The organism is Streptomyces sp. NPDC059373 (assembly GCF_042751495.1).
In the GTDB taxonomy this organism is placed as follows: Bacteria; Actinomycetota; Actinomycetes; order Streptomycetales; family Streptomycetaceae; genus Actinacidiphila.
On sequence record NZ_JBHYXC010000028.1, the window covers coordinates 1 to 104,378 of the forward strand.

At 69.6% G+C, this 104,378-nt stretch carries 90 protein-coding genes and 2 pseudogenes; 58 read left to right on the top strand and 34 right to left on the bottom strand.

Going from position 1 to position 104,378, the window contains the following annotated elements:
* Positions 1-676, top strand: a pseudogene (locus tag ACFXJ5_RS29350) (transposase); the annotation flags it as partial.
* 19 nt (positions 677-695) lie between these two features.
* Here ACFXJ5_RS29350 and ACFXJ5_RS29355 read toward each other — a convergent pair.
* Positions 696-1,178: a helix-turn-helix domain-containing protein gene (locus tag ACFXJ5_RS29355; protein WP_384637437.1), complete on the bottom strand. Its 483-nt coding sequence runs from the start codon at positions 1,176-1,178 to the stop codon at positions 696-698.
* A 284-nt stretch (positions 1,179-1,462) separates the two neighbouring features.
* Between ACFXJ5_RS29355 and ACFXJ5_RS29360 the strand changes: the two genes are divergently transcribed.
* The 6 genes from ACFXJ5_RS29360 to ACFXJ5_RS29385 all read left to right on the top strand — a co-directional run bounded on the left by ACFXJ5_RS29360 (position 1,463) and on the right by ACFXJ5_RS29385 (position 9,379).
* The gene (locus tag ACFXJ5_RS29360) at positions 1,463-2,092 is read left to right on the top strand and encodes a serine protease (RefSeq protein ID WP_384637669.1); all 630 of its coding nucleotides are present in this window, start codon (positions 1,463-1,465) and stop codon (positions 2,090-2,092) included.
* Between the two features lie 511 nt (positions 2,093-2,603).
* Positions 2,604-3,569 carry a DUF6414 family protein gene (locus tag ACFXJ5_RS29365; RefSeq protein WP_384637440.1) on the top strand — a complete coding sequence of 322 codons (966 nt, stop codon included), beginning with the start codon at positions 2,604-2,606 and terminating at the stop codon, positions 3,567-3,569.
* A gap of 1,812 nt (positions 3,570-5,381) precedes the next feature.
* Complete coding sequence (locus ACFXJ5_RS29370; protein ID WP_384637443.1) at positions 5,382-5,816, top strand: hypothetical protein; 435 nt, start codon at positions 5,382-5,384, stop codon at positions 5,814-5,816.
* 1,314 nt (positions 5,817-7,130) lie between these two features.
* A complete protein-coding gene (locus tag ACFXJ5_RS29375; RefSeq protein ID WP_384637446.1) occupies positions 7,131-8,600 on the top strand; it encodes an ATP-binding protein in 1,470 nt (489 codons plus the stop codon).
* A gap of 105 nt (positions 8,601-8,705) precedes the next feature.
* Positions 8,706-8,969, top strand: a complete 264-nt coding sequence (locus ACFXJ5_RS29380) for a CopG family transcriptional regulator (RefSeq protein ID WP_384637449.1) — start codon at positions 8,706-8,708, stop codon at positions 8,967-8,969.
* Positions 8,966-9,379: a DNA-binding protein gene (locus ACFXJ5_RS29385; protein ID WP_384637452.1), complete on the top strand. Its 414-nt coding sequence runs from the start codon at positions 8,966-8,968 to the stop codon at positions 9,377-9,379. Before ACFXJ5_RS29380 ends, ACFXJ5_RS29385 begins: the two co-directional genes overlap by 4 nt.
* 90 nt (positions 9,380-9,469) lie before the next feature.
* On the opposite strand, the gene ACFXJ5_RS29390 is transcribed toward ACFXJ5_RS29385, so the two are convergent.
* Entirely contained in the window at positions 9,470-9,724 is a 255-nt protein-coding gene (locus ACFXJ5_RS29390) for a hypothetical protein (RefSeq protein ID WP_384637455.1), read from the bottom strand.
* A gap of 93 nt (positions 9,725-9,817) precedes the next feature.
* On the opposite strand from ACFXJ5_RS29390, the gene ACFXJ5_RS29395 reads away from it, so the two are divergent.
* Positions 9,818-11,032 (top strand): serine hydrolase domain-containing protein, encoded by a 1,215-nt coding sequence (locus tag ACFXJ5_RS29395; protein ID WP_384637457.1) that lies wholly within the window; start codon positions 9,818-9,820, stop codon positions 11,030-11,032.
* A gap of 78 nt (positions 11,033-11,110) precedes the next feature.
* Here the strand turns inward: ACFXJ5_RS29395 and ACFXJ5_RS29400 are convergent, their stop codons facing one another.
* Both ACFXJ5_RS29400 and ACFXJ5_RS29405 read right to left on the bottom strand, forming a co-directional pair.
* Entirely contained in the window at positions 11,111-12,541 is a 1,431-nt protein-coding gene (locus tag ACFXJ5_RS29400) for an RICIN domain-containing protein (protein WP_384637460.1), read from the bottom strand.
* An 87-nt stretch (positions 12,542-12,628) separates the two neighbouring features.
* Positions 12,629-13,900 carry an alginate lyase family protein gene (locus ACFXJ5_RS29405; protein ID WP_384637463.1) on the bottom strand — a complete coding sequence of 424 codons (1,272 nt, stop codon included), beginning with the start codon at positions 13,898-13,900 and terminating at the stop codon, positions 12,629-12,631.
* A 582-nt stretch (positions 13,901-14,482) separates the two neighbouring features.
* On the opposite strand from ACFXJ5_RS29405, the gene ACFXJ5_RS29410 reads away from it, so the two are divergent.
* The 25 genes from ACFXJ5_RS29410 (at position 14,483) to ACFXJ5_RS29530 (ending at position 39,926) form a co-directional block, all read left to right on the top strand.
* Positions 14,483-14,905, top strand: coding sequence for a PleD family two-component system response regulator (locus tag ACFXJ5_RS29410; protein WP_384637466.1), 423 nt, complete (start codon positions 14,483-14,485; stop codon positions 14,903-14,905).
* 99 nt (positions 14,906-15,004) lie between these two features.
* Complete coding sequence (nrtL, locus tag ACFXJ5_RS29415; protein WP_384637469.1) at positions 15,005-16,003, top strand: ArgS-related anticodon-binding protein NrtL; 999 nt, start codon at positions 15,005-15,007, stop codon at positions 16,001-16,003.
* Between the two features lie 10 nt (positions 16,004-16,013).
* On the top strand, positions 16,014-17,405 hold the full coding sequence (lysA, locus tag ACFXJ5_RS29420) for a diaminopimelate decarboxylase (protein WP_384637471.1): 1,392 nt from the start codon (positions 16,014-16,016) through the stop codon (positions 17,403-17,405).
* A 121-nt stretch (positions 17,406-17,526) separates the two neighbouring features.
* Positions 17,527-18,819 carry a homoserine dehydrogenase gene (locus ACFXJ5_RS29425; protein WP_384637474.1) on the top strand — a complete coding sequence of 431 codons (1,293 nt, stop codon included), beginning with the start codon at positions 17,527-17,529 and terminating at the stop codon, positions 18,817-18,819.
* A gap of 33 nt (positions 18,820-18,852) precedes the next feature.
* Positions 18,853-19,920, top strand: coding sequence for a threonine synthase (gene thrC, locus ACFXJ5_RS29430; protein WP_384637477.1), 1,068 nt, complete (start codon positions 18,853-18,855; stop codon positions 19,918-19,920).
* 277 nt (positions 19,921-20,197) lie between these two features.
* Positions 20,198-21,121, top strand: a complete 924-nt coding sequence (thrB, locus tag ACFXJ5_RS29435) for a homoserine kinase (RefSeq protein WP_384637480.1) — start codon at positions 20,198-20,200, stop codon at positions 21,119-21,121.
* A 365-nt stretch (positions 21,122-21,486) separates the two neighbouring features.
* Complete coding sequence (gene rho, locus ACFXJ5_RS29440; RefSeq protein ID WP_384637483.1) at positions 21,487-23,538, top strand: transcription termination factor Rho; 2,052 nt, start codon at positions 21,487-21,489, stop codon at positions 23,536-23,538.
* A 177-nt stretch (positions 23,539-23,715) separates the two neighbouring features.
* On the top strand, positions 23,716-24,792 hold the full coding sequence (locus ACFXJ5_RS29445) for an LCP family protein (RefSeq protein WP_384637486.1): 1,077 nt from the start codon (positions 23,716-23,718) through the stop codon (positions 24,790-24,792).
* A 138-nt stretch (positions 24,793-24,930) separates the two neighbouring features.
* Positions 24,931-25,155, top strand: a complete 225-nt coding sequence (gene rpmE / locus ACFXJ5_RS29450) for a 50S ribosomal protein L31 (protein WP_127361307.1) — start codon at positions 24,931-24,933, stop codon at positions 25,153-25,155.
* 114 nt (positions 25,156-25,269) lie between these two features.
* Positions 25,270-26,355, top strand: a complete 1,086-nt coding sequence (gene prfA, locus ACFXJ5_RS29455) for a peptide chain release factor 1 (protein ID WP_384637489.1) — start codon at positions 25,270-25,272, stop codon at positions 26,353-26,355.
* 45 nt (positions 26,356-26,400) lie between these two features.
* The gene (gene prmC, locus ACFXJ5_RS29460; RefSeq protein ID WP_384637492.1) at positions 26,401-27,246 is read left to right on the top strand and encodes a peptide chain release factor N(5)-glutamine methyltransferase; all 846 of its coding nucleotides are present in this window, start codon (positions 26,401-26,403) and stop codon (positions 27,244-27,246) included.
* 109 nt (positions 27,247-27,355) lie between these two features.
* Positions 27,356-28,003: an L-threonylcarbamoyladenylate synthase gene (locus ACFXJ5_RS29465; RefSeq protein ID WP_384637495.1), complete on the top strand. Its 648-nt coding sequence runs from the start codon at positions 27,356-27,358 to the stop codon at positions 28,001-28,003.
* Positions 28,000-28,635: an arsenate reductase/protein-tyrosine-phosphatase family protein gene (locus ACFXJ5_RS29470; protein ID WP_384637497.1), complete on the top strand. Its 636-nt coding sequence runs from the start codon at positions 28,000-28,002 to the stop codon at positions 28,633-28,635. The genes ACFXJ5_RS29465 and ACFXJ5_RS29470 overlap by 4 nt, the downstream gene beginning before the upstream one ends.
* A gap of 81 nt (positions 28,636-28,716) precedes the next feature.
* On the top strand, positions 28,717-30,000 hold the full coding sequence (locus tag ACFXJ5_RS29475) for a serine hydroxymethyltransferase (protein ID WP_384637500.1): 1,284 nt from the start codon (positions 28,717-28,719) through the stop codon (positions 29,998-30,000).
* Between the two features lie 95 nt (positions 30,001-30,095).
* Positions 30,096-31,400 carry an MraY family glycosyltransferase gene (locus tag ACFXJ5_RS29480; RefSeq protein ID WP_384637503.1) on the top strand — a complete coding sequence of 435 codons (1,305 nt, stop codon included), beginning with the start codon at positions 30,096-30,098 and terminating at the stop codon, positions 31,398-31,400.
* Positions 31,401-31,640: 240 nt separating this feature from the next.
* Positions 31,641-32,054, top strand: coding sequence for a hypothetical protein (locus ACFXJ5_RS29485; RefSeq protein WP_384637505.1), 414 nt, complete (start codon positions 31,641-31,643; stop codon positions 32,052-32,054).
* A 219-nt stretch (positions 32,055-32,273) separates the two neighbouring features.
* The gene (gene atpB / locus ACFXJ5_RS29490) at positions 32,274-33,092 is read left to right on the top strand and encodes a F0F1 ATP synthase subunit A (RefSeq protein WP_384637508.1); all 819 of its coding nucleotides are present in this window, start codon (positions 32,274-32,276) and stop codon (positions 33,090-33,092) included.
* A gap of 75 nt (positions 33,093-33,167) precedes the next feature.
* A complete protein-coding gene (atpE, locus tag ACFXJ5_RS29495) occupies positions 33,168-33,398 on the top strand; it encodes an ATP synthase F0 subunit C (RefSeq protein WP_024884520.1) in 231 nt (76 codons plus the stop codon).
* Between the two features lie 42 nt (positions 33,399-33,440).
* On the top strand, positions 33,441-33,992 hold the full coding sequence (locus ACFXJ5_RS29500) for a F0F1 ATP synthase subunit B (protein WP_384637511.1): 552 nt from the start codon (positions 33,441-33,443) through the stop codon (positions 33,990-33,992).
* Complete coding sequence (locus ACFXJ5_RS29505; protein ID WP_384637514.1) at positions 33,989-34,810, top strand: F0F1 ATP synthase subunit delta; 822 nt, start codon at positions 33,989-33,991, stop codon at positions 34,808-34,810. The genes ACFXJ5_RS29500 and ACFXJ5_RS29505 overlap by 4 nt, the downstream gene beginning before the upstream one ends.
* 108 nt (positions 34,811-34,918) lie before the next feature.
* Complete coding sequence (gene atpA, locus ACFXJ5_RS29510; protein ID WP_384637517.1) at positions 34,919-36,490, top strand: F0F1 ATP synthase subunit alpha; 1,572 nt, start codon at positions 34,919-34,921, stop codon at positions 36,488-36,490.
* Positions 36,491-36,492: 2 nt separating this feature from the next.
* A complete protein-coding gene (locus tag ACFXJ5_RS29515) occupies positions 36,493-37,407 on the top strand; it encodes a F0F1 ATP synthase subunit gamma (protein ID WP_384637520.1) in 915 nt (304 codons plus the stop codon).
* Positions 37,408-37,412: 5 nt separating this feature from the next.
* Entirely contained in the window at positions 37,413-38,855 is a 1,443-nt protein-coding gene (gene atpD, locus ACFXJ5_RS29520) for a F0F1 ATP synthase subunit beta (RefSeq protein WP_384637523.1), read from the top strand.
* A gap of 125 nt (positions 38,856-38,980) precedes the next feature.
* Positions 38,981-39,358 carry a F0F1 ATP synthase subunit epsilon gene (locus tag ACFXJ5_RS29525; RefSeq protein WP_384637671.1) on the top strand — a complete coding sequence of 126 codons (378 nt, stop codon included), beginning with the start codon at positions 38,981-38,983 and terminating at the stop codon, positions 39,356-39,358.
* 121 nt (positions 39,359-39,479) lie between these two features.
* The gene (locus ACFXJ5_RS29530; RefSeq protein WP_384637525.1) at positions 39,480-39,926 is read left to right on the top strand and encodes a DUF2550 domain-containing protein; all 447 of its coding nucleotides are present in this window, start codon (positions 39,480-39,482) and stop codon (positions 39,924-39,926) included.
* A gap of 6 nt (positions 39,927-39,932) precedes the next feature.
* On the opposite strand, the gene ACFXJ5_RS29535 is transcribed toward ACFXJ5_RS29530, so the two are convergent.
* Positions 39,933-40,505 (bottom strand): cob(I)yrinic acid a,c-diamide adenosyltransferase, encoded by a 573-nt coding sequence (locus ACFXJ5_RS29535; RefSeq protein WP_384637528.1) that lies wholly within the window; start codon positions 40,503-40,505, stop codon positions 39,933-39,935.
* A gap of 190 nt (positions 40,506-40,695) precedes the next feature.
* Between ACFXJ5_RS29535 and ACFXJ5_RS29540 the strand changes: the two genes are divergently transcribed.
* The 3 genes from ACFXJ5_RS29540 to ACFXJ5_RS29550 all read left to right on the top strand — a co-directional run bounded on the left by ACFXJ5_RS29540 (position 40,696) and on the right by ACFXJ5_RS29550 (position 44,699).
* On the top strand, positions 40,696-41,544 hold the full coding sequence (locus ACFXJ5_RS29540; RefSeq protein ID WP_384637531.1) for a 3-hydroxyacyl-CoA dehydrogenase family protein: 849 nt from the start codon (positions 40,696-40,698) through the stop codon (positions 41,542-41,544).
* A gap of 174 nt (positions 41,545-41,718) precedes the next feature.
* Positions 41,719-42,039: an STAS domain-containing protein gene (locus tag ACFXJ5_RS29545; protein ID WP_384637534.1), complete on the top strand. Its 321-nt coding sequence runs from the start codon at positions 41,719-41,721 to the stop codon at positions 42,037-42,039.
* A 200-nt stretch (positions 42,040-42,239) separates the two neighbouring features.
* Positions 42,240-44,699 (top strand): ATP-binding protein, encoded by a 2,460-nt coding sequence (locus ACFXJ5_RS29550; protein WP_384637537.1) that lies wholly within the window; start codon positions 42,240-42,242, stop codon positions 44,697-44,699.
* A gap of 578 nt (positions 44,700-45,277) precedes the next feature.
* Here the strand turns inward: ACFXJ5_RS29550 and nucS are convergent.
* On the bottom strand, positions 45,278-45,943 hold the full coding sequence (gene nucS / locus ACFXJ5_RS29555; protein WP_384637539.1) for an endonuclease NucS: 666 nt from the start codon (positions 45,941-45,943) through the stop codon (positions 45,278-45,280).
* A gap of 237 nt (positions 45,944-46,180) precedes the next feature.
* Between nucS and ACFXJ5_RS29560 the strand changes: the two genes are divergently transcribed.
* Positions 46,181-46,573, top strand: coding sequence for an SCO5389 family protein (locus ACFXJ5_RS29560; protein ID WP_384637542.1), 393 nt, complete (start codon positions 46,181-46,183; stop codon positions 46,571-46,573).
* A gap of 49 nt (positions 46,574-46,622) precedes the next feature.
* On the opposite strand, the gene ACFXJ5_RS29565 is transcribed toward ACFXJ5_RS29560, so the two are convergent.
* On the bottom strand, positions 46,623-47,675 hold the full coding sequence (locus ACFXJ5_RS29565; RefSeq protein ID WP_384637545.1) for an LLM class flavin-dependent oxidoreductase: 1,053 nt from the start codon (positions 47,673-47,675) through the stop codon (positions 46,623-46,625).
* 203 nt (positions 47,676-47,878) lie between these two features.
* Here ACFXJ5_RS29565 and ACFXJ5_RS29570 point away from each other — a divergent pair, with 203 nt between their 5' ends.
* Complete coding sequence (locus ACFXJ5_RS29570) at positions 47,879-48,214, top strand: ATP/GTP-binding protein (RefSeq protein WP_384637548.1); 336 nt, start codon at positions 47,879-47,881, stop codon at positions 48,212-48,214.
* Positions 48,215-48,247: 33 nt separating this feature from the next.
* Here the strand turns inward: ACFXJ5_RS29570 and ACFXJ5_RS29575 are convergent, their stop codons facing one another.
* The 7 genes from ACFXJ5_RS29575 to mce all read right to left on the bottom strand — a co-directional run bounded on the left by ACFXJ5_RS29575 (position 48,248) and on the right by mce (position 57,584).
* Complete coding sequence (locus ACFXJ5_RS29575) at positions 48,248-49,132, bottom strand: ABC transporter permease (RefSeq protein WP_384637551.1); 885 nt, start codon at positions 49,130-49,132, stop codon at positions 48,248-48,250.
* The gene (locus ACFXJ5_RS29580) at positions 49,129-50,163 is read right to left on the bottom strand and encodes an ABC transporter ATP-binding protein (protein ID WP_384637553.1); all 1,035 of its coding nucleotides are present in this window, start codon (positions 50,161-50,163) and stop codon (positions 49,129-49,131) included. The genes ACFXJ5_RS29575 and ACFXJ5_RS29580 overlap by 4 nt, the downstream gene beginning before the upstream one ends.
* A 72-nt stretch (positions 50,164-50,235) precedes the next feature.
* Positions 50,236-51,006: an ABC transporter permease gene (locus tag ACFXJ5_RS29585; RefSeq protein WP_384637555.1), complete on the bottom strand. Its 771-nt coding sequence runs from the start codon at positions 51,004-51,006 to the stop codon at positions 50,236-50,238.
* 1 nt (position 51,007) lies between these two features.
* The gene (locus tag ACFXJ5_RS29590) at positions 51,008-52,006 is read right to left on the bottom strand and encodes an ABC transporter ATP-binding protein (RefSeq protein ID WP_384637558.1); all 999 of its coding nucleotides are present in this window, start codon (positions 52,004-52,006) and stop codon (positions 51,008-51,010) included.
* A 137-nt stretch (positions 52,007-52,143) separates the two neighbouring features.
* Complete coding sequence (locus ACFXJ5_RS29595; RefSeq protein WP_384637561.1) at positions 52,144-53,073, bottom strand: cellulose-binding protein; 930 nt, start codon at positions 53,071-53,073, stop codon at positions 52,144-52,146.
* A gap of 105 nt (positions 53,074-53,178) precedes the next feature.
* Positions 53,179-56,973, bottom strand: a complete 3,795-nt coding sequence (gene scy / locus ACFXJ5_RS29600) for a polarized growth protein Scy (RefSeq protein ID WP_384637564.1) — start codon at positions 56,971-56,973, stop codon at positions 53,179-53,181.
* Between the two features lie 182 nt (positions 56,974-57,155).
* Complete coding sequence (gene mce, locus ACFXJ5_RS29605) at positions 57,156-57,584, bottom strand: methylmalonyl-CoA epimerase (RefSeq protein ID WP_384637567.1); 429 nt, start codon at positions 57,582-57,584, stop codon at positions 57,156-57,158.
* A 139-nt stretch (positions 57,585-57,723) separates the two neighbouring features.
* Between mce and ACFXJ5_RS29610 the strand changes: the two genes are divergently transcribed.
* Positions 57,724-58,926: an acetyl-CoA C-acetyltransferase gene (locus ACFXJ5_RS29610; RefSeq protein WP_384637569.1), complete on the top strand. Its 1,203-nt coding sequence runs from the start codon at positions 57,724-57,726 to the stop codon at positions 58,924-58,926.
* Positions 58,927-58,958: 32 nt separating this feature from the next.
* The gene (gene meaB, locus ACFXJ5_RS29615; RefSeq protein WP_384637572.1) at positions 58,959-59,915 is read left to right on the top strand and encodes a methylmalonyl Co-A mutase-associated GTPase MeaB; all 957 of its coding nucleotides are present in this window, start codon (positions 58,959-58,961) and stop codon (positions 59,913-59,915) included.
* Positions 59,916-59,946: 31 nt separating this feature from the next.
* Here the strand turns inward: meaB and ACFXJ5_RS29620 are convergent, their stop codons facing one another.
* From ACFXJ5_RS29620 to ACFXJ5_RS29640, 5 genes are all read right to left on the bottom strand, one after another.
* Complete coding sequence (locus tag ACFXJ5_RS29620; protein WP_384637575.1) at positions 59,947-60,453, bottom strand: MarR family winged helix-turn-helix transcriptional regulator; 507 nt, start codon at positions 60,451-60,453, stop codon at positions 59,947-59,949.
* 65 nt (positions 60,454-60,518) lie between these two features.
* Positions 60,519-61,298 carry an AIM24 family protein gene (locus ACFXJ5_RS29625; protein ID WP_384637673.1) on the bottom strand — a complete coding sequence of 260 codons (780 nt, stop codon included), beginning with the start codon at positions 61,296-61,298 and terminating at the stop codon, positions 60,519-60,521.
* Positions 61,299-61,303: 5 nt separating this feature from the next.
* On the bottom strand, positions 61,304-61,954 hold the full coding sequence (locus ACFXJ5_RS29630; protein WP_384637578.1) for an AIM24 family protein: 651 nt from the start codon (positions 61,952-61,954) through the stop codon (positions 61,304-61,306).
* Between the two features lie 2 nt (positions 61,955-61,956).
* Complete coding sequence (locus ACFXJ5_RS29635) at positions 61,957-62,595, bottom strand: AIM24 family protein (protein ID WP_384637580.1); 639 nt, start codon at positions 62,593-62,595, stop codon at positions 61,957-61,959.
* 3 nt (positions 62,596-62,598) lie between these two features.
* A complete protein-coding gene (locus tag ACFXJ5_RS29640) occupies positions 62,599-63,405 on the bottom strand; it encodes a DUF2127 domain-containing protein (RefSeq protein ID WP_384637583.1) in 807 nt (268 codons plus the stop codon).
* A gap of 171 nt (positions 63,406-63,576) precedes the next feature.
* Between ACFXJ5_RS29640 and ACFXJ5_RS29645 the strand changes: the two genes are divergently transcribed.
* The 4 genes and pseudogenes from ACFXJ5_RS29645 (at position 63,577) to ACFXJ5_RS29660 (ending at position 65,257) form a co-directional block, all read left to right on the top strand.
* On the top strand, positions 63,577-63,927 hold the full coding sequence (locus ACFXJ5_RS29645) for a DUF3817 domain-containing protein (RefSeq protein WP_384637586.1): 351 nt from the start codon (positions 63,577-63,579) through the stop codon (positions 63,925-63,927).
* Positions 63,924-64,217: an MTH1187 family thiamine-binding protein gene (locus ACFXJ5_RS29650; RefSeq protein WP_384637589.1), complete on the top strand. Its 294-nt coding sequence runs from the start codon at positions 63,924-63,926 to the stop codon at positions 64,215-64,217. The genes ACFXJ5_RS29645 and ACFXJ5_RS29650 overlap by 4 nt, the downstream gene beginning before the upstream one ends.
* A 123-nt stretch (positions 64,218-64,340) precedes the next feature.
* Positions 64,341-64,592: pseudogene (locus ACFXJ5_RS29655) on the top strand (hypothetical protein); the annotation flags it as partial.
* Between the two features lie 8 nt (positions 64,593-64,600).
* A complete protein-coding gene (locus ACFXJ5_RS29660) occupies positions 64,601-65,257 on the top strand; it encodes a TetR family transcriptional regulator (RefSeq protein ID WP_384637592.1) in 657 nt (218 codons plus the stop codon).
* Between the two features lie 148 nt (positions 65,258-65,405).
* On the opposite strand, the gene ACFXJ5_RS29665 is transcribed toward ACFXJ5_RS29660, so the two are convergent.
* Positions 65,406-66,392: a DUF5937 family protein gene (locus tag ACFXJ5_RS29665; protein WP_384637594.1), complete on the bottom strand. Its 987-nt coding sequence runs from the start codon at positions 66,390-66,392 to the stop codon at positions 65,406-65,408.
* A gap of 116 nt (positions 66,393-66,508) precedes the next feature.
* The gene (locus ACFXJ5_RS29670) at positions 66,509-68,143 is read right to left on the bottom strand and encodes a M4 family metallopeptidase (protein WP_384637597.1); all 1,635 of its coding nucleotides are present in this window, start codon (positions 68,141-68,143) and stop codon (positions 66,509-66,511) included.
* 354 nt (positions 68,144-68,497) lie between these two features.
* On the opposite strand from ACFXJ5_RS29670, the gene ACFXJ5_RS29675 reads away from it, so the two are divergent.
* The 3 genes from ACFXJ5_RS29675 to ACFXJ5_RS29685 all read left to right on the top strand — a co-directional run bounded on the left by ACFXJ5_RS29675 (position 68,498) and on the right by ACFXJ5_RS29685 (position 71,176).
* On the top strand, positions 68,498-69,010 hold the full coding sequence (locus ACFXJ5_RS29675; protein WP_127361348.1) for a MarR family winged helix-turn-helix transcriptional regulator: 513 nt from the start codon (positions 68,498-68,500) through the stop codon (positions 69,008-69,010).
* A gap of 33 nt (positions 69,011-69,043) precedes the next feature.
* The gene (locus ACFXJ5_RS29680; protein ID WP_384637600.1) at positions 69,044-69,382 is read left to right on the top strand and encodes a DUF3817 domain-containing protein; all 339 of its coding nucleotides are present in this window, start codon (positions 69,044-69,046) and stop codon (positions 69,380-69,382) included.
* A gap of 93 nt (positions 69,383-69,475) precedes the next feature.
* Positions 69,476-71,176 carry a methylmalonyl-CoA mutase gene (locus ACFXJ5_RS29685; RefSeq protein ID WP_384637602.1) on the top strand — a complete coding sequence of 567 codons (1,701 nt, stop codon included), beginning with the start codon at positions 69,476-69,478 and terminating at the stop codon, positions 71,174-71,176.
* A 204-nt stretch (positions 71,177-71,380) separates the two neighbouring features.
* On the opposite strand, the gene ACFXJ5_RS29690 is transcribed toward ACFXJ5_RS29685, so the two are convergent.
* Positions 71,381-71,995, bottom strand: coding sequence for a TetR/AcrR family transcriptional regulator (locus ACFXJ5_RS29690; protein ID WP_384637605.1), 615 nt, complete (start codon positions 71,993-71,995; stop codon positions 71,381-71,383).
* A 111-nt stretch (positions 71,996-72,106) separates the two neighbouring features.
* Here ACFXJ5_RS29690 and ACFXJ5_RS29695 point away from each other — a divergent pair, with 111 nt between their 5' ends.
* The 3 genes from ACFXJ5_RS29695 (at position 72,107) to ACFXJ5_RS29705 (ending at position 74,936) form a co-directional block, all read left to right on the top strand.
* A complete protein-coding gene (locus ACFXJ5_RS29695) occupies positions 72,107-73,072 on the top strand; it encodes a co-chaperone YbbN (RefSeq protein WP_384637608.1) in 966 nt (321 codons plus the stop codon).
* Between the two features lie 610 nt (positions 73,073-73,682).
* Complete coding sequence (locus ACFXJ5_RS29700) at positions 73,683-74,309, top strand: DUF6230 family protein (protein WP_384637611.1); 627 nt, start codon at positions 73,683-73,685, stop codon at positions 74,307-74,309.
* Positions 74,310-74,402: 93 nt separating this feature from the next.
* Positions 74,403-74,936 carry a DUF6114 domain-containing protein gene (locus tag ACFXJ5_RS29705; RefSeq protein ID WP_384637613.1) on the top strand — a complete coding sequence of 178 codons (534 nt, stop codon included), beginning with the start codon at positions 74,403-74,405 and terminating at the stop codon, positions 74,934-74,936.
* A 6-nt stretch (positions 74,937-74,942) separates the two neighbouring features.
* Here the strand turns inward: ACFXJ5_RS29705 and ACFXJ5_RS29710 are convergent, their stop codons facing one another.
* Positions 74,943-75,704, bottom strand: a complete 762-nt coding sequence (locus tag ACFXJ5_RS29710; RefSeq protein WP_384637616.1) for a hypothetical protein — start codon at positions 75,702-75,704, stop codon at positions 74,943-74,945.
* Between the two features lie 109 nt (positions 75,705-75,813).
* Between ACFXJ5_RS29710 and ACFXJ5_RS29715 the strand changes: the two genes are divergently transcribed.
* Positions 75,814-76,200, top strand: coding sequence for a hypothetical protein (locus ACFXJ5_RS29715; protein ID WP_384637619.1), 387 nt, complete (start codon positions 75,814-75,816; stop codon positions 76,198-76,200).
* 94 nt (positions 76,201-76,294) lie between these two features.
* On the opposite strand, the gene ACFXJ5_RS29720 is transcribed toward ACFXJ5_RS29715, so the two are convergent.
* Positions 76,295-77,320 carry an ATP-dependent 6-phosphofructokinase gene (locus ACFXJ5_RS29720; protein ID WP_384637622.1) on the bottom strand — a complete coding sequence of 342 codons (1,026 nt, stop codon included), beginning with the start codon at positions 77,318-77,320 and terminating at the stop codon, positions 76,295-76,297.
* 223 nt (positions 77,321-77,543) lie between these two features.
* Between ACFXJ5_RS29720 and pta the strand changes: the two genes are divergently transcribed.
* The 3 genes from pta (at position 77,544) to pyk (ending at position 82,281) form a co-directional block, all read left to right on the top strand.
* Positions 77,544-79,628, top strand: a complete 2,085-nt coding sequence (gene pta, locus ACFXJ5_RS29725; protein ID WP_384637624.1) for a phosphate acetyltransferase — start codon at positions 77,544-77,546, stop codon at positions 79,626-79,628.
* Positions 79,625-80,773 carry an acetate kinase gene (locus ACFXJ5_RS29730; protein WP_384637627.1) on the top strand — a complete coding sequence of 383 codons (1,149 nt, stop codon included), beginning with the start codon at positions 79,625-79,627 and terminating at the stop codon, positions 80,771-80,773. The genes pta and ACFXJ5_RS29730 overlap by 4 nt, the downstream gene beginning before the upstream one ends.
* Before the next feature lie 86 nt (positions 80,774-80,859).
* A complete protein-coding gene (gene pyk, locus ACFXJ5_RS29735; protein ID WP_384637630.1) occupies positions 80,860-82,281 on the top strand; it encodes a pyruvate kinase in 1,422 nt (473 codons plus the stop codon).
* A gap of 66 nt (positions 82,282-82,347) precedes the next feature.
* On the opposite strand, the gene ACFXJ5_RS29740 is transcribed toward pyk, so the two are convergent.
* The 4 genes from ACFXJ5_RS29740 to ACFXJ5_RS29755 all read right to left on the bottom strand — a co-directional run bounded on the left by ACFXJ5_RS29740 (position 82,348) and on the right by ACFXJ5_RS29755 (position 87,083).
* Positions 82,348-83,370, bottom strand: coding sequence for a chitinase (locus tag ACFXJ5_RS29740; RefSeq protein ID WP_384637633.1), 1,023 nt, complete (start codon positions 83,368-83,370; stop codon positions 82,348-82,350).
* Between the two features lie 10 nt (positions 83,371-83,380).
* On the bottom strand, positions 83,381-84,616 hold the full coding sequence (locus ACFXJ5_RS29745; RefSeq protein ID WP_384637635.1) for a glycosyl hydrolase family 8: 1,236 nt from the start codon (positions 84,614-84,616) through the stop codon (positions 83,381-83,383).
* Positions 84,617-84,750: 134 nt separating this feature from the next.
* Complete coding sequence (locus ACFXJ5_RS29750) at positions 84,751-85,458, bottom strand: response regulator (protein ID WP_384637638.1); 708 nt, start codon at positions 85,456-85,458, stop codon at positions 84,751-84,753.
* Positions 85,455-87,083 carry an ATP-binding protein gene (locus ACFXJ5_RS29755; RefSeq protein WP_384637640.1) on the bottom strand — a complete coding sequence of 543 codons (1,629 nt, stop codon included), beginning with the start codon at positions 87,081-87,083 and terminating at the stop codon, positions 85,455-85,457. Before ACFXJ5_RS29755 ends, ACFXJ5_RS29750 begins: the two co-directional genes overlap by 4 nt.
* Positions 87,084-87,211: 128 nt before the next feature.
* Between ACFXJ5_RS29755 and ACFXJ5_RS29760 the strand changes: the two genes are divergently transcribed.
* Positions 87,212-88,570, top strand: coding sequence for a cation:dicarboxylate symporter family transporter (locus ACFXJ5_RS29760; RefSeq protein WP_384637642.1), 1,359 nt, complete (start codon positions 87,212-87,214; stop codon positions 88,568-88,570).
* A 207-nt stretch (positions 88,571-88,777) separates the two neighbouring features.
* Here the strand turns inward: ACFXJ5_RS29760 and ACFXJ5_RS29765 are convergent, their stop codons facing one another.
* Positions 88,778-89,458, bottom strand: coding sequence for a helix-turn-helix domain-containing protein (locus ACFXJ5_RS29765; protein WP_384637645.1), 681 nt, complete (start codon positions 89,456-89,458; stop codon positions 88,778-88,780).
* 249 nt (positions 89,459-89,707) lie between these two features.
* On the opposite strand from ACFXJ5_RS29765, the gene ACFXJ5_RS29770 reads away from it, so the two are divergent.
* On the top strand, positions 89,708-90,874 hold the full coding sequence (locus ACFXJ5_RS29770; protein ID WP_384637648.1) for a YncE family protein: 1,167 nt from the start codon (positions 89,708-89,710) through the stop codon (positions 90,872-90,874).
* Between the two features lie 402 nt (positions 90,875-91,276).
* Positions 91,277-91,915, top strand: coding sequence for a hypothetical protein (locus ACFXJ5_RS29775; protein WP_384637651.1), 639 nt, complete (start codon positions 91,277-91,279; stop codon positions 91,913-91,915).
* 43 nt (positions 91,916-91,958) lie between these two features.
* On the opposite strand, the gene glgB is transcribed toward ACFXJ5_RS29775, so the two are convergent.
* The 5 genes from glgB to ACFXJ5_RS29800 all read right to left on the bottom strand — a co-directional run bounded on the left by glgB (position 91,959) and on the right by ACFXJ5_RS29800 (position 101,307).
* Positions 91,959-94,355 carry a 1,4-alpha-glucan branching enzyme gene (glgB, locus tag ACFXJ5_RS29780; RefSeq protein WP_384637654.1) on the bottom strand — a complete coding sequence of 799 codons (2,397 nt, stop codon included), beginning with the start codon at positions 94,353-94,355 and terminating at the stop codon, positions 91,959-91,961.
* Positions 94,352-95,791, bottom strand: a complete 1,440-nt coding sequence (locus tag ACFXJ5_RS29785; RefSeq protein ID WP_384637657.1) for a maltokinase N-terminal cap-like domain-containing protein — start codon at positions 95,789-95,791, stop codon at positions 94,352-94,354. Before ACFXJ5_RS29785 ends, glgB begins: the two co-directional genes overlap by 4 nt.
* Before the next feature lie 233 nt (positions 95,792-96,024).
* Positions 96,025-97,743 carry a maltose alpha-D-glucosyltransferase gene (gene treS, locus ACFXJ5_RS29790; protein WP_384637660.1) on the bottom strand — a complete coding sequence of 573 codons (1,719 nt, stop codon included), beginning with the start codon at positions 97,741-97,743 and terminating at the stop codon, positions 96,025-96,027.
* Positions 97,740-99,737: an alpha-1,4-glucan--maltose-1-phosphate maltosyltransferase gene (locus ACFXJ5_RS29795; protein WP_384637662.1), complete on the bottom strand. Its 1,998-nt coding sequence runs from the start codon at positions 99,735-99,737 to the stop codon at positions 97,740-97,742. Before ACFXJ5_RS29795 ends, treS begins: the two co-directional genes overlap by 4 nt.
* Positions 99,738-100,089: 352 nt before the next feature.
* Positions 100,090-101,307: a S8 family peptidase gene (locus tag ACFXJ5_RS29800; RefSeq protein WP_384637664.1), complete on the bottom strand. Its 1,218-nt coding sequence runs from the start codon at positions 101,305-101,307 to the stop codon at positions 100,090-100,092.
* Between the two features lie 175 nt (positions 101,308-101,482).
* On the opposite strand from ACFXJ5_RS29800, the gene glgP reads away from it, so the two are divergent.
* A complete protein-coding gene (gene glgP, locus ACFXJ5_RS29805; protein ID WP_384637667.1) occupies positions 101,483-104,128 on the top strand; it encodes an alpha-glucan family phosphorylase in 2,646 nt (881 codons plus the stop codon).
* Positions 104,129-104,378 lie beyond the last annotated feature (250 nt).

Here is a 104,378-nt window from a genome sequence, read left to right on the forward strand (position 1 = left end):
GCTGGTCCTGCCAGATACCCGCCCGCCGTGCCATGGAGCGTGACGAAGCGGCGGTGGCCGGCTGGGTGAAGGCAACGTGGCCGCAGGTGGAAGCACCGCGGCGGCGCTCGGGGCCTGGCTGGTCTTCGAAGACGAAGCCGGGTTCTCGATGACGCCGCCCACCACCCGCACCTGGGCCCGGCGCGGCCACACCCCGATCGTCCGAGTGCGCGGCCGCTCCCGCCGCCGCTTATCCATCGCCGCCCTGACCTGCTACAAACCCGGCAACCCCTCCCGGCTCATCTACCGGCCCCGCGCCGACACCCGCCCCGACGGACGAAAAAGCTTCGCCTGGACCGACTACCGCGACCTCCTCCAGACCGCCCACCAGCAGCTCGGCGGCCCGATCGTCCTGGTCTGGGACAACCTCAACACCCACCTGGCCTCCGGCATGCGCCGCTACATCGCCGACCGCGACTGGCTCACCGTCTACCAACTGCCTTCCTATGCACCCGACCTCAACCCCGTCGAAGGCATCTGGTCGGTACTGCGACGCACCACCACCGCCAACCGCGCCTTCACCGACCCCGAAGACCTGATCGCCGCCGTCCGGCGAGGCTTACGCCAACTCCAGTACCGCAGCGACGTAATCGACGGCTGCCTCACCGGAACCGGACTCGTCCGCACCCCACCATGACGACATCACGCATTCAAGGTCAGTAACCCACCACGTCACCGAGGGGAACCCGCAGGATGCGGGCGAGTTCCGCGAGCATGTCGATCCTCGGAGGCTTGCGGCGTCCTGACTCCGCCTTTGCCAGCCAGTCGGTGCTACGGCCCACCTGCCCGGCCAGCACCTCTTGCGTGTATCCACGGCGCTTCCGGTAGAACGCGACTCGTTCGCCGATGCTGAGGTGATCTCGGCCCGAGACCACGCATGGGGTGTTGCCTCCCGCTGTTCGGTAGGGGCGTCTCTCACGGTACAGACGTGGTGGTGAATGGGTAACTGATCTCGGCCCCTCACCGCCACAGTTACCGTGCCGCGCCGAACAGGAGAAGACCCGGACAGAATGTCCGGGTCCGACGTGGCCGCGCGAATGGTGTCTGGTTGTCCGGTTACGTCGCTGACCTGTACAAACGGTCTGGACAGTAGCGAATCGAGCTGTCCGGGGTGTCCGGTTACAGAGAGGCTGTACCACGCGGGAGCGGTACAGCCCGTCGGCGAAGCCGACCCCGGTAGGTCGCAGGCGACGGAGGCGCCTGCCTCAGGCACAAAGCCTGCCCGAGTTGCCGACCAGCGTACGGCCCCCTGGTCATGCTCGACCCCAGTCCGGGTAGAACACCGGCCAAACCCGCTCCGCCGACCTCGAAGTAACCCAAGGTGCAGAAACCGCACGTACCGACACCTTGCTTACGGCAACATGTGCCTGGAGTCGGTTCCGTACCTGGTTGGGGTGATCCTGTGGCTTCCACAAATCAAGTGGTGTTGGCTCTCGGCCGTAGGGCTTCTGATCACGTTGAGCTACTCGGGACGTGCTTCGCTGTAAGGAAGAGGCTTCTCGCCACGGCTCTTCATATTGTGGGACCAGACGATACGGACCTTGTCGTCGTGCGTCCCAAAGTAGCCGAGGCTGCGGACTACCAAGACACCTCTGATACGCGAGTGGACACGGTTCCCGTGAAAGTTGTAGCTTCCGACAACTTCCGAGACCTGTGCTTGCTAGAAATCGTTGATAATTCCGAGATTAAGTTCCCCTATCAAATCTCGGGAAGCGACGAGACACCACCAGGGAATGGCGTTTACATTTTCGGCTATCCGCACGCTAATCACGGCAGGATGGTTTTCACGACGCAACCGACTACCGTTGGTGCGCGGATACTAGTCTCCAATAATGGAGTAAAGAGTAAGTATCTGGTGGTTAACACACAAACCCGCCCTGGCCAGTCCGGCAGCCCAGTTTTCAGCTCAACAACAGGGAATGTATGCGCTGTGGTGATGGGGAGTTATGCACCAGGTGCCCCGGGAATTAGCCTTGGAGGGATCGATCCCGCAACACTTCACCAGACTAGTCACGCAATTAGCGCAGAATACTTGAAAGACATGATCCTGTGAATCCATTTACTGAGCTAATTTCGGCACCCCCAGAGGAGTGGCTGGCCGGATTGCCCGGGTATCAGCGAAAACCACTCCAGGAGATGTTGGCATCGGGCAAGTCAGCAGACGAAGTGGCTGAATCCTGGCTAAGCGCTGGTATTGCCGAGCAGACAGCGCCGTTTGGAGTGAGAAAAAGCAATAGGATCTTCTTCTCGCATTTCCTGGACGAACTACACGACCTTTTGTGTTCTGATGATAAGCGCGCACAGCAACGAGCCTCGGTACTGGCTAGTTTCAAGTCGGGGCAAACAAGCGCGGTAGCAGCAATCACAGCGGCAATCTCTCCGCATTTGAGCGCAGCCCCCGCTTTTTTGGCCCCTGCGGTTGCGGTGGCTATGTGCGGGATATCGACTATAGGATTGGGTGCCTGGTGCAAGATGCAGACAGAGCGACGAGCTGAGGGCGGGTCCGCAGAGGCTGATTAGACCAGCAGACCAAACCCTACGAGTATTCTTTGAGGGACTTCACCATGGTGGACTACCGACTTTCACATCCGCTTTATCTTGACGTGCAAATGATGGTCAGTTTTCTCGCTTACCTAGAAGGAGGTGTGTACGTAACGACTGAAGAGACGATGCAGACAGAGCAGGCAAAGGACCGGAGAGCGACTGGCAGTGGAAAGTTGAAATTGCCATCCCTGGGTGCTTTGCTCGGTCTCGAAGCCTCTGTCAATGCCGAACTTGGCGGCCATACGGGTGAGTCAGCTGAAATCAAGGTGGCAAGGCATCACACCGCGGCGAGTCTTTTTAATGCCCTCTATGAGCACCTGTCATCCGACGCAAAGATTAAGCATATCGGCGATACCGATGATTTGAGGGGCGTAAAATCCGGAGACTTCGTCGAGGTATCGGGGCGCTACACAGGAAATCCGCTTGAGGAGACTCTTGCAGTTTTTACTCGATTCTTCGAATACTTGGAAGAGCTTTCAGAGAAGGAAGGAGAACGAAGCTCTAAGGTAGCAAAAGGGAAGAGGTCCGGAAACCCGCAGAGCCGCGAGGAGGCTTCAACTGAAGAGGGGAGCAGCGGCCTAACTGTAATCGCTCAACAGTTCAACGAAATGCGAAATACACTGGAATTTACTTTCTTCCTCAAGATGAAGCAGGAACTAGAAAATTCACCAATCCATGATGTAGTCCTCGAAGCTGGATCCGGCCTGAGGACAGTTCTAACTGTTTCGTCAGATTACTATAACCCTGCGGTAGGTGAACGCCTGAAGTCTGGCGATTTTAATGTCTTGGGTAAAGTGACGCGAATCCTTCGCCAGGGAGAGTCAATTAACCTTTCTCGGCGCACGGTTATTGGCGCTACAGAAGGTGATGAGTCGAACATTGCCGCAAGCTTGGCGGAAGGAATTCCCGGGCTAAATCAGCACGTAGGTAGCCCGATTGTAGGTTTCCCTGCTATTCAAATCCTGCCAATGGCGATCTTTGTGTAGGGCAGCTGAGGTTCTGTGTCGTGCCCGACGCGTGCCAGATCGTCCCAAGCCAGATGCGTAGAGCTGCTTTTCTGCATTACTGAGTCACCCACCCTCGGGAGCCGTACGCTAGCCCTCACGAACGAAAACGAAGTCGGCCGCTTGATTCTGGTGAAATAAGGGTTAAAGCAGAAGACTAGCCATTGAAAAATTCGTCGTCAAGAATCAAATTATTTGCCATAGCAGGGGATGCTCCATGGACTCAAAATCGCTTAGTACCGTAGTGACGGCACTCTCTCCGATCATAGTGGCTGGACTTACTGCGTTGGTCACATGGAGAACGACTAGAAAGGCGGGAGCCGACAAATCCCTGGAGCGTCTCACTGCCGAACTGGAGACAATCGAGAAATTGCCAGTAGGGCCAGCTAGGGATGATATGAACGAACAGCTCAGTTCATCAGTGCAACAATATAGAGCCAGACGCTCCGCCGAGGACTGGAGGCAGCGTGACACATCCGGAGTGGTTCTGGGACTCCTGCTGACTTTCGCAGGACTTGGCCTCGGATGGTGGTCTGCAAGTCAGGGCAGATTGTTCTTGCTTTTCTACATCCTAGCAATCCCTATGATCATAGTGGGCGTCGTCGGATTCTTCATTGAATTGCAGGGTAAGGTGGTAAGACCTTCAGGAGATGACCAAGATCCTCCTCAATCCACCTAAACCATCCAACCCACCCGCGTCGCAGTGCGCCGCTTCGCACTCTGCTAACATTGACCTGATTCGTGACCCCTAGCCGGGGATGGTCTCGGTTCAAACCCGGGGCTGGCGGAGGCGTGGGGCGTGCTAATTTCTAGATTTTCGTCCATTTTTTCCACTAACTGGACCCAAATAAAGGAGGCGGTACGCATGACCCACAACTATCTCTCAAGCAAAGTGAACCCACGGGCGCTTCGAGTGAAAACGTCAGCTGGAGTAATTGGCAGCTCGTCCCCCGCCTAGGGGTCACGAATCAAGAATTTCACATTTGCAAACTTTGGCGCCATTGTACTTCGGTGAGCACTCGCAGATTTAGATATACAGAGCCTCCGAGGTCGAAGCGAGGCCGGCAAGCGACGGGTCAGCCCGGTTCACGGGGACCGTCCCCCTGTTCTCGCGCCTCATGGCAGGACAGCCAGCGACGAACGGCAGGTGCATCTGGTCGGGATGCCCTCCCTGCGGAGTACCCGACTCTCTGACATCACCAGGTGACATCAACGCCGCCGAACGGCGGCGGTCTAGCGCAGCCAACGGAGGACCGGAGGGGGAGCACCGAGCCAGGTTCGTCACGGTGAAGACAGGCCGCGATCGAACTCCTAGAGCGGGTGTCGGTGCGGGCCACAGCCGTGCCACATCGTGCGGTCAACGACGGCTCGCGGCAGTCGAGATGCGCCGCTGAACTGGGAACCTCCTGAACCTGGAGTGACCTGCTCACCCTCGCTGTCCCATACCGCCAGGCTTACAAGCGGGCTGTCACCCGGTCTCGGCCACGACCCCTTGAGTGTCTGGGTCATCTTCTGACCGGTCTGGCCGGATCGCTCCCTTGTATGCGCTTTCCATGCGTGTCACACATATGGGAGGCGGCGTGGTCAGAGGAGGGGGTCACTGCAATGTATGCGTTAGGTGATGATGAGGTTGTGCCCTCAGCTTGGGCGATGAAGCGGTTTGGGCAGCACGCCAGCAAGCTTGGTGCGGCGGTTCCGGCGCAACTGGCCCGGGCTCACACACGTGCCCACGCCGTGCATCTGACGGCCCGACTGAAGAAACGAAGCCCTTACGGTGCCACCCTCGCGGAGGCAGTGCGCGAGAACTTGGCCGATACGGCACGGGTGCTGGATGAAGCTGTGCGGGACGTACGCGGCTACGAGTACGCAGTCATCAACGACCATGCACTTTTCCCCTTCAAATACGCCAACTGTCCAAGGCCACTTGAGCGTGCTCGGTTGGCTTCCAACGCTTCCCCTACACGCCGCCGGATGCTCTTGGGCCACGGGCCACAACCTCAGGAAGGGCTGTTCCCCCTCGACGACGACCTGACGACAGAGGAGTACGAGGAGCTGCACGAGACGTTCGAGGCGCTAGGTGCCTCCACGAAACTCGTCTGTGTGTTCTTCACGGCGGACCCGGAGAACGGCATCCATGCCATCCACTGGGGAGACGCACATCTCGAACCGGACCGCACCTTCACATGGTTCTACAGCGAACAGCTCCCGGTCGCTCCCCAGCCTCTGTGACGCCCAAGGGCAGGTCACCAAGAGGCCCGGATTGCTTCGGAACGAAGAGGCCAGAGGGTAACGTGCCACAGGGTGACGCTCGGGCGAGGGTGACTCTTTGGGACCAGGGGCCTCCCGCACCTGCCGCCCGATCTCATGCCCACTCATAAGAGGTGTTGCTTGAACTCGTCACGGAGCAAGGCATCCGCAAGTGCAAGGAACAACGCCGCGCAGGCCGAAGACGCAGTCGAGCGTGTCCTCTCCAAGGCGCCGGCCGAACAGCGACGTCTCACGGACGGCCGTGATACCAGGACCGTGCTCAGCGGCATGATTCGTGAGTGGCACGAGATTAGGGGCGGCACCTTCGAGGCCTACGGCACTGGCCGCCGATGGGCTCACCTGTCCGATGACACCCTGGTAATAGGGGACGTCCGCCCCATGGGTGTGAGCATGGACCTTTGTGCGGTGGGCGACCACGCGCTGGCCCGAACGTTTGCTTCGGGATACCGAGAAATGGTCGTCGGCAACGCGCCTCCTGTGGCGTACTGGTGCGTCACTGCCACCTTGGAAGATGCCATACCTGTCATGCTCGCTTTCCTGGACCGCCAACTGACCGGTGCTGTTGGGTTTCTCGACTGGTATCTCCAGACTCCGTGCACGTCCAGACTGTGCCACCACCATCCGGATGCCGAGGGCGCCCCTTTCTGTGGTTCGCCAAGCTGCGCGACGGCATCGCCGGATACGCCGTGTGACCGTGTCTGTGGCGGCATCAATCATGGGACGGGCGAAGATGCCGTCCGGGCAGCACAACCTGAGGCGCCGGACTGGTCCTTGGCGCCGGCACCGGTCTGGCAGCCGGGGTCCGGCAGCGTTGAAGTTGAGCGCGACCACCGGCGAATCGTCGGACGCAGCCCCTTCAGCAGACACGGCTGGCGGGTACGCAGCCCGTCATCGGCCTGGACATCAGCCAAGGTGCCAGAGACCGATGCATAGGGACGCTAGCCGCGAGCGACTTCCCCTTGAGGCTGTTCGTGTGAGGGGCGTGTGCGGAGTCGGCTCTCTTGACCTCGTTCGGGCGTTCTTCCAGCTCAGAGGCATGTTGGCGAGACAGCTGATCATCCTCCGGAGCCGTGTGCGCAGGTTCGAATCCTGCCGGGGGCACTTCCGGATAGACTATCTGACCAGCAGAAATGCTGTTCGGGGGTCTTTTTTGTGCCGCCTGGCCTCTCTGCTCGACAGCGGCTTCGCTCCTTGCTCGATTGCGTAGACCTTTTGCCCTGCCGGGTACATTGATAGGTGCAGTTATAATAGCTCTGCCTATCAATGAGGAGAGCCATGGACAAGCCTGCGGAGATGTTCGACCGCGACTTCGAGTGGGCCGAGCTGACCCGGTTCGCCGGGTACTCCGGCCGTGAGGCGACTCTCGGGGTCGTCTCGGGGCGCCGCCGCCAGGGCAAGACCTTCCTCCTCGACGGCATCACCCGTGCCTCCGGCGGTTTCATGTTCACGGCCACCGAGACCACCGAGGCCGACGCGCTCCGGCAGTTCGGCGAAGCCCTTGCCGCCTACTGCGACGAGCCGGTCCCGTTCCGCTTCGCGCATTGGGACGAGGCCATCACCCGGCTCATGCGCATCGCCACCAACGGCCCCACGATCGCCGTCATCGACGAGTTCCCGTTCCTCGCCAAGGCCTCGCCCGCCCTGCCGTCCATCATTCAGCGAGCCCTGGACCCCGCCGCCCGTCACACCAACACCCCCGTACGGCTTCTGCTCTGCGGCTCCGCCCTGTCCTTCATGGGTCGCCTGCTTTCCGGCAACGCCCCGCTACGCGGCCGCGCCGGCCTCGAACTCGTCGTCCCCACCCTGGACTACCGCCTCGCCGCACAGTTCTGGGACATCACCGACCCCCGCACCGCCGCTCTCACCCACGCCATCGTCGGCGGCACCCCCGCCTACCGCCGCGAATTCACCCAGGGCGACACCCCCACCGGCCCCGACGACTTCGACGACTGGGTCACCCGCGCCGTCCTCAACCCCGGCCGTCCCCTCTTCCGCGAAGCCCGCTACCTCCTCGCCGAAGAACCCGAACTACACGACACCGCGCTCTACCACTCCGTACTGGCCGCCATCGCCAACGGCAACGCCGCACGCGGCGGCATCGCCGACTACCTCGGCCGCAAATCCACCGACCTCGCCCACCCACTGACCGTCCTCGAAGACGTCGGCCTCATCCGTCACGAACCCGACGCCTTCCGCCGTAACCGCTCCGCCTACCGCATCGCCGAACCCCTGGTGACCTTCTACCACTCCGTCATGCGCCCCAACTGGGGCGACCTCGAACGCCCCGGCCGCGCCCCCGCCGTCTGGCAACGCGCCCAATCCACCTTCCGCAGCAAAGTCCTCGGCCCCCACTTCGAAACCCTCTGCCGCGAATGGGCGCGCTGGCACGCCGCCGACGAAACCTACGGCGGCCACGCCAGCCGCGTCGCCGCCGGAACCGTCAACGACCCCGCCGCCAAAACGAGCCACGAAGTCGACGTCGCCGTCTTCGGCCACGACGCCCACGGCCGCGAGGCGCTCCTGGCCATCGGTGAAGCCAAATGGGGCGACACCATGGGCCTCAGCCACCTCCAACGCCTCCAGCGCATCCGCGAACTCCTCGCAGCCCGAGGCACTGCCACGACCGAGCAGACCCGCCTCATGTGCTTCAGCGGCGCAGGCTTCACCGACGACCTGCGACAAGCCGCCGCTCGGGACCACGGCATCCAACTCATCAACCTGGAACGCCTCTACGGCGGCGAATGAGGTGCATGTGGGTGAAAGGCCAAGTCCGACGATTGAAACCACCGATCCGGCCCCTAGCGCCTGCTCATAGCGGTGCCTGGGAGGATGAGAGGTAGGATAAGTAGCATGACTGAGCCTACCGGCAAGTATTCGATCACCATGCCGCGCGACATCGCGGAAGCGGCCAAGGCCCGCAGCGGCCCCTCCGGGCTCTCCGCCTATGTGGCCGCCGCCGTGGCCCGCCAGATCGAACGCGACAACCTCAACGAACTCATCCAGGTTGCCGAGGCCGAGCACGGACCCGTCACCGACGAGGAGATCCAGGCTCTACGCGACCAGCTCCACCAGGCCCGCCAGCAGCAGACGCAAGGCGGGGCGAACGCCGCGTGACCCGCTCCCCCGCCATCCCCGGCGGCACCCTGGTCCTCGACAGCGAAGGGCTGGCCAAGGCCGTCCTGCGCGACCGCACCGTCACCGGCTGGCTCGCCCTCGCCCGCGCCGACGACCTGCGGCTGATCACCTCCGCGGCAACTCTTGTCGAGGTGGTGCACCCTCGGATCAACCGACCGGCCCTGGAGTGGACGCTGTCCCGCCTTGTCGTCGAACCGGTCACCGAGCCCATCGCCCGTCACGCGGCCGCCCTCCTCGCCGACGCCGGCCTGCACGGCCACAAGTACGCCATCGAGTCCATCCTCGGCGCTACCGCCCTCGCCGCCCACGACCCCGTCACTGTGCTCACATCCGACCCGGAGGATCTCACCGCACTGTGCGGCGGACGTGTCACCGTCATCAAGGTCTGACCCCAACACCATTTCGCGGCGCGAGTCAGGGCATCGCTTCTCCCGGCACGACCTCGTATTCCTCACAAGTCCCGTGTGGTCGTGGCGCGTTCAGTCATGGTCTCGGGCTCGTGACGGGAGCCCTTCGTCGCGGGCCAGTTGTCGCAGCGCGATGCGGGCTGCGGGGGCCTGGGCGCCGTGGGTGGTCCAGTAGGGGTGCGTGGAGACCTGCACGCTCAGGCGGTTCAGACGGCGGCGGAGGGTGGTGGTCTGGGCTGGGCCGCCGACGCGGTCTGCGAGCTGCTGGTACACGGCGTACCAGTCGCGCTGGGCGGCGACGAGGTCATCGGGGAAGGTGTGCGCCATGCCCAGATTCAAGCATGTGTTCGATTTTCTGCGCACCACCCGCACGGGTGAATGTGGCGGGCGGGGGAGGAGTTCATCCGCACATAGTGCGGTATGACACGTATACGGACGGTGGGACTCTGCGCCGCCACCCTGGTCGCCGTAACGCTCCAGACCACAGCCGGGGCCGGGGTCGGGGCCGCCGCCTCCGACCGGGAGCGGCACGCCTGTGTCAGCTCCCCGACGCATGCTCGTGGCTCGGGCCGCCAGGTCCTCGACGTCGTGAAACGCGCACAGAGGGAACTCCACCTGAGGTCCGTGCTGTTCCGGGTGAACGTCCGCGGCCGGGAGGTCGTCACGGGCGCGCTCGGTGAGTCCCAGACCGGCGTGCCGGCCAAGCCGGACATGCACTTCCGCTCGGGGTCGGTGGGCATCGCCTACCTGGGCACCGTGCTGCTGCAGCTGGTCGACGAGAAGAAGGTGCGCCTCGACGACCCCGTCTCCCGCTGGCTGCCCGAGCTGCCGCATGCCCGCCAGATCACGCTGCGCATGCTGGGCAGCTCCACCTCGGGGCTGCATGACTACGTCACCGACCCGAAGTTCATCGCCGCGCTGTACGCGAACCCGTACCGCAAGTGGACGGCGAAGGAACTCGTCGGCTACTCCACCAGCCACCCCCTCTGGTACAAGCCCGGCACCAACTGGAGTTATTCGCACGCCAACTTCGTGCTCCTCGGCGCCGCCCTCGAGAAGATCACCGGCACCCGCCTCGACGTCCTGCTGCGGCAGCGCGTCATGGGCCCTCTCGGGCTGCGCGACACCCGCAACAGCTACACCCCGGCGATTCAGGCGCCGGTCCTGCACGCGTACGACGCCGAACGCGGTACGTACGAAGATTCCACCTTCTGGAACCCCTCCTGGACCACGGCCCCCGGCGCGGTCCTCACCAGCAACATCTGCGACCTGGCCCGCTCGGCCCAGGCCATCGGCGCGGGGGAGCTGCTCTCACGCCACTCCCACAAGGTGCAGCTCAGCCCAGGGACGGTCGGCCTCGGCAAAGCCACCGCGACCTGCCCGGCCAGCGTCTGCCTGCCGATGACCGCGGCCCGGCACTACGGGGTCGCCGTCGTCGTCCTGAACGGCTGGATCGTGCAGAACCCCTCGTTCTACGGCTACGCCGCCATCCAGGCCTACCTCCCGGCCCAGAAGCTGTCGATCGCGGTCAGCACGACCCTGACCCGTACATCCCCCGGCGGCAACACGGCCCAGGTCGTGGCCTCCCGCATCGCCCACGCCCTGGCCCCTCGCCACCCCCTGGCGGCCGGCTGAGTCCGGGGCGGCCGGCCGGAGAAACGGCACGGGGCCCTGGACGGTGTGCGTCCGGGGCCCCGTGCCATGTGGGGGGTTCTAGGCGGCCGGCAGGATCCACTGCTGGTTGGCGGCGCCGGAGCAGTCCCAGATCTGGAGGCGGGTGCCGTTGGCGGAGCTGGGGCCGGTGGCGTCGAGGCAGCGGCCGGACTGGGGGTTCGTGAGGCGGTTGTTGGCGCCGGCCACCCATTGCTGGGAGCCGGTGCCGTTGCAGTCGTAGAGCTGCACCGTAGTGCCGTTGGCGGTGCCGGCGCTGGTGACGTCGATGCACTTGCCGAGGGCCTTGAGGGTGCCGTCGGTGCCTACGGTCCATTGCTGGGCGCTGGTGCCGTTGCAGTCGTACAGCTGGATGGCGGTGCCGTTGGCGGTGGCGGCGGAGGCGATGTCGACGCACTTCCCTCCGTAGCCGGTGATCTGGCCGGTGCGCGTGGTGCCGCCGCCGGTGGAGGTGCCGGTGATGGAGTTGAAGATGCTGGAGAACTGGTAGGCGCTCTGCGAGGTGCCGCTGCAGGTGCTGGAGAGGGTGCCGTTGGTGGCGCAGGCCTTGTCACGGCCGAGGGCCCAGAAGGCGAGCTCCTGGATGCCGTTGGTCTTCGCGAAGCTCTCGAGGGACGAGGCGTTGCCGGTGGAGAAGACCTCGCTGGTGGTGTCGTTCACGCCGATCATGGGCGTGTTGCCCTCCATGGCCCACAGCTGGGCGGAGGTCTTGGTCGTCCAGATCTGGCCGAGCTGGGTGTGGAGCGCGGTGGCCGCGTTGATGGCCGCCTGCCCCATGTCCATGGCCGACCCGTAGTCCATCGTCATGAGGTTGACGAGGTTGACGGTGAGGCCGTCGGTCTTGGCGTTGTTGAGCAGATTCAGCGAATTCTGCAGGAGGCCGGTCGGCATAACCGGCAGGGTGTACTGCACGTCCAACTTCTTGCCGGCGGCGGCGTAATCCGACTGGAGTTGGGCGAGCGCCTGGTTGCGGCGGTCGTTGGCGGCGGTGTTGTCGAGCGCGCTGCCCTCGATGTCGAAGTCGACGCGGGTGAGGTTGAGGGTGTCGATGACCTTCTTGTACTGGGCCTTGAGCGTGGCGACCGAGGTGCAGGACGTGCCGAGTTCGGTGCCGGCCGCGCCGCCGAAGGAGGCGATGACGTCGCCGCCGGAGGCCCGCAGGGTGTTGATGGCCGACGTCCAGCTGCTGTCGGTGATGGCCACGTTTCCGTTGAACGTGGCGTTACAGCCGCCGCCGTCGAGGATGAAGGCGAGCGTGAAGTACTTCAGGCCCGTGGCGGACTGGGCACTGGCCATCGCCGAGGCCGAGTTCCAGGTCTCGACGTAGGGCGCGGCGTACTGGGCGGGGAAGCCGGGGCCGGGGTTCGCGGCCGCGCTCGCGGTCGTACTGGAGCCGAACAGCAGCCCGGCGGCCATCGCCGGGACGGCGATCGCGGCGGAGAGGGCTCTGAGCCAGGGACGGGATTTACGCATGGGGGGAGCTCCTGATGGCGTATTCAGGCAAGGGGAACGGGGAGAGGTGGCGCTGAACCGACGTGCCGGGGTGGGGAGGTGGGGGGGTCAGCTGGGGTTGTCGGCGTGGGTGAGGGTCTCCCAGGCGACGAACAGGCTGTTCGTGCCGGCCGGGCGCTGCTGCTCGGTGAGCGTCTGGGTGTTGGACATGGCGTAACCCAGGCGGTTGTGCATGGCGTTGTAGCCGACCTCGGTGATCGGGCCGAGACCGAGGGTCAGGCTGCCGCCGCACAGCCAGGACGGGACGGCGGTGCCGAGCTGGTACTTGGCCTGGAAGCCGAGCGCCTGCCGCAGACGCTCGCCGACCTGCGGATAGAGGTCCGCGCCCTGGATCCGGGAGGTCTCGGCGACGTGCGAGATCGCGGAGATGCCGTAGCCGGTGTGGGTGAAGTCCCGGCAGGTCTCCTGGGTGAGCCCGGTGACGAAGGTGGACTGGCCCTGCCAGTAGCTGACGATCTTGGCGGTGGTGTCCAGCCCGCTGCCCGGCACCGTCTTGGGCACGGAGCCGTCGGTGCTGAGGTAGATGTAGGCCTGCACCCGGTTGAGGTAGCGGGTCACGGCCTTGTCGTAGCTGGTGCGGTCGTTGAGGAAGACGGAGATGCCGACGGCGGCCTCCATCATGCTCAGCTCCCAGTTGCCGTTGCTGTTGGAGCCGTTGATGACCTCGGGCAGGTAGACGTTGCGCAGCATCGTCGAGAAGCGGTCCACGTTGGGCCAGCTGCTGTACGTGTAGCGGATGATCTCCGCCGCCCGCGGCCACACGGATCCGGCCCAGCCGGTCTGCAGCGGTGCGTTGCTGTTGGTGTGCGAGGTGATCACGGCCGACCAGGCGTCCATGATCTGGATCGCCTTCTGCGCGTACCGGGAGTCCTGGGTGATGTACCAGGCCAGCGCGTCGGTGTAGGCCGCGATCGCGTCCTGGCGCTCATCGGTGCACCCGTAGTTCGGGTTGGAGTACGACCCGCACTCAACGACCGCCCGTGGCGCCGGCGTCCGCGTGAGCGAGGCGTACGACGAGGCCATCATCTGGTCGTTCGCGCTCTTCCACGGTTGCGCGCCCGCCTGCACCTTGCCTCGTACGAAGTCCAGCTGCGCCTGGCTGACCATCACGCCGGGGTGGGTGAAGACGGCAGGCGCGGCGGGGGTGACGGTCGCGGCGGACGCAGCGGTGACCGCGGTGGTCGACGGCTTCGCCGCTGAGGCCGCACCCGCGAGGACGGTGGCCAGGAGTGCGCCGGAGACAGTCGCGACGAGGAGGGTGAGAGCCCTTCTCCTGCGCGGTTTCGGTCGACGGGGTGTCAGTAAAGGTGTACCGGGCATGGACTGGGCCTTCCCGTGAGTTCATGTGTGTGAACTTCAGCCTCCCCCGTGAGCGACTGATTGACCGAGAAGGTAGGACTAGACCAATGAACACGTCAAGGCCTCCGTGCCAGGTATATGGCGGCGTTGCCACATCGGCAGGCGGGTGGTAACTGCCCGGCGACCGCGTCATTGTGGCGGTTGAGGTTGTCCGGGTCGAAGCGTTGATTCGTATACGTGAACATCCGGGGCGGTCACACCAGGGGGGACGCGCATGGCCGTCAACGCCACGACGGCGACTGTCCGTTTAACGCGACGGTCACGCGCACCTCACGGCCCCGACGCGCCACCATGGGCTTCCAGATCGCGTACGCGTCCCGGATTCCGGGCCTCGTCCCCCCGGCGGGAAGCTCGGAAAGCCGGCCGTGTCGGCCGGGCGGCGACAGGGCTCCGGCGCCAGGACGGCGGCGAGCGAACTCAGCCCCTACCCAGCGGTAGGCAGCGGTAAGCGGGGACGGCGGAAACGTCCCTCGCACGGGGAAGAAGTGGGCAAAACGCCGACGCGCCGCACCCCGCGCGCCTACTCTTCGAGGTGTGCCGGGCATGTCCGGCCGGGTGCTTGTGGTCGACGACAACAAGGTCATCCGGCAGCTGATCAGGGTCAACCTCGAGCTGGAGGGCTTCGAGGTCGTGACCGCGGCCGATGGTGCCGAGTGCCTGGACGTCGTGCACCGGGTCCGCCCGGATGTGGTGACCCTCGACGTGGTGATGCCGAGGCTGGACGGGATCGAGACGGCGCTCGCGCTGCGGGCGGACCCCCGGACCAGCGGGGTGCCGATCGCCATGGTGAGCGCGTGCACGCAGGCCGAGGTGGAGGCCGGCGCGGCAGCCGGGGTGAACGCGTTCCTGGGCAAGCCGTTCGACCCGGCGGAGTTGGTGAATCTCGTACGCAGGCTGGCACACAGCGGCGGCCAGAGCGGGGAGCCCGCCACGGGCGAGCCCGCCACGGCACCCGGCGGAGGCTGAGCGACCGTCCCGGGCGCCCCCGGAGCCCCGCGCGCCGACCTGCCCAGTGGGTGAAACCCGTTGGCGTGCGCACCCCCCACCTCGCCTACGCTTGCCTCTGTGACCCCCGCTGAGCTCTCCCGCACCGTGCTGAGGACGGTGCGCCGTGCCGTGGAGGCCGATGAGCTCAGCCTGTCGGTGCCGGAGCTGCCGGAACAGGTCCTGGTGCAGCGCCCGCCGAGGCCCGGCAACGGGGACTACGCGACCAACGTGGCACTCAAGCTCGCCGGACCGGCCGGCCGGCCGGCCCGCCAGGTCGCCGAGATACTGCGCAGGCACCTCGCGCTCGCCCCCGGGATCGCCCGGGTGGACATCGCCGAGCCGGGCTTCCTCAACATCACGCTCGACGCGGTGACGCACGCCGACCTCGTACGCGTCGTACGGCAGCGCGGCCCGGCGTACGGCCACGGCGAGGGACTGCGGGACGTACGGGTGACGATCGTCCCCGCCGACCCGCAGGAGGCCAGGGCCATCGTCGTCGCGGAAGCGGCCAACCGGCTGCTGCGGGCCGGCGGGGCCCAGGAGGGCCCGCCGGAGCCCGCCAAGCCGCAGCCGGTGGCCGCGCCCCTCGACGAGCTGCTGCGCACACTCGGCCCCGACGCCGCCCGCTGGGCCCTGCTGCGCCCGCCGGCCGGCGACGTGCCGCAGCCCGACCCGGCCGTCCATCTCACCCAGCGCGCGAGCAACCCGCTCTTCCGGGTCCGCTACGCCCACGCCCGCACCCGGGCCCTGCTGCGCAATGCCCATGACCTGGGCATCGAGCCGGCACCGGGGGAGTACCGGCACCCCGCCGAGACCGATCTGCTCGGCCTGATCGCGGACTTCCCCCGCGTCGTCGACGCATCCGCCAGGCATCGCGCCCCCGACCGGGTCGCGCGGCACGCGGAGCGTACGGCGGACGCCTTCTTCCGGTTCCACGACGAGTGCCCCGTGCTGCCCAAGGGCGACGAGAAACCCTCGGCCGTTCACGGCGCCCGGCTCGCGCTCGCCGAAGCCGCCGGGACCGTGCTCGCCAACGGCCTGACCCTGCTCGGCATCAGCGCCCCCGATCACCTATGAGAGTGCAGAGATGAGTCGTTCAGCCCACCCCGCAGGGCCCCGCTACGCCGACGTCCTCCCCGAGGGCCACTACACGGCGCCCCCCGCCGACCTCAACACCCTCGACCCGCGCGTCTGGGCCCGTACGGTCGCCCGCACCCCCGACGGTGCCGCCCAGGTCGGCGGCCTGGACGTACGCCACCTCGCCGAGGAGTTCGGCACCCCCGCGTACATCCTGGACGAGGCCGACTTCCGGGCCCGCTGCCGTGCCTGGCGCGAGGCCTTCGGCGAGGACGCCGACGTCTTCTACGCGGGCAAGGCCTTCCTCTCCCGCGCCGTCGTCCGCTGGCTGCACGAGGAGGGCCTCAACCTCGACGTGTGCACCGGCGGCGAGCTGGCGGTCGCCCTGTCCGCGGGGATGCCCGCCGAACGGATCGCGCTGCACGGCAACAACAAGAGCGCCGAGGAGATCGAGCGGGCCGTCACCGCCGGGGTCGGGCGGATCGTGCTCGACTCCTTCCAGGAGATCGTCCGGGTCGCCGACATCGCCAGGAGGCACGGAAAGCGGCAGCGCGTGCAGATCCGCGTGACCGTGGGCGTGGAGGCGCACACCCACGAGTTCATCGCGACCGCCCACGAGGACCAGAAGTTCGGCTTCTCCCTCAGCGGCGGGGACGCCGCCGAGGCGGTCCGCCGGGTGCTCACCCTGCCCTCCCTCGAGCTGATCGGCATCCACTCCCACATCGGTTCGCAGATCTTCGACACCTCCGGCTTCGAGGTCGCCGCCCACCGCGTCGTCGGCCTGCTGAAGCAGGTCCGCGACGAGCACGGCGTCGAGCTCCCCGAGATCGACCTCGGCGGCGGTCTCGGCATCGCGTACACCCCCGACGACGACCCGCGCGAGCCGCACGAGATCGCCAAGGCCCTCGGCGAGATCGTCACCCGCGAGAGTGCTTCCGCCGGCCTGACCGCACCCCGGCTGTCCGTCGAGCCCGGCCGCGCGATCGTCGGCCCGACCGCCTTCACCCTCTACGAGGTCGGCACGATCAAGCCGCTGGAGGGCCTTCGTACGTACGTCAGCGTGGACGGCGGCATGTCCGACAACATCCGTACCGCGCTCTACGACGCCGAGTACACCGTCGCCCTGGTCTCCCGGGCCAGCGACGCCGAGCCGATGCTCAGCCGCGTCGTCGGCAAGCACTGCGAGTCCGGCGACATCGTCGTACGGGACGCCTTCCTCCCCGCCGACCTGGCACCCGGCGACCTGATCGCCGTACCCGCCACCGGGGCCTACTGCCGCTCGATGGCGAGCAACTACAACCATGCGCTGCGACCGCCCGTCGTCGCCGTCGCCGACGGCGAGGCCCGGGTGATCGTCCGGCGTGAGACGGAGGAAGATCTCCTGCGTCTCGATGTCGGCTGAAGTGAAATCTCACCTGTAGGCGGGACGGTCTCATTCACCGGACAGGACGTGGAAACTTCCGTCCGGTGAGTGAGACTGGTTCTGCTCCCAGACCAATGAGCTGTAAACGAAACGAGGTCGGATGATGCGTACGCGTCCGCTGAAGGTGGCGCTGCTGGGCTGTGGTGTGGTGGGCTCAGAGGTGGCGCGCATCATGACGACGCACGCGGCCGACCTCGCGGCGCGCATCGGCGCCCCCGTCGAGCTCGCCGGGATCGCCGTACGCCGCCCGAACCGGGTCCGCGCGGGCGTACCGGCCGAGCTGCTCACCACGGACGCGACGGCCCTGGTCAAACGCGGGGACATCGACGTCGTGGTCGAGGTCATCGGCGGCATCGAGCCCGCCCGCTCCCTCATCACCACCGCCTTCGAGCACGGCGCGAGCGTGGTCTCCGCCAACAAGGCCCTGCTGGCCGCCGACGGCACCGCGCTGCACGCCGCCGCCGTCGAGCACAGCGCGGACCTCTACTACGAGGCCGCCGTCGCCGGCGCCATCCCGCTGATCCGCCCGCTGCGCGAGTCGCTGGCCGGCGACAAGATCAATCGGGTCATGGGCATCGTCAACGGCACGACCAACTTCATCCTCGACAAGATGGACACCACCGGCGCCGGGTACTCCGAGGCGCTGGACGAGGCCACGGCCCTCGGTTACGCCGAGGCCGACCCCACCGCCGACGTCGAGGGCTTCGACGCCGCCGCCAAGGCCGCGATCCTGGCCGGCATCGCCTTCCACACCCGGGTGACCATCGACGACGTCCACCGCGAGGGCATCACCGAGGTCACCGCCGCCGACATCGCCTCCGCCAAGCAGATGGGCTGCACCGTCAAGCTGCTGGCCCTCTGCGAGCGCAGCGAGGACGGCGGGTCCGTCACCGCCCGCGTGCACCCCGCGATGATCCCCCTCACGCACCCGCTGGCCAGCGTCCGCGAGGCGTACAACGCGGTCTTCGTCGAGGCCGACGCCGCCGGCAAGCTGATGTTCTACGGTCCCGGCGCCGGCGGCTCACCGACCGCCTCCGCCGTCCTCGGCGACCTGGTCGCGGCCTGCCGCAACAAGCTGGCGGCCACCACGGGGCCCGGCGAGTCCGCCTACGCGCGGCTGCGCGTCAGCCCGATGGGCGATGTGGTCACCCGCTACCACATCAGCCTCGACGTGGCCGACAAACCGGGTGTCCTGGCCCAGGTCGCGACGGTCTTCGCCGAGCATCAGGTGTCCATCGACACCGTCCGCCAGCAGGGCAAGGACGGAGACGCCGCTCTTGTCGTCGTCACCCACCGCGCGGCCGACGCCGCGCTCGCGGCGACCGTCGAGGCCCTGCGCAAACTCGACACCGTACGTGGCGTCGCCAGCATCATGCGCGTCGAAGGGGAGTAATCCGACATGAACGCCGTAACAGACCGTCCCCGAATGTCCGGCACCCACCAGTGGCGCGGCATCATCGAGGAGTACCGGGACCGCCTCCCGGTGACCGCCGAGACCCCTGTGGTCACGCTGCTGGAGGGTGGCACCCCGCTCGTCCCGGCCCAGCTGCTGAGCGAGCGCACCGGCTGCGACGTCTTCCTCAAGGTCGAGGGAGCCAATCCCACCGGCTCCTTCAAGGACCGCGGCATGACCATGGCCATCACCCGGGCCAAGGAGGAGGGTGCGCAGGCCGTCATCTGCGCGTCCACCGGCAACACCTCGGCCTCGGCGGCCGCGTACGCCGTACGGGCCGGGATGGTCTGCGCCGTCCTGGTCCCGCAGGGCAAGATCGCGCTGGGCAAGATGGGTCAGGCGCTGGTGCACGGCGCCCGCATCCTCCAGGTCGACGGCAACTTCGACGACTGCCTGGACCTCGCGCGCGGCTTGAGCGACAAGTATCCGGTGGCGCTGGTCAATTCGGTCAACCCGGTGCGTATCGAGGGCCAGAAGACCGCCGCGTTCGAGATCGTGGACGCACTCGGCGACGCGCCCGACATCCACATCCTCCCGGTGGGCAACGCGGGCAATATCACCGCGTACTGGAAGGGTTACCGCGAATACTCCGCTGACGGCGTGTCCACCCGAAACCCCCGCATGTGGGGCTTCCAGGCGGCCGGTTCGGCCCCCATCGTCAACGGCGCGCCGGTCCGTCATCCGCAGACCATCGCCACCGCCATCCGGATCGGCAACCCCGCGTCCTGGCAGTTCGCGGAGGAGGCCCGGGATGAATCGGGCGGCCTGATCGAAGCGGTGACGGACCGTCAGATTCTGTCGGCGTACCGCCTGCTGGCGGCCCGGGAGGGTGTTTTCGTCGAGCCCGCCTCCGCCGCGAGCGTGGCCGGCCTGCTCAAGGCCGCCGAGGAGGGCCGGGTCGATCCCGGCCAGCGCATCGTCTGTACCGTGACCGGAAACGGCCTCAAGGACCCCGACTGGGCCGTGGCCGGCGCCCCGCAGCCCATCACGGTCCCCGTGGACGCGGACGCCGCCGCGGAGAAGCTGGGTCTCACGGACTGAGCCGCTTCGGTACCGCCGGGCCGGCCGGGCCCGGCGGTACGGGCCGGCCGCACAGGGGGCGCATGCCCCGGAGGGCGACACGCATCACGCGCTGTTCGTGCGCCCTATGTCGCAACAGAACCTTCCTTCGATAGGCTGGGCCCACACCGGCGTCGCGCGTGCGCCGATCCGGCCCATGCCACCGGCATTGGTGCCCAAAAGTCCTCCCGCCGTAAAGCCGTAAAGCAGCGGCATCCGAGGCAGCACCGCCCTGAAGCACAAGGAGAGTCATCGAACGATGGCCGGACCCGCCTTCCGCGCCGCCGCCGTCCGAGTGCGCGTCCCCGCGACCAGCGCAAACCTCGGACCCGGCTTTGACGCCTTCGGCCTGGCCCTGGGGCTCTACGACGATGTCGTGGTCCGCGTGGCCGACTCCGGCCTGCACGTCGACATCGCCGGAGAGAGTGCCGAAACACTCCCCCGGGACGAAAAGCACCTGGTCGTACGCTCCCTGCGCACCGCGTTCGACGTGCTCGGCGGGCAGCCGCGCGGCCTCGAGGTCGTCTGCGCCAACCGCATCCCGCACGGCCGGGGCCTGGGGTCGTCGTCGGCCGCCATCTGCGCGGGCATCATGGCCGCCCGCGCGGTGACGATAGGCGGGCAGGACAAGCTGAACGACGCGGCGCTGCTGGAGCTGGCCAACGAGATCGAGGGCCACCCGGACAATGTCGCCGCCTGTCTGCTCGGCGGCTTCACCCTGGCCTGGACGGAGGGCGGCACCGCCCACGCGATCCGGCTGGACCCCTCCGAGGCCGTCGTGCCCGTGGTCTTCGTACCGTCCAAGCCCGTGTTGACCGAGACCGCCCGTGGCCTGTTGCCGCGCACCGTCCCGCATGTCGACGCCGCGGTGAACGCCGGCCGGGCCGCGCTGCTGGTGGAAGCCCTCACCCGGCGCCCCGAGCTGCTGCTTCCCGCCACCGAGGACCGGTTGCACCAGGATTACCGCGCTCCCGCCATGCCCGAAAGTGTGGCTCTGGTGAACCGTTTGCGCGCCGAGGGCGTCCCTGCTGTCATCTCGGGGGCCGGCCCCACCGTGCTGGCGCTCACCGATGACGGGGCCGCCGACAAGGTCTCCCAGCTGGCCGGCACCGGGTGGGCGGCCAACCGCCTGACCCTGGACGGGGCTGGGGCGAGTGTCCTGCCGCTGGCTGTGGGGCAGTGACACGATTGCCGGTCGATGAGAGGGGGAATGTTTGTTGGATCCGGTAGTGTTAATCTCAAATCTGCACTCGACGCCATTGCGGCTCGGTGCTCCGTGTCCCGTCTCGGGACCGCCATTCTTCCGGGAGCCTCCCACACCGCATAGGCAGCCTGCCTGAGCAGTGCCGAGCACGCTCCGGAGTCGGCGCGAGCGACACACCACCTGAGTGATCTCTCCGCGCCAAAGCAGCATTTTGGTACGTCATTTTCTGCCGCCGTCAGGCGGACCACCGCCCCGGATCAGGTCAGGGACAAAGACCGAATCCGGACAGCACAACCGGTCGCCGAGCCAGACAGGCCGACGTCCGCTCCAGGGAAGGACCCTTCGTGAGCGACACCACCGATCTGATGGGCGTGCGCGTGGAAGGCAATGCCGCCGCGCCCGACGCTGCCGCGCCTGCCACCGGTGCTGCTGCCCCCAAGCGACGCCGCTCAGGCACCGGTCTTGAGGGCATGGTCCTGGCCGAGCTGCAGCAGCTTGCTTCCAGTCTCGGGATCAAGGGCACCGCGCGGCTCCGCAAGGGGCAGCTGATCGAGACCATCAAGGCCGCGCAGTCCGGCGGAGCCACCACCGCCGCCAAGGCCGCTCCGGCCGCCTCCCAGGGGGGAGAGCCCGCCGAGAAGCCCAAGCGCCGCGCCACGTCGCGGACCCGCACCGGCGACAACGCCGAGGCCAAGGCCGTGGCGGCCACCGCGCCGTCGGCGCCCGCCGCGCCCGAGCAGGCGAAGCAGATCGACATTCCCGGCCAGCCGGCCGGCGAGCAGCCCAAGGCCGAGCGCGCCGAGCGTGCCGACCGGACCGCCCCCGCCGCCGCCCGCAACGAGCGCGCCGAGGCCGCCGCCGACACCGCCGAGGGCAAGGCCCCCGCGGCCGAGGCCAAGGCCGGCGACGACCGTCAGGGCGGCCGGGACCGCCAGCGCGGCGACCGGCAGGACCGCCAGGACCGTGAGGGCCGCCGGGACCGCCAGCGCGACCGCCGCAACAAGGGCGAGGACGGCGGCGGCGCCGGGCAGCAGCAGCGCGGTGACCGCGAGCGTGACCGCGACCGCCAGCAGGGCCAGCAGCAGGGCCAGAGCCAGGGCCAGCAGCAGGGCGGCCAGGGCGGCGGCCCCCAGGACGACTACGACGACGGTGAGGGCGGCGGCCGCCGTCGCCGCGGCCGTTACCGCGACCGCCGGGGCCGGGGCACCAGCGGCAACCGCCGCGAGGAGTTCGGCAACGAGCCCCAGGTCAACGAGGACGACGTCCTGATCCCCGTCGCGGGTATCCTCGACATCCTCGACAACTACGCGTTCATCCGGACCTCCGGCTACCTGCCGGGCCCGAACGACGTGTACGTGTCCCTCGCCCAGGTCCGTAAGAACGGCCTGCGCAAGGGTGACCACGTCACCGGCGCGGTCCGCCAGCCCAAGGACGGCGAGCGCCGCGAGAAGTTCAACGCGCTGGTCCGCCTGGACTCGGCCAACGGCATGGCCGCCGATTCCGGCCGCAGCCGCCCCGAGTTCGGCAAGCTCACCCCGCTGTACCCGCAGGAGCGGCTGCGGCTGGAGAACGAGCCGAACCAGCTGATCCCCCGGGTCATCGACCTCGTCGCGCCCATCGGCAAGGGCCAGCGCGGTCTGATCGTGGCTCCGCCGCGTACCGGTAAGACGATCATCATGCAGGCGATCGCCAACGCGATCACCCACAACAACCCCGAGTGCCACCTGATGGTCGTCCTGGTCGACGAGCGTCCGGAAGAGGTCACCGACATGCAGCGGTCGGTCAAGGGCGAGGTCATCTCCTCGACCTTCGACCGCCCGGCCGAGGACCACACCACCGTCGCCGAGCTCGCCATCGAGCGCGCGAAGCGCCTGGTGGAGCTGGGCCACGACGTCGTCGTCCTGCTGGACTCCATCACCCGTCTGGGCCGCGCGTACAACCTCGCGGCGCCCGCCTCCGGCCGCATCCTGTCCGGTGGTGTCGACTCGACCGCGCTCTACCCGCCGAAGCGCTTCTTCGGTGCCGCGCGCAACATCGAGGACGGCGGCTCGCTGACCATCCTGGCCACCGCGCTGGTCGAGACCGGCTCGCGCATGGACGAGGTGATCTTCGAGGAGTTCAAGGGCACCGGCAACATGGAGCTCCGCCTCGACCGCAAGCTCTCCGACAAGCGGATCTTCCCGGCCGTGGACGTGGACTCGTCCGCGACCCGTAAGGAGGAGATCCTGCTCAACCCCGAGGAGCTCGCCATCGTCTGGAAGCTGCGCCGGGTGCTGCACGCGCTCGACTCGCAGCAGGCGATCGAGCTGCTGCTCGACAAGATGAAGCAGACGAAGTCGAACGCCGAGTTCCTGATGCAGATCGCCAAGACGACCCCCGGTCAGAACAACGACTGACGGATCGTACGAAAGGGCCACTCCGAAGTCGCGACGGTCGCGGCGACGGGGTGGCCCTTTTCACATGTTCATCCGCATTTGGAACGCTGTCTGTCCCCCGAACGTCTGACAAGCGGGACAACAGGTGCTTGATCACCACAACTGGGGGTACCGGAGCAGGCAAGGACAGAGGAGACCATGACGCAGCCCCATCACCGCGCCCCCCGTCGCAAGGCCATGCGCGCGGTCGTCTGGACAGCCACCGTCGCGGTCGTACTGTGCCTCACCGGTGCCGGGTACATCTACTTCAAGCTCAACGGCAACATCAAGGGCATCGACATCAACGGGGCACTGGGCACCGACCGCCCGACGAACTTCGACAACGGCTCCATGGACATCCTCGTCCTCGGCTCCGACTCCCGCTCCGGCAGCAACAAGAAGGCCGGCGGCGGCCAGGACGACGGCACGGCCCGCTCGGACACCGCGATGATCGTGCACATCCACAAGGGCCACAAGAAGGCCAGCGTGGTCAGCATCCCCCGCGACACCCTCGTCGACCGGCCCTCCTGCACCAAGATCAAGGGCGGTACGCAGCTCCCCGCCGCCACCGGCGTCATGTTCAACTCCGCGTACGCGGTCGGGGGCCCCGCCTGCGCGGTGAAGACCGTCGAGTCGATGACCGGCGTCCGTATGGACCACTACATCGAGATCGACTTCTCCGGCTTCCAGCACCTCATCGACGCCCTCGGCGGCGTCAAGGTGACCACCGCCCAGGACATCGACGACAACGACAGCCACCTGCACCTCAAGGCCGGCACCCACACCCTCGACGGCAAGCAGGCCCTCGGCCTGGTCCGCACCCGCCACGGCGTCGGCGACGGCAGCGACCTCGGCCGGATAGAGCTCCAGCAGGCCTTCGTCAAGGCGCTCATCGCCCGCGTCGAGAGCCTCGGCCTGCTCACCAGCCCCACCAAGCTCTACCAGGTCGCCGACACCGCCACCGGCGCCCTCACCACCGACTCCGACCTCGCCACGGTCGGCAACCTCATGGGCCTGGGGCAGAGCATGAAGGGCATCGGCTCCAACGACCTCGACATGATCACCATGCCGGTCCAGTACGACCCCACCGACCCCAACCGCGTCATCCCGCTGACCGACAAGGCCGACCAGGTCTGGGCGGCACTGCGGGCCGACCGGACGATCCCCAAGAGCGCCACGAAGGGCTCCGCCGGTGACCAGGCGGGCACGAAGGGTGTCGTCAAGAGCTCCTCGTAGAGCCCAGGAATAACCATCGGGGACGCCTCGTTTTGGGAGATACGGCCGGTCCTGGCAGACTGGTACGTCGGCCCCGGTTCACGTGACGCAAACCCGCCTCACGACCCGGGACCCTCCCGAGATAACCAGGAGATTCCCTTGAAGCGCGAAATCCACCCGGAGTACGTGGAGACCCAGGTCACGTGCACCTGCGGCGCCTCGTTCACCACCCGCAGCACCGAGAAGAGCGGCGTCATCCGCGCCGACGTCTGCTCGGCCTGCCACCCGTTCTACACGGGCAAGCAGAAGATCCTCGACACCGGTGGCCGTGTGGCCCGCTTCGAGGCCCGCTTCGGCAAGAAGGCCGGGTCCGCCCAGAAGTAGCGACCCATAAGCGCCGGTTCTCGGCTGCCCGGATTCATGCCGGTCAGCCGGACCGGCGTTTTGTCGTCCCGGCCCGTCACCTTCACCTCAAGCAGCAGTAAGCAGGGATCCCAGATGTTCGAGGCGGTCGAGGAACTCATCGGCGAGCATGCCGACCTCGAAAAGCGGCTTGCCGACCCTTCGGTCCACGCGGACCAGGCCAACGCGCGCAAGCTCAACAAGCGCTACGCCGAGCTGACCCCCATCGTCGGCACCTACCGCACGTGGAAGCAGACCGGCGAGGACATCGAGACGGCCCGCGAGTTCGCGGCGGACGACCCGGACTTCGCCGCCGAGGCCAAGTCGCTGGAGAAGCAGCGCGAGGAGCTCACCGAGAAGCTCCGCCTCCTGCTCGTCCCGCGCGACCCCAGCGACGACAAGGACGTCATCCTCGAGGTCAAGGCGGGTGAGGGCGGCGAGGAGTCCGCGCTGTTCGCCGGCGACCTGCTGCGGATGTACCTGCGCTACGCCGAGCGCGTCGGCTGGAAGACCGAGCTCATCGAGGCCAACGAGTCCGACCTCGGCGGCTACAAGGATGTCCAGGTCGCGGTGAAGACCAAGGGCGGTAACGGCGCCACCGAGCCCGGCCAGGGCGTCTGGGCCCGTCTGAAGTACGAGGGCGGGGTGCACCGCGTGCAGCGCGTGCCCGCCACCGAGTCCCAGGGCCGCATCCACACCTCCGCCGCCGGCGTCCTGGTCACCCCCGAGGCCGACGAGGTCGAGGTCGAGATCGGCCCCAACGACCTGCGTATCGACGTCTATCGCTCGTCCGGCCCGGGCGGCCAGTCGGTCAACACCACCGACTCCGCGGTGCGTATCACGCACCTCCCGTCCGGCCTGGTCGTCTCCTGCCAGAACGAGAAGAGCCAGCTCCAGAACAAGGAGTCGGCGATGCGCATCCTGCGCTCCCGGCTGCTGGCCGCCGCCCAGGAGGAGGCCGAGCGCGAGGCCTCCGACGCGCGCCGCAGCCAGGTCCGCACGGTCGACCGCTCCGAGCGCATCCGGACGTACAACTACCCCGAGAACCGCATCTCGGACCACCGTGTCGGCTTCAAGGCGTACAACTTGGACCAGGTCCTCGACGGGGACCTCGACGCCGTGATCCAGGCGTGCGTCGACGCCGACTCGGCTGCGAAGCTGGCCGCGGCCGGTGAAAACTAAGCCCGTCCGGCATTCGAGGACATCCCTGGCCCAGGAGAGGACGACGTGAACCTGTTGCTCGCCGAAGTCGCGGCAGCGACGCGGCGGCTGGCCGATGCCGGCGTGCCGTCCCCGCGGTTCGACGCGGAGGAACTGGCCGCGTACGTGCACGGGGTCAAGCGCGGTGAGCTGCACGCCGTCCCCGACCCGGACTTCGACGCCCGCTACTGGGAGGCCGTGGCCCGCCGCGAGGCCCGCGAGCCGCTGCAGCACATCACCGGCCGCGCCTTCTTCCGCTACCTCGAGCTGCAGGTCGGCCCCGGCGTCTTCGTACCGCGTCCGGAGACCGAGAGCGTGGTCGGCTGGGCCATAGACGCCGTACGTGCCATGGACGTCGCCGAGCCGCTGATCGTCGACCTCTGCACCGGCTCCGGCGCGATCGCGCTCGCGCTGGCCCAGGAGGTGCCGCGCTCCCGCGTCCACGCGGTCGAGCTGTCCGAAGAGGCCCTGGTCTGGGCCCGCAAGAACACCGAGGGCAGCAAGGTCGACCTGCGGCACGGCGACGCGCTGACGGCCTTTCCGGAGCTGAACGGCCAGGTCGACCTCGTGGTCTCCAACCCGCCGTACATCCCGCTCACCGAATGGGAGTACGTCGCCCCCGAGGCCCGCGACCACGACCCCGAACTGGCGCTCTTCTCCGGCGAGGACGGCCTCGACACCATCCGCGGCATCGAGCGCACCGCCCAACGCCTGCTCCGCCCCGGCGGCGTCGTCGTCATCGAGCACGCCGACACGCAGGGCGGCCAGGTCCCGTGGATCTTCAAGGAGGACGCGGGCTGGGCCGACGCCGCGGACCACCCCGACCTGAACAAACGGCCCAGGTTCACCACTGCCCGCAAGGCGACGCCATGATGGCGCCGGGCAACCCCGGTCCTGCTGTGTTCTTCCGGGGCACGACGCCCCGTACTTCTGCGTACAAAAGCCCCGCCGTCAGGACGGCGCATCACCTGGAGGTCAGCTAATGGCACGGCGTTACGACTGCTCGGATGCGACCGACCGCGCCGCCGGACTGCGTGAGGCCGCCTCTGCCGTGCGCCGCGGCGAACTCGTCGTGCTGCCCACCGACACGGTCTACGGCATCGGCGCCGACGCCTTCAACCGCGAGGCCGTGGGCGACCTGCTCGAGGCCAAGGGGCGTGGCCGCAACATGCCCTCGCCCGTGCTCGTCGGCTCCCCGAACACCCTGCACGGCCTGGTCACCGACTTCTCCGAGCAGGCCTGGGAGCTGGTCGACGCCTTCTGGCCGGGCGCCCTCACGCTCGTCGCCCGGCACCAGCCGTCCCTGCAGTGGGACCTCGGCGACACCCGGGGGACCGTCGCCGTCCGTATGCCGCTGCACCCCGTCGCCATCGAGCTGCTGACCGAGACCGGCCCCATGGCCGTCTCCAGTGCCAACCTGACCGGCCACGCGTCCCCGCAGGACTGCGACGCCGCCCAGGAGATGCTCGGCGACTCCGTCGCCGTCTACCTCGACGGCGGACCCACGCCCGCCGCCGTACCGTCGTCGATCGTCGACGTCACCGGCAAGGTGCCGGTGCTGCTGCGGGCGGGCGCGCTCTCCGCCGAGCAGCTCCGGGAGGTCGTGCCCGACCTGGAGGTCAGCAGTTGATACCTGGCCTGCCGGGTGTTCAGCGTGAGCGCGAAGACGTCTTCCGCATCCTCCACGTCTGCACCGGCAACGTCTGCCGCTCGCCGATGGCCGAGCGGCTGACCCGCCATGAGCTGACCCGGCGGCTCGGCGACGGAGCCGCCGGGATCCTCGTCGAGAGCGCCGGCACCTGGGGGCACGAGGGCGCCCCCATGGAGGCCCACGCGGCCACCGTCCTCGCCGAGTACTCCGCCGACCCCTCCGGCTTCACCGGCCGCGAGCTGCTCGACGAGCACGTCATCGACGCCGACCTCGTCCTCACCGCCACCCGCGACCACCGCGCCCAGGTCATCTCCATGGGGCACGCGGCGGGCCTGCGCACCTTCACCCTCAAGGAGTTCACCCGCCTGGTGCGCGCCATCGACCCCGCCACCCTCCCCGACGACGGTGGCGTCACGGCGCGGGCGCGCTCCCTGGTCCGGGCCGCCGCCGCGCTCCGCGGCTGGCTCCTCGCCCCCGACGCCGAGGCCGACGAGGTCTACGACCCGTACGGCGCTCCGCTCACGTTCTTTCGCAGCGTCGGCGAGGAGATCCACGCCGCCCTCGACCCCGTGGTTACCGCCCTCACCGGGGTCCCGGCCCCGACGGCGTAACGCTTCTGCGTGTACTGGGCGGTTTGCCCGCATCGGTGCCACAGTGGTGGTGAGATCCCCGTCACACCGGAGCGCCGAGCCATGTCGACGACCGCGGAAACAGCAGGGCACACCACCTGGGCCACCGGCACCGGTTTCGAGCAGCTGCGCCGGCAGGATCCGGAACTGGCCGACGTCCTCCTCGGCGAGGTGCAGCGCCAGAGCAACTGCCTGCAGCTGATCGCCGGCGAGAACTTCACCTCACCCGCCGTCCTCGCCGCGCTCGGCTCACCGCTGGCGAACAAGTACGCCGAGGGGTATCCGGGCCAGCGCCACCACGCCGGCTGCGAGCTGGTCGACCTCGCCGAGCGGCTGGCCATTGAACGGGCCACCAGGCTCTTCGGCGCGGCTCATGCGAACGTCCAGCCGTACTCCGGCTCCTCGGCCGTCCTGGCGGCGTATGCGGCCCTTCTCGTGCCCGGTGACACCGTCCTGGCGATGGCACTTCCGCACGGCGGGCACCTCACCCACGGTTCGGAGTCCAATTTCTCCGGCCGCTGGTTCCACATCGTCGGTTACGGCGTAACCCGCGACACCGACCTCATCGACTACGACGAGGTCCGCAGACTCGCCCACCAGCACCGCCCCAAGGCGATCGTCTGCGGCTCCATCGCCTACCCCCGGCACATCGACCACGCCGCCTTCCGCGAGATCGCCGACGACGTGGGCGCCTATCTCATCGTCGACGCCGCCCACACCCTCGGCCTGGTGGCCGGCGGCGCGGCGCCCAACCCGGTGCCGTACGCGGATGTGGTGTGCGCCACCAGCCACAAGACGCTGCGCGGCCCGCGAGGGGGCCTGATCCTGTGCGGCGCGGACCTAGCGCAGCGGATCGACCGTGCCGTCTTCCCCTTCTCGCAGGGCGGCCCCCACATGCACGCCATCGCGGCCAAGGCAGCCGCCCTCGCCGAGGCGGCCACGCCCGCCTTCGCCGCGTACGCCCACCAGGTCGTCGCCAACGCCCGCACCCTCGCGGAGGCGCTGGCCGGCCAGGGCCTGCGGATCTCCACCGGCGGCACCGACACCCACCTGATCACCGCCGACGTCTCCTCGCTCGGCGCGACCGGCGCGCAGGCCCGGGGCCGGTGCGCGGCGGCGGGAATCGTGCTCGACAAATACACACTCCCGTACGACTCGGAACCCTGCTCGATCGGCTCCGGCATCCGCCTGGGCACCGCCGCGGTCACCACCCAGGGCATGGGCACGGACGAGATGCCGCAGGTCGCAGGCCTGATCGCGCGCGCCGTACGCGAGGAGCGAGGCATCGCGCAGCGGGTCGCCGAGCTGGTCGGCGGCTTCCCGCCGTACCCCCCTTATCCGGCATAACGGACACCGGGCATGATGCCCTGCAACCCTGGGCACCCGCTGTGAGTCCTTACAAGTGTTTACAGTCGCCACCCGGACGCGAATAGGGTGTGCCCGTGCGCGAGTACCTCCTGACCCTTTGCGTGGCAGCAGCCGTCACCTACCTCCTCACGGGGCCGGTGCGGAAGTTCGCCATCGCGGCCGGCGCCATGCCCGAGATCCGCGACCGTGACGTCCACCGGGAACCCACCCCCCGGCTGGGCGGCATCGCCCTGTTCGCCGGCCTGTGCGCGGGACTGCTGGTCGCCGCTCATCTGGAGAACCTGCGGAGCGTCTTCGAGCTGTCCAACGAACCCCGCGCGCTGCTCTCCGGCGCCGGGCTGATCTGGCTGCTCGGCGTCCTGGACGACAAGTGGGGCGTCGACGCCCTCATCAAGCTCGGCGCGCAGATGGTCGCCGCCGGTGTGATGGTCCTTCAGGGCCTGACGATCCTCTGGCTCCCGGTCCCCGGCGTCGGCACGGTCTCGCTGACGCAGATGCAGGGCACCCTGCTCACCGTCGCGCTGGTGGTCATCACCATCAACGCCGTCAACTTCGTTGACGGGCTGGACGGTCTGGCCGCCGGTGTGGTCTGCATCGCCTCCATCGCGTTCTTCATGTACGCCTACCGGCTCTGGTACGGGTACGGCGTGGACGCGGCGTCCCCGGCCACGCTCTTCAGCGCCATCCTCATCGGCATGTGCCTGGGCTTCCTCCCGCACAACCTGCACCCCGCGCGCATCTTCATGGGCGACTCCGGGTCCATGCTGATCGGCCTCATGCTGGCCTCGGCCGCCATCTCCATCACCGGCCAGGTCGACCCGGACTCCATCACCGACATGACCGGCTCGGCCCGCGCCACCACGCACTTCATGGTCCCGGTCTACATGCCGCTGCTGCTCCCGCTGAGCATCATCGCCATCCCGGCCGCCGACCTGGTCCTGGCCATCGTCCGCCGTACGTGGAACGGCCAGTCGCCCTTCGCCGCCGACCGCGGCCACCTCCACCACCGCCTGCTGGACATCGGCCACTCGCACAGCCGGGCCGTCCTGATCATGTACTTCTGGTCGGCCCTGATCGCCTTCGGTGCCGTCGCCTTCTCGGTGAACTCCTCCAGCCTGTGGATCGTCCTCGCGATCATCGCGCTGAGCGCCATCGGCCTCGTCGCCCTGCTCTTCCCCCGCTTCCGCCCCCGCGCCCCCCGCTGGGCCGAGTCCTTCGTCCCGCCCCGCTACCGCCGCTCCCGCCGCGAGGCCCAGGCGGCGGCCGCCGCCCTCGTCGCCTCCGGCCAGGCCCCCGGCGTCAACGGTGCGACCGCGGTGGGCGACCGCGCCCTGCTCCCGGGCCGCACGGAGCGTCAACCTGCGGAAAGCCGCCGTTAGGGTGCGGCCGTCCCCCGGACGGCCGAAGTTTGTACTCCTCCTGTGTGACGGCCCGCACACGAACTGAGTAAAGACCTCATCAAATAGTTTGTGATACCGTTCACGAGTACCCGGAAACGAGCCGAAAGACCCTGGCGTGATGGTCTTCCGGCGTGAGGCATGTCCTCCGCCCCCGGCTACGCTCGTCCCCCTATGACGACAGAACGTCTTCCCCAACACCCCGCCGGAGGAGCTGCCGCCATGCAGTCCAACGACGTCCGAACCATCCTGAACTGTGCCGTCCCGACAGCCGCCGCAGGCGTGGTCGCGGTCGCTGTGAGTGCTGCCGTCGCCGGCGGCAAGGGTGTGATCGGCGCGATCTTCGGCGCAGTGCTTGTGATCGCGTTCATGGGCGCCGGCCTGATCGCGCTGCAGCGGACCGCGAGGACCCTGCCGCATCTCTTCCAGGCCATGGGCCTGATGCTCTACACCACGCAGATCCTGCTGATCGGTGTCTTCCTCGCCGTCTTCAAGCACACCACGCTGTTCAACACGAAGGCCTTCGCGTTCACGCTGCTCGCCTCGACCCTCGTGTGGATCGCAGCGCAGGCCCGTGCTCATATGAAGGCGAAGATCCTGTACGTGGAGCCGGATTCGTCCAGGTCTCCGTCGTGAACCACAGGGCCGGTGTGAGCGGGCCTGCGCTCGTTTGCTATCGTCCGGTCTCAACTGCGGCAGAGCTGGCGCGGGCGGTAGTCATGCCTGCGCGGCCCATCGGCTCAGCGCCTGTACGCCGCCCCCATATCTGCAAGACCAGTCCAGTGCCGTTCCGTGGCTGTATGCCGCGCCGACACATCGAGGTTGCCGTACCTATGTGCCACGCTGAAGGAGCTCATGGTGAGTGATGTAACGACGCTCGCCTTCGAGACGAACTGTCACATCTTCGACGGGTGCGGCTTCCCGGCCCCCGGCCTGCACTCCTTCTTGTTCAAGCCGCTCTTCGGAGACGGGAACAGCAACTTCTACTTCAACAAGACGATGTTGCTGGCGCTGCTGGGCACCGTCGTCATCGTCGGCTTCTTCTGGGCCGCGTTCGCGAAGCCGAAGGTCGTCCCCGGCAAGCTCCAGCTGGTCGCCGAGACGGGCTACGACTTCGTACGGCGCGGGATCGTGTACGAGACGATCGGCAAGAAGGAGGGCGAGAAGTATGTCCCGCTCATCGTCTCGCTGTTCTTCTTCGTGTGGATGATGAACCTGTGGTCGATCATTCCGGTCGCCCAGTTCCCGGTCACCGCGATCATCTCGTACCCGGCCGTCCTTGCGGGCATCGTGTACGTCCTCTGGGTTTCGCTGACTTTCAAGCGGCACGGCTTCGTCGGCGCGTTCAAGAACTTCACCGGTTACGACAAGTCACTCGGCCCGGTTCTCCCGCTGGCGATGTTCATCGAGTTCTTCTCGAACCTGCTCGTCCGGCCGTTCACCCACGCCGTCCGACTCTTCGCGAACATGTTCGCGGGCCACACCCTGCTGCTGCTCTTCACGATCGCCAGCTGGTACCTGCTGAACGGCATCGGGATCGCCTACGCGGGCGTCTCGTTCATCATGGTCATCGTCATGACGGCCTTCGAGCTCTTCATCCAGGCCTTGCAGGCATATGTCTTCGTGCTCCTGACCTGCACCTTCATCCAGGGCGCGCTCGCCGAGCACCACTGAGTGCCCGCCCCTCCTACCCCGCAGACGTCCGGTGGCCAACCCCCACCGGTCCTTGAAAGAGAAGGAAGAACTGGCATGTCCCAGACCCTCGCCGCTGTCTCCGGCTCGCTCGGCTCCATCGGTTACGGCCTCGCTGCCATCGGTCCCGGCGTCGGCGTCGGCATCATCTTCGGTAACGGCACCCAGGCCCTGGCCCGTCAGCCCGAGGCCGCCGGCCTGATCCGCGCCAACCAGATCCTCGGTTTCGCGTTCTGTGAGGCGCTCGCCCTCATCGGTCTGGTCATGCCGTTCGTCTACGGCAAGTGATCTGCTGATCCACGACCAGCCGACTCGACGAAAGGCACTGATATGAGCCAGCTGCTCATTCTGGCGGCAGAGGCGGAGAATCCGCTCATCCCGCCGATCCCAGAGCTTGTCATCGGCCTGATCGCCTTCGTTATCGTCTTCGGCTTCCTCGCCAAGAAGCTCCTCCCGAACATCAACAAGGTTCTGGAAGAGCGCCGTGAGGCCATCGAAGGCGGTATCGAGAAGGCCCAGGCCGTCCAGGCCGAGGCCGAGCAGACCCTTGCCAAGTACAAGGAGCAGCTCGCCGAGGCCCGCCACGAGGCCAACCGTCTCCGTCAGGAGGCGCAGGAGCAGGGCGCCGCGCTCATCGCCGAGATGCGTGCGGAGGGGCAGCGCCAGCGCGAGGACATCGTCGCGGCCGGCCACGCCCAGATCGAGGCCGACCGCAAGGCCGCCGCGCGGGCGCTGCGTCAGGACGTGGGCCAGCTGGCCACCGACCTGGCCGGCAAGCTGGTCGGCGAGTCGCTGGACGACGTGGCTCGGCAGAGCCGTGTGATCGACCGGTTCCTCGATGAACTGGACGAGAAGGCTGCGACGGCCGAGGCGGCCCGATGACGGTCCACGGAGCGAGCCGCGAGGCGCTGGGCGCCGCGCGCGAGCAGCTGGACGCGCTGACGGACAACACGTCCGTCGACGCTGCCCGGCTCGCCGACGAGCTGTCCGCCGTCACGGAGCTCCTCGACCGCGAGGGCTCGCTGCGCCGGCACCTGACCGACCCGGCGCAGCCCGGTGAGGCCAAGGCCGGTCTGGCCGGACAGGTACTCGGCACGCGGGTCGGCGGGGAGACTCTCGACCTGGTCTCGGGTCTGGTCCGGTCCCGCTGGTCGCGGTCGCGTGATCTGACCGACGCGCTGGAGGAGCTGTCCTACAGCGCGGACCTGGTCGACGCTCAGCGCGGCAACGCGCTGGACGAGGTCGAGGACGAGCTGTTCCGGTTCGGCCGCATCGTCACCGGCAGCAGTGAGCTGCGGGCGGCGCTGTCCGACAAGGCCGCGTCCAACCAGGCCAAGGCCGAGCTGCTGCGCTCGCTGCTGGGCGGCCGGGCCAACCCGGTCACCGAGCGGATCGTGGTCCGCCTTGTGACACACCCGCGTGGCCGTAGCCTTGAGACAGGGATCGACGCCCTGTCCAAGCTGGCTGCCGCGCGCCGTAACCGGATGGTGGCGGTCGTGGTGTCGGCGGTTCCGCTGAGTGACCAGCAGAAGGAGCGCCTCGGCGCCGCGCTTGCCAAGCTGTACGGCCGGCAGGTGCACCTGAACCTCGATGTGGACCCCACGGTCCTCGGCGGGATCACCGTTCGGGTGGGCGACGAGGTCATCAACGGGACCATCGCCGACCGTCTCGACGAGGCGGCCCGGCGGATGGCCGGCTGACCAGCCACCAACTCAAAGCCCAGTTTTTAAAGATCAGCGCAGTTAGCGGCCCGAGTTGGGCCGTAGTGACGAAGACTTCGGGCCCAACAAGGAGAGCAGGGAACCCAGATGGCGGAGCTTACGATCCGGCCGGAGGAGATCCGGGACGCGCTGGAGAACTTTGTCCAGTCGTACAAGCCGGACGCCGCCTCGCGCGAGGAGGTCGGCACGGTCAGCGAGGCCGGAGACGGCATCGCGAAGGTCGAGGGCCTTCCCTCGGCGATGGCGAACGAGCTGCTGAAGTTCGAGGACGGCACTCTCGGTCTCGCCCTCAACCTCGAAGAGCGCGAGATCGGTGCGATCGTCCTCGGCGAGTTCAGCGGCATCGAAGAGGGCCAGCCGGTCACCCGTACCGGTGAGGTCCTGTCCGTCGCCGTCGGCGAGGGCTACCTCGGACGCGTTGTCGACCCGCTCGGCAACCCGATCGACGGCCTCGGCGAGATCGAGACCGACGGCCGCCGCGCGCTGGAGCTCCAGGCTCCCGGCGTCATGGCCCGTAAGTCGGTGCACGAGCCGATGCAGACCGGCCTCAAGGCCGTCGACGCGATGACCCCGATCGGCCGTGGCCAGCGTCAGCTGATCATCGGCGACCGCCAGACCGGCAAGACCGCCCTGGCCGTCGACACGATCATCAACCAGCGCGACAACTGGCGTTCCGGCGACCCGAAGAAGCAGGTCCGCTGCATCTACGTCGCCATCGGCCAGAAGGGCTCCACCATCGCGTCCGTGCGCGGCGCCCTGGAGGAGGCCGGCGCCCTGGAGTACACGACGATCGTCGCGGCTCCGGCGTCCGACCCGGCCGGCTTCAAGTACCTCGCCCCGTACACCGGTTCGGCCATCGGCCAGCACTGGATGTACCAGGGCAAGCACGTGCTGATCGTCTTCGACGACCTGAGCAAGCAGGCCGACGCCTACCGCGCCGTATCCCTGCTGCTGCGCCGCCCGCCGGGCCGTGAGGCCTACCCGGGTGACGTCTTCTACCTGCACTCCCGCCTCCTGGAGCGCTGCGCGAAGCTGAGCGATGAGCTTGGCGCCGGTTCCATGACCGGCCTCCCGATCGTCGAGACCAAGGCCAACGACGTGTCGGCGTTCATCCCGACCAACGTCATCTCCATCACCGACGGCCAGTGCTTCCTGGAGTCCGACCTGTTCAACGCGGGCCAGCGCCCGGCGCTGAACGTCGGTATCTCGGTCTCCCGGGTCGGTGGCTCCGCCCAGATCAAGGCCATGAAGGGCGTCTCCGGCCGCCTGCGCGTGGACCTCGCCCAGTACCGCGAGCTGGAGGCCTTCGCCGCCTTCGGTTCCGACCTGGACGCGGCCTCCAAGGCCCAGCTGGAGCGTGGCAAGCGCATGGTCGAGCTGCTCAAGCAGGGCCAGTACGCGCCGTTCGCCATCGAGGACCAGGTCGTCTCGATCTGGGCCGGCACCACCGGCAAGCTCGACGACGTACCGGTCGTGGACATCCGCCGCTTCGAGCGCGAGTTCCTCGACTACCTGCACCGTGAGCACAAGGCGCTGCTGACCGGCATCGTCGAGACCGGCAAGCTCCCCGACGAGACGGTCGAGGCCCTCACCGAGGCCGTCGCCAGCTTCAAGCAGCAGTTCGAGACCTCGGACGGCAAGCTGCTGGGTGAGGGCTGAGCATGGGCGCACAGCTTCGCGTATACAAGCGTCGCATCAAGTCCATCACCGCCACCAAGAAGATCACCAAGGCGATGGAGATGATCGCCGCCTCGCGCATCGTCAAGGCCCAGCGCCAGGTGCAGGCGTCGACTCCGTACGCGACCGAGCTCACCCGCGCGGTGACCGCGGTGGCGACCGGGTCCAACACCAAGCACCCGCTGACCACCGAGGCCGAGAACCCGACCCGGGCCGCGGTCCTGCTCATCACGAGCGACCGCGGTCTGGCCGGCGGCTACTCCTCCAACGCCATCAAGGCCGCGGACCGGCTCACCGAGCGCCTGCGCTCGGAGGGCAAGGAGGTCGACTCGTACATCGTCGGCCGCAAGGGTGTCGCCTACTACGGCTTCCGCGAGCGTCCGGTCGTGGAGTCGTGGACCGGGTTCACCGACAAGCCGTCCTACGCGGACGCGAAGTCGGTGGCAGCTCCGCTGATCGAGGCCGTACAGCAGGACACGGCCGACGGCGGTGTGGACGAACTGCACATCGTCTTCACGGAGTTCGTGTCGATGATGACGCAGTCGCCGGTCGATGACCGGCTGCTGCCGCTCAGCCTCGACGCAGCGGCCGCGGAGTCGGCGGGCAAGGGCGAGATTCTGCCCCTGTACGACTTCGAGCCGTCGGCGGAAGGCGTCCTGGACGCACTGCTGCCGCGCTACGTCGAGAGCCGGATCTACAACGCGCTGCTGCAGGCCGCCGCTTCCGAGCACGCCGCCCGCCGCCGCGCCATGAAGTCGGCTACCGACAACGCCGGGGACCTCGTCAAGAGTCTGTCCCGGCTTGCCAACGCGGCCCGCCAGGCCGAAATCACCCAGGAAATCAGCGAGATCGTCGGTGGCGCCAGCGCCCTGGCCGACGCGACCGCGGGGAGTGACTGACACCAATGACCACCACTGTTGAAACCGCCACGGCCGCCGGCCGCGTCGCGCGCGTCATCGGCCCGGTCGTCGACGTGGAGTTCCCCGTCGACGCGATGCCGGAGATCTACAACGCGCTGACCGTCGAGGTCGCCGACCCGGCCGAGGACGGCAAGCTCAAGACGCTGACCCTCGAGGTCGCCCAGCACCTCGGTGACGGCGTGATCCGCGCCATCTCCATGCAGCCCACCGACGGCCTGGTCCGCCAGGCCCCGGTGACCGACACGGGCGCGGGCATCTCCGTCCCCGTCGGTGACGTCACCAAGGGCAAGGTGTTCAACACCCTCGGTGAGATCCTGAACGTGGACCCGTCCACGGTCGAGGTCACCGAGCGCTGGCCGATCCACCGCAAGGCCCCGGCCTTCGACCAGCTCGAGTCCAAGACCGAGATGTTCGAGACCGGCCTGAAGGTCGTCGACCTGCTGACCCCGTACGTCAAGGGCGGCAAGATCGGTCTGTTCGGTGGTGCGGGCGTCGGCAAGACCGTCCTCATCCAGGAAATGATCATGCGTGTGGCCAAGCTGCACGAGGGCGTTTCCGTGTTCGCCGGTGTCGGCGAGCGCACCCGTGAGGGCAACGACCTCATCGCCGAGATGGAAGAGTCCGGCGTTCTGGACAAGACCGCGCTGGTCTTCGGTCAGATGGACGAGCCCCCGGGCACCCGTCTGCGCGTGGCCCTGGCCGGTCTGACCATGGCGGAGTACTTCCGCGATGTGCAGAAGCAGGATGTGCTGTTCTTCATCGACAACATCTTCCGCTTCACCCAGGCCGGTTCCGAGGTCTCCACCCTGCTCGGCCGCATGCCGTCCGCCGTGGGCTACCAGCCCAACCTGGCGGACGAGATGGGCCAGCTCCAGGAGCGCATCACCTCGACCCGTGGTCACTCGATCACCTCCATGCAGGCGATCTACGTCCCCGCGGACGACCTGACCGACCCGGCCCCGGCCACCACCTTCGCGCACCTCGACGCGACGACGGTGCTGTCCCGGCCGATCTCGGAGAAGGGCATCTACCCGGCGGTCGACCCGCTGGACTCGACGTCCCGGATCCTGGACCCGCGCTACATCGCGCAGGACCACTACGACTGCGCCATGCGCGTCAAGGGAATCCTGCAGAAGTACAAGGACCTCCAGGACATCATCGCGATCCTCGGCATCGACGAACTGGGCGAGGAGGACAAGCTCACCGTCCACCGCGCCCGCCGTATCGAGCGCTTCCTGTCGCAGAACACCCACGCGGCGAAGCAGTTCACCGGTGTCGACGGTTCGGACGTCACCCTCGAGGAGTCGATCACCGCGTTCAACGCCATCGCCGACGGTAAGTACGACCACTTCCCCGAGCAGGCGTTCTTCATGTGCGGTGGCATCGAGGACCTGGAGCGCAACGCCAAGGAGCTCGGCGTCGGCTGATACCGGCCGCTGACTCATCGCGACAGGGGGGTGGACGCGGGCCCTGCGTCCACCCCTCTGCCGCACCCCCGTTATCCTTTGTTTTATGCACCCGCCGTAGGCGGTGGGTGCCGACCCGAGGAGCCATCTTGGCTGAGCTGCACGTCGAGCTGGTCGCCGCGGACCGAAGTGTCTGGTCCGGCGAGGCCACCCTGGTCGTCGCACGCACCGAGTCGGGCGACATCGGCGTCATGCCGGGCCACCAGCCGCTGCTCGGTGTGCTGCAGCCCGGCCCGGTGACCATCCGTACGAGTGACGGCGGCACCGTCGTCGCTGCTGTGCACGGCGGCTTCATCTCCTTCGCGGACGACAAGCTGTCGGTACTCGCGGAGATCGCCGAGCTCGCCGACGAGATTGATGTCGAGCGTGCGGAGCGGGACCTGGAACGCGCCAAGGCCGATGCCGACGAGGTCGGCGAGCGCCGGGCCGAGGTTCGCCTCATCGCCGCAACGGGCACGCGCTGACAACCAGCCGGAGGCCGCGGGAAGCCTGTCGAGGCGTCCCGCGGCTGCGGCACATCCGGCACTCGTGCCGGAGAGTATTCCTATTCGTGACGTTGAGCGTTGAGCGAGGAGGTCGGTGGGCGTGATCCTCGCTTTTCAGGTGTGCGGAACGCTGGTCGCGGCGGCGCTGCTGGGACTGTTCGTCTTCGGGCTGCGCCGACGTCTCATCCAGCGGTCCGGCGGCACGTTCGACTGCAGTCTCCGGCTCGCCGGTGCCGTCGGCTCCGAGCCGTCCGGCAAGGGCTGGGTCTACGGCGTCGCCCGCTACAGCGGCGACCGCGTGGAGTGGTTCCGCGTCTTCTCGTACGCCCCCCGGCCGCGCCGGGTCCTCGAGCGGTCCGCCATCGAGGTGCTGCACCGCCGTGAGCCGCAGGGCCAGGAAGAGCTGGCCCTGCTGTCGGACTCCGTCGTGCTGGTGTGTGAGCACAAGGGCCTGCGGCTCGAGCTGGCCATGAGCGACGACGCCCTCACCGGCTTCCTGGCCTGGCTCGAAGCGGCCCCGCCCGGCCAGCGGGTCAACGTCGCCTAGCAGGCCCTAGCGGTTCTCGCCGGGCACCCACAGCACGTCGCCGACCTCCTTGTTCGCGATCCGGGCCAGGATGAAGAGCAGGTCCGACAGGCGGTTGAGGTAGGTCGCCGTCAGCGCGTTCATCGAGTCGCCGTGCTCCTTCAACGCCGCCCACGTCGACCGCTCGGCGCGCCGTACGACCGTGCAGGCCTGGTGCAGCAGGGCCGCGCCCGGCGTGCCACCCGGAAGGATGAAGCTGCGGAGCTTCTCCAGGTCCTCCAGGAACCGGTCGCAGTCGGCCTCGAGCTTGTCGACGTAACCCTGCTCCACGCGCAGCGGCGGATATTTGGGGTCGCGGACGACCGGGGTGGCCAGGTCCGCGCCGACGTCGAACAGGTCGTTCTGGACGCGGGTGAGGACAGCGGTGACCTCCTGCGGCAGGCCGCCCAGCGCGATGGCGACACCGATGGCGGCATTGGCCTCGTTGGCGTCGGCGTAAGCGGAGATACGGGAGTCCGTCTTGGCGGTGCGGCTCATGTCGCCGAGGGCGGTGGTGCCGTCGTCGCCGGTCCGGGTGTAGATGCGCGTCAGATTGACCATGTGTCCGAGCCTAGTGCCGCGCCCGGCGGATCACCGCGGCGTCGCGTCGCCCGCACGGCCTCACGAACCATCAACTCGGCGGGCGTCACGGTGAAGAAGAACACATAGTGACCCGCCTCTCTTAGTGCTGCGCCGCGCTGTGAACGGACGTTAAGGTCCCCGCAACAGCGTCGACAAGAAGGTGTGTGCCGTGGCGAAGAAGCTCGCCGTCATCGGAGCCGGCCTGATGGGTTCCGGCATCGCACAGGTAGCGGCCCAGGCGGGCTATGAAGTCGTTCTGCGCGATGTCACGGATGAGGCGTTGAACCGAGGCCTCGGCGGGATTTCGGCGTCGTACGAGAAGTTCGTCGCCAAGGGCAAGCTGGCGGCGGCGGACGCCGAGGCGGCGCTGGCCCGGATCGCGACGACCACGGATCTGGACGCGGTCGCCGACGCGGACATCGTCGTCGAGGCGGTGTTCGAGAAGATCGAGGTCAAGCAGGAGATCTTCCGGGCGCTCGACAAGATCGCCCAGCAGGACGCGATCCTCGCCTCCAACACCAGCGCCATCCCGATCACCAAGATCGCGGCTGTGACGGAGCGTCCGGAGCGCGTGGTCGGCACGCACTTCTTCTCTCCCGTCCCGATGATGGGGCTCTGCGAGCTGGTCCGCGGCTACAAGACCAGCGACGAGACGCTGGCCCGCGCCAAGGCCTTCGCCGAGGAGATCGGCAAGACCACCATCGTCGTCAACCGGGACGTGGCGGGCTTCGTCACCACCCGCCTGATCTCAGCGCTCGTCGTCGAGGCGGTCAAGCTGTACGAGTCCGGGGTCGCGTCGGCCGAGGACATCGACATCGCCTGCAAGCTCGGCTTCGGCCACGCGATGGGGCCGTTGGCCACCGCCGACCTGACCGGCGTCGACATCCTGCTGCACGCCACCGGCAACATCTACACCGAGTCGCAGGACGAGAAGTTCGCCCCGCCGGAGATCATGCGGCGCATGGTCGACGCGGGCGCGCTCGGCCGGAAGTCCGGAGAGGGCTTCTACCGCTACTGACGGGTGACGGGGCCGTTCGGGGGAGTACCCCCAGCACTCGTTCACTCGCAGGAGTGAATTCGGTATCGGTTCGCTCACAGACGGCAACCTCTTCGTACAACGGGCCGTCAGTTACCTAGAACTACGACACATTTCCACGGGATACGGGAACGCGATAACGGGAGCGGAGCGCATATGCACATCAGGGGCGACCACGCCGAGCTGGTCGTCGGGGGCCGCCTCGATGTCCACAGCGCGGCTGACGCCCGTTCGGTCCTGCACGACGCCGTCGACTCCGGTCACGGCGACCTCGTGCTCGACCTGACCGAGCTGGACTCGTGGGACGCCACGGGACTCGGTGTGATCATGGGGGCACACCGCAGGGCCGGCCGGGCCGACCGGCGGCTCGTGCTGCGCGGCGTACCGCCGCAGATGCAGCGCCTGCTGGTCGCCACCCGGCTGCACCGCATCCTGTTCATCGAGGGGGGCATCGTGGTGGGATCGGCCCAAGGCTGAGCAAGGCGGCCAAGGACGGCCAAATTCGGACGCAAGGGCAGCGTGGCGGCCCTGGCGTTCGCTCATACTGTGTGAAGGTTTAGGGTTCGGTTTCCGGCGTGCCAACCGCACGCCGAGGAGGGGAACCGGGCCCGGTCCACAGCGGACGCGCGGGCGCCCCCGACAAGGCCCTGCGCGACGCATATGGGGGGCGGAGACTCATGGACCCACGTAACGGCGTACCCGACGAGCCGAACGACGAGCGGCCCCAGGCCGGCGAGGCCGAGGAAGGCACGCTCGCGCTGCCACGCGTCCAGCGCCAGCCACTGGTGCCGCCGACGGCGGACCCGGCGGCAGGCACGGGCAGCGGAGGCGGCTCGGCCCGGGTCGTACAGCTCGTCGCGGGCGACTTCCTGCTGACGCTCAATCCGGTCGACGGCAGCGAGATCACCACCTGCCCGCCGGAGGACCGGCCCGCACCCGTGCGGCGCACCGCCCAGGAGCGCGTGGCCCGGCAGGCCGCCGCCCGTCCCCCGGCCCCGCCGGGGCCGCGCGGCCCCGAGCTGCCCCTGCTCGAACGCGAGGAGGAGCGCGAACGGCTCGCCCGGCTGCTCTCCCGCGGCCGCTCGGTGCGGGTCACCGGGCCGTCCGGGGCCGGCCGCACCGCGCTGCTCGACACCGTCGCCGACGCCTGCGACGGCCTCGCGCCCGACGGTGTCGTACGGCTCTCCGGCTACCGCCGCACGCCCAGCGACCTGCTCCAGGAGCTCTTCGCCCTCGTCTACGACGCCGAGGGCTACCGGCCTGACCGGCCGCGGCTGCTGGAGCTGCTGCGCGACGTGGGCGCGGTCGTGGTCGTGGACGACCTGGAGTTCGGCGGCACGGCTCTGGAGGACCTGCTCGCATCGGTGCCCGAGTGCGCCTTCCTGATGTCGGCGACCCCGGACATCGCGGCGCCGGCCTCCGACTCGCTCGTCGAGGAGATCTTCCTGCCCGGGCTCACCCGGATCGCCTGCCTCGAGCTCCTGGAACGGGCCGTCGAACGGCCGCTGCAGGACGAGGAGGCCGCGTGGGCCGCCGACCTGTGGTTCGAGTCCGAAGGGCTGCCGCTGCGCTTCGTCCAGGCCGGCGCGCTGCTGCGGCGGCGCGACGCGCAGGGCATGGCATCCCTCGACGGCGACGTGCCCGTCTGGGACGGCCCGGCCGACGCCCTGGCCGAGAACGCGCCCTACGACGCCGTCCCCACCACTCCCGCCACCCACATACCCCTGCCCTCGCTCGCCGAGAGCGCGGCCCCCGCCGAACTTCTCGCCTCCTGGATCAGCGAATCCGCGCGGGAGGCCCTGCGCTTCGCGGTCGCCCTGGGCGGCGAGATCCCGCACCAGGCCCACCTCCCGGCCCTCGTCGGCGACACGCACGGCGACGCCGCGCTCGGCGAGATGGTCGCCGTCGGGCTCGCCACGCCCGTCTCCACGCACTTCCGGCTCGCCGCCGGCGTACGGCAGCAGCTCGCCGCCACCGGTGGCCTGGCCGCCGACGCCGCCGCGGGCGGCCCCGCCGGGCCGCAGGCCCACACCGCCGCCCAGCACTACGCCTGGTGGGCCGGCCACCCCTCGGTGACCCCGGACCGCGTCGCCGCCGAGGCCGAGGCGATCCTCGCCACCCTCGCCGCCTGCCGCGACGGCGGGCACTCCAGCGCGGCCGTACTGCTGGCCCGTACGGCCGCCCCGGCCTTCGCGGCCGCGCTGCACTGGAGCGCGTGGGAGCGGACGCTCCGGGTCGGCCAGGAGGCCGCCCGGCTGGCGGGCGAGGTCGCCGAAGAGGCGTACTTCCACCACGAGTTGGGTGTCCTCGCGCTCTGCAGCGGCAGCCTCGACCGGGCCCGCACCGAGCTGGAGGCCTCCATAGCCCTGCGCGGTGCCCTCGCGGACCGCCAGGGCACCACCGTCGGGCGCCGCACCCTCGCCCTCGTCGTCGACCGCTCCGGCAGCCTTGCCCCCGCCACGACCCCCTCCGGCGTCGAGACCCCCACCGCCGGCACGGACGCCTCCGCCTTCCCCGGCGAAGCCCCCGCCACCATCATCAGCAAGCGCCTCGCCCTCTCCGGCCCCGGCTCCACCTCCCTCTCCCGCCGCCTCTCCCTCACCCCCACCCGCCGCAACCTCGCCACCGCCGGCGCCGGCGCACTCCTCGCCGCCGTCCTCGGCACCCTCGTCACCTTCGGCACCACGTCCAACGGCAACGACACCAACACCCCCATGAACGTCAAGCCCGTCGAATCCGCCCAACAGGACCAAGCCGACAACGGCCTCCCCGCCGTCTCCCAAACCCCCGGCTCCACGACGGCGCCCAGCGCCACGGGCACCGGCACGAGCCCCGCCGCCACGACGGCGCCCGGCGCGACGGGCGGCGGTGCCGCCACGACCGCTGACGCGGGCAGTACTGGCGCGGGTACGCGGTCGCCGAGTAGCAGCCCCTCGCCCACCAAGAAGCCGACCCACACCCCGTCCCGTACGCCGTCGCCCTCGACCTCGACCTCGACGTCCACCACTCCGACGGCGTCCACGAGTTCTTCGGCGTCGCCCTCGGCGTCGGAGACCACGACCAACACCGCCAGCGATCCGGTATCCACCACGCCGGTCGCTGGCGACTCCACCACGGCCTCCGGCACGGTCGCCTGACCGTTCCGGACTGTCCCCCACCCCGCCCCTTCCCGAAACCAGGGGCGCTGCCCCTGGACCCCGGGAGGGTGCTTTGTCGGGTGCGGGTGTGTGGCCGGGTTGTGCCAGCCCGTTCCGCCTTGCGGAACGTTCTCCCACAACCCGTTGGGAAGGGCCCCGGCGCGAAGCGCTCGGGGGCGACGGGGGCCCGGTGGGCGAATTCAGCCCGTCCGGCGTTTGAGGACCGGGGGGTTTGGGGGCGGAGCCCCCAGCGAGTCCGGGCGGAGCCCGGTTTCGGGAAGGGGCGGGGTGGGGGAGGAAAACCCGGCCACCGGCCCGCACGTCAGGCGGCGGCCTCAAGCGCGAAGGGCGTCGCCCCGGCCCGACGGACGGAGTCCGGCGCAGCCGGGCGAAGCCCGGGAGGCCCCCTGGGGCCGAGCGGTGCGAGTGCGGCGTGAGGGATTGGGCCCGGCGCAGCCGGGCGAAGCCCGGGAGGCCCCCTGGGGCCGAGCGGTGCGAGCGCGGCGTGAGGGATCGGGCCCGGCGCAGCCGGGCGAAGCCCGGGAGGCCGCCGGGGGCTGAGCGCGGCGTGAAGGGGATCAGAACAGGCGGAGCTTGTCGTCCTGGATGCCGCGCATGGCGTCGTAGTCGAGGACGACGCAGCCGATGCCCCGGTCCGTGGCGAGGACGCGGGCCTGGGGCTTGATCTCCTGGGCGGCGAAGACGCCCTTGACGGGCGCGAGGTGGGAGTCGCGGTTGAGCAGCTCCAGGTAACGGGTGAGCTGCTCGACGCCGTCGATCTCACCGCGGCGTTTGATCTCGATCGCGACGGTGGTCCCGTCGGCGTCCCGGCAGAGGATGTCCACGGGCCCGATGGCGGTCGGGTATTCGCGCCGGATCAGCGTCCAGCCTTCCCCCAGCACTTCCATCCGGTCGGCGAGCAGCTCCTGCAGGTGCGCTTCGACGCCGTCCTTGATGAGCCCGGGGTCGACGCCGAGTTCGTGCGAGGAGTCGTGGAGGACGTCCTCGATGGAGATGATGAGCTGCTCTCCGCCCTTGTTGGTGACGGTCCAGACCCGGCCGTCCTCGGTCTCCTTGAGAGTGCAGGGCGGGGACATCCAGTTGAGCGGCTTGTAGGCGCGGTCGTCGGCGTGGATGGACACCGAGCCGTCGGCCTTGACGAGGAGGAGCCGGGTGGCCGACGGGAGGTGGGCGGAGAGCCGGCCCGCGTAGTCGACGGAGCAGCGGGCGATGACGAGACGCATGGTCGGCAACGCTACTCGAAGGCGGCCCCGGGACGCGATTCGCGGTCGGGTCTCCGCCGGGGTCCAGTGTCGGTCAGCTTGTTCGAGATTGGCCGGTTGTGCGCGTCTGCTCCTGGTGCGGCCGGACCCTCACAGCCTACGGTTGTGAGTGGAGGCCGTCGTGCGGGAGAACACAGGGCGGCTTTCTCCGTAGTCCGTCTGACTCCTCGGACACGGGGGGTCACGAGAGGAGTACTCATGTCGCTCGACGTCTCACCGGCCCTCCTCGAACAGGCCGAGCGAGGCGAGGTCGACGAGAAGGAATTCGTCGACTGCGTCCGGACCTCCCTGCCTTACGCATGGGAGATGATCAGCTCTCTGGTGGCGCAACTGAAGGTGGACGGCGGTGCGTTCGCCGACAACCAGACGCCGCCCCCGGACGAGCAAGCACGTGGACAACTGCTCCGCGCTCTGGCGAGTGACGCTATACGGGGGGCCCTGCAACGGCACTTCGGGGTCCGGCTGGCTTTCCAGAACTGCCACCGGGTGGCGGTCTTCCCGCTCGACCCGACGGTGGACGGAAGCTACGCCAAGTTCACCTCCGTACGGTCTCAACTGCTCAACCAGTCCCCGGAGTTCAGGGACTGCTGATCTGCCGCACGACGGTTTGGTGACCTGCTCCCGTCATTGGTCTAGTCCTTCAATCCTGTGAAGTGTTGGATCCGGCCAATTGCGGGAGCACTTCACTGCCCAGCCTCGCCACATTCGCCTCGGTGGTCGCGAGGTCCCCGGACCCCTCCACCAGCAGCGCGAAGCGCGTGATGCCGGTGCGCTCGGCGGTGGCGGCGAGGCGGTCCGCGCAGAGGGCGGGCGGCCCGACGGGGTGGAGGTCGCAGAGCAGTTCGGTGTAGGCGAGGGGATCGCGCATCGAGCGCTTCCGTCCGTCCACCGTCACATGGGCGCCCAGGCCGCGCTGCAGCCAGCCGGGCATGGCCTTGGTCAGAGTCTCGGCGGCGTCGGCGCGGGTGTCGGCGATCTGGACCACACCGGCCGATACATGCTCGGCCCCGGTCCTCGCCACCATTTCGGGTGAAATACCGGCAGCCCGTGCCTCGGCCTGCCACATTGCGACCATGTCGGCCTTCTCCTCGTCCCCGCAGTGCATGCCCAGCAGTATGGGCAGCCCGCGCTCGGCGGCGAGCCGCACGCTGGCCGGCGAGGTGCAGGCGACGACCACCGGCGGGCCGGGCGGCTCGTCGAGCTCGTCGGGGCGCGGTACGACGGGGACCTCGCGGAAGGAGAAGCGCGGCCCCGAGGCGCCGACCCGGGGCTCGCTCAGCCACCGCAGCAGCAGGTCGAGGGATTCCGGGAACCCCGACTCGTACGCCTCCAGGCCGGCGCCGAAGACCTCCAGGTCGACCCAGGGCCCGCCGCGGCCCACGCCCAGCGTGAAGCGGCCGCCGGAGGCGATGTGCAGCAGCGCCGCCTGCTCGCCCAGCGCCACCGGATGCACGGTGGGCAGCACGCTCACCGCTGTGCCGACGCCGATCCGGCGGGTGCGGCCGAGCAGCAGAGCGGCCAGCGTGACCGCCGACGGGCACACGCCGTACGGCACGAAATGGTGCTCGGCGAGCCACACGGAGTCCAGCCCGGCCGCCTCCGCGGCCTCGGCCGAACGCACGGCCCGGTGCAGCGCCTCCACCTGGCCCTGGCCAGGGAATTGGGCTGCGAGGACGAACGTACCGACACGCATCGTGCTTCACATCCTCCGATTGCTACTACTGCATTAACGCCTGACACGTGCCAAAGGCACGGTCCAGCACCGCGATTTCATGATTTTGTACGGGGAATCGGGAAAGGGAGGCGTTGAGGATCTACCCGGACCACGCGGCCGTACGCACGCGCTGTCTTACGCTGGTTACGGCCAGCGCCCCGACCAGCCCGTGAGGTGTCCCCTTGTCCCCGCGCCGAAACCGCCAGCAGCGAGGCGGCGGCAAGCCCGCGCCCGCCGAGCGCCCGGAATCCGGCCCCGGCCACGGCCTGGAGCGCACCGAGACCTGGCAGGGCGAGGAGTGGTCGGTCCGTCCCGTCGCCGGCGCCGCCGGCAAGCGCTACCGCTGCCCCGGCTGCGACCAGGAGATCCCGCCCGGCGTCGGCCACCTGGTGGCCTGGCCCGAGGCCGGCTTCGGCGGCGGCATCGACGAACGCCGCCACTGGCACCGCGCCTGCTGGAACGCGAAGGACCGCCGCACCACGAAGGTGCAGCGGTCCCGTAACGCCCCGCGCTACTGAGCCCTGAGCCCTGAGCCCTGAGCCCTGGCCGGGCTACACGTCGCGCCTCGCCAGCACGGCATACGCGCCGGCGAGCGCCAGCGCCGTCACCACGGCGAGCATCACCAGCTGCGAGAGGCCGTTGACGTGGCCGTTGCCGACCATCTGCACCCGGTAGAGCGCGGCCAGCGCCACCGGGGTCGAGTACTGGAGCAGCTTCTCCTGCACCTTCTCCAGGCCCGGGGCCTGCATGAAGATCGCGACGATCAGCGGCAGCAGCACCACGCCCAGCATGGTCGTGATCGCGCCCGCCGAGTGCCGCAACAGCGTCCCGACCGCGAGCGCCAGGAGGCCCAGCAGTGCGACGTACAGCCCCACGCCGACCGTCGCGCCCAGCCACTCGGTGGGCGCGGCGGTGGTGGCGCCGTCCGAGATGGTGGCCATGCCGCCGCCGGTGTAGTAGTCGACGGACGGCGCGCTCTTCCCGCTGAGCACCGCCCAGTTGATCAGTGCCGTCACCGTGCAGGCCAGGGTGGTGATGGCGAAGCTGAGGCCGAAGAAGACGATCGCCTTCGCGGTCAGCACCCGCGTCCGCTGCGGGCACGCGGTGAACGTCGTCCGGATCATCCCGGTGCCGTACTCGGACGTGATGACCAGCACTCCGAGCGTGATCACCGCCAACTGGCCGAGCATCAGCCCGTACAGGCCGGGGCTGAGCACCGGGTCGCTGTAGCTGCCGAGTCCGCTGGCGCTGATGGCCCACAGCATCAGCATGTTGATGCCCAGGACCAGTCCCAGCATGATCCCCAGCGTCCACATCGTGGAGCGCACCGTCCGGATCTTGGTCCACTCCGACCGCAGCGCATGCGTCAGATTCGTCGCCTCGACAGGGACCACCGGCGCAGCCGGCCCCTGCTGGGTCTCAACGGGATAGATCATCGGGCATCCTCGGGGCGGCTCGGCACAGCATACGGATTGGGCTGCGGGAGCTGCTGCGGTGCGACCGGCGGGCCCCATCCCGGGGGCGCGGCCTGCTGCAGCCCGAACCGCTGGTCCTGCGTGGAGCGGTAGTCCACCGCGCCGTTGGTCATCCGCATGTACGCCTCCTCCAGCGAGGCCTGGTGCGGTGACAGCTCCCACAGCCGTACGTCCGCCTCGTGCGCCAGGTCGCTGATCCGCGGCAGCTCCAGCCCCGACACCCGCAGCGCCCCGTCGTGCTCCGGCTGCACCTGGCCGCCCGCCTCGGTCAGCGAAGCGGTCAGCTTCTCGCGCTGCTCCGCGACGTCCGGCGTACGTACGATCGCGTAGCCCGCCGAATTGTGCGCGATGAAGTCCTTCACGCTCATGTCCGCCAGCAGCTGCCCGCGCCCGATCACGATCAGGTGGTCGGCGGTCAGCGCCATCTCGGACATCAGATGGCTCGACACGAAGACCGTACGGCCCTCCGACGCCAGCTTCCGCATTAGATTGCGCACCCAGTGAATGCCCTCCGGGTCGAGCCCGTTGACCGGCTCGTCGAACAGCAGCACCTCCGGATCGCCCAGCAACGCCCCTGCGATGCCCAGCCGCTGCCCCATCCCCAGCGAAAAGCCCTTCGACCTCCGGTGCGCCACCTCCTGGAGGCCCACTACCCCCAGCACCTCATCAACCCGCCGCGCCGGAATCCCCGACAGCTGCGCCACGCACAGCAGATGCTGCCGCGCGCTCCGCCCCCCGTGCACGGCCTTCGCGTCCAGCAGGGCCCCCACCCTCCGCGGCGCGTTCGGCAACTCCCGATACGGCACGCCCCCGACGGTCACCCGCCCCGCCGTCGGCGCGTCCAGGCCCAGGATCATCCGCATCGTCGTCGACTTCCCGGAGCCGTTCGGCCCCAGGAACCCCGTCACCGCCCCCGGCCTCACCTGGAACGACAGGTTATACACCGCCGTCTTGGCGCCGTAGCGCTTGGTGAGGCCCACTGCCTCGATCAATTTCCCGCCCCTCGCAGACACTGCTGTTGAGGGTAGGAGGCTGTGCGGCCGAAAACGGTTCCCCCGGCGCTGTCAGGCGTCCCGCTTCTTCAGCACCACGTATCCGCCGATCAGGGCCGCGGCCACCCACAGGAGCATGATGCCGAGTCCGGTCCAGGGGCCGTACGGGCGGTCGTCGTTGATGGAGACGACCTGCATGATCTTGGAGCCGGCCCGGTCGGGGAAGTAGCGGGCGACCTTCTTGGCGCCGGGGACGGCGGCCAGGATCGGGGAGATGAGGAAGAAGAAGGGCATCAGGATGCCGAGGCCGAGCATGGGGCTGCGGAGCATCATGGCGATGCCGGCGGAGAAAAGCACGGTCAAGGTCATGTAGAGGCCGGCGCCGACGACGGCGCGGAGCACGCCGTGGTCGGTGATCGAGGTGTGGTGGTCGCCGAGGAGCGCCTGGCCGATGAAGAAGGAGAGGAAGGCGGTGGCCATGCCGACGACAAGGGCGAGGAGGCCGGTGACGGCGATTTTGGAGACGTAGAAGGTGCCGCGTTGGGGGACGGCGGCCAGCGAGGTGCGGATCATGCCGGTGCTGTACTCGCTGGAGACGACGAGGACGCCGAAGACGATGAGGGCCAGCTGCCCCAGGAAGAGCCCGGAGAAGCTCGATGAGGTGGGGTCGAAGGCGGCGCGGTCGCCCGCGGCGACGTTCTTCCACTGGGCGTTGGTGAGCAGACAGATGAGGCCGCCGACGACGACGGTGACCAGCAGGGCCGAGACGAGGGTCCAGACGGTGGAGCGGACGGACTTGACCTTGGTCCACTCGGACTGAAGAACTGCGCTGGGTGCCGCCATGTCAGGACTTCTCCTTCTTCTGCTGCCAGTTGGCGCCCCAGGCGGGCTGCTCCGGTGCGGGCTGGTCCGGTACGCCCGGTGCGCCAGGCACGCCCGGTACGCCCGCGTGGTATTCGACGGACTCGGCGGTGAGGCGCATGAAGGCCTCCTCCAGGGAGGCCCGTTGGGGACTCAGCTCGTGGAGTACGAGCCGGTGCTGGGCGGCCAGCTCGCCGATCTTCGCCGGGTCGGCGTCCTGGATCTCGATGGAGCCGTCGCCGACCGTGACGGGGGTCAGGCCGGCCGCCGTGAGGGCGTCGCGCATCTGCTCGGGCTGCGGGGTGCGTACGCGGATGTACGAGCGCGAATTGTTCTCGATGAAGTCGGCCATGGAGGTGTCGGCGAGGAGCCGGCCGCGGCCGATGACGACGAGGTGCTCGGCGGTGAGGGCCATCTCGCTCATCAGGTGGGAGGAGACGAAGACGGTGCGGCCCTGGGCGGCGAGGTCCTTCATGAGGTTACGGATCCAGTGGATGCCCTCGGGGTCGAGTCCGTTGACCGGCTCGTCGAACATCAGGATCTTGGGGTCGCCGAGGAGGGCGCCGGCGATGCCGAGGCGCTGGCCCATGCCGAGGGAGAAGCCCTTGCTGCGCTGGTTCGCGACTGCCGTGAGGCCGACGGTCTCCAGGACCTCGTCGACGCGGCGGCGCGGGATGCGGTTGGCCTGGGCGAGGCAGAGGAGGTGGTTGTACGCGCTGCGCCCGCCGTGCATGGCCTTGGCGTCGAGGAGGGCGCCGATGTAGGTGAAGGGATCGCTGAGCTGGGCGTAGTGCTTCCCGTCGATGGTGACATCGCCGGAGGTGGGGTTGTCCAGGCCCAGGATCATGCGCATGGTGGTGGACTTGCCGGCACCGTTGGGGCCGAGGAAGCCGGTGACGACGCCCGGCCGGACGGAGAAGGAGAGGTGGTCTACGGCGGTTTTGCTCCCGTACCGCTTGGTCAGCGCCTGAAGCTCGATCATGCGGTCCACGCTATTGGGCCTGGGCCCCGATTGCACCCGGAAATCGCGGTTCCGGATAGGGCGGAGCCCCCGCCCCGGGAGGGGGATGGGCAGGGGCTCCGAATGCCCTACGTACGTACAGACCTATCGATGGAGCGTCAGCGCTGGGCCGGGACGCCGCGGGTGACGGGCTCGTCCTCCGGGGCACCGGCGGCGGCGACGGCCGCACCGGTCAGGGTGGCGAGCATCTCGCGGACGTTGGTCAGCTGGGCGTTGATGCTGTCGCGACGGTTGGTCAGAGCCGCGAGCTCACGCTCGGATTCGCTGCGGATGCGGTCGGCCTTGGCGTTCGCGTCGGCGACGATGTCCTCGGCCTGGCGCTGAGCGGTCTCGACCGTCTGACGGGCGCGGCGCTCGGCGTCGGTGCGGAGCTTCTCGGCCTCGAGGCGGAGCTGCTCGGCGCGGTGCTCGATCTCGGCGAGGCGCTTCTCGGCCTTGGCCTGACGGGACGCCAGGTCACGCTCGGACTGCTCGCGGCGCTTGGCGAGGTTGGTCTCGAAGTCCGCGGCGGCCTGGGCGGCCTTGGCGCGGGTCTCCTCGAAGAGGGCGTCGGCCTCCTCGCGCTTGGCGGAGGCGTCCTTGGTGGCGTCGGCGCGCAGCTGCGAGGCCTCGCCCTTGGCCTTCTCGACGATCCGCGCGCCCTCGTCCTCGGCCTTGCTCTTGCGCTCGGCGGCGAAGGACTCGGCGTCGTTACGGACCTGGTTGGCGGCGGACTCGGCGAGCTCGCGGTGCTGCTCCGCGGCGCGACGGGCCTCCTCGCGCAGGTCCTTCGCCTCCTCCTCGGCGAGGCGGAGGATCTTCTCGACCCGGGCACCGAGACCGGCATACGACGGCTCGGCGTCGTTGACCTGGGCCTGCGCGTTCTGGGTCTCGAGGTGCAGCTCCTCGATGCGCTTCTCCAGCGCGTTGATGCGGGCCAGAGCGCTGTCTCGGTCGGCGACCAGTTTCGTGATGCGGTCGTCCACCTGGCCGCGGTCGTACCCGCGCCGTACGAGCTCGAACCCGAAGGGGGAGGAAGTGTCGCTCATGGGGTTCCTGTCAATTCAGACCGGTGGTGGGGTGTTAGGGGGAATCCTAGGGGCCGCAAGGGCGCGGCATCGAGTCAATGTCCATTAGGTGTGCAGAATGTGCGCTCAATCGAGTGGAGCCTCGTCGGAGCGCTTGCCACTCGATCGGGTGGCTCCGGCGCCCGCTCCCGCCGTGACCGCGTTCTTGCCGTCGCCGGGTGCCTGGAACGATTCCAGCGCCTCCAGTACGTCCTGGACGCGGGAGATCTCCGCGTTGATGTCCTGCCGACGCCGTACCAGCACCTCGAGCTCGCGCTTGCCCTCCGTTACGATGCGCTCCGCCTCGGCCCGCGCCTCCGCCTTGATCCGGTCGGCCTCGCGCTCGGTGTCGGACTTCTTCTGCTCGGCACCCTTGAGCAGTTCCTCGGCCTTCTTCACCGCCGCGATCCGGACCTTGCTCGCCTCGGCGCTCGCGTTGGACCGGGTCGCCTCGGCCTCGGCCTCGGCGTCGGCGAGCTGCTTGCGGGCCTTGGCCTCGGATTCGGTCAGCTGCTCGGTCGCGGCGGCCACCAGCTTGTCGACCCGCTCGCCGGCCGACTTCATCTGGGCGGCGGCCTCCTTGCGGGCCCGCTCGTGCAGTTCCTCGACCTCGGCCTCGACGCGGACGCGCAGCTCCTCCGTACGTTCCCTTGTGGCCGTGGAGTCCTGGCGGGCCTCGCGCAGCAGGGTGTCGGCGTCCGTACGGGCCCGCTCGACCATCCCGTTGCCCTCGTTGGTGGCCTCGTTGATGAGGCGTTCGGCCTCCTTGCGGGCCGCACCGACCATGGTGTCGGCCTGCTCCTCGGCCTCGGTGGCGATCCGTACGGCCTCGCCCTGAGCCTTGGAGATGAGCTCGTCGGCCTGCTCGGCGGCCTCGCTGCGACGCCGGTTGGCGTCCTCGCGGGCCTGGTCGCGCATGGTCTGGGACTCCTCGCGGGCCGCCTCGGCGTCGCGCTCGGCGCTGTCCAGGGCGTCCTTGGCCAGGATGCCGAGGCGCTCGGCCTCCGTACGGGCCTTGGAGATGAGCTGGTCGGCCTGCTGCGCGGCCTCGGTGCGACGCCGGTTGGACTCCTCGCGGGCCTCGTCGAGGTGGCGCTGCGCCTCCTGCCGGGCGGCGCCGAGGGCTTCCTCGGCCGCGCGGCGGCGCTCCTCGGCGTCGCGCTCGGCGCTGTCGAGGGCGTCCTTGGCGAGGATGCCCAGGCGCTCCGCGTCGCGCTGGGCCTTGGCGACGATCTCGTCGGCCTGGTTGGCGGCCTCGCCGAGGGCGCGGTCGGTCTCCGCGCGGGTCTCGGCGCGCAGCCGGTCGGACTCCTCGATCGCGTCGGTGACGGTGCGGTCGGCCAGGGCCCGGGCGGCCTCGGCCTCCTCGCCGGCCTCGCGGCGGATGCGGGCGGCGTCCTCGGAGGCGCGCTCGCGTTCGGCGTTGGCGTCGGCGTGCAGCCGGTCGGCGGCCTCCTGGGCCTCGCCGCGCATGCGGTCGGCGGCGTGCTCGGCGGCCGAGCGCAGCCCGGCGATCTCCTGCTCGGCCTGCTCGTGCAGCCCGGCGACGGAGTCGCGTACCTGCTGGGCGGTCTGCTCGGCGGCGCCGATGAGTTCGGCGGAGTGCCGCTCGGCGTCGGCGAGCAGCCGCTCGGCCTCGGCCTGGGCCTCCTCGACCCGCTTGCGGGCGGAGGCGAGCAGTTCCTCGCTCTCCTGGCGGGCCTGGGCACGCTCCTTGTCGGCCTCGCCCCGGGCGGACCCCAGCAGCTCCTCGGCCTCGCGGCGGCGGCGCAGCGCCTCCTCCCGGGCGGCGGCCAGCGCCTCGGCGGCCTCGGCCCCGATGCGCTCGGCGGCCGTCGCGGCCTCGGCGCGCAGCCGGTCGGCGGTCTCCTGCGCCTCGGTGCGCAGCTGCTCGGCCTCGGCGGCGGCGTCGCTGGTGAGCCGTACGGCCTGCTGCTCGGCCTCGGCGCGGGTCTGGGATGCGTCGGCGGCGGCCTCGTCCCGCAGGCGTACGGTGTCCTGCTCGGCCTGCTCCTGGAGCGTACGGACCCGCTCGGCGGCCTCGGCGCGGACCTGGGCGGCCTCCTCGGCGGCCTCGGCGCGCAGCCGCTCGGCCTCGGCGCGGGCGTCGCGCAGGGCCTCCTCGGCGGCGGCGATGCGCAGCTCGGCCTCGCTGCGCTGGCGGTTGAGGTCGGCGGCGGCCTCGTCGCGCAGCCGCTGGGCGGCCTCGACGGCCTCCTCACGCAGCTGCAGCCCGGCGAACTCGGCGTCCTCCTTGACCTGGACGGCCTGCTGCTCGGCCTCGGCGCCCAGCTGCTCGGCCTCGGTACGGGCCCGCTCCAGCGCCTCGTCGGCCTGCCGGCGCAGGCCCGCGGCCCGCTCGATGGCCTCCGTACGGACCCGCTCGGACTCGGTGGTGGCGCTCTGGCGCTGCTCGTCGGCGTCGGCCTTGGCCTTGGTCAGCAGCTCTTCGGCGGTGCTGGCCGCCTCCTCGATCTGCTGGACGGCCTCGCGGCGGGCCTCGCCCCGGATCCGCTCGCCCTCGGCGACCGCGTCGGCGCGCAGCTGCTCGGCCTCGCCACGCAGCCGGCGCGCCTCCTCCTGCAGCTCGACGGTCTTGGCGCGGTATTCCTTGGTGTCGTCCTGCGCCGCCCCGCGCAGCTGCTCGGCGGACTCCTCCGCCTGGCCGCGCAGCCGCTCCGCCTCGGCCTCGGCCTCGCGCTTGATCCGCTCGGCCTCCTCGCTGGCCGCGCGGGTGGTGGACTTGGCGTCCTCGGTGGCCTTGTTCAGGACCTCTTCGGCCTGGCGGGCGGCCTTGGCCAGCGCGGCGGCGGCGTCCTCGGCGAAGGCGGCCTTGGCGGTCTCCGAGGCCTCGGCGAGCATCCGCTCGGCCTTGGCGGCGGCGTCGGCCTTGGTCTGGTCGGCCTCGGCCTTGGCGGTCTCGGCCTCCTTGGTGGCCTCGGTGACCAGGCGGGCGATCTCGGCGCGGGCGGTGCGGGTGCGCTGCTCGTTGTCGGCGTCGACGGTGGCCAGCCGCTTGGCCGCGTTCGCGGCGGCCTCCTCGCGCAGCCGGTCGGCCTCGGCCTTGGCCTCGCGCAGCGCCTCCTCGGCCTCGCGCTTCTGCTCCTCGGCGGTACGGGTCAGCTCGGCGGCCTGCTGGCGGGCCTGGTCGGACTCGGTGAGGGTGCTGGTGCGCAGCTGCTCGGCCTGGCTGGTGGCCTCATGGGCCTGCGTACCGGCCGCGTTCAGCAGCCGCTCGGCGTCGGCGCGGGCCCGGCGCAGCAGCTGCTCGGCCTCGGTGCGGGCGCTGGCGGTCTCCGACTCCAGACGCTCGCGGGCGCCCTCCGCGATGCGGGCCGCCTCGGCGCGGGCGGCGGCGAGCGCGGCCTCGGACTCGGCGCGGGACTCGTCCATGAGTCGACGGGCCTGCGACTCGCTGCGGGCGCGGATCTGCTCGGCCCAGGCCACGTTCTCGTTGACGTGCTGTTCTACGTTGGCCCGGCGCTCGGCCAGCTCCTCGTCAAGGCGGCGGCGCCGGGCGACGGCCTCGGCGTGCCACTGGGCCTCCATCTGGGACTGGCGCTCGGCCTGCTCCTGGAGGAGGCGCTGGGTGGCGGCACGGGCCTCGCGCAGCTCGCGCTCGGCGTCGGCGCGCAGCTGGTTGGCCTGGATCTCGGCGTTGCGGAGCAGCTGGTCGGCCTGGTGGCCGAGGTTGTCGTAGGCAGGACGGGACGCGAGATTACGGCGCGCCTCGTGCAGCTTGGCGCGCAGCACCTCGACCTGGTAGCCGAGGTCGTCGGCGTGTTGCAGCACCTTGTCCCGCTCGGTCCGCAGCCGTTCCATCTCGGCTTCGAACTGCGAGAGGTGGTCGCCCTCAACCTCGTAGCGGTCGTTGCCCCGCACTCCGCGGTCCCATCCGTCCGTCCTGGTGTACCCACCCGCCAACCGAGTGAGATTCCCCGGGGCCCTGTTTCGCGCAGGGCCTTACGGAGAATTGTGACTGATCCACGCCGAAGCGCGGGCCGGTACCCCACCCAGCCCACCCCGGTCGGCTCGGTCACTCTACCGGGGTGAAAGGGCCTGGGTCAGTGGTCCTTGACGGACGTGACGAGCTCGGTGAGTACCCCATGACAGTCCTTGGGGTGCAGGAATGTGATCCGGGACCCCATCGAACCGATGCGCGGCTCGTCATAAAGGACTCGTACGCCCTTGCTCTTGATGTCGGCGGAGTCCGCGTCCACGTCCGCCGTGCCGAAGGCGATGTGGTGGACCCCCTCACCGTTCTTGGCCAGCCACTTCGCGACGGTGGAGTCCTCGCGGGTCGGCTCCAGCAGCTGGAGGTAGGAGGCCCCGCCGTCGTCCGTGTTGTTGATCTTGAGCATGGCCTCGCGCACGCCCTGCTCCTCGTTGACCTCGGAGTGGAACACCTCGAAGCCGTACGTGGCACGGTAGAACTCGACGGTCTTGTCCAGGTCGAAACAGGCGATACCGATGTGGTCGATTCGAGTCAGCATGGGTCCAGTGCACCCCTCACACGCATGGTCACGCAACGTGCGCGCGATCACACCGTCCGCCTCGTGACCGTGGCGCTACCGCTCAGTACATTGACGGAAACCCTCGTTAACATTTCCCTCCGTGCAAAGGGGCCGCGTCATGACCAGCCAGGAAGCACGAACGTCCGTGATCGTCGCAGGCGCACGCACCCCCATGGGGCGCCTGCTCGGGTCGCTCAAGAGCTTCTCCGGCGCCGACCTGGGCGGCTTCGCCATCAAGGCCGCCCTCGACCGTGCGGGTATCGGCGGCGACCAGGTGCAGTACGTGATCATGGGCCAGGTGCTGCAGGCCGGGGCCGGCCAGATCCCCGCCCGGCAGGCCGCCGTGAAGGCCGGCATCCCGATGAGCGTCCCGGCGCTGACCATCAACAAGGTGTGTCTGTCCGGGCTCGACGCGATCGCGCTGGCCGACCAGCTGATCCGCGCCGGCGAGTTCGACGTGGTGGTGGCCGGCGGCCAGGAGTCCATGACCAACGCCCCCCACCTGCTCCCCAAGTCCCGCGAAGGCTACAAGTACGGCGCGGTCGAGGTCCTCGACGCGATGGCGTACGACGGGCTGACCGACGCCTTCGAGAACATCGCCATGGGCGAGTCCACGGAGAAGCACAACAGCCGGCTCGGCATCGACCGCGCCCCGCAGGACGAGTTCGCGGCCCTGTCGCACCAGCGGGCCGCCGCCGCCCAGAAGAACGGGCTCTTCGAGGCCGAGATCACCCCGGTCGAGATCCCGCAGCGCAAGGGCGAGCCGGTCGTCTTCAGCAAGGACGAGGGCATCCGCGCCGAGACGACGGCCGAGTCCCTGGGCAAGCTGCGGCCCGCCTTCACCAAGGACGGCACCATCACGGCCGGTACGTCCTCGCAGATCTCCGACGGTGCGGCGGCGGTGGTCGTGATGAGCAAGGCCCGGGCGCAGGAGCTGGGCCTGGAGTGGATCGCCGAGATCGGCGCCCACGGCAATGTGGCGGGCCCGGACAACTCGCTGCAGTCGCAGCCGTCCAACGCCATCGCGCACGCCCTGAAGAAGGAGGGCCTGGGGGTCGAAGATCTTGACCTGATCGAGATCAACGAGGCCTTCGCAGCCGTCGCCGTCCAGTCGATGAAGGACCTCGGGGTGACACCTGAAAAGGTGAACGTGAACGGCGGCGCCATCGCCCTCGGTCACCCGATCGGGATGTCCGGCGCACGGCTCGTCCTCCACCTCGCCCTTGAGCTCAAGCGGCGCGGCGGTGGAGTGGGCGCGGCCGCCTTGTGCGGCGGCGGCGGACAGGGCGATGCTCTGGTCATCCGCGTGCCCGGCAAGTAATCCGCTGATCCGATCGTAGAAACGGAGCCGCAATGGTGGACGTCCCCACCCTGGTCGAGCAGGCACGGCAGGGCCGCCCCCGCGCCGTCGCCCGCCTGATCTCCCTCGTGGAGGGGGCGTCCCCGCAGCTCCGTGACGTCATGGCCGCGCTCGCGCCGCTCACCGGTGGCGCGTACGTGGTCGGGCTCACCGGCTCCCCGGGTGTCGGCAAGTCCACCTCGACGTCCGCCCTGGTCACCGCCTACCGCCGGGCCGGCAAGCGGGTCGGCGTACTGGCGGTGGACCCCTCCTCGCCGTTCAGCGGGGGCGCGCTGCTGGGCGACCGGGTCCGGATGTCCGACCACGCCTCCGACCCCGGCGTCTACATCCGCTCCATGGCCACCCGCGGCCACCTCGGCGGCCTCGCCTGGGCGGCCCCCCAGGCCATCCGCGTCCTCGACGCCGCCGGCTGCGAGGTGATCCTCGTCGAGACGGTCGGCGTCGGCCAGTCCGAGGTCGAGATCGCCGCCCAGGCCGACACCTCGGTCGTCCTGCTGGCCCCCGGCATGGGCGACGGCATCCAGGCCGCGAAGGCCGGCATCCTCGAGATCGGCGACGTCTACGTCGTCAACAAGGCCGACCGCGACGGCGCCGACGCCACCGCCCGCGAGCTCAACCACATGCTCGGCCTCGGCGAATCGCGCGCCCCCGGCGACTGGCGTCCGCCCATCGTCAAGACCGTCGCCGCCCGTGGCGAAGGCATCGACGAGGTCGTCGCCTCACTCGAAAAGCACCGGGCCTGGATGGAGGAGCACGGCGTCCTCGCCGACCGCCGCCGTCGCCGCGCCGCCCTCGAAGTCGAGCACATCGCCGTCACCGCCCTGCGCGAACGCATCGGCGACCTCCACGGCGACCGCCGCCTCGACTCACTCGCCGACCGCATCGTCAACGGCGAGCTCGATCCGTACACGGCGGCGGACGAGCTGGTGGCGGGCCTGACGGAGGGCTGACCCCCTGCCCTCTGCCCCCAGCCCCCCTGCCCTACGCGCGGCCGCGGACCTCCCGCAGGTGCTCGGCCACCGGCGTCAGGGAGCGCTGCAGGGCTGTCAGGTCCTCATCGGTCAGCAGGTCGATGAAGTGCTCGCGCACCGCGGCGACGTGGTGAGGGGCGACCTTGCGCATGGTTTCCCAGCCGTCGTCGGTGAGGACGGCGAAGAGGCCGCGGCGGTCGGACTCGCAGTTCTCGCGGCGGACGAAGCCGGCCGTCTCCATGCGGGAGATCTGGTGCGAGAGGCGCGACTTGGACTGGAGGGTCGCGCGGGCGAGGTCGGACATGCGGAGGCGGCGGTCCGGGGCTTCGGAGAGGTTGACCAGGATCTCGTAGTCGTTGTAGGTCAGGCCGAAGGGCTGGAGATCGCGTTCGAGCTGGTGGGTCAGGAGTTTGCTGACCTCCAGATGAGTGCGCCAGGCACGCTGTTGTGCGGCGGTGAGCCAAACGTCGGTGCCGTCGGTACTCGCGGGCTTCTTGGTCTCCGTCTCCGTCTCCATGCTGTGAGTATACCCAAGAAGTTGAAAACTGGATTACTTGGGGTCGCTTTTCCGTGTCCGCGCGGTCACAGACCGAAGCGGCGCTGCAGATCGCCCAGCTGGCCGGGCATGCGCGGCACGCCCTGCTGCGGACCCCCGTGGCCGGCACCGCCCGGGACGCCGGGCTCATGAGGAACGGCGCCGGTGGCCTGCTCGGGCATCAGGACTTCGCTGGACTGCAGGAGGACCTGCCCGGCGCCGACGAATTCAAACTGGTGTTCCTCACCCGAGGTGCCGCCGATCCCGGTGAGCGCCCGTACGCCGCCCAGCACCCCACGCAGGTAGCTGTGGTCGTAGTGGTGGCAGGGGGAAGGGCAGTCGGCCCAGCCGACCAGCGCCTGCGGATCGACGCGGATCGGGGGCTCGACGAAGTGGACGGCGCCGTTCGAGGCGGCGACGAACTTGCCGGTGCCGATGAGCGTCAGGAAGCCCGGAATGATCGACTGCTTGAGCGAGAGCCCGGGCTGGAAGGCCAGCAGGTTGCCGGAGCGGATCGTCAGGTTGCCGTTCTCGAGGTCGTAGGAGTTGACGTCGAAGGCGCGGTCGGCAAGCAGCAGCTTGCCCTGGCCCTCGGCGACGACCCAGTCCGCGGCGTGCAGCGGCGAGTGGAAATTGGCGCGGACCAGGCCGTCGAGGGGGCCGTGCCCGATGCCGTTGAAGGTGATCTGCCCGTAGTAGGCGATCATCTTGCCCTTCTGCAGGAACCACTGGCCCTTGAGGTCCACGCAGAAGGCGTACGGATTGACGTTGTCGTCGACCGGGAGCGTGTAGGGGTCGTGGACGACGGGGCCGCCGCCCGCCTGCATGTGGCTCACAGCTTCTCCTCCGACGCCTGTACGTACACCGTGCCCTGCCCCGACAGCTCCAGCTGGAAGGCCTCGCCGGAGCCGCGCCCGACCATGTCGCGCCAGCCCAGCGCGGTGGAGAGCTTGTTGCGTACGTCGCCGCGATGGGCGACGTAGGCCTGGGGATCGACGTGGACCGGCCGCTGCGGGCTGATCGGCAGCTCGATGACGCCGCCGTGGGCCATGACGGCGACCGCCCCCTGTCCCTGGAGGGTGGTGGTGAACAGGCCCTGGCCGGTGACCTGGCCCCGGACGATGCCCATGACGCCGCCCTGGGAGCCCATGAACATCGTGCTCTGCCGCAGCGAGCCCTCGAAGGCCAGCAGGCGGTCGGCCTCGACGTAGAGGGTGTCGCCGGTCAGGTCGATGGTGTGGACGTGGTGGCCGCCGTGGCCGAACATCACCGAGCCGCGCCCCTCGACCGTCATCAGCGGGGTGGCCTCGTTGGCGACCCGCCGCCCGATCATGGACGCGAAGCCGCCCTGGCCGCCCTGGATGTTCGGGGTGAAGGTGACGTCGCCCCGGTACGCGAGCATGGCGCCGCGCTGGCTGAAGAGCCGCTGCCCCGGCAGGACCTGGGCCTCGACCATCTTGTTGTTGATCCGGGTGAAGGCCATGGTCAGAACTGCCCCCCGATCGTGTTGCGCTCGCTGGGCTGGACGTAGACCAGGCCCTCGCCCTCGAAGCGGATCTGGAAGGACTCGCCGCCGCTCTCGCCGATCACGGAGCGCCAGCTGATGCCGGTCTGGAAGTTCTGCCGGAGGTTGCCGGTGTGGGCCACGTACGCGCCCGGGTCGACCTGCAGCGGGGTGCCGTTGGTGACGCGCAGCACGATCGCCGGGCCGTCGGAGGTGATGGCGGCCTGGCCGACGCCCTCGACGGTGGTGGTGAACAGCCCGTTGCCCTGCGAGGCGCCGCGCAGGCCGGTGAAGGTGGTGCCGGTGCGGAGGGTGGCCTCGGTGGCGAGCAGATTGCTGGCCTCGACGTATAGCTTCTCGCCTTGCAGCCTTACGAGATTGATCTCGCTCGCGCGGTCGGCGAAGTAGCAGGTGCCGTGCCCCTTCACCTCCATGACCTCCATGGACTCGCCGGTGAGCCGGCGGGTGACCATGCCACGGATGCCCTCGCCGCCGCCGGTCATCTTCTTGAACGCCATCTGGCCGTCGTACGCGACCATCGCGCCGTTCTTCGCCTTCACTGCGTCGCCGGTGATGTCCACGGCGAGCACTTTGCTGCCCTGCAGTCGGAATTGCGCCACGGGTCAGACCGTATCCGGCGTCGTGGCGCTCGTCACCGGGTCGCGCTCGCTCCGCTCGCCGGCCGACTCCTCGACCTCCAGCAGCGATGCGCCGCGGCGCTCCGCCTCGAAGGCCTCGGCGCCGCCGCGCAGTCCGAACAACCGCTTGGAGAGCAGGATGTAGAGGACGGCGAGGACGTTGAGAACCAGTGTGCCGATCTTGATCCAGCTGGTCTTCTCCGTCAGCTCGTAGATCTCCAGCGGCAGGAAGGCGGCTGTGGCGACGACGGTCAGATACTCCGCCCAGCGCTTGGTCATCCACAGGCCGACGCCCTCGACGATCTCGATCAGCGCGTAGGCGAGGAGGGCCACGGCGACGATCACCAGCGTCGAGTGCTTGTAGTCGAAGGTCTTGCGGATGGTGTCGACGACGGGGGAGTGGTCGATGTCGTAGTGGAAGTGCTGGGCGACCGGCCGGAAGGCGGTGAGATTGTTCTCGAAGAGGCGGTGGACCGCGTCCTGCGAGTTGCTGAACTTCCACACCGCCCAGGCGGCCAGCACGATGAACAGCCCGCGCAGGATCCGCTCCACGGCGAGGAAGCGCAGGATGAACAGGTCCCGCAGCGCCCGCCCGCGCGGCACCTCGGGCGCCCGGTCCGCCGGGCCCGAGCCGTGCGGGGCGCCCAGAGCGAAGTCGCCGCAGCGCAGGCACCGCCAGGCGTCGCCGAGGGCGGTGGCCGCGTGCAGCCGCTCGCGCAGGTGGTCCTCGTCCGGGGCGTAGGTGACGTGCCCCTTGCGGGAGCAGGTGCGCCGGTCCCAGTCGAACTTCATGGCTCAATCCCCGTTGGCTGGTCGCGAGTGTCAGGTGTCGTGGAGGGGGACGCTACCCTGCGCCCCTGCGGTTGCCGACCCCCGCCGAGGGACGCCGAACGGCCGGGCGATAATGGGGGCTGCTTGTGAACGTACGCACAAGTGCTGCGCCCCGACCCCCGAAGGTGATCCGTGGACATCAAAACAGCCTCCGCCCTGCGCCGGCTCCGACTGGTCTCCGCCCCCGAGGCGGTGTCCTTCCTGCTCCTCCTGGTCTGCTCGGTGCTCAAGCGCACCACCGACTTCAACGCCGTTCCGGCCATGGGCATGATCCACGGCATCCTCTTCATCCTGTACGTGGTCTTCTGGGCCGACGCCTGGAACCGCACGAAGTGGCCCCTCGGCCGCGCCGCCTTCTACTTCGTCCTCTCCGTCCTCCCGACCGGCGGCTTCTTCGCCGAGCGCAAGCTGCGCCGCGAGGCCGAGGACGCGGTCATCGCCTCCCGGGCCCGCCAGGAGACGGCGGCGGTGGCGAAGTCGTGATCGTCGCCTTCTCCGTCTCCCCGCTCGGCGTCGGCGAGGAGGTCGGCGAATACGTCGCCGACGCCGTCCGCGTCGTCCGCGAGTCCGGTCTCCCGAACCGCACCGACGCGATGTTCACCTCCATCGAGGGCGACTGGGACGAGGTCATGGACGTCGTCAAGCGCGCCGTCGCCGCCGTCGAGGCCCGTGCCCCGCGCGTGTCCCTCGTACTCAAGGCCGACATCCGGCAGGGCGTCACGGACGGCCTCACGGCCAAGGTCGAGACGATCGAACGGCACCTGTCCACCTAGATCCCGAGCTGGATCCCGAGCTGGATCCCGAGGGTTTTCCCTCCTTGAGCGGTCGCTCAAATTTGCCTTATGGTCAATTTGAGCGACCGCTCAAACGTGTGTGACGCCTGGGGAGGCGAGCGCATGGGGCAGGGGCTGTACGTAGAGGCGCGGATCCGCGCCGACATGGACGCGCTTCCGCGCTTCACGCACATCGACTACCTGGAACGCTCGGAAGGGGAGCCGCAGCGCTTCAGGTACGGGGTCCGGGTCCTCACGGGACTCATGGTCACCGGAACGGGCACCGCCGCTGGGGAGCGGCACCGCCCCGACGGGACCCGGACCTCGGCGCTCCGCTTCGCCTCGGCGCATCATCCGCTGTCGCGGCCGGCGCAGGCCCGGGCATGAGCGGCACCCGGGAGAGACTGCTGGCGGGGGCGCTGGAGGTGCTGGGGGAGCACGGGATCGCGGGGGCGTCGGCGCGGGCGGTGGCGGGTGCGGCGGGGGTGAACCAGGCGCTGGTCTTCTATCACTTCGGTTCGGTAGACGAGCTGTTGGCGGCGGCCTGCCGGGACGGTGCCGAGCGGCGGGTGGCGCTGTACCGGGAGCGGTTCGCCGGAGTGCGTACGCTCGCCGAACTCCTGGCGCTGGCAAGGGAGCTGCACGCCGCAGAACGCGCTGCGGGCCATGTCGCGGTGCTCGCCCAGCTGTTGGCGGGGGCCCAGGCCCAGCCACGGCTGGTGACGGCGACGGCGGCCGGGTTGGGGCTGTGGGTGGAGGAGGTGGAGCAGGTGCTGGCCAGGGTGCTGGCCGGTACGCCACTCGCGGAGTTCGTGGATGTCGGCGGGCTCGCGCGGGCCGTGGCGGCGGGCTTTGTCGGGCTGGAGCTGTACGAGGGCGTGGATCCGGAGGGGACCGAGCGCGCGTTGTCCTCGCTGGAGCAACTGGCCGGACTGGTGGCCGCGTTGGAGGAGCTCGGCCCGGTCGCGCAGCGCGCCGTCCGGGCGAGGCTACGCCGGACCGCTGCCCCCGGCTCCCGCCAGGCCCTGTCTGACACATAGCGCCGGCCGCCGGGAGGGCGGGCCCCGCGGCGTCTGGTGTGTGTGATCGCAAGGCGGAGGATTGCCCTCGTAGTGGGCTACTCGGGCGACTCCGACAACGCAGCGAGCGCGCGTGCCTGGGGGAGGGTCGCGGGGCAGGCGGGATGTGTCAGACAGGGCCCAGGGCGAGGCCCAGCGGGGTGCGCTCGTACAGGACCTGGTGCCCGTGGCGGCGCGAGGTGAGTAGTCCGGCGTCCCGCAGGACCGACAGGTGCGCGGAGACGGAGGACGGGGCGAGGCCGAGCCGGTTGGCGAGGGCGGTGGTGGAGGCGGGCTCGTCGAGGCCGCCGAGGACCGCGGCGCGGTTCGGGCCGAGGAGCCGGACGAGGGCGTTGGTCGGGGCCTGCGGGGTCTGCCAGAGGGCGCCGATGCCACGGGCGGGGTAGATCACGGTCGGCTGCCAGGGCTCGGCGAAGCCGCTGACCGCGTCCGGCCACACGAAGACGCTGGGCAGCAGCAGCACGCCCCGGCCGTCGAGCCGCTGCTCGTCCAGGCGGTCGTCGCGGTTGCGCAGGGTCAGCGTGCCGTCCGCCCAGGCCAGCCTGGGATGCAGGTCGGCGAAGACCCCGCGCAGGCCGTCCAGGGCCAACTGCCGTGAGCGGTACGCGATGTCGGCCTCCAGCAGGGCCCGCAGCCGGGGCCAGTCCGTGGCGACCAGTGCGTTCCACGCCTGCTCGGTGACATCGGCCAGGCGCTGGACGGCGTACGCCGGATCCGCCAGCAGCTCCCGGCCCAGGGGCGATGCGGCGGCACCCGGCGTGCCCGCCAGCGACCGGACCATCTCCTCCCGGGCCAGCGCCGGATCGGTGCCGCGCAGCAACGCCAGCTCGTCCTCGAAAGTGGGCGCGGGGGTTGCCGGCGGCCGGCCCAGGAAGTCCGGCGTGTAGCCCGGCTGCGGCATGAACAGCCACAGCGGCGCCAGATCGAGCCCGACATCCGCGATAGCTCCCCGCATCCGCCGCAGCCACGGCAGGTGATAGCCGTGCCGCTCGGTGCGCCGCAGGGTCCGTACGGCCTCGTGCGTCTCGCACAGCGGCGACAGCGCGAACCGGCAGCGCAGCAAGTCGTCGGTGCCGAAGCGCAGATGCAGTGGCACGGCCCCCCCTCTCGCCGGTGATTCGGCTCCCGCCGAAAGACTACGGCCCCCGGCGGTGGTGTGGTCCGTAGGGCGTACGGAGCACACCACCGCCGGGGGCCGGGCGAGGAGCGGGGTCAGCTGACGTTGACGCCGGTCCAGGCGGCGGCGACGGCCTTGTACTCGGTGGAGGTGGAGCCGTAGAGGTCCGTGGCGGCCTTGAGGGTGGCGGTGCGGGCGGCGGAGTAGTTGGTGGAGGAGGTGAAGTAGACGGTGAGGGCGCGGTACCAGATGGCGGCGGCCTTGTCGCGGCCGATGCCGGTGACGGTGGTGCCGCTGTAGGTGGGGCTGGAGTAGCTGACGCCGTTGATGGTCTTGGAGCCGCTGCCCTCGGCGAGCAGGTAGTAGAAGTGGTTGCCGACGCCCGAGGAGTAGTGGACGTCGAGGTTCTTCACCGAGGAGGACCAGTAGTCGGCGGAGCCGCCGTCCTTGGAGGGCTTGTCCATGTAGCGCAGCGGGGTGCCGTCGCCGTTGATGTCGATCTTCTCGCCGATGAGGTAGTCGGGGGTGTCGGAGGCGAGGTTCTCGTAGAACTCGACATTCGTGCCGAAGATGTCGGAGTTGGCCTCGTTGAGACCACCGGACTCACCGGAGTAGGTCAGGCCCGCCGTGGCGCTGGTGACGCCGTGGGATATCTCGTGGCCGGACACGTCGAGGGAGGTGAGCGGGGAGGCGTTGCCCGAGCCGTCGCCGTACGTCATGCAGAAGCAGCTGTCGTCCCAGAAGGCGTTGACGTAGCTGCTGCCGTAGTGGGTGCGGGACAGCGAGCCGACGCCGTCGTTGTCGATGCCGCTGCGACCGAAGGTGTTGAGGTAGTAGTCCCACGTGGCGGCGGCGCCGAACTGGGCGTCCACACCGGCGGACTGGGTGCTGCTGGTGGAGCCGTTGCCCCAGGCGTTGTCGGTGTCGGTGAAGGTGGTGCCCTTGGAGGAGGTCGCCTTGTTGCCGAGGTTGGTGGTGTAGATGCCGCCGCGGCTGGCGTCCTTGAGCGAGTAAGTGCTGCCGCTCTGGGTGGTGTTGAGGGTGACCGAGCCGACGCGGACGCCGTTGCCGGTGCCGGTGATGGTCTCGATGCCCTCGTACCGCTGGATGACCTTGCCGGTCGCGGCGTCGGTGATGACGTTGACCTTGCTGGGCGTGCCGTCGTCCTGGGTGCCGGTGACGACCGTGCGGTACGCGAGGCGCGGGGTGCCGGAGACGGCCCAGATGACCTTCTCGGGCGTGCCCGCCTTGCCGACCGACTTCAGCGGCTCCTCGCCCTTGGCCATGGGGGTCTTGAGCAGCTTCTCGACGGTGCCGGTGGCGGCGGCCTCGGTGTCGGCCACGGAGACCGCCGGGGTGGTGGTGGCCGGCTTGATCGCCTTGGTGGTGGCGCGGGTCACGGACTTGGTGGTGCCGTTCTTGGTCTCGTGCACCACGAGGTCGCCGCCGAGCACCGGCAGGCCGGCGTAGGTGCGGTCGTAGCGCAGGTGGCGGGTGCCGTCGGTGTCCACGACGACGTCCTTGACCGTGAGCTTCTCCTGGGCGCCCAGGCCGAGGGAGGCCGCCACGTCCGCGGCCTGGGACTTGCCGTAAGCAAGCGCCTTGACCTGGGAGTTGGCGATCGAGGTGGCGAGGGGCGTGGGGGCCGCGCTCGCCGAGTAGGACTGCAGGCCCGCCGCGAGCAGTGCTGTGGCTGCCGCGACGGTGCCGAAGGCCAGCTTCTTCCGCAAGGTCGTGCTCCTTGGTGTGGTGTGGGGGGATGGCGCGAACGTTCCGCGCTGGTCTGGAGCTTGACATTCATCAACAGGTAAATGACAGGTCCACTTCACCCAATGGCCGGTTACCGGTCGCGCAGAGGTGCCCTTACGTCGTCCTTACCAGGGATAAAGAGGGACCAAAGCCTCGTGGGACTAGGGGAATCCCTCCCCTATGAGGGGCGCTTTCCGGCCGGATTCCGCTCTTGGGATGGCTGAAACACTGCCGAAATACGCACCACAGGCCGATCGCTTATGATCATTGATTCGGCCCGTCCGTTCGGTGAGACGGGGCTCCCCACGATGTGACCGGCGGGTAGGCTCTCGCCCGTGCCGAAGCCGCTGAGCCTGCCTTTCGACCCGATCGCACGCGCCGACGAGACCTGGACCCGGCGCTGGGGCCGGGTGCCCTCGATGGCCGCGATCACCTCGATCATGCGCGCGCAGCAGATCCTGCTCGGCCAGGTCGACGCCGTCGTCAAGCCGTACGGGCTCACCTTCGCCCGGTACGAGGCGCTGGTACTGCTCACCTTCAGCAAGGCCGGCGAGCTCCCGATGTCCAAGATCGGCGAGCGGCTGATGGTGCATCCCACCTCCGTCACCAACACCGTCGACCGGCTGGTGGCCTCCGGCCTGGTCGCCAAGCGGCCCAACCCGAACGACGGGCGCGGCACGCTCGCCTCGATCACCGACAAGGGCCGCGAGGTCTGCGACGCCGCGACCGAGGACCTCATGGCGATGGACTTCGGCCTCGGCACGTACGACGCCGAGGAGTGCGGGGAGATCTTCGCGCTGCTGAGGCCACTGCGGATAGCGGCCGGCGACTTCGAGGAGGGCGCGTAAAGCGCCGGAATCGCACCGGTTAGGCTCGTCCGCATGAAGCAGAGTGTTCTGACCCGGTACCGCGCGCTCGCGTACACCACCGGCGTACTGCTGATCCTGCTGACCCTCGGTGTGATCGCCAAGTACGTCCTCAAGATCGACGGGGCGGCGGCCTTCACCCAGGTCGTCGCCATCGCCCACGGCTGGCTCTACGTGGTCTACCTGATCTTCGCCTTCGACCTCGGCTCCAAGGCGAAGTGGCCGCTCCCCAAGCTCGCGTGGGTGCTGCTGGCCGGGACCGTCCCCACCGCCGCGTTCTTCGTCGAGCGCAAGGTGTCGCGGGAGGTCGAGCCGCTGATCGCGGCCGCCGCCGCCGAGCCGGTCAGCGCCTGACGCTCCTGACGTCAACCGCCCGCCTCGCGGCTCCCTCGTGCGGCGGGCGGTTTGCCATCGACATTTACTAGGACGTCCTAGTAAATTCGAAGTATGGACGCCGACGCGATCGACGAGGCCCGCCGCCGCTGGCAGGCCCGCTACGACGCCTCCCGCAAGCGGGACGCGGACTTCACCACGCTCTCCGGGGATCCCGTGGAGCCGGTCTACGGGCCGCCACCCGGCTCGGAGGTGCCCGGCTTCGAGCGGATCGGCTGGCCCGGCGAGTATCCGTACACCCGTGGCCTGTACGCGACGGGGTACCGGGGCCGGACCTGGACCATCCGCCAGTTCGCCGGCTTCGGCAACGCCGAGCAGACCAACGAGCGCTACAAGATGATCCTGGAAGCGGGCGGCGGAGGCCTCTCGGTCGCCTTCGACATGCCCACGCTGATGGGGCGCGACTCCGACGACCCCCGCTCACTGGGTGAGGTCGGCCACTGCGGCGTCGCCATCGACTCCGCCGCCGACATGGAGCTCCTCTTCAAGGACATCCCGCTCGGCGACGTCACCACCTCCATGACCATCTCCGGACCCGCCGTCCCCGTCTTCTGCATGTACCTCGTCGCCGCCGAGCGCCAGGGCGTCGACCCGGCCGTCCTCAACGGCACGCTCCAGACCGACATCTTCAAGGAGTACATCGCCCAGAAGGAATGGCTCTTCGAGCCCGAGCCGCATCTGCGGCTCATCGGCGACCTCATGGAGCACTGCGCCGCCGGCATCCCCGCGTACAAACCGCTGTCCGTCTCCGGCTACCACATCCGCGAAGCCGGCTCCACGGCCGCGCAGGAGCTCGCCTACACGCTGGCCGACGGCTTCGGCTACGTGGAGCTCGGGCTGTCGCGCGGGCTGGACGTCGACGCCTTCGCGCCGGGGCTGTCCTTCTTCTTCGACGCACACCTCGACTTCTTCGAGGAGATCGCCAAGTTCCGCGCCGCGCGGCGGATCTGGGCCCGCTGGATGCGGGACGTGTACGGCGCGCAGAGCGAGAAGGCGCAGTGGCTGCGCTTCCACACACAGACGGCGGGCGTCTCGCTCACCGCCCAGCAGCCGTACAACAACGTTGTACGGACCGCGGTCGAGGCCCTGGCGGCGGTGCTCGGCGGGACGAACTCCCTCCACACCAACGCCCTGGACGAGACGCTGGCCCTGCCGAGCGAGCAGGCGGCGGAGATCGCGCTGCGCACGCAGCAGGTGCTGATGGAGGAGACCGGGGTCGCCAACGTCGCGGACCCGCTGGGCGGTTCGTGGTACGTAGAGGCGCTCACCGACCGCATCGAGGCCGACGCGGAACGCATCTTCGAGAAGATCAGGGAGCTCGGCGTCCGGGCCGTCCCGGACGGACGGCACCCCATCGGGCCGATGACCTCCGGCATCCTGCGCGGCATCGAGGACGGCTGGTTCACCGGGGAGATCGCGGAAGCCGCCTTCACGTACCAGCGGGCCCTGGAGAAGCGCGACAAGCGGGTCGTCGGCGTCAACGTCCACCATGGCTCGGTCACCGGCGACCTGGAGATCCTCCGCGTCAGCCACGAGGTCGAGCGCGACCAGGTCCGCGTCCTCGCCGACCGCAAGGCCGCCCGCGACGAGGCGGCTGTCGCCGCCGCCCTCAAGGCCATGCTCGCCGCTGCGCGGGACGGTACGAACATGATCGCGCCCATGCTTGACGCTGCGCGGGCCGAGGCGACGCTCGGTGAGATCTGCGGGGTTCTGAGGGAGGAGTGGGGCGGCTATATCGAGCCTGCGCGCTTCTGAGGGCGGCGAATTCTTCCCACCGGGTTGTGGGAGAACGTTCCGCAAGGCGGAACGGGCTGGCACAACCCGGCCACGGCCGTAAGCCGCCGACGCACCCCCGGACACCCACCGTCGTGGTGCGGGCCCGTCGCCGGGTGCGGCCGGGTTGGGCCAGCCCGCTCCGCCTCAGGCGAGCGGCCTACCCCCAACCCGGTTGAACCTGGTTCAGGCTGACGCAAGCCCCGTAAGCAACAAACCCGTGAAGCCGGAGGCCCACGCGGCGTCGACCGGTTCGCCGCTGACGAGGGTGCGGTGCACCACCGCGCCGGCGATGACGTCGAAGATGAGGTCGATCTGGGGGGCCGGGTCGGTGCCGGGGGTGTCGGGGGGGATTTCGCCGCGGCGCTGGGCGCGGCGGCGGCCCTCGACGACGAGGCGCTTCTGGCGGTCGACGATGGAGGAGCGGATCCGCAGCCGCAGGGCGGCGTCGTTCGTCGATTCGGCGACGACCGCCATCAGGGCCGTCTTGGCCTCGGGCCGCTCCAGCAGTGCGGCGAACTGCAGGACGACGCCCTCCACGTCGGCCCGGAGGCTGCCGAGGTCCGGTAGTTGGAGCTCGTCGAAGAGGACGGCTACGGCGTCCACGACGAGGTCGTGCTTGTTGGCCCAGCGCCGGTAGAGGGTGGTTTTGGCGACGCCTGCGCGGCCGGCGACGTCGCTCATGGTGAGTTTCCCCCACCCCAGTTCCACGAGCGCGGCACGTGTCGCCTCCAGGATCGCCAGATCGGCCGAAGCGCTGCGCGGCCGGCCGGTGCGTTTCCCAGTGGCGTGGGTAGACATGGGTTCGGACCCTATCCCCGTTGCGCCGGAAACAGCCATGCAGTTACGCTACGGCGCGTAGCGTAAGGACCGATTGTCCGGCGACCGTGATGAGGGGGGAGGATTGGTCTCATGCAGCCACGGAACATGTCCATGAGCGGTGTGGTCGACCTCGCCGCGGTGAAGGCGGCCGGCGAGGCCAAGGCGAAGGCCGAGCAGGCCCGCGCGGACGCCGCTCGTAACGGCGGCGATGTCGCCGCGACCGCCTCTTCTCTTGTGATCGACGTCAGTGAGGCGACCTTCGAGAGCGATGTACTGCAGCGCTCCACCGAGGTCCCGGTCGTCATCAGCTTCGAGGCCGAGCAGGCCCCGGCCAGCCTCGAGCTGGGCGACACGCTGGCCCGGCTCGCGGGGGAGTACGGCGGCCGGTTCGTCGTCGCCAGGGTCGATGTGTACGCGAACCAGATGCTCTTCCAGCAGTTCGGGGTGCAGGGCATCCCGGCGGTCTTCGCGGTGCTGGCGGGACAGGCGATGCCGCTCTTCCAGGGCGCGGCGCCGGAGGACCAGATCCGTGAGGTGCTGGACCAGTTGATCGCGGTGGCCGAGCAGCGCTTCGGCATCGTGGGGATTCCCGTGGCGGAGGGTGAGGCCCCGGCGGAGGAGCCGGAGCGGCCGGCCACGCCGCAGGAGATCGCGCTGTCGGCGGCGCACGACGCGCTGGACCAGGGAGACCTGGGCGGCGCCATCCAGGCGTACAAGAACGTGCTGTCGGACGACCCGGGCAATACGGAGGCGAAGCTGGGCCTGGCCCAGGCGGAGCTGCTGAACCGGGTGCAGGACGCGGATCCGCAGGCGGTGCGCAAGGCGGCGGCGGACAACCCGTCCGACGTGCCGGCGCAGCTCGCGGCCGCTGACCTGGACCTGGCGGGCGGCCATGTCGAGGACGCTTTCGGGCGGTTGGTGGAGACCGTGCGCAGGACGGCGGGCGAGGACCGGGACGCGGCTCGGCTGCGGTTGCTGGAGCTCTTCGAGGTGATCGGCTCGGACGATCCCCGGGTGACGGCGGCGCGAGCGGCGCTGGCGCGGGTGCTGTTCTGACGAAGTTGGCCGGATCGAATGCCGGTTCGATCACTGGCGCACAGCAGTGAGGTCGGCGACCGCGCTTTACCAAATCTTGATGAAGTGCGGTCGCTGTTACTTCCGGTAGGAGCAGGGCACCCTTTCGCCCGTTTTCATCGTTCTTTATCCGACTTTCACGGGCCCGCCTCAACTACCCAGCGTGAGCGGCTTGGTCCGGACCGGCAGTGCTGGGTTATCGCTCCGTTACCCGCTAGTAACGAAGCCCCTTGTGCGACGGCCGCGAATGGACCACGATCGGCCAAGCTCGGTCCGTGACCGCAGCCCGGCATCCGGTCGGGCCCAGGGGAAACGGGTCCCCACCGAGCCGGGTTCGCGGCCACCGCCGCTGCCCGTGGACAGGGGGGTCTCTGCCGACCGGCGGGGCCTGTCCAGCTGGTTGCGCGAGAGCGTGGCCGAGTGGTTGTCGCTCGGGGGTGATCGCCGATTCTTCGGACACGGCCGTCCGCATTCCCCTGGGACGGCCGGTGAGGTCGACGGCGCTCTCCTTCCCGAGGACGTAGCACTTCTCCCATCCCAGGCCCGGATCCGATCTCGGCCGGAGATGTACGTCCGAGAAGGAGGAAATTTCATGGAGTCGCTCGTTCGCGGCGGTACCAGATGGAAGCGGTTCGCCGTCGTCATGGTGCCGTCCGTTGCGGCCACCGCGGCGATAGGTGTTGCCCTGGGTCAGGGTGCGCTCGCCGCGTCGTTCAGTGTTTCCGGACAGCAGTTCAAGGTCACGGCCGCGAAGCTGACCGGTGAGGGTTTCGTCCAGTACGGAGCTCTTGACACGCAGCACGGCGGCAAGGTTGTCCCGGTCGCGGTTTCGGCGTTCAACAGCGCCACGATCGAGGACCTTTGCCAGTCCGTGGTCGTGCCGGTCCCGGTCTTCGGTGATGTGACGCTGAAGCTGTCGGCCGGTGGCGGTAGCTCGCCTGTCGAGGCGAAGAACCTCTACATCGACCTGGACCAGCTCAACGCGGACGCCACGTTCACCAACATCAACATTGGTGTCGCGGCTGCCGACAGCACGAAGGGTCCCGGCATCAAGTCCGGCGACGCCGCACTCCCGGGCTCCTTCGCCCAGGAGGCCGACAAGGCCGTTCTCACCGACGTGAAGCAGACCGCCTGGGCGACCAGCGCGGGAACCTTCAAGCTCAGCGGGCTGAGCATGTCGGTCAAGAAGGGCTCCGGCGCCGGTTACGAGTGCTACTAAGCACTGACTGAGGGGGGTGAGGGGCGCGGGACGCCCCTCACCTTTCCCATCCACACTCTTTTCTTTGAAGCCAGTCCCAGGGAGCTGTTTTCCATGAGCGCCGAGACACACGGCCGGGTCGGCTATTGGCGGTTCCGCTTCCGCGTTTGGCGCGGGCAGCGGCCGTTCTGGGCGGGCCTGCTCACGATCCTCGCCGGGGGGCCCATCGCGTACTTCCCGTACGCACACCTCAGCCTTGGCGGGCTCACGCTTGCCATGGCCACCACGGCCGGAGCCGGTTCGCTGATCATCGGCGTACTGCTGGTGGTGCTCGGCCTGACCATGTGGTTCCAGGCGGTGGCCCGGGTCTTCGCCGGCGTCGCGTCGATCATGCTGGCGCTGGTCTCGCTGGTCGTCTCCAACATCGGCGGCTTCCTGATGGGCTTCCTGCTGGGCATGATCGGCGGCGCGCTCGCCGTCGCCTGGGCCCCCGCGGACCCGGCGGCCGAAACCGGTGCCGACCCGGCCGAGCTGCCGGACGGCGGCGACGCGGACGGCGGCGGTCAGGGCGAGTACGTCGGGACCGACGAGTACGGGCACGAGCACGACCACGCCGTAGAAGCGAACGGGAGGCACAGTGCGGGGTGATGAGGCTCAGCAGGCCGACGTGACCGTGGGTGGCGGCCCGCGTGTCAGAACGGGGCCGCGCCACGCGGCACCGAGAAAGTCGCTGCTGACCAAACTGCAGGTACCCGCGGGCAAGGCGATAGCCATCGCCGCCATGCCGACCGCCGTACTCATGGGCATGGGGCTCACACCGCGCCTGGCGTCCGCCGACGAACTGCCGAAGAACCCCTTCTCCGGTACGTCGTGCTCCGACACCCCGGAGGAGTCGGCGACGCCGTCGGCGTCCTCGTCGAGCTCGAGCGCGAGTTCGTCCTCGAAGTCCTCGTCGTCTTCGAGTGACGGCACGAGCAGCAGCAAGGCGACCGCCACGCCGACCCCGTCGGCGAGTTCGTCGACGAAGAGCTCGTCGTCCTCGGGCGGCGGCAAGACCAGCACCCCGACCGCGACCTCGACCCCGTCGGCATCGGCCTCAGCGAGTTCGACCACGAACCCGCTGGACCCGCTGGGTGTGGGCGACGCGCTGAAGAGCCTGCTGGGCGTCAACAGCACCACGTCGTCCTCGTCGGCGAAGACGTCGTCCTCCAGTGCCACCCCGAGCGCCACGGCGACCCCGAAGGCGAGCTCGACCACGGACTCCGCGTCGGACACGGCCACCAAGACGGCCAAGAAGACGACGGACAACGCGACGTCCTCGGCTGCGGACACCCTCGCGAAGGCCACCAAGGCCGCAAACGAGGCCGCGGCAAAGGCGACCGCCACCGCGAGCCCCAGCGCCTCGGCGTCGTCCACGGACACCCCGTACCCCTGCCCCACGCACGACGCGAAGGCACTGGCGGCCGCGCAGTCCCAGGACACCTCCTCGCTGCTGCCGGACACGCCCTGGACCCTGAAGACCGACATGCTCACCCTCACGGGTCTGGACTACAAGGGCATCGTCGAGGTCAAGACGTACAACGGCACGGTCAAGAAGGTCCTCAAGTTCACCGCGACCGGCGTCGACATCAAGAACCTGCACCAGATCGTGGACGGCCCGAACGGTACGAAGTCCCACGTTCAGGCGGCCGCAGGTTCCACGTCGACCATCAAGGACGGCACGGTGACCATGTACACGGAGTCGCTGAAGGGCAACCTCTTCGGCCTCATCCCGGTCACCTTCACGCCCGACACCCCTCCGCCGGTGAACGTCCCCGTGGCCTTCTTCACCAACGTCACGGTCATCCAGGCGGGGCAGTTCGGCGGCACGCTGACCGTCCCCGGCATGCACGTGTACGACACCGAGAGCTGAACCGGACCTCCGGGAGCCGCACGAAACGGCCGAGGGCGCCAACCCCCTTGCGGGGCGGGCGCCCTCGGCCGTTTCGCCCTGGCGGCCAGCGGAGTCAGAAGACCGACTCGGCCTCTTCCATCCGGTCCTCCGGCACCCGCTTGAGCGCGGTCACCGCGTCCGCGAGCGGCACCAGGTCGATCGCCGTGCCGTGCAGCGCCGTCATGTGCCCGAAGGCGCCCTTGTGGGCGGCGTCGACGGCGTGCCAGCCGAAGCGCGTCGCCAGCACCCGGTCGTACGCCGTGGGGACGCCACCGCGCTGCACATGGCCGAGGATGACCGGCTTGGCCTCCTTGCCGAGGCGGTACTCCAGTTCGGCGGCGAGGCGGGTGCCGATGCCGACGAAGCGCTCGTGGCCGTACTGGTCGATCTCGCCCTTGGCGTACGGCATGGTGCCCTCGGCGGGGTGGGCGCCCTCGGCGACGCAGATGACGGCGAACTTCTTGCCCCGGGCGAAGCGCTCCTCGACCATCGCGACCAGGTCGTCGGGGTCGAAGGGCCGCTCCGGCAGGCAGATGCCGTGGGCGCCGCCGGCCATGCCGGACTCCAGGGCGATCCAGCCGGCGTGCCGGCCCATGACCTCGACGACCATGACCCGCTGGTGGGACTCGGCGGTGGTCTTGAGGCGGTCGATGGCCTCGGTGGCGACGGTGACGGCGGTGTCGAAGCCGAAGGTGCGGTCGGTGGAGGAGATGTCGTTGTCGATGGTCTTGGGTACGCCCACCACCGGCATCCCGGCGTCGGCGAGCATCCGGGCGGCGGTCAGCGTGCCCTCGCCGCCGATGGGGATCAGGACGTCCAGGCCGTGGTCGGAGCAGATGGTCCGCCAGTTGTCCGCGGCCTCGTGCAGGCGGGCGCGCTCCAGGCGGGCGGAGCCCAGGATGGTGCCGCCACGGGCGAGGATGCCGCTGACGGAGTCGAGGTCGAGCGGGCGGAAGCGGCCTTCGAGGAGACCCTTGAAGCCGTCCTCGAAGCCGATGACCTCGTCGTCGTGACCGGTCAGGGCCCGGTGGACGACCGAGCGGATCACGGCGTTGAGGCCCGGGCAGTCGCCGCCGGCGGTGAGAACTCCGATACGCATGGCGGGCTGTCTCTTCCTTCCTCACGCTTGTGGCCGGTGCTTCGTGCACGCAGTGTTAACCCTATATGCGCACTCTCCTGCCAGGCTGGCGGGCGCGCATGTCCAGCCCCCGACCCGGTGGGCGCTTTATGTGGCCCTGACGCTATTGTCAAGGGGATAAAGCCACTCTTCCGAGTGGAGTACCGGAGATCGTCAGACGCGACACAGGGATCGGAGACACTGCGTGACGCGCAGCGTGTACGTAACCGGCATCGGCCGAGGTGACGGCCGGCAGGTCGTCGAGCTGGGGGTCATGGAACTGCTGACCCGGCAGGTGGACCGGGTCGGCGTCTTCCGTCCACTGCTGCACGACGTACCCGACCGCATGTTCGACCTGCTGCGCAGCCGCTACCGCCTCTCCCAGGACCCGCGTACCGCCTGCGGAATGCTCTACGCGGAGGCCGCCGCCCTCCAGGCCGAACAGGGCCGCGACGCGCTGATATCCCGCCTCGTCGACCGCTTCCACGACGTCGCCCGCGACTACGAGGCGGTCCTCGTCCTCGGCTCGGACTTCGAGGAGACCAACCTCCCCGGCGAGCTGGGCATCAACGCCCGCCTGGCCAACGAGTTCGGCGCCTCCGTCCTTCCGGTGGTCGGCGGCCGCGACCAGACCGCCGAGTCCGTCGCCGACGAGGTCCGCAACGCGCACCTCGCCTACAAGAACCTCGGCTGCGACATCGTCGCCGTGATCGCCAACCGCGTCCCCCGCGACGCCGCCGCCGACGCCGAACGGCAGCTGAGCCGCCGGCTGCCGGTGCCCGCGTACGTCCTGCCCGACGAGCCGGCGCTCTCGGCGCCCACCGTGGCGCAGATCGCCGGTGCGCTGGAGGCGGAGGTGCTGCTCGGCGACCACTCCGGGCTGTCGCGGGACGTGATGGACTTCGTCTTCGGCGGCGCGATGCTGCCGACCTTCATCAAGGCCCTGACCCCCGGCTGCATGGTGATCACCCCCGGCGACCGCGCGGACCTCATCATCGGCTCGCTGGCCGCCCACTCCGCCGGCGCGCCGCCCATCGCCGGCATCCTGCTCACCCTCGACGAGCGCCCCGGCCCCGAGATCATGGCCCTGGCCGCCCGGCTCGCCCCGGGCACCCCGGTCATCTCGGTGCCGACCGGCAGCTTCCTCACCGCCTCCGAGCTGTTCGCCATGGAGGGCAAGCTCGGCGCCGCCACCCCGCGCAAGGCCGAGACCGCGCTCGGCCTCTTCGAGAACCACGTCGACACCGCCGAGCTGCTGCAGCGGCTGTCGGTCGTCCGCAGCGAGCGCGTCACCCCGATGATGTTCGAGCACGAACTCATCGAGCGGGCCCGCTCCGACCGCCGCCGCATCGTCCTCCCCGAAGGCACCGAGGAGCGCATCCTGCGCGCCGCCGAGGTGCTGCTGCGCCGCAACGTCTGTGACCTCGTGCTCCTCGGCGACCAGGACCTGGTCCGCAAGCGCGCCGCCGAGCTGGGCATCAACCTCGACGTCCCCGCCTGCGAGGTCATCGACCCGCAGACCTCCCCGCTGCGGGAGGGCTTCGCCGGGCTGTACGCCAAGCTGCGGGCCCACCGGGGCGTCTCGTACGAGCTGGCCCACGACGTCGTCTCCGATGTCTCGTACTTCGGCACGCTGATGGTGCAGCAGGGCCTGGCCGACGGCATGGTCTCGGGTGCGGTGCACTCCACGGCGGCGACGATCCGTCCCGCCTTCGAGATCATCAAGACCTCACCGGGGGCCGCGATCGTCTCGTCGGTCTTCTTCATGTGCCTGGCCGACAAGGTCCTCGTCTACGGCGACTGCGCGGTCAACCCGGACCCCGACGCCGAGCAACTGGCCGACATCGCCATCCAGTCGGCCGCCACGGCCGCCCAGTTCGGGGTCGAGCCCCGGCTCGCGATGCTCTCGTACTCGACCGGCACGTCCGGCTCGGGCGCGGACGTCGACAAGGTCCGCAAGGCCACCGAGCTGGTGCACGAGCGGCGCCCGGACCTGCTGGCCGAGGGCCCGATCCAGTACGACGCGGCCGTCGACGCCGGTGTCGCCGCCACCAAGCTCCCCGACTCCCGGGTCGCCGGCCAGGCCACCGTCCTGATCTTCCCCGACCTCAACACCGGCAACAACACCTACAAGGCCGTCCAGCGCTCGGCCAACGCCGTCGCCGTCGGGCCGGTCCTGCAGGGCCTCCGCAAGCCGGTCAACGACCTCTCGCGCGGCGCGCTGGTCTCCGACATCGTGAACACGGTGGCCATCACCGCCATCCAGGCCCAGGGAGAGACCGCCCAGTGACCGCGACCCGCGTGCTCGTCCTCAACTCCGGCTCGTCGTCGGTGAAGTACCAGATCGTCGACATGGCCGACGGCAGCCGCCCGGCGGCGGGCCAGGTCGAGCGGATCGGCGAGGAGGGCGGGGCCGCCGACCATGCGACCGCGCTCAAGCAGGTGGGCGACGACCTGGCGGCGCAGGGCTTCGGGCTGGACTCGCCGGAGCTGGCGGCGGTCGGGCACCGGGTGGTGCACGGCGGCACCCGCTTCACCGAGCCGACCCTGGTCACCGACGAGGTGCTGACGGCGATCGAGGCGCTGGTGCCGCTCGCCCCGCTGCACAACCCGGCGAACATCACCGGCATCCGGGCGGTCCGCGAGCTGCGCCCCGACCTGCCGCAGGTCGCGGTCTTCGACACCGCCTTCCACGCCACCATGCCGGAGACCGCGTACCGCTACGCCATCGACCGGGACCTCGCCGACGCCCACCACATCCGCCGCTACGGCTTCCACGGCACCTCCCACGCGTACGTCTCCCGGGCCACCGCCCGCCTGCTGGGCAAGGACCCGTCCGAGGTGAACGTCATCGTGCTGCACCTCGGCAACGGCGCCTCCGCGTCCGCCGTACGCGGTGGCGTGTGCGTGGACACTTCGATGGGTCTGACTCCGCTTGAGGGCCTGGTCATGGGTACGCGTTCGGGTGACATCGACCCGGCCGTGCCGCTGCACCTCCAGCGGTCGGCGGGAATGACCCCGGACGAGGTGGACGCGTTGCTCAACAAGAAGAGCGGCCTGCTCGGGCTGTGCGGCGACAACGACATGCGTGAGATCGGCCGTCGGATGGCCGAGGGCGACGAGGCAGCTCAGCTCGCCTTCGACATCTACGTCCACCGGTTGCGCAAGTACGTCGGCGCCTACACCGCGGTCCTGGGCCGGGTCGACGCCGTCACCTTCACCGCCGGGGTCGGCGAGAACTCCGCCGCGGTGCGCGAGGCCGCGCTGCGCGACATGGGTCTGCTCGGGATCGAGGTCGATGCGGTACGCAATGCCGTACGAGGCAGTGCGGCGCGCCTGATCTCGGCTCAGGGCAGCCGGGTGGCGGTGGCTGTCGTACCGACGGACGAGGAACTGCAGATCGCACAGGAGGCGTACTCGCTGGTCACCCTCTAATCTATGGCCCGCCGTCCGCACCGAATGCCCGCACAGCCCGCACAGGAATTATTCCGGAGCGGAACAAACCCGATAGGATCGTCTTCATGCGCCGAGCGAAAATCGTCTGCACCCTGGGTCCCGCCGTTGACTCCTACGACCAGTTGAAGGCACTGGTCGAGGCCGGCATGAATGTGGCCCGCTTCAACTTCAGCCACGGCAGCCACGCCGAGCACGAGGAGCGCTACCACCGGGTGCGCAAGGTCTCGGAGGAGACCGGGCGTGCGATCGGTGTGCTGGCCGACCTGCAGGGCCCCAAGATCCGTCTGGAGACCTTCGCCGACGGACCGGTCGAACTCGTCGCGGGTGACGAGTTCACCATCACCACCGAGGACGTCCCCGGTGACAAGACCATCTGCGGCACCACCTACAAGGGCCTGCCCGGCGATGTCAGCGCCGGCGACCCGGTGCTGATCAACGACGGCAACGTCGCCCTGCGCGTCATCGAGGTCGACGGCGTCCGCGTGCGCTGTCTCGTCGTCGAGGGCGGGGTCATCTCCGACCACAAGGGCATCAACCTGCCCGGCACCGCCGTCAACGTCCCCGCGCTGTCCGACAAGGACATCGAGGACCTGCGCTTCGCGCTGCGCCTGGGCGTCGACATGGTCGCGCTGAGCTTCGTCCGGGACGCCTCCGACGTCCGCCCCGTCCACAAGGTGATGGACGAGGAGGGCCGCCGGATCCCGGTCTGCGCCAAGGTCGAGAAGCCGCAGGCGGTCGACAACATGGAGGACGTCGTCGCGGCCTTCGACTCGGTCATGGTCGCCCGTGGCGACCTCGCCGTCGAATACCCGCTGGAGAAGGTGCCGGTCGTCCAGAAGCGCCTGATCGAGCTGTGCCGCCGCAACGCCAAGCCGGTGATCGTGGCGACCCAGATGATGGAGTCCATGATCAACTCCTCGCGCCCCACCCGCGCCGAGGCCTCCGACGTCGCCAACGCCATCCTGGACGGCGCGGACGCGGTCATGCTCTCCGCCGAGTCCAGCGTCGGCAAGTACCCGATCGAGACCGTCAAGACGATGTCCCGCATCGTCGAGGCCGCCGAGGTCGAGCTGCTCAAGCAGGGCCTCTGGCCGCTCAACGGCCGCAAGCCCCGCACGCAGTCCGGCGCCGTCGCCCGTGCCGCCGCCGAGCTGTGCGACTACCTGGACGGCAAGGCCCTGGTCGCCTTCACCCAGTCCGGTGACACCGCCCGCCGCCTGGCCCGCTACCGCGTCCCGCAGCCGGTGGTGGCCTTCACCACGGACGAGTCGACCCGCAGCCAGCTCGCGCTGACCTGGGGCGTCCAGACCATCGTGGTGCCGCACGTCCAGACCACCGACGAGATGGTCCGGATCTGCGAGGCCGAGATGCTCAAGCTCCAGGAGTACGGCGAGGGCGACACCGTGATCATCACGGCCGGCTCCCCGCCCGGCATCCCGGGCACCACCAACATGGTCCGCGTGATCCACCTCGGCGAGGGTGTCTGACGCGTTGTCCGTCGCTGAGGGCGCCGATCCCGTGGTGGACCGGCGCCCTCAGCCGTTTCCTCGGCCTCAGCCGGTGTAGCCGGCCAGGGCCTTGGTGAAGTCGTACGTCCCCTGGATGATCCCGCTGCACGAGTCGGCGTCGGTGCCGGAGCCGCAGGCGCGGTCGCGGTTGACGGACCAGAAGCTGACCCGGGCGAGGTGGTGGCTCTTGGCGTAGCCGAGCATGGACTTGAAGTTCGCGAGGGTGACCGTCTCGCCCGCGACGTCGGTGATGCCGTTCATGGACGAGAACCCGACCTTGCGGTAGGCGGCGTCGGAGGAGAGCCCGTAGGCGGCCGCCACGTCGTCCTTGAGGCCGTTGACGGCCGTCTTGGTGGTCGCGGCCATGTCGACGGCGCCCTGGTCGTAGTCGAAGGGCATGACCGACCAGCCGTCGAGGTCCAGCCCCTTGGCGGCGCCGCGCTTGATGAGGTCCTGACCGTCGGAGTCCGGGCCGGTGGTCGTGGTGCCGAAGGTGAGGTAGGCCTTGAGACCGGGGTTGTTGGTCTTGACGGTCTTGAGGGCGTCGATCACCCGCTGCCGTACGGTCGCGCTCTCGAACTCGGTCGACTCGATGTCGACGTCGATCGACGTGAGGGCGTAGGCGTCGATGACCTTCTGGTACGCGGCCGCCAGCTTCGAGGCCGAGGAACACTTCTCGCCGAGCTTGTCGCCGCTCCAGCCGCCGAAGGAGACGGTGACGTCGCCTCCGGCGTTGCGTATCGCCTTGATCGTCGACTGGTCCGTGCCGCCGGTGAGGGCGCGGCTGCCGTCCCACTTGGGGTTGCAGGTGCCGTCGGAGAGGATGAACGCCATCGTGAACTGCTGGATGCCGGTGGCCGACATCACGGACGTGGCGGACGGCGGGTTGCCCCAGCCGAGGTAGAGGTAGGGCGCGGCCAGACCGCTGGGCAGCGCCGCCGCCTGCGCGGGGGAGGCCTGCGCGGCGGAGGCCTGGGCGGGCACGGCCTGGGCGGTGGCTGCGAGGACGGCGGTGGTGGCGAGCCCGGAGGCGGCGGCGAGGGCGAGGCGCTTGTGGGGGATGCGCATGTGAAGTCCCTTACGGAGTCAGGTAGTTGTGGGTGACGACGAGCATCGACTGGAGCTGGACGCTGGTGGAGTAGTAGTCCGACGAGCTCGGGCTGGTCGCGAGCATCTGCTTCCACAGCGCGTCCAGCCAGGCCTGGCTCCCGCTGTCGTTCATGGCCGCCACGGCGAAGGGCGCGAAGAAGGCGGGCTCGCCCGTGGAGCCGTACGCCGTGCCGCCGAGCGTGTAGCCGGACGTGATCTTGGAGGCGTTGCCGCCGGTCTTCGCCTTGATCCAGGCGTTGAGCCTGCCGGCCGCCGCCTTTGACCTGCTGTCCCCGTAGAGCGCGGCGTCGGTGCCCAGGCGCCACGGGTCGCGGCAGGCGTTCCAGTTGTAGTCGCCGTCGTGGGGGTCCTCCAGGACCTCGCCGGCGGCCGGCTTCGGGGTCGTGGTGGTGTTCACCACGAAGTCCGGAAGCAGCCCGGTGTTCGGGGCGTACTGCGCCTGGAGGTCGGCGGTGACCTGCTGGGTCTTGTCGAGGACGGTGTCCCACGTGGTGTCGCCGGTCGCCTTCTTGAAGGCCTTGAAGTGGTCCGGCATCCAGTCCGACGTGCGGCTGATCCTGTCGTAGCTCCCGGAGGACCAGTCCCCGAGCTTGAGGAGGTGGGTGGACGGGTGCAGCTCGCTCGCCTTGACGGCGTTGATCCGCTTCACGGCGAGCGCCTTGTAGTCGTACGTCCCGTCGCTGCCCCACTGCCGGTCGGCGAGCAGCAGTCCGTACGCGAGGTCGAGGTCGCCGTCGGTCGCGGAGTCCGAGCCGTTGACGCTCTTGCAGCCGGTGTCCTGCTCCGCCGCCTGGAGGCCGGAGTTGTTGACGGACGGGTGGGCCAGGACGAACTTCAGGATGCCGTCGAAGATCTTCTTCGCGTCGGCGTCCGCGCCTGCCATGGTGGCGGTGATCACCAGGCCGTAGCCCTGGGCCTCCGCGACGTAGGGGTGGTCGGCGTCCGGGGAGTAGACCTCGTACCAGCCGTTTCCGCAGTTCTGCGTGACGAAGTACGACTTCCACTTCTTGTAGTAGTCCACGACCTTCGCATCGAGGGCCGACTGATCGCCGGTGGGCGTCAAGGTGCCTGCTGCGTACGGGACTTGATGGCTCCCGAAGGGGACGGTGGGTGTCGCGGCCGAGGCGCTGCCCGGCAGCGCGGCGGCCAGCCAGACCCCTCCGGCGAGGGCGAGGCTTGCGGGTATCAGGGCATGACGTCTCATCAGGCCTCCATGCCTGAACGGTGGATGAGTGGATGAGCGCGTGAAGCCGCGCGGCGCGCAATGCGGCGCGCTGCGCTGTGCTGAGAAACGCTAATGACCCGCCATGCCCGCGACAAGACGTTGGTTAGGAAAGTTTACTGTTGTTTGCGCCGAGCGCTTCCGGACCAGCGGTAGCAGAGCTCCGGGCGGCCGACTTGGCCGTACTGGGGGCTGCGGACGGCGCGGCCGCTGTCGACGAGGTGCTCCAGGTAGCGGCGGGCGGTGATGCGGGAGACGCCGACGGCCTGGGCGGCTGCGTTGGCGGAGATGCCCTCGCCGGTGTCGGAGGCGTCCCGCAGGGCGACGGTGATCGCCTCCAGGGTCGGCCCGCTGAGGCCCTTCGGGAGCACCGCCTCGGGGCTGCGGAGCGCGGCGAGCGCCCGGTCGACCTCGTCCTGGCCGGAAGCCTCGCCGCCGGCCAGCTCGTTGCGGTAGCGGGCCCAGCGCTGCAGCCGGTCCCGTAGGGAGGGAAAGGTGAACGGCTTCAGCAGATACTGGACGACGCCCACCGACACGGCCTGCCGTATAACCCCCAGGTCGCGGGCCGAGGTCACCGCGACGACGTCGGCCGTGTGCCCGGCCGCCCGCATCTTGCGGACGACCTGGAGGCCGTGTCCGTCAGGGAGGTTGAGGTCGAGCAGGATGAGGTCGACCGGCTCCCTCTCCAGAAAACGGAGCGCCGCGCCGCCGGTGTGGACGACGGCGGCGACCTCGAAGCCCGGAAGCCGCTCGACGTACAGACGGTGTGCGTCGGCGGCGACGGGATCGTCCTCGACGACCAGTACCCTCACGCTGCTGCTCATGCGCGGACCTCCAGATGCAGAGGCAACCGTACGGTGAACTCGGCGCCCCCGGCTGCCGCCCGCTCCAGCCCGACCGTGCCGCCGGCCCGGCGCGCCGCCTGCTCGACGAGGGCGAGGCCCAGCCCGTGGCCCTCGCTCTTCGTGGTCCAGCCGCGCCGGAAGACCTCGCGGATCGTCGCCGGGTCGACGCCGTGCCCCGAGTCGGCGACCCGCAGCAGCAGTTCGCCGCCGTCGACGCGGGCGGTGACCTCCACGCGGGGCCGGGTGCCGTTGCCGGCGGAGCCGTCGATGGCCGCGTCGATGGCGTTGTCGATGAGGTTGCCCAGCACCGTGACGAGGTCCCGGGCGGCGAGTTCGGCCGGCAGCACGCCGTCGTCGATCGAGCTGTCCTCGGTGACCGTCAGCTCGACGCCCCGCTCGCTGGCCTCCGCCGCCTTGCCGAGCAGCAGCGCGGCGAGCACCGGTTCGCCGACGGCCGCGACGACCTGGTCGGTGAGGGCCTGGGCCAGCTCCAGTTCGGCGGTGGCGAAGTCGACGGCCTCGGCCGCCCGGCCCAGTTCGATGAGCGAGACGACGGTGTGCAAACGGTTGGACGCCTCGTGCGCCTGCGAGCGCAGCGCCTCCGCGAAGCCGCGTACGGAGTCCAGCTCCCCGGTCAGCGCCTGCAGATCCGTATGGTCGCGCAGGGTCACCACGGTCCCCCGGCGCTCACCGCCGCGCACCGGCGAGGTGTTGACCACCACGACCCGCTCCGCCGTCAGATGCACCTCGTCCACGCGCGGCTCGGCGGCCAGCATGGCCCCGGTCAGCGATGTGGGCAGGCCGAGCTGGTCCACGTACCGGCCGACCACATCCTCGGGCAGGCCCAGCAGTTCCCGGGCGGCGTCGTTGCACAGTGCGACCCTGCGGTCGGCGTCCAGCAGCACCAGGCCCTCGCGGACCGCGTGCAGGGTCGCCTGGTGGTAGTCGTACATCCGGCTCAGCTCGGTCGCGGCCATGCCGTGCGTGTGGCGCCGCAGCCGCCGGTTGGCGACGTACGTGCCCAGGCCGCCGATCGCCAGCGCGGCGAGCGCGACGCCGACCAGCGCCGTGAGCTGGCCGCGTACCTGGTGGCTGATCGTGTCGACCGTTATCCCGACGCTGACCAGCGCCGTGATCTTCCCGCCGTCCTTCACCGGGGTCACGACGCGCACGGAGGGCCCGAGGGTGCCGGTGTACGTCTCCGTGAAGGTCTCGCCGCGCTGCGCCTGGGCGATGTGGCCGAGGAAGTGCTTGCCGATCAGCGACTTGTCCGGGTGGGTCCAGCGGATGCCCTGCGGGTCCATGATCGTGACGAACGCCACACCGGTGTCCTTGCGGACCTTCTCGGCGTACGGCTCCAGGGTCGCGCTGGGGTGGGCGGAGCGTGCCGCCCGCACCACGGCGGGTGAGTCGGCGACCGCCACCGCAGCCGCCACGACCTGGCCGCGGGCGGCGTCCTCGGCCCGGCTGTGGGCGTTGACGTACGCGAGCACCGCGCAGCCGGCGACCACGGCGGCCACGATCACGACCTGCATCGCGAAGAGCTGCCCGGCCAGGCTGCGCGGGCGTGACGGGTTACGGCGGGAGAACGGCACGCGCGGCATGCCACCAGTGTGCATGCCCTGGCGCGAACTCAATGTACGCAAACGTGACCTGGGTCACGAGGGCGCGCATAGTCACCGGGATGTGTCCACCAGAAGGCGTTGGGATGACGCCGGGACAGAAGGAGACAATGGTGTCAGCCGTCGAGGACCGGGGCCGTCGCAGAGACCGCACCCACTACCTGTACATCGCCGTGATCGTGGCCGTGGTCGCCGGCATCGTGCTCGGACTTGCCGCACCCGGTGTGGCCAAGGAACTCAAGCCGCTCGGCACCGGGTTCGTGTCACTGATCAAGATGATGATCTCGCCGATCATCTTCTGCACCATCGTGCTCGGTGTCGGTTCGATCCGCAGCGCGGCCAAGGTCGGCAAGCTCGGTGGCCTCGCGCTCGGCTACTTCGTCGTGATGTCCTTCGTCGCGCTCGGCATCGGCCTGGTCGTCGGCAACATCCTGCACCCCGGTGCCGGCCTCCACCTGGACGCCGCCGCGAAGGCCGTCGGCCACACCCAGGCGGCGACCATCACCGAGGGCCCCGTCGACTTCGTGCTCGGCATCATCCCGACCACCCTCGTGTCGGCCTTCACCGAGGGCCAGGTGCTGCAGACCCTGCTCGTCGCGCTGCTCGTCGGCTTCGCCCTGCAGGCGCTGGGCACGGCCGGTGAGCCGGTGCTGCGCGGTATCGGTCACCTGCAGAAGCTGGTCTTCCGCATCCTGTCCATGATCATGTGGGCCGCCCCGGTCGGCGCCTTCGGCGCGATGGCCGCCGTGGTCGGCGAGACGGGCGTCGACGCCCTCAAGGCCCTCGGCACGATCATGCTGGGCTTCTACATCACCTGCGCGCTCTTCGTGGTGCTGGTGCTGGGCACGCTGCTGCGGCTGGTGGCCAAGGTCAACCTGTTCCAGCTGCTCAGGTACCTGGGCCGTGAGTTCCTGCTGATCCTGTCCACCTCGTCCTCGGACTCGGCGCTGCCGCGCCTCATCGCCAAGATGGAGCACCTCGGTGTCGGCCGCCCGGTCGTCGGCATCACCGTGCCGACCGGCTACTCCTTCAACCTCGACGGCACCATGATCTACCTGACCATGGCCTCGCTCTTCATCGCCGACGCCATGGGCCAGCCGCTGGCCATCGGCCAGCAGATCTCCCTGCTGCTCTTCATGATGATCGCCTCCAAGGGCGCCGCCGGCGTCTCCGGCTCCGGTGTCGCCGTCCTCGCGAGCGGTCTCCAGTCGCACCGCCCCGCCCTGGTCGACGGCGTCGGCTTCATCATCGGCATCGACCGCTTCATGAGCGAGGCCCGGGCCCTCACGAACTTCGCCGGCAACGCGGTGGCCACGGTGCTGATCGGTACCTGGACCGGCGAGTTCGACCGCGACCGGGCCCAGCGGGTCTTTGCCGGCGAACTGCCCTTCGACGAGACCACCCTCGTCGATGCCGCCCCCGTCCCGGCCGAGCCCGCGGCGCCGCCGAAGGAGGCCGTCCCCGCCTGACGACCCCACTAGGGCCTGTCCGGCGGCCGGGTCGCGGGCAGCGCGCGGCGGGGGAACAGCCCCCCCGCGGAGCGGTCCCCCCTCTGCTCACTGCGAACGGGCCCCCGCCGCCCCCCGCGACCCGGCACCGTACGTCGTGTCCACGCGCGTGGTGGGGAGCCCGGCCGCCGGCGGTTCGCAAAGGTTCTTGCCGAGTCGGCAAGAACGTCAATCGGCGACCGCCGCCCAGAAGCGGTCGGTCACCGTGTCGAGGAAGTCCGTGCCCCGCTTACGGTCCTCGGCCGAGCCGCCGCCCCAGCTCAGCGTGGCGACGATCAGGGCCTGGTATTCGGTGTGCAGCCGCTCCAGCGCGTTCTCGATTCGGTGCCGGGGGACCGGCGCGATGGCGGAGACCTGGCGTACGTACGCCTGCCAGCGGGTGCTCGCCGCGTCCCGCAGCAGCTCGGCGAGCCGCTCGCCCTGCCCGGTCAGCCGTAGCAGCTCCGGCGGGGACAGCCCGAGTGCGGCACGCAGGGCGGCGGTCTGGGGGGAGGTGCCGGACCACTGGTTGCGCCGCTCCATACGCTCGTACTCCTTGAGCGGTACCCCGGTCATCCTGGCCAGGTCGGAGGCGGCGAGGCCGCGCACCCAGCGGTGTTCCAGCAGCGTGCCCGGCGCGCCCAGCAGGTCGGCCGGGTCGCACCACAACGCCCCTGCCAGCGCCTGTATTTCACGCCCGCTGGGCGACTCCGTCCCGCGCTCCCAGGCCGCGAGGGTCTCCGGCTCCACCAGCAGGCCGTACGACGCCCGCATGGCGTGGGTGACGTGGCCGTGGGCCATGCCCAGCTGCTCCCGCAGTCGCCGGGCGGCGACCCGGGCGAACGGCGGGGTGGGGGAGGGGGTTGACATCGCCTCAGGCTAGGGGCGACCGATGGGTAGCCACGTCGTACGTTCCAACGAACTGGTGGCCGAAACCGGACGCTGTTCTCGGAGGATGGTCTTACCGTCGGTAACCCTCTCGTGGCACAGTATCCCTGCAATGAGCTCGCCTTGTCATGGCTCTTTCATGCTCAAGGGTGCGGATGAAGGGACAGTCCCATGGACATACGCGGCAGAAGCGGGCGCGGACGAGGGCGCCGGACAGGATTACTGGCCACCGTGCTGGCGGCGTTGAGCCTCCTGCTGGCCGGCCTGGCCCCGGTTGCGGCCGCCGACAGCGGCTCCCTGCGCGACGTCGTGCTGGTCGGCAACAGCTCCGACGGCACGGTCACCCTCCTCGACGGCCACACCTTCGAGAACCTCGGCTCGATCAACGTCATCCCCGACAAGCAGGCGCTCTTCGACAGCTGGGACATCTTCCGCAAGACCCTCCACGACATCATCGTGAACCAGACCCAGGGCGAGCACTACGTCGACGACGCCCATCTCTCCCCCGACGGCCGCACGGTCTACGTCTCCCGTGGCACCCTCGGCGACGCCGCCGCCTTCGACGTCGCCACCGGCAAGGAGCTCTGGCGCACCGACATCGCGGGCTCCAAGGCGGACCACGCCGCCCTCTCCCCGGACGGCACCCGCTTCATCGTCTCCGCCATCGCCTCGTCCAAGGCCCAGGTGCTCGACACCGCCACGGGCGCCGTGGTGGGCGAGTTCGCCACGGGCTCGTACCCGCACGAGAACATGTACTCCGCCGACGGCAAGCACATCTACAACATGAGCATCGGCGTCACTTCCTTCCCCCAGGCCCTCAACTTCCTCAAGGGCACCAAGGCCGTCACCGTGGTCGACGCCGCCACCCTGAAGGTCGTCAAGACCTACACCTTCGACTACGGGGTCCGCCCGGCCGTCATCACCCCGGACGAGACGACCATGTACGCGCAGCTCTCCTACCTCAACGGCTTCGTCGAGTACGACCTCACCACGGGCAAGATCGTCAACACCGTGCACATGCCCTTCAGTGACAAGGCCGCCGCGCTCAGTCCCGACGACTACCCCCAGAACTCCGCGCACCACGGCATGGCCTTCAACGGCGCCAGGACCAAGCTCTGCGACGTCGGCACCATCGACGACTACACCGCCGTCATCTCCCGCCCCGCACTGACCACCGACGGCTTCGTCAACTACCCCACCGACGCCCTGCCCTACTGGGCCACCACCTCGGCCGACGGCAACTACTGCCTGGTGACCCTCAGCAACCTGGACCAGGTCTCCGTGATCGACTACCGCACCGCCAAGGAGGTCGCCCGCGTGGACGTCGGCGACTTCCCGCAGCGCGAACGCCTCGGCAAGGTCGACGAGTCCGCGCTGAGCGGGCTCACGGCGCCGTAGCGTCCTGGGGGTGCGCGGGATGCCGTCCTGCGCACCCCTCTTTCTGTTCCACGCGATCGCATCGATCACTACACGGTGGTCCCGCCACCGCCCGCCCCGCCTGGGGGTCCGGTCCGGCAGCAACGGTTCTCTCCGCGCCCACTGCACATCAGTCAACGGCACACCGAACCAACGATCCGACGATCTGAAAGAAGCGCCCGAGTCGCGTCCCGGCGCGTACCTCCTCCTGCGTGGGGAACGTCCGAACCGGCTAGCTGAGTTGGGCCGGGCAGCGGCGCGGGCGGCGGGATGCGGGGGCCCATGGAGGTCCTTCTCGGCATCGGGCCTGACGGTAGATCAACGGGCCGTCGGTGGCGCATGATGGAGGCGCCCGTCCCGCCGGAAGAGAGGTGCCGCGTCCCGATGAAGCGCAAGAGCAGAATCCTCCTGGCGGGCCTGGCCTCCGTGGGCGGCGCCGTCGCCGGCGCGGGCCTGCTGCACAACCGCCGGCCTGATCGCAGGGAACGCCTCCACGTCACGGTCTTCAGCGAGCCCGGCTACATGGGCCGCAACGAGAGGCTGACCTGGACCGGCGGCGAGCGCGAGGTCGTCCCGCTCACCCGGGTACAGCTGCCGCGCATCGGCTCGATCAGGCTGGAGCGGCTCGTGTACCGCTTCCAGCCCGAGGTGCGGCTGCCGAACATGTACATCCTGTGGCACGCCCTCACCGAGCGCCCGGACCGCACGGACCCCGAGGGCGGCGTAGCGAGCTTCATCGCCATGCACCAGCTCGCCGGCATGTTCGCGGTGGGCTTGTGGGAGCCGGTCCGCGAGTCCGAGGCGCGGTCGGGAGTGCGGCTCTGGGCCGGGCGCCCCGGCTATCCGCTGCCCGCGCACGACGAGGGGGACCCTTCCGGTAAGGCGGGTTCCGGCGAGGCGGCCGCTCCCGGCGCCCAGCCCTGGCACGACGTCCTGGCCAACACGCCCGACCTCGGCTCCTGGAGCACCCGCACCAGCTACCTCGAACTCGGCTACCACGACGGGAGCGGCCCCCGCTCCTGACCGGCCGCCTGCCCCCTCCGCACGCTGATCCAAAAGAGAAGCCCTAGGCCGGCCGCAGCCAGACCGTGGCCAGCGGCGGAAGCGTGAGCTGGATGCTGAGGGGGCGGCCGTGCCAGGGGTGGGGTTCGGCCTTGAGGGGGTCGGGGTTGGTGACGCCGCTGCCGCCGTACTGGGCGGAGTCGGTGTTGAGGACCTCGCGCCAGGCGTCGGCGGTGGAGCCGGTGTCGGGGACGCCGACGCGGTAGCCGTGGCGGACGACGGGGGAGAAGTTGCTGACGGCGATGAGCGGGTCGCCGGAGGCGGCGTACCGCACGAAGGAGAAGACGTTGTCCTCGGCGGCCTCGCCGTCGAGCCAGGCGAAGCCTTCGGGTGAGGTGTCGAGCTGCCACAGCGCGGGGGTCTCGCCGTAGACGTGGTTCAGGTCGCGGACGAGGTCGCGTACGCCGCGGTGGTCGGCGGCGGCCGAGTAGGTCGGGTCGAGCAGCCACCAGTCGGGGCCGTGGTCGTGGGACCACTCGGCGCCCTGGGCGAACTCCTGGCCCATGAAGAGGAGTTGCTTGCCCGGGTGCGCCCACATGTAGCCGAGGTAGGCGCGGTGGGTGGCGCGCTGCTGCCACCAGTCGCCGGGCATCTTGCTGACCAGGGCGCCCTTGCCGTGGACGACCTCGTCATGGGAGATCGGCAGGACGTAGTTCTCGCTGTACGCGTAGACCATCGAGAAGGTCATCTCGTGGTGGTGGTACTTGCGGTGGATGGGCTCGTGCTGCACGTACTCCAGGGAGTCGTGCATCCAGCCCATGTTCCACTTCAGGCCGAAGCCGAGGCCGCCGAAGCCGGTGGGGCCGACCAGATGGGTCGGCCGGGTCACGCCGTCCCAGGCGGTCGACTCCTCGGCGATGGTGACGACGCCGGGGCAGCGGCGGTAGACGGTGGCGTTCATCTCCTGGAGGAAGGCCACGGCGTCCAGATCCTCCCGCCCGCCGTGCACGTTCGGCGCCCATTCGCCCGCCTCCCTCGAGTAGTCGAGGTAGAGCATGGAGGCGACGGCGTCGACCCGCAGGCCGTCGATGTGGTACTCCTCGCACCAGTAGACGGCGTTGGCCACCAGGAAGTTACGGACCTCGGTGCGCCCGAAGTCGAACTCCAGCGTCCCCCAGTCCGGGTGTTCACCCCGGAAGGCGTGCTCGTAGCAGTGGGCGCCGTCGAAGTTGGCCAGCGCCCAGTCGTCCTTGGGGAAGTGGGCGGGCACCCAGTCCATGATGACGCCGATACCGGCCCGGTGGAGGGCGTCGACCAGGTACTTGAAGTCGTCCGGGCTGCCCAGGCGCGAGGTCGGGGCGTAGTAGGACGTGACCTGGTAGCCCCAGGAGCCGCCGAAGGGGTGCTCGGCGACGGGCATCAGCTCGACGTGGGTGAAGCCCAGATCGCTGACGTACGCCGGGAGTTGCTCGGCCAGCTCGCGGTACGAGAGCCCGGGCCGCCAGGACGTGAGGTGGACCTCGTAGACGGAGAGCGGGGCCTGGTGGATCGGGACGCGGCCGCGCCGGGTGAGCCACTCCTCGTCCCGCCACACGTGGTGCGAGGCGGCGACGATCGAGGCGGTGGCGGGCGGGACCTCGGTGCGGCGGGCCATCGGGTCGGCCTTCAACCGCCGCTCGCCGGCCGGAGTCGTGATCTCGAACTTGTAGCGGTCGCCCTCCTTGACCTCGGGGAGGAACAGCTCCCAGATCCCCGAGGAGCCGAGCGAGCGCATCGGGAAGCCGGTGCCGTCCCAGTAGTTGAAGTCGCCCACGACCCGGACGCCGCGCGCGTTCGGCGCCCAGACGGTGAAGCGGGTGCCGGTGACGCCGCCGTGGCTCATGGGCTCGGCGCCGAGGGCCTGCCAGAGCTGTTCGTGGCGGCCCTCGTTGATGAGGTGCAGGTCGAGTTCGCCCAGGGCGGGCAGGAAGCGGTACGGGTCGTGGACCTCGTGCTCGCCGTCGTCGTACGTCACGAGCAGCCGGTAGTCCGCGGGGATGTCCCGCAGCGGGAGCACCGCGCCGAACAGGCCGTCGCCCTCGTCGAGCAGCTCGGCCCGCAGCCCCAGCCCCTGGGCGGCGACCGCGACACCCCGTGCGTACGGGCGCAGGGCCCGGAAGACCACGCCGCCCGGCACCGGGTGCGCGCCCAGCACCCCGTGCGGGTTGTGGTGGCCGCCCTCCAGCAGGCGCTGCCGCTCGCCGGGGTCGAGCTGCGGCGCCGGCCGTACGCCACGGTTCTGGGCCTCGGCGGTGGGCGCCGGGACCGGGGCCGGGGTGGCGGACCGTACCGGCAGGGGGGTGGTGGTGGCCGGTCGCGGGGCGGTGCCCGAGGCGGGCGGGCGCTCGGACCCGGCGGGGTCGTAGCCGCGCGCGACGGCTTCCGGCTGGGATCCGGGGCCGGGTTGCAGGCGATCGGTCACGATGAGGTCCTCCCTGGAGGGGATTGCGCGAGCCGTTGGACGGCAGACATGGGGATGGGGAGCCAGGCAGGGCGGTGCCGGGCCTCGTAGAGCACTTCGTAGACGGCCTTGTCGGTCTCGAAGGCCCGTATGACGACCGGTTCGTCACGTGGATCGGTGCCCGCGGTCTCGGCGTAGCCCGCGCAGAAGGCGGCCCGGTTGCGGTCGGCCCAGTCCGCGGCCCCCGCGGCCGTCGGGTCGCGGTGCCGGGCAGCGTAGTCGAAGGACCGCAGCATGCCCGCCACGTCCTGCACCGGCGGTGCGGGCCGCCGCCGCTCGGCCAGCGGCCGGGCCGGTTCGCCCTCGAAGTCGATGAGGACCCAGCCCTGCGCCGGCGTGCGCAGCGCCTGGCCCAGGTGCAGGTCGCCGTGGATCCGCTGGGCCGCCAGTACGACGCCCCGGTCTCCCAGCTCGGCCAGGTCGTGGAAGGCGGTGCGCAGTTGCGTACGGAAGGGCCGCAGCGCGGGGACCGCCAGTGCGGTCGCGTCCAGCCTCTCCGCCATGGCCGCCGCCAGCACGGCGATCTGCGGCCGCCGCAGCACCGCCTTCGGCATGGTCCGCGCCAGCGCCAGGTGCACCTCTGCTGTGGCCCGCCCCAGGGCGGCCGCCTCACCGGCGAAGTCGGCCCCCTCGTCCACCGCCCGGAGCGCCAGTTCCCAGGCGTCCTTCGACCCGGGCAGATACCTCTGCAACACCCCCAGCGTCGCGGGCTCCTCGTACACCCCCACCGCCTCGAACCACGCCGCCGGCGCCGCCACCCGCCGCGAGCCCGCCCGGCCCAGCGCCAGCGACAGCTCCAGGTCGGGGTTGGGACCGGGGGCCACCCGGCGGAAGAGCTTCAGGATGAACGTATCGCCATAGACGACGGACGTGTTGGACTGCTCGGCCGTGGACAGCCTGGGCGGGAGCGCGGCCGGGATCTCGATCCCTTCCTCGCAGCCGAAGCGCAGCTCCCCGGCCCTGCCCGGGGCCCGCAGCCGCTCCAGCAGTACCCCGGCCAGCCGGGGGTCGTACAGCGCCTCGTAGATCGTGAGCCCGTCCAGCGGGCCGCCGACGGCGTGGCCGATCAACGCGGGGGCGAGCGGCGGCGGGAGCAGCGGGCGGGTGCCGAGGACGAGCTGATAGCACTCGGGGCGCTGGTCCGGCTGGTGGACGTCGAGCAGCAGGTGCAGCATTCCCGGGGCGCCGATCCGGCCGTCACCCGGCAGCAGCTCGGTCGCGGACACCAGCCCGAACCCGGTGATCGGTCGGCCCTTCCCGGCGAACCACCGCTGCCGGGGCAGCCACTCCCGCAAGAGAGGGGTGAGCGCCTCCAGCAGGCCCGGGACCTGCGACGCGGCGGCACCGAACGGTTCGGTCGGGATTGCGGAGGAGCGAAGCCACGAGGTGTCCGACATGACGTCCTTTCCTCGGAAGCCGGGGGCCGGGGAGCCGGGAGGGCCGGGCCTGCTGGATCCCCTCAGTGAAGGGGCGAGGGATGGGGGACGACCGACGGGGGGAACGTGTCGGACGAAAGCCATCCGCGCAGGTGGTGCAGTTGGCGTACAAAGATCCTGCGAAGGCCCGGCACGGTGGAGCCTGCCCCTGCGGCTCTGCGCAAAACCGCGCAGAGCCGCCGAAGCCATAAGGATTACGCCGCGTCGCGGCGCAGCCGGAACCAGTAGAAGCCGTGTCCCGCCAGTGTCAGCAGGTAGGGCCACTCCCCGATGGCGGGGAAGCGTACCCCGCCGATCAACTCGACCGGATGCCGGCCGTTGAAGGCGTGCAGGTCGAGCTCGGTCGGCTGGGCGAAGCGCGAGAAGTTGTTCACGCACAGCACCAGGTCGTCCCCCTGTCCCTCAACTGAGGGGGCCTCCCGGAGGAACGCCAGGACCGCCGGGTTGGTGGACGGCAGCTCGGTGTAGGAGCCGAGCCCGAAGGCCGGATTCTGCTTGCGGATCTCGACCATGCGCCGGGTCCAGTGCAGCAGCGACGACGGGCTGCTCATCTGGGCTTCCACATTGGTGACTTGGTAGCCGTAGACCGGGTCCATGATCGTCGGCAGAAACAGCCGCCCGGGGTCCGAGGACGAGAAGCCGGCATTGCGGTCCGGGGTCCACTGCATCGGCGTACGGACCGCGTCGCGGTCGCCGAGCCAGATGTTGTCGCCCATGCCGATCTCGTCGCCGTAGTAGAGGATCGGCGAGCCGGGCAGGGACAGCAGCAGAGCGGTGAACAGCTCGATCTGGTTCCGGTCGTTCTCCAGCAGGGGGGCGAGCCGGCGCCGGATGCCGATGTTGGCCCGCATCCGCGGGTCCTTGGCGTACTCGGCGTACATGTAGTCGCGCTCTTCGTCCGTGACCATCTCGAGCGTGAGCTCGTCGTGGTTACGCAGGAAGATGCCCCACTGGCAGCCGTCCGGGATCGCGGGCGTCTTCGCCAGGATTTCCGAGACCGGGTAGCGGGACTCCCGCCGTACTGCCATGAAGATGCGCGGCATGACCGGGAAGTGGAAGGCCATATGGCATTCGTCGCCGCCCTTGCGGAAGTCGCCGAAGTAGTCGACGACGTCCTCCGGCCACTGGTTGGCCTCGGCCAGCAGCACCGTGTCCGGGTAGTGGGTGTCGATCTCCTTGCGGACCCGCTTCAGGAAGCCGTGGGTGCGCGGCAGGTTCTCGCAGTTGGTGCCTTCCTCCTGGTAGAGGTACGGGACCGCGTCCAGCCGGAAGCCGTCGATGCCGAGGTCCAGCCAGAATCTCAGCGCCGCGAGGATCTCCTCCTGCACGCGCGGGTTCTCGTAGTTGAGGTCCGGCTGGTGGGAGAAGAAGCGGTGCCAGTAGTACTGCTTGCGCACCGGGTCGAAGGTCCAGTTGGAGGTCTCGGTGTCGACGAAGATGATCCGCGCGTCCTGGTAGCGCTTGTCGTCGTCCGCCCATACGTAGTAGTCGCCGTACGGGCCGTCGGGATCGGATCGGGACTGCTGGAACCACTCGTGCTGGTCGCTCGTGTGGTTCATGACGAAGTCGATGACCACCCGCATTCCGCGCTGGTGCGCGGCGTCCACGAACTCCACGAAGTCGGCGAGGTCGCCGAATTCCGGGAGCACCGCCGTGTAGTCGGAGACGTCGTAGCCTCCGTCGCGCAGCGGAGAGGCGAAGAACGGGGGCAGCCAGAGGCAGTCGACCCCGAGCCATTGCAGGTAGTCGAGCTTGGCGGTGATGCCCTTCAGATCTCCGACGCCGTCGCCGTTGCTGTCCTGGAACGAGCGGACGAGGACCTCGTAGAAAACCGCCCGCTTGAACCAGTCGGGATCGCGGTCCTTGGCGGGGGTGTCCTCGAAGGTGTCAGGGACGGGTTCGTTGACGATCAAGTGGGTGACCCTCCAGTCGCGGGAGTAGGTCGCAGAGAGAGGATGTGCGCGGGCGCGGGCCCTCGGCCCGGTTCCAGGCGCACATAGTTGTCCCTGCCCCATTGGTAGGTCTCGCCGGTGAGCTCGTCGCGCACCGGGATGGACTCGTGCCAGGCGAGGCCGAGTTCCGGCATGTTCAACGACACGGTTGCCTCGTGGGTGTGGTGGGGGTCGAGGTTGACGACCACCAGTACGACGTCGTCGCCGGAACGTTTCGAAAACGCGAGCACCGCGTCGTTGTCCACGGGGTGGAAGCGCAGGTTCCGGAGCTGCTGAAGCGCGGGGTGTCGGCGTCGCAGCCGGTTCAGAGCCGTGATGAGCGGGCTCAGCGAACGGCCCGCGGCCTCCGCCGCGGCCCAGTCACGGGGCCTGAGCTCGTACTTCTCCGAGTGTAGGTACTCCTCGCTGCCCTCGCGCACGGGAACGGACTCGCAGAGCTCGAATCCCGCGTACACCCCCCAGGAGGGGACGAGGGTCGCGGCGAGAACGGCCCGCACTTCGAAGGCGGGGCGGCCGCCGTGCTGCAGATAGGCATGCAGGATGTCCGGGGTGTTGACGAAGAAGTTCGGCCGCATGTAGCCGGCCGCCTCCCCGGACAGCTCGGTGAGGTACTCCGTGAGTTCATCCTTCGTGTTGCGCCAAGTGAAGTATGTGTACGACTGCTGGAAGCCGATCTGCCCCAGCGTGTGCATCATCGCGGGCCGGGTGAACGCCTCGGCAAGGAAGATGACGTCCGGGTCGGTTCGGTTGATGTCGCCGATGACTTTTTCCCAGAAGACCACCGGCTTGGTGTGCGGATTGTCGACCCGGAAGATCCGTACCCCGTGGTCCATCCAGTACCGCAGGACGCGCTCGGTCTCGGCCACCAGGCCGGCGAAGTCGGCCTCGAAGGCGATGGGGTAGATGTCCTGGTACTTCTTCGGAGGGTTCTCGGCGTACGCGATCGAGCCGTCGGCACGGTGCGTGAACCACTCCGGATGCTTCGCCACCCACGGGTGGTCCGGTGAGCACTGGAGGGCGAAGTCGAGGGCGATCTCCATGCCGAGCTCGCGGGCACTCTCCACGAAGAAGTCGAAGTCCTCGATGGTGCCCAGGTCCGGATGGATGGCGTCGTGCCCGCCCTCCGGGGAGCCGATCGCCCAGGGTGAGCCGACGTCATGCGGGCCGGGGGTCAGCGAATTGTTGGGTCCTTTGCGAAAGGCTGATCCGATCGGGTGAACGGGCGGCAGATAGACCACGTCGAAGTCCATCGCGGCGACGGCCGGAAGCCGGTCGGCGGCGGTGCGGAAGGTCCCGGACTTCGGTGGCCTGATGCCGAGCGGGTCGACCTCCGCGCCTTCCGAGCGGGGGAAGAACTCGTACCAGGAGCCGAAGAGGGCCCGCTGCCGCTCCACCTGGAGGGCGACCGACCGGGCGGAGCTGACCAGCTCACGGAGCGGGTAGCGGTCCAGGAGGGCGGTGACCTCGGGGTCGTTGGCGGCGGCGTGGCGCGCCGAGGGCGGGCGCGTCTCGTCCCGCAGGGCTTCGACAGCGGCCGCGATCACCGCCCGGTTCTTCTTCTTCGGCACCCCGGTGACGGCGCGTTCGAACAGTTCGGCGCCTTCGGCGAGCACCAGGTCGGTGTCGATCCCGGCCGGGATCTTGATGCCCGCGGTGTGCCGCCAGGTGGCGATCGGATCGCTCCACGCCTCCACGGTGTACGTCCAGCGCCCTTCGGAGGTGGGGGTCACCTCGGCCCCCCATCGGTCCGTGCCGGGCGCCAGCTCCCTCATCGGCGTCCAGGGACCGCTGCGTCCGGACGGATCCCGCAGCACGACGTTGGCGGCGACCGCGTCATGGCCCTCGCGGAAGACCGTGGCGGTCACCTCGAAGGTCTCGCCGACCACCGCTTTCGCGGGCCGGCGCCCGCAGTCCACGAGCGGGCGGATGTCCAGGACGGGGATACGGCCGATCATTGGCTCACCTGGTTGCGCTGGAAGTTGGGCGGTGGATGCAGCTGGTGGCGGTGCCGGGGGCGGAAGCGGGTGATGTGCCTCAGTCCTTTTTACTTGCTTTTTCCCTGGTATGTCGTGGTGGGTGCTGGCGGGCATGGCCGCTCCTGTCCGCGTTCACTCGGGTGGACCGATGCGAGTTGGCTGGGACGAGAGAGATGTGCAGGGAGGTGTGCGCCGCACTGCGCAAGGGGGAGCCTGCCCATTGGATGACGGCTGAATACCCGGAGGGAAGGGGTACCGGGCCGTAAGTTCTAAATGCCCTGTGAATACCCCGGAAGACGACGCCTTCCGGGGCACTCCTGAACGGGCCGACTCACCCGGTGACCTGCAGAAGGCGGTTCGGGGTACCGAGACCGGCGCCGGTGACGACGCCCTTGGCGGCGGCGTCCGTGAGGGCCTGGGCGACCTCCGCCGGGGCCGCCGCCGGATGATCGGCCAGATAGAGGGCGGCGGCTCCCGCGACATGCGGGGTGGCCATGGACGTACCGGAGTAGGTGTCCTTCGCGGAGTCGCTGGTGTTGACCGATGAGGTGATGTCCACGCCCGGCGCGTAGAGGTCGACGCGCGCCCCCCAGTTGGAGAAGCTCGCCTGGGCGTCGGTGGCGTCGCTCGCCGCGACGGTCAGGGCCTCCTTGACCCGGGCGGGTGAATACAGCGAGGCCGGGAGGCTGTCGTTGCCCGCCGCGACCGCGAAGGTCACGCCGGAGGCGATGGCCCCGCGCACGGCGGCGTCGAGCTGGCTGTTGGCCAGGCCGCCGAGCGACATGTTGGCGACGGCCGGCTTCTGGGCGTGCTGGGTGACCCAGTCGATGCCGGCGATCACCTGGGCGGTGGTGCCGGAGCCCTGCGCGTCGAGGACCCGGACGGCGACGATGTCCGCCTGCTTGGCGACACCGTAGGTCTCGCCGGCGATGGTGCCGCTCACGTGGGTGCCGTGGCCGTTCTCGTCATCGGCCGTGGTGTCGTTGTCGACGAAGTCGTAGCCGTACGAGGCACGGCCGCCGAACTCCTGGTGACTGATGCGTACGCCGGTGTCGATGACGTAGACCTTCACGCCCGCGCCGGCCGTCGCGGGCCAGCTGTAGGACGTGTCCAGCGGCAGGGCCGGCTGGTCGATCCGGTCCAGGCCCCAGGAGGGCGGATCGATCTGGGTGTGGTCCAGGGACACTTCGGTGTCCTGCGCGACGGAGGCCACCGCCGGGTCGGCGGCGAGCCGCTTGGCCTGGCTCTCACCGATCCTCAGCGCGTAGCCGTTGAGCACTTTGCTGTACGCGTGTTCGACCGTGCCCCCGTATCTGCCGGCGAGCTGCTTGCCGGCCACCGACGGCGCCTTGATCCCGGAGCCCTGCTTCAGGGTGACGATGTAGCTGCTGGTCACGGATCCGGGCGACCCGGCGCCGAGTATTCGCCCTTCGACGACCGCGGCATGGGCGGGCAGGGTCACGGCGGACAGCGCGACGGCCGCCGCGGCGGCGGCCACGCAGGCCCCGAGCCGCCGCTCCCTTCTGCTGCTGATGCGTGGGAATGGCATGACGAAAGTCCCCTCCTCAGACGTCACGCAAAGGATTTCGTGCGGGACACTTCACGCACAAGGGGCTCACGGTGGTGTAATCGGCCAAATCACCCACGCCCACCCATTGATGAGAACGGTGTCCGGACCGTGGTTGCGCCACCATCAAGCGGAGGGTTGCCGCTACCTTCGAGATGTGAAGGCTATTCGTCGATTCACCGTGCGAACTGTCCTGCCCGAACCTCTACGCCCGCTTCAGGAGCTGGCGCAGAATCTGCGCTGGTCCTGGCACCCCGAGACCCGTGAGCTGTTCCAGTCCGTCGACCCCGAGGGCTGGCCGGCCGCTTCCGGTGATCCGGTAAGGCTGCTGGGGACCGTCTCCAAGGAGCGACTGAGCGCCCTCGCCAAGGACCGCCGCTTCCTGCGCCGGCTCGCCGCCGCGGCGGAGGACCTGAGCGACTACCTCACCAATCCCCGCTGGTACCAGGGCGCTGCCGAAGAGCCCGACGAACTCCCGTCCGCCATCGCCTATTTCTCGCCCGAGTTCGGGATCACCGCCGCCCTGCCGCAGTACTCCGGCGGGCTCGGCATCCTGGCCGGCGATCACCTCAAGGCCGCCAGTGATCTGGGCGTACCCCTGATCGGCGTCGGCCTGCTCTACCGCCACGGCTATTTCCGGCAGTCGCTCTCCCGCGAGGGCTGGCAGCAGGAGCAGTACCCGGTCCTGGATCCGAACGAGCTGCCGCTCGCCCTGCTGCGGGAGGAGGACGGCACCCTCGCCTCCGTCGTCCTGGCCCTGCCCGGCGGCCGCTCGCTGCGCGCCCACATCTGGAAGGCCCAGGTCGGGCGCGTACCGCTGCTGCTGCTGGACTCGGACGTCGAGGAGAACCATCCCAACGAGCGTGACGTCACCGACCGGCTCTACGGCGGCGGCAGCGAACACCGGCTGTTGCAGGAGATGCTGCTCGGCATCGGCGGCGTGCGGGCCGTGCGGACGTACTGCCGGCTCACCGGGCACGCCGCGCCCGAGGTCTTTCACACGAACGAGGGGCATGCGGGCTTCCTCGGCCTGGAACGTATAAGGGAGCTGAGCGAGGCCGACGCCCCCGACGGGCTCGGCGACTTCGACTCCGCGCTCGAGGCGGTCCGGGCCGGCACCGTCTTCACCACCCACACGCCGGTCCCGGCCGGCATCGACCGCTTCGACCGCGAGCTGGTCGCCCGGCATCTCGGCGACGGCGGTGAGCTGGGCGGCGTCGACGTCCAGCGGGTGCTGGAACTCGGCATGGAGACGTACTCCGGCGGCGACCCGAACGTCTTCAACATGGCCGTGATGGGACTGCGGCTCGCCCAGCGGGCCAACGGCGTCTCGACCCTTCACGGTGCCGTCAGCCGGCGGATGTTCGCCGGGCTCTGGCCCGGCTTCGACCCCGAGGAGGTGCCGATCACCTCCATCACGAACGGTGTGCACGCGCCCACCTGGATCGCCCCCGAGGTCTTCCGGCTCGGCGCCCGCCAGATCGGCACCCAGCGCGCCGAGGACGCCATGATGATCGGCCGGTCCGACCGCTGGGAGTCCGTCGCCGACATCCCCGACACCGCGATCTGGGAGCTGCGGCGCGTGCTGCGCGAGCAACTCGTCGAGGACGTACGGCGCCGCGTGCGAGCCTCATGGCGCCAGCGCGGCGCCGGACAGGCCGAACTGGGCTGGGTCGACAACGTCCTCGACCCGGACGTCCTGACCATCGGCTTCGCGCGGCGCGTCCCCTCGTACAAGCGGCTCACACTGATGCTCCGGGACCAGGACCGGCTGATGGAGATGCTGCTCCACCCCGAGCGGCCGATCCAGATCGTCGTCGCGGGCAAGGCGCACCCGGCCGACGACGGCGGCAAGCGGCTCGTACAGGAGCTCGTACGGTTCGCCGACGACCCGAGGGTGCGGCACCGGATCGTCTTCCTGCCGGACTACGACATGGCCATGGCCCAGCATCTCTATCCCGGGTGCGACGTCTGGCTCAACAACCCGCTGCGCCCGCTCGAGGCGTGCGGGACCTCCGGGATGAAGGCCGCGCTGAACGGCTGTCTCAATCTGTCCGTCCTGGACGGCTGGTGGGACGAGTGGTTCGACGGCAACAACGGCTGGGCCATCCCGACCGCCGACGGCTTCCGCGCCGAGGACGACCCGGACCGGCGGGACGACATCGAGGCCACCGCGCTCTACGACCTCATCGAGGGCCAGGTCGCACCGCGCTTCTACGACCACAACGGCCACGGTCTGCCCGAGCGGTGGATCGAGATGGTCCGCCACACGCTGACCACCCTCGGACCCAAGGTCCTGGCGGGGCGGATGGTCCGGGAGTACGTCTCCCGGCTGTACGCGCCGGCGGCCCGGGCCCACCGGGCGGTCGGCGGGGACGCGGCGCGGGAACTGGCCGAGTGGAAGCGGCGCCTGCGGGAGCAGTGGCCCCGGGTCTCCGTCGACCACGTCGAGGCGGGGGCGGTGGGCGGCTCCCCGGAGCTCGGCTCGACGCTCACGCTGCGGGTCCAGGTCGCCCTGGGCGAGCTCGATCCGGGTGACGTCGACGTCCAGGCGGTCTCCGGCCGCGTCGACGAGTCCGACCGCATCGCCGATCCTGCCGTCGTCTCCCTCAAGGCGACGGGCCGCCCCGACCTCGACGGCCGCTGGCACTACGAGGGGCCCCTCACCCTCGACCGCACCGGCCCCTTCGGCTACACCGTCCGTGTCCTTCCGACCCACGCCGCGCTCGCCACGTCCGCCGAGCCGGGGCTCATCGCGGTCCCCGCGGAATCGGAGGGAATGACGGCGGGGCTGCTGCGCTAACTAAATGGCCGGGTTGGGGGTAGGCCGTCTCCCCCAGCTAGACGCTGGGAGGTGCCCCCAAGGCGGGACGGGCTGGCCCAACCCGGCCGCACCCGGCGACGGGCGCGTACCACGACGGTGGGTGGCCGGGGGTGCGTGGGCGGCCTCGCGTCCGTGGCCGGGTTGTGCCAGCCCTCCCCCAGACTCTGTCTGGGAGGTGCCCCCATCTCGCTTCGCTCGCCTTGCGGAACGTTCTCCCACAACCCGGGGG

Coding starts and splice junctions, on each gene's coding strand:
- ACFXJ5_RS29365 (WP_384637440.1), top strand. CDS start 2,604: ATGGTGGACTACCGACTTTCACATCCGCTTTATCTTGACGTGCAAATG.
- ACFXJ5_RS29375 (WP_384637446.1), top strand. CDS start 7,131: ATGGACAAGCCTGCGGAGATGTTCGACCGCGACTTCGAGTGGGCCGAG.
- ACFXJ5_RS29380 (WP_384637449.1), top strand. CDS start 8,706: ATGACTGAGCCTACCGGCAAGTATTCGATCACCATGCCGCGCGACATC.
- ACFXJ5_RS29390 (WP_384637455.1), bottom strand. CDS start 9,724: ATGGCGCACACCTTCCCCGATGACCTCGTCGCCGCCCAGCGCGACTGG.
- ACFXJ5_RS29395 (WP_384637457.1), top strand. CDS start 9,818: ATGACACGTATACGGACGGTGGGACTCTGCGCCGCCACCCTGGTCGCC.
- ACFXJ5_RS29400 (WP_384637460.1), bottom strand. CDS start 12,541: ATGCGTAAATCCCGTCCCTGGCTCAGAGCCCTCTCCGCCGCGATCGCC.
- ACFXJ5_RS29405 (WP_384637463.1), bottom strand. CDS start 13,900: ATGCCCGGTACACCTTTACTGACACCCCGTCGACCGAAACCGCGCAGG.
- ACFXJ5_RS29410 (WP_384637466.1), top strand. CDS start 14,483: ATGTCCGGCCGGGTGCTTGTGGTCGACGACAACAAGGTCATCCGGCAG.
- lysA (WP_384637471.1), top strand. CDS start 16,014: ATGAGTCGTTCAGCCCACCCCGCAGGGCCCCGCTACGCCGACGTCCTC.
- ACFXJ5_RS29425 (WP_384637474.1), top strand. CDS start 17,527: ATGATGCGTACGCGTCCGCTGAAGGTGGCGCTGCTGGGCTGTGGTGTG.
- thrC (WP_384637477.1), top strand. CDS start 18,853: ATGTCCGGCACCCACCAGTGGCGCGGCATCATCGAGGAGTACCGGGAC.
- thrB (WP_384637480.1), top strand. CDS start 20,198: ATGGCCGGACCCGCCTTCCGCGCCGCCGCCGTCCGAGTGCGCGTCCCC.
- ACFXJ5_RS29445 (WP_384637486.1), top strand. CDS start 23,716: ATGACGCAGCCCCATCACCGCGCCCCCCGTCGCAAGGCCATGCGCGCG.
- prfA (WP_384637489.1), top strand. CDS start 25,270: ATGTTCGAGGCGGTCGAGGAACTCATCGGCGAGCATGCCGACCTCGAA.
- ACFXJ5_RS29465 (WP_384637495.1), top strand. CDS start 27,356: ATGGCACGGCGTTACGACTGCTCGGATGCGACCGACCGCGCCGCCGGA.
- ACFXJ5_RS29475 (WP_384637500.1), top strand. CDS start 28,717: ATGTCGACGACCGCGGAAACAGCAGGGCACACCACCTGGGCCACCGGC.
- ACFXJ5_RS29485 (WP_384637505.1), top strand. CDS start 31,641: ATGCAGTCCAACGACGTCCGAACCATCCTGAACTGTGCCGTCCCGACA.
- atpB (WP_384637508.1), top strand. CDS start 32,274: ATGGTGAGTGATGTAACGACGCTCGCCTTCGAGACGAACTGTCACATC.
- atpE (WP_024884520.1), top strand. CDS start 33,168: ATGTCCCAGACCCTCGCCGCTGTCTCCGGCTCGCTCGGCTCCATCGGT.
- ACFXJ5_RS29500 (WP_384637511.1), top strand. CDS start 33,441: ATGAGCCAGCTGCTCATTCTGGCGGCAGAGGCGGAGAATCCGCTCATC.
- ACFXJ5_RS29505 (WP_384637514.1), top strand. CDS start 33,989: ATGACGGTCCACGGAGCGAGCCGCGAGGCGCTGGGCGCCGCGCGCGAG.
- atpA (WP_384637517.1), top strand. CDS start 34,919: ATGGCGGAGCTTACGATCCGGCCGGAGGAGATCCGGGACGCGCTGGAG.
- ACFXJ5_RS29515 (WP_384637520.1), top strand. CDS start 36,493: ATGGGCGCACAGCTTCGCGTATACAAGCGTCGCATCAAGTCCATCACC.
- atpD (WP_384637523.1), top strand. CDS start 37,413: ATGACCACCACTGTTGAAACCGCCACGGCCGCCGGCCGCGTCGCGCGC.
- ACFXJ5_RS29535 (WP_384637528.1), bottom strand. CDS start 40,505: ATGGTCAATCTGACGCGCATCTACACCCGGACCGGCGACGACGGCACC.
- ACFXJ5_RS29545 (WP_384637534.1), top strand. CDS start 41,719: ATGCACATCAGGGGCGACCACGCCGAGCTGGTCGTCGGGGGCCGCCTC.
- ACFXJ5_RS29550 (WP_384637537.1), top strand. CDS start 42,240: ATGGACCCACGTAACGGCGTACCCGACGAGCCGAACGACGAGCGGCCC.
- nucS (WP_384637539.1), bottom strand. CDS start 45,943: ATGCGTCTCGTCATCGCCCGCTGCTCCGTCGACTACGCGGGCCGGCTC.
- ACFXJ5_RS29560 (WP_384637542.1), top strand. CDS start 46,181: ATGTCGCTCGACGTCTCACCGGCCCTCCTCGAACAGGCCGAGCGAGGC.
- ACFXJ5_RS29565 (WP_384637545.1), bottom strand. CDS start 47,675: ATGCGTGTCGGTACGTTCGTCCTCGCAGCCCAATTCCCTGGCCAGGGC.
- ACFXJ5_RS29575 (WP_384637551.1), bottom strand. CDS start 49,132: ATGATCTATCCCGTTGAGACCCAGCAGGGGCCGGCTGCGCCGGTGGTC.
- ACFXJ5_RS29585 (WP_384637555.1), bottom strand. CDS start 51,006: ATGGCGGCACCCAGCGCAGTTCTTCAGTCCGAGTGGACCAAGGTCAAG.
- ACFXJ5_RS29590 (WP_384637558.1), bottom strand. CDS start 52,006: ATGATCGAGCTTCAGGCGCTGACCAAGCGGTACGGGAGCAAAACCGCC.
- ACFXJ5_RS29595 (WP_384637561.1), bottom strand. CDS start 53,073: ATGAGCGACACTTCCTCCCCCTTCGGGTTCGAGCTCGTACGGCGCGGG.
- mce (WP_384637567.1), bottom strand. CDS start 57,584: ATGCTGACTCGAATCGACCACATCGGTATCGCCTGTTTCGACCTGGAC.
- ACFXJ5_RS29610 (WP_384637569.1), top strand. CDS start 57,724: ATGACCAGCCAGGAAGCACGAACGTCCGTGATCGTCGCAGGCGCACGC.
- meaB (WP_384637572.1), top strand. CDS start 58,959: ATGGTGGACGTCCCCACCCTGGTCGAGCAGGCACGGCAGGGCCGCCCC.
- ACFXJ5_RS29620 (WP_384637575.1), bottom strand. CDS start 60,453: ATGGAGACGGAGACGGAGACCAAGAAGCCCGCGAGTACCGACGGCACC.
- ACFXJ5_RS29625 (WP_384637673.1), bottom strand. CDS start 61,298: ATGCAGGCGGGCGGCGGCCCCGTCGTCCACGACCCCTACACGCTCCCG.
- ACFXJ5_RS29630 (WP_384637578.1), bottom strand. CDS start 61,954: ATGGCCTTCACCCGGATCAACAACAAGATGGTCGAGGCCCAGGTCCTG.
- ACFXJ5_RS29640 (WP_384637583.1), bottom strand. CDS start 63,405: ATGAAGTTCGACTGGGACCGGCGCACCTGCTCCCGCAAGGGGCACGTC.
- ACFXJ5_RS29660 (WP_384637592.1), top strand. CDS start 64,601: ATGAGCGGCACCCGGGAGAGACTGCTGGCGGGGGCGCTGGAGGTGCTG.
- ACFXJ5_RS29680 (WP_384637600.1), top strand. CDS start 69,044: ATGAAGCAGAGTGTTCTGACCCGGTACCGCGCGCTCGCGTACACCACC.
- ACFXJ5_RS29685 (WP_384637602.1), top strand. CDS start 69,476: ATGGACGCCGACGCGATCGACGAGGCCCGCCGCCGCTGGCAGGCCCGC.
- ACFXJ5_RS29690 (WP_384637605.1), bottom strand. CDS start 71,995: ATGTCTACCCACGCCACTGGGAAACGCACCGGCCGGCCGCGCAGCGCT.
- ACFXJ5_RS29695 (WP_384637608.1), top strand. CDS start 72,107: ATGCAGCCACGGAACATGTCCATGAGCGGTGTGGTCGACCTCGCCGCG.
- ACFXJ5_RS29700 (WP_384637611.1), top strand. CDS start 73,683: ATGGAGTCGCTCGTTCGCGGCGGTACCAGATGGAAGCGGTTCGCCGTC.
- ACFXJ5_RS29705 (WP_384637613.1), top strand. CDS start 74,403: ATGAGCGCCGAGACACACGGCCGGGTCGGCTATTGGCGGTTCCGCTTC.
- ACFXJ5_RS29715 (WP_384637619.1), top strand. CDS start 75,814: ATGCTCACCCTCACGGGTCTGGACTACAAGGGCATCGTCGAGGTCAAG.
- ACFXJ5_RS29720 (WP_384637622.1), bottom strand. CDS start 77,320: ATGCGTATCGGAGTTCTCACCGCCGGCGGCGACTGCCCGGGCCTCAAC.
- pyk (WP_384637630.1), top strand. CDS start 80,860: ATGCGCCGAGCGAAAATCGTCTGCACCCTGGGTCCCGCCGTTGACTCC.
- ACFXJ5_RS29740 (WP_384637633.1), bottom strand. CDS start 83,370: ATGCGCATCCCCCACAAGCGCCTCGCCCTCGCCGCCGCCTCCGGGCTC.
- ACFXJ5_RS29745 (WP_384637635.1), bottom strand. CDS start 84,616: ATGAGACGTCATGCCCTGATACCCGCAAGCCTCGCCCTCGCCGGAGGG.
- ACFXJ5_RS29750 (WP_384637638.1), bottom strand. CDS start 85,458: ATGAGCAGCAGCGTGAGGGTACTGGTCGTCGAGGACGATCCCGTCGCC.
- ACFXJ5_RS29755 (WP_384637640.1), bottom strand. CDS start 87,083: ATGCCGCGCGTGCCGTTCTCCCGCCGTAACCCGTCACGCCCGCGCAGC.
- ACFXJ5_RS29760 (WP_384637642.1), top strand. CDS start 87,212: ATGGTGTCAGCCGTCGAGGACCGGGGCCGTCGCAGAGACCGCACCCAC.
- ACFXJ5_RS29765 (WP_384637645.1), bottom strand. CDS start 89,458: ATGTCAACCCCCTCCCCCACCCCGCCGTTCGCCCGGGTCGCCGCCCGG.
- ACFXJ5_RS29775 (WP_384637651.1), top strand. CDS start 91,277: ATGAAGCGCAAGAGCAGAATCCTCCTGGCGGGCCTGGCCTCCGTGGGC.
- ACFXJ5_RS29785 (WP_384637657.1), bottom strand. CDS start 95,791: ATGTCGGACACCTCGTGGCTTCGCTCCTCCGCAATCCCGACCGAACCG.
- ACFXJ5_RS29795 (WP_384637662.1), bottom strand. CDS start 99,737: ATGATCGGCCGTATCCCCGTCCTGGACATCCGCCCGCTCGTGGACTGC.
- ACFXJ5_RS29800 (WP_384637664.1), bottom strand. CDS start 101,307: ATGCCATTCCCACGCATCAGCAGCAGAAGGGAGCGGCGGCTCGGGGCC.